The sequence below is a fragment of the Pseudoalteromonas ardens genome (assembly GCF_030125445.1).
GTDB classification, from domain to species: domain Bacteria; phylum Pseudomonadota; class Gammaproteobacteria; order Enterobacterales; family Alteromonadaceae; genus Pseudoalteromonas; species Pseudoalteromonas ardens.
The window spans coordinates 366504-481846 of the sequence record NZ_JASJUV010000003.1 but is presented as its reverse complement, the minus strand read 5'-3'; the positions used below and the strand labels follow the sequence as shown (position 1 = coordinate 481846).

Below are 115343 nucleotides of genomic sequence, written 5' to 3'. Positions count from 1 at the left end.
ATCGTGAGAACTGGCAACAGCCTAGATTGATTGGTCTGGCTCATGAATGCCAGAAAGTTTCAGCACTACCAACCGAAGCCTGGGATGTGCCTTTACCAACCATAATCACGCCACAGCACTGCTATCAGTGGTGACATATACGGTAAGGCGTGCAATCACGCGTTACCACTAAAAATAAGCCTTGAGTATCTGATCATAATTTCCGTCATTGATGGCATATGACATATTTTTTTTGTGCTTTGAGCGTATAATTGCGAACCAATAATTAACTAATACAGTGATCGCGTTATGACTCAAGATGAAATGAAAAAAGCAGCTGCCTGGGCGGCATTACAATATGTAGAAGCTGGTACAGTTGTCGGTGTAGGTACAGGTTCCACCGTTAACCACTTTATAGACGCACTGGGGAGTGTTAAAGACACCATCAAAGGGGCCGTTTCAAGTTCAGAAGCCTCTACAGAAAAGCTCAAAGCACTGGGCATCGACGTGTTCGAACTCAACGACGTCTCTGCATTGGATATTTATGTAGATGGCGCAGATGAAATTAACGCCCACAATCAGATGATCAAAGGTGGTGGTGCAGCTCTGACACGCGAAAAGATTGTCGCTGCGGTTGCCCGCAAGTTTGTCTGTATCGTGGACAACACCAAGCACGTAGACGTACTGGGACAGTTCCCTTTGCCAGTAGAAGTGATCCCGATGGCGCGCAGCTACGTCGCCCGCGAACTACTTAAGCTCGGTGGCGATCCCGTCTATCGTCAGGGTGTAGTCACAGATAACGGCAATGTGATTTTGGATGTCCATGGGCTATCTATCACACAAGCTGCTGAGCTAGAAGAAAAAATTAATCAAATCGTCGGTGTTGTCACCAATGGCCTGTTTGCTCAGCGCGGTGCCGACATCGTCATCACTGGTACCCCAGAGGGGCCACAAATTAAGTAACAGGAATGAGTCATGAGTAAGGTATCCCTGTCTAAGGACAAAATTCGCATTTTATTGTTGGAAGGCGTGCATCAGAGCGCCGTTGAAACGCTCAAACGCAACGGTTATAGCAATATCGAGTACGTGAAGACATCGCTGCCTGAAAATGAACTGATTGAGCGGATCAAGAATGTCCACTTTGTGGGGATCCGCTCACGCACTCACCTTAATGAGACGGTGCTGGAAGCAGCTGAAAAGCTGGTCGCGATTGGCTGCTTTTGTATTGGCACCAATCAGGTCGATCTCAGCGCAGCCAAAAAGCGTGGTATTGCCGTCTTTAATGCCCCATTTTCAAATACTCGCTCTGTGGCAGAACTGGTTTTGGGTGAGATCCTGCTATTGTTACGTGGCATTCCAAAACGCAACGCCATGGCACACCGAGGTGAATGGTTTAAGTCGGCTATCGGCTCTTTTGAAGCCCGCGGTAAAACGCTGGGGATCATAGGGTATGGTCACATAGGCACTCAGTTGGGGATCATGGCTGAGAATATCGGCATGAAGGTCGAATTTTATGACATAGAAGACAAACTGACGTTAGGTAATGCACAACAGGTGCAGAGCTTAACTCAGCTACTTCAACGTGCCGATGTAGTTAGCCTGCATGTCCCTGAAACACCACAAACCAAAAATCTGATTGGTATGGCCGAGCTGGAAGTGATGAAACAAGGTGCAATTCTGATCAATGCATCTCGCGGTACAGTGGTAGACATCGATGCCCTGGCCGAGGCACTCAGCGCCGGTAAACTGTCTGGTGCTGCTATCGACGTATTCCCGGTCGAACCCAAGTCTAATGATGAAGAGTTTGTCTCTCCACTGCGTCAATTTGACAACGTGATCTTAACGCCCCATGTCGGCGGCTCTACGCAGGAAGCACAGGAAAACATTGGTATTGAAGTCGCGGGTAAACTCACTAAGTACTCAGACAATGGCTCTACCGTCACCGCAGTCAACTTCCCGGAAGTGTCACTGCCTGAGCTATCAAACCGCAGTCGTCTGCTCCATGTGCATGAGAACCGCCCTGGCGTCCTGACACAAATTAACCAGGCATTTGCACAACATGGCATCAACATTGCCGCGCAGTATCTGCAAACGGATGACAGCATTGGTTACGTGGTCATCGATGTTGACAGCGACCACTCTGAAGTGGCATTAAAAGAGCTAAGCGCTGTAGAAGGTACTATCCGCGCCCGGATCCTGCACTAATACCAATTTCACTTAATACCTGTTCAATTTGACGGAGCAAATTGGTATAAACTTTACTCGCTGACACAAAAAAGCCTGTCACAAGACAGGCTTTTTTAGTTTCAATTGCAGTGCAATTTATTGCGCTGCAATATGGCAATTATGCCATGAAATCAACACCTTCTTTGATGTCTTTTTCAAGAGTTGCAAGCATGTCGTCTTTTGCTTGTTGCTCAAATGCGCTCAGCTCGCCGTAAGGAAGTAGCTCTTCTACGCCGTTTTTGCCCAGACGAACAGGTTGTGCGAAGAAAGTCGCATCGCCAGTGTTGCCTTCAACGTAAGCGTACTCAACCACGTTTTCACCTTGCAGGCCTTTGACCAGTGAGAAGCAGAAACGCGCTGCCGCTGCGCCCATAGACAGAGTTGCAGAGCCGCCACCCGCCTTCGCTTCAACCACTTCAGTACCCGCATTCTGGATACGTTTAGTCAGTGCAGCGACTTCTTCGTCAGAGAACTCAACGCCCTCAACCTGAGAAAGCAGAGGCAGGATAGTTGTACCTGAGTGACCACCGATCACAGGTACTTTAACGTCGTTTACGTTCAGACCTCTCAGCTCAGCGATGAAAGTCTCTGCACGGATCACGTCCAGTGTTGTTACACCGAAAACGCGAGCTGGATCGTAAGTACCCGCTTTTTTGAATACTTCAGCAACGATTGGCACAGTGCCATTCACAGGGTTAGTGATCACACCAACCAGGGCTTTAGGACAGTTTTTAACGATGCCTTCAGACAGAGTCTTGATGATGCCCGCGTTTACATTGAACAGATCAGCACGATCCATACCTGGCTTACGTGGCATACCTGCAGGGATCAATACGATGTCTGCATCAACCAGCGCTGCATCCAGGTCGTCTTTACCAAAACCAGCGACTTTTACCGCTGTTGGGATGTGAGACAGATCAACCGCTACGCCAGGTACTACTGGTGCTACGTCATATAGCGCAAGCTCAGAACCAGCAGGCAAACCGTTTTTAAGCAAAAGAGACAATGCTTGACCGATACCGCCAGCGGCACCTAATACAGCAACTTTCATTGGAATTCTCCATAATTTGAAGGTGGAATTAAATGTGCTGTAAAGATAATGAAAAGCGTCGCCAAAAACAAATTTATACGCGCAATTTTCGTCTTTTTTTCGACTATAGTTGTAAAGTTCGCGACAAATTCTGCTACTAATGGTTTACGCATGCCATGCGTTTCTAATAAAGAAAATCTTCACCGCTTGAAGAATCTTCTTGTCCTGAAATTTGGGTAACAGACTGGTTTTGTGTAAAATCCTAACAGTCGAGTCACAAAGAAGTATTGAATATGCAGCCGCAGGAAAAACAAGAAGCCCTCGTTAAAGCCTTTAAGGCCCTGTTAAAAGAAGAAAATTTTGGTTCTCAAGGTGAAATCGTCGATGCCCTAAAAGATCAGGGGTTTGACAATATCAGCCAAAGTAAAGTCTCTCGTATGCTTAGTAAGTTCGGTGCCGTCCGGACCCGCAATGCCAAACAGGAAATGGTATATTGTTTGCCTGCTGAGATGGGTGTACCAACAGCAAAAAGCCCGTTACGTCAGCTGGTCATTGACATAGTGCACAATGAGATGATGATCATCATACGCACCAGCCCGGGCGCCGCTCAGCTGATTGCGCGCTTACTGGATTCTTTGGGATCTGCGGATGGTGTGTTAGGGACCATCGCCGGCGATGACACCATTTTTATTGCCCCCGCCAAAGTGTCTGAGATCGACGCGACGCTGGAGCGGGTCAAAACGCTGTTTGATAACGTCTGATAGCGATTACGACTGCGCCATTTGTTGCAAGAACTGCAGCGATGGCGCAAAAAATGCGGCCCCCATATCGCCTTGTGAATAATCCAGTAGCGGATCGTAATCCCCATCACCAGACAAACCAAAACGACTATGTAACAGCTGTTCAAACGCATTGCCTTTTGCTGCGCAACTGAGCCACAGGCTACCCTGCTCATAAACATCCCCATAAGGCATACTCTGATTCAACAACAAAGGCTTTCCTTCGTTGTCTTTAATCTCATTGAGGCGAGCGTGATTGTATGGCGGTGCATCGTCAATCAACTCGTTGTCCAGCCGGGTGCGCCCCATGAGTTGCTCCTGATCTGACAAAGGTAACGCCTGCCAGCGGGCCAGGTCGAACTGAGTACGCAGAATATGGATATAGCTGCCCTGATCATCCAGCCCCCCAGAGTTGCAGACTAAGGCCACCTGACGTTTAAAACGACCATGAGGTATATCGGCGCCATAAACAAATCCATTGAAGTCACGTCCATCGAGAAAACGAAAAGCGCGTACCTGGGCAACCAGTTCAACGCACCCGGACAGCATGTGCAGCACACTCTGGGCGAACAGGTGATTCACATCTTCCCGATCTGAGCGGATCACATACAGCAAATCAAAAGGCTGGCTGTGGCACAAATGCTCACTGCTTTTAATCAGAGGAAAACCTTTCAATTGTGGGGGAATGAACTCGGGATAAATATGCGGCCAATATTGCGCCCCAACAGCCACAAAGCTGCTGAGCATGGCCTCTGAAAAGCGGTCGCTGAGTTCGTTCTGTAGTCTGCCTGCCTGACTGAGTGCCGAGCGCACGACCTCATCCTGACCATCCAGTACATTAAAAAATAAGTGCAAACCATGCAGGTTTGCCTCAGCACATACCCCTGATTGTGCTTGCGCCATCACCCCATCCTATCATTATATCAACACGCGAAAATCTGACATAATATCAATCCGCATAGTTAAGTAGCTCGTCTTGAGACGGAAAAACCTCGGTGATAACCAAGCAAAAAATTGTCATTATTGCTCTGAATAAGAAATTTTTTACACAGTCCGCGGCTGATTTAACCCCTCATAGTGGTTGTGTATAAGTGCTGATTGCTATGTTCGCCAACCATACTGAACCTGAACGGTGCGGTTGTATCGGTAGCTTCTTGGCCACTTCCTTTCATCGCCTAATCCTTCGCACTTACCTAAATTGCTATAAGCTAATGTAACGAATTGTTATGCATTAAGAAAAGAAGTTTATCGCATGGGGCTTAATTTTCAAACTTACCGGCCGACTCAGATCCAGCGGTTTATCTGACGGCATAGCGACCTCCAGCATCTGACCTTCCAGCTCGATGGCATATAAATACTCGGTGCCGACAAAGCGGTGTTGCGCCACATCAACTTGTCCCTGCTCGGTATTAAACAACTCAATATGGCTAGGCCTGAGGTAAATCTGCCCCTCCCGAGCAGGGCTCTCAATATCAATCAGAGACTCTACCGAACCAAACGCGGTTTCGACCTGCGCACCGTTGTGACGCTGTGCCGAAACGTATGCTCCCTGCCCTAAAAACTCAGCAACCTGGCGACTGCTCGGATGCTGAAAGAGTTCTTTAGGTGTGCCCAACTGGGCGATCTGCCCATGGTGCATGATGGCAAGCCGATCGGCAAAAGCAAACGCTTCATCTTTAGAGTGGCTGACGAAGATAGCGGATACCTGCTGGTCCTTAATAATATCGCGAATATCTTTGATCAGCTGAAAGCGCACCTGGGCGTCGATATTCGAAAAGGGTTCATCCAGCAGTAACAAGTTCGGGTGATATGCCAGCGCTCTGGCAATGGCCACACGCTGCTGCTGACCACCAGATAACTCATGAGGAAAACGCGCTGCATAGCCTTCAAGGTGCACCAGCTCTAACATGTGAGCCACACGATTCTGGCGTTCTGTCTTGCTCAGTTTATTCAGGCCAAACGCAATATTTTGTGCCACTGTCAGGTGAGGAAATAACGCATAGTCCTGAAACATCATACCGATATTACGATGCTGAGGAGCGACAAAGTGCCGCTCACTGCTGACACTTTTACCATTGATGCGGATTTCACCCTGTTGAGGGTGCAACAGGCCTGCAATAGCTTTTAGGGTCGTGGTTTTGCCGCAGCCACTGGCGCCAAGCAAACACACTATTTCATTTTCAGCCACGGTTAAATCAAGCTGCTGGATCACAGGATGGCCGTCATAGTGATAGTTTAACGATTGAATTTCTAAACTTGGCATTAGTTGTGTTGCTCCATTGAGCGGTTGACCCAATATAACGGGATAAGTCCGACCAGGACGATAAACAGCGCTGAAATCGAAGCCAGCTCCAACTGCTCATCACTGACGTACTGATAAACATGAGTGGCCAGGGTCTCAAAATTAAAGGGACGCAATAACAGCGCCGCGGGCAGTTCTTTCATGCATTCGATAAAAACCAGTAAGCCAGCCGTCAGCAAGCCTCGCTTGAGCAGGGGCATATGAACCTGAGTCAGGGTCTGAAAGCGCCCTTTACCGAGTGACAGACTGGCCATGTCGATACTTGGGCTGATCCGCACAAAGCTGGACTCAACCGCGCCATGTGCGATGGCATAAAAGCGCACCACATAAGCAAAAATCATCGCGAACAAGGTACCACTTAATAACAGCCCTGGCTCAAAACCACTGCCATCCAGCCAGTCATTAAGCTTGGTATCCATTAACGTCAGCGGCAGCAAGACCGCAATAGCCAATACAGTACCTGGCAGGGCATAACCTGTACTGGCAAAGCGCCCCGGCAGATTGGTGAACTTACCTGGCTCGATGCGCTGATAGTACACCACCAGTAAACTGATAAACATGGCAATCACGCTCACATACAGACTGATCTGTAAGCTTTGCAGCGCATAGGTAAAGAACTCGGCATTCCAGGCTTGTTCGAAATAATGAAATGCATAATTGAGTAATATGCCGACCGGAACAAAAAACGCAACGCCAAGGATCAGCATGCAAAACCCCCAGGCCAGCCACCCCTGATAACCCGTTAAGTCATATAAGTGGGTGTCATTAACCCCGGATTGACGCTCGTGAACCACCTGAGTTTTACGGCTCATTCGTTCAAGTAACAGGGCAACAAATAAAAACAGCAGCATAATACCCGAGATTTTGGCTGCCGCAGTCAGGGAGTAATACCCCAGCCAGGTGTCATACACTGCCGTCGTCAGGGTACTGACCGCAAAATAATGGACTGTGGCAAAGTCTGCCATGGTTTCCATACTGATCAACGCAAGTGCCGCGACAATCGCGCCACGAGACAGAGGCAGGCTGACTTTAAAGAAACTTTGCGCCGGGCTCATGCCCATCAGCTGGCTTGCCTGAACCAATTTAAAAGACTGTTCTCGCAATGCGGTTTTAAAAATCAAATAGAGATAGGGGTAAAGCACCAGTGCTATCATCACAATCGCGCCAGGCAAAGTGCGCAGATCGATGAACCAGTAATCATCCGGTCCCTGCCAGCCAAATTGCTGCCGTAACCAGATTTGAACCGGGCCCGCATAATCCAACAGGTCAGTATAGACGTACGCAATAATATAAGCAGGCAGTGCCAGGGGTAACATCAGCGCCCACTCAAACACCCGCTTACCGGGAAAGCGACAATAAGCAGTTAACCACCCCAGAGGCAGGGCAATTAACGCGCTGAGCGCCACAACGCCGGCGATCAGCACCAGGGTGTTACGGGTGTAGTCCCACAACACGCTCTGCCATAGATGGCTGAATACTTCCGATTCACCTTGCAGCGCTTCGAAAATCAAAAATGCCAGCGGGATTGACAGTGCAATGCCTATCAACCACGCTATGCTCTGCCACGAGGACAGACTTTGTTTTAATTGCATTTACAGGTCAAATTTTACCTCATCGATGAGCTTAAGCGCCATCGGACGGTATTTACTGATCTCGGACAATGGTAGGCTGTCTTCCTTAAAAGTGCCCCAGGATGCCACTAATTTCGACAATTCGACGCCCGGTTTAACCGGATATTCCATATTCATCGAGGCGTACATGTTCTGTGCTTTATTGTCGGTCATAAACTCGATCAGTTTCAAGGCATTTTCTTTGTTTTTCGAGTACTTGGTCATCACGACACCCGAAACGTTCAAATGTGAACCCCGATCACTCTGGTTTGGAAAATTAATATAGACGGCATCAGCCCAGGCTCTTTGCTTATTGTCTTCGAGCATTTTGCCGAAGTAATAGCTGTTGCCCAGTGCCAAGTCGCACAAGCCTTCTTTTACGGCTTTGACCTGAGCGCGATCATTACCTTGTGGCTTACGTGCCAGGTTTGCTTTCACCCCTTGCAGCCAGGTTTTTGTTTCGGCTTCACCATGATGCGCAATCATAGAAGCGACCAGGCCTAAGTTGTATGGGTGTTTGCCTGAACGTGTGCAGATTTTGCCTTTGTATTTAGGGCTAGCCAGCTCTTCATAGCTCAGACTGGTTAACTTGCCTGCTCTGTCTTTTGAAGAGTATACATTGCGCACGCGTTTGGTCAGTGCGACCCAGTGACCATCCGGATCACGAAAGCTGGCCGGGATATTTTTATCAACTTTATCGCTGTCAATGGGGTTAGTCAGCCCCATTTCTTCTAGCTGGATCATAGCGCTGAAGTTTGAGGTCAGAACCAGATCGGCGCGACCGTGTTTACCTTCGCGTTTAACCCGTTCAATCAAACCTTTTTTCGCAAACACAACATTGGTCTTAATGCCGGTCTGTTTAGTAAAGTCATCCAGGATCGGTTGGATCAGGAAAGGCTGACGATAGGAATAGATGTTCACTTCATCCGCAGCGACAGCAGATAAACTGGTTACAGCAGCAAGCAGTGTTGCGATTGCACTTTTCATATAAGCTCCAAATAATAACAATAACTATTCTCAGGCTATGGTAACCCGGATCCCGACAAAATACAGCCGATAGTTCAACATATTGCAATTTTATTAAATAGCGACATCCGGACATTTAGTTGTGAGAGATCTCTCACTAAGCATGTCGCAATCTATGAAGATAACGCTGACTTTATCAGCAAAATATAAAAAGGTCTTTGTTAGATAACAAGTTTTTTTACAGCCAACTTATTTATTCGAAATTCAAAGCGTTTTTTCGTGCTGTTATCTCACCCAGACTCCCATATACTTTAGTCATCTCAAGGGGAGAGCACAAAGCAACATGGAAATGGATTGAGTTGCTTATCAGGGAGTTTGTGCGGTAGGAGTGTCAGGAACTAGGACTAGGCTTCGGACAACAGGAAATGCCGATTAAGTAAGGATGTTGATACACAGGTGGATGGTGTATTGGAATACAGGGAGATAGGAACAAGTCAGGATGACGACACAAAGGATGGTTAGCATGGACTAATTCAGCAACTAGGAATGCTGATTGCTTTAAGGACAGTACAGGATGTACATCTCGCAGAATGACAACGCAAGGCGAGACATGGACGAGCATGTAAGGAGTTGATCTCATCAACATAGCAGGATGCTATTTAGAAGATTCCGTCAAGCGCGGCCCGCAAGGGTCGCGCTCTTCTTATTTTGTCTGACAGTCACTTCGCGTGCTTTATTCTCTCAAAAAAGCTTACTTTTTTTCCCTTTCAGATACGCATCCCGAAAATCCACGAAATGCTGAGTCAGATATTCTGCTGCCTGCGTCTCGCCATTTTCAGCCAACACCACACAGGCAACTTCTGCGGTACCGAGTTGGTGGGCATGCGGAGCCACTCTCAGTTTGTAATCCGATAGGCTTTCAGGCGTTACCGACAACACCGGAAATTGCTCCAGATAAGGGCTTTTACGAAACATCTTCTTCGCTTCACGCCAGGTGCCATCAAGGAAAATAAAGAGCGGCTTTTTACCATTTTGCCGAGTGACACGATGCACTACGCGTTCCGGTCCCACATTTTCGGCAGGAAAGACCACGACAGGCTGATAAGCCGGATCTTCGAGTAAAGTCAGCAAGCCTGGCTCAGGATCGGTGCGGTCCCAGCGAAATGCATAGTTATCCGGCACAATATCAGCAATGAGTCGCCCTGTATTAGAAGGCTTAAAGCTCTCGTTATGGTACATAAGCAGGCACACTGCACTATCGCACTCAGCAACCTGAATGCCCGCACAAATACACAGCGGCTGTGCCAGTAAACACCGCTCACAACGAGGTAATTTTGACCCCCGGGCCTTGAATTCCCGCCGCGCGGATGCTATTTGTTGGGCTCGTAATGCCAGTACCGAGTTTTCCACTCCCACGCAGCTCCCATTTTGCATAAAAATGCCAATTTTAGCAAAAAGTACGTCTCAATAGAACTGCGCATAGCCTTAGTCTATTTTTTAGTGACAGACTTAACTATAATTTAGCGCCCAATAATCTCGAAATGGAATCGAAAACAATATGAAAAAACTCATTGCAACCGCGCTTGTATTATTACCTGTATTCGCAAATGCGACAGCTTACACACAAGTTGCAACAATTAAAGATATGACCGTTAGTCATAACACCGTGCGTATTAAACTATCTACAATGAACAAACTGACTGAGTGTTCATCATCACCAACCAGTGCTAAATGGTACCATTTAGATCTGCGTACTGACGGTGCGCAGCATATCTATTCTTCTTTACTTGCTGCCAAGCTTGCTAAACAAAAAATGTTCCTGGAACTGCGCGGCTGTTTCAGCCAAAATGCGGATAGCAAATATCCGAAAGTTACGCAGGTTTACCTGTGCGATACCATGTGGTGTCAATAAAGAGAAATAGCATGATCATTTCCCCTTCAGCACGATTGAAATACCGCCTCATGACTCAAAATGATGGTGATTTACTCACCGAACTGGACAGTGACCCGGCGGTAATGCGCTACTTAACCAATGGCAAACCGACTTCTCGTGAACAAATTGAGCAATTCTACCTGCCTCGCCTGGCTAAGTTTACGAACCCACAACAGGGCTGGGGCCTGTGGCATTGCAGCTTGATTGATGACGAGACTTTTCTGGGCTGGGTGTTGATCCGTCCCATGTATTTCTTTAATGGAGAAATGGATGAGCGGGATCTGGAAATCGGCTGGCGCTTCAAACAAATCGCCTGGGGAAAAGGCTATGCAACCGAAGCCGCCAGACACATTGCCACGCACCTGGCTGAGCAGGATAAAATGGATTATCTCAGCGCAGAAGCACTCAAAGAGAACCTGGGTTCAATTAATATCATGAAAAAGCTCTCCATGACCTTCTTACGAGAGGGTATTCATGAAGGCCCTACGGGACCAATGGATGTGGTGTATTATCGAAAAGCGGTATAACGATAAAGCGGGTAAACATACCCGCTTTATGTCAGCTTACACCATCAGGAAAATCACCAGGAACAAGCCTAGCAGCAAACGATAGATCACAAATGGCAACATCCCCATCCGCTCTATCACTTTCAAAAAGAAATGAATACAGGTATAGGCGGAGATAAACGACAACACAGCCCCGGTGATTATGGCGCTCCAGTCGATCAGCTCATCGCCCGTGGCCAGCTTCAATGTGTAATATCCACCCGCAGCAGCAATGATGGGAATAGACATTAAAAAAGAGAACCGGGCCGCACTTTGCTTGTTTAGTCCCAACATCATCCCTGCCGTCATGGTGATCCCAGAACGCGACGTGCCAGGCAGTAAAGCCGCTACGACCTGGGCAAAGCCAATGATCAGAGCGCTGCGCCAGTTCAATTGATATATGGTTTTGGTTTGTTTTGCAGTGGCATCGGCATACCAAAGCAACAAGCCAAAAATGACCGTCGTTGCCGCAATAACCCAGGCGCTGCGGGAAAAGTCTTCAACCAGATCTTTGGCCAAAAACCCAATCACCAGACCCGGGATCGTTGCCACGATAATCCACCAGCCAAGGCGACTGTCATCCGTCGAACCTTGTTTGCCGAAGGATTTAAACCAGGCGCCCAGTATGTCGGCAACTTCCTTGCGAAAATAAATCAATACAGCAGCCAATGAGCCTACGTGCACGGCAACATCAAATGCCAAGCCCTGATCTTGCCAGCCTAAGATCTGAGACGGCAAAATCAGATGCGCTGAACTGGAAATAGGCAGAAACTCGGTTAACCCCTGGATCAATGCCAGGACAATGATTTCAATGATACTCATGGTAAAGAAAACTCCACTTTCCATAGTTTTTGGGTTTGGTTGTCATAAGCTTGCCAGATCTCTGCCATGCTACAGCCCTGCACGGGATGAATAAATTCTGGGGCAATTTCAGCCAGAGGCCTGAGTACAAAGGCGTTCTTTGTAACCTCATCACGGGGTAGCTGCGCCGGGGAGTCACAGATCACATCGTCGTAGAACAGGATATCGAGATCCAGAGTTCTGGGACTGAACTTCTTATCCTGGGGTGTCCTGCCGTTATCGCGCTCTATTTGCTTAAGCAACACGCACAAATCAGGCAACGACATATCTGTGTGCGTTGCAAACACAGAGTTATAAAAGTTCTTACCGTTGAACCCCACCGGCTCACTTTCGTAAACGTCCGAATGAACATAATCAGGAAAATACTGAATAAGCGTTGTCAGCCCCTGGCGAAAATGACGGTCGCGATCAACATTGGACCCTATACTGATAAACACATGCGCCATACTATCGATTCCGCGTGATTTCCAGGCCAACAGTTTGTGCCTGAGGAACAGCAGCCGGCTTACTGACTCGAATCGTGATAGCCTCAATAGCAAACTCTTCTAGGATAATGGCAGCTAGTTGTTCAACCAGTGTCTCAAGTAACTCAACCCGACTGGCCTCAGTATGGGCAATCACCCGCTCACTGACTTTGGCATAATCCACAGCCAGCGTAATGTCATCCTGTCGTGCAGCAGCCGAGATATCAGTCTTCATCGCTATATCAAAGAAAAGGCTTTGTTTACTTTCTTTTTCAAAGTCGTAAACTCCTATTATGGTCTCGACGTGTAATTGCGAGATATAGACCGTGTCCATGTAAACTCCTGACATGACTGATTCGGATCGGCTTTTTCACGTACTCAGCCGCCTTAAAATAAAGCGACGATGATAGCCCAAATAACGGCAAGAAAAAATAAGGAAGCTTGTGATAGTCAGTTTAATATGTATTTGTGCTTATTTATTTGGTTCAATCTCTTCCGCGATTTTGATTTCCAGACTATTTTCGTTGCCTGATCCCCGCTTTTCTGGTTCAAATAACCCTGGCGCAACCAATGTGTTACGGCTTGGCGGTAAACTCCCTGCTGCCCTCGTCCTGGTCTTTGATATTCTAAAAGGGACAATCCCGGTGTGGGGAGCTTATTTTCTGGGCATAGAGCCCATCTGGCTGGGCATTGTCGCAGTGTGCGCCTGCCTGGGCCATATTTACCCGGTATTTTTCCATTTTAACGGTGGTAAAGCGGTTGCAACAGCCTTTGGGGCACTGTTGCCAATCGGACTATCGCTTGGTGGGATGTTGATTGGCACCTGGCTGCTCGTGTTGGCACTGACACGTTACTCGTCACTCGCAGCGATTGTCACTGTATTAGCTGCTCCGGCCTACACCTGGCTCATCAAACCTATGTACACATTGCCCGTGTGCTTTCTGACTTTGCTGATCATATTTCGCCACAGAGCCAACATTCGTCGGCTCCTGAGTGGCACCGAGCCTAAGCTCGGTAAGAAAAACGTCGACTAACGTCGGGCCATCAAAGAGGTGGTAAGCTATCCAGTGGCCAGCGTGGCTGGGTTTTCATGCTTAACTCAGCGGTTTGACCCGCTTTAAGACGCTGCATGCCGGCATAAGCGATCATCGCCCCGTTGTCAGTACAAAACTCAGTGCGAGGATAGTACACTTTGCCTTTCATCCCCTGCATCATGCGCTCAAGCTTAGTACGCAGCTCCGTATTCGCACTGACACCACCGGCAATGATCAAGCGATTGATGCCTGTCTCTTTCAGGGCGCGTTTACACTTAATCGCCAGCGTATCTACCACGGCTGTCTGAAATGCATGAGCAATGTCCGCTTTGGTTTGCTCATCATCCCCAGCTGACTTGATGGTATTTGCCGCAGCGGTTTTCAAGCCACTGAAGCTGAAATCCAGGCCAGGACGATCTGTCATAGGCCTTGGGAATACAAACCGGCCAGCCACGCCTTGCGTCGCCAACTTAGCCAGCATCGGACCACCCGGATAATCTAAGCCAAGAAGTTTCGCCGTTTTATCAAAGGCCTCACCGGCAGCATCATCCACCGACTCACCGAGTACCTCATACTCCCCAATGCCAGCCACTTTCACCATCATAGTATGACCACCAGACACCAGTAAGGCGACAAATGGAAACTCAGGCATCTCATCTTCCAGCATAGGTGCTAACAAGTGCCCTTCCATGTGATGAACAGCCACTGCGGGAATATTCCACCCAAATGCCAAAGAGCGACCGATAGAAGTCCCTACAAGCAAGGCTCCCACTAAACCCGGCCCGGCGGTGTAAGCTATGCCATCGAGCGATTCAGGGCCGCAACCGGCCTGTTTAAAAGCGGCTTCAATTAAAGGAATGGTTTTGCGAACATGATCTCTCGACGCCAGCTCCGGTACTACTCCCCCATAATCCGCATGAACTTTTACCTGACTATACAGCTGGTGCGCCAAAAGTCCCTGCTCGTCATCATAGATGGCAATCCCCGTCTCATCGCAAGAAGATTCGATACCTAAAATTCGCAATGTTGATTCTCCACTACTTAAAAATTTGGACAAAAAATTCAGGCGTCGATTGCCAGACCAATGTTTGTCTGGCCGTCGCTCAATGCCAGTGCCTTAAGCGTTTTAACCGACTGGTTATCAATCCTCGGCATTTGTGCAACACAATCGATGAGCTCGCCAAGCACCTCAATTTCGTATTGCATCAATGGATGCTCTCTGACATGTTGATTATCGGGCTCAATGTCTTCTGCCATCAGCAAGAATTCAATATACCTGGCCACAGTTGCCTGAGAGATTTTAGCCACATTGACAAACTCACTTTCATCTTTGCTCATCACACCCTGGATAAAGCCGAGTAACGCCGTAGCCACGTCGATTGCCGCATAGGTGCCGAACATGTCGTAGTCTTTTAGCTCCGGAACATTAGGCTCAATTTTTTCAATTTGTTTTTCTAAGCTGATTTTGCTTTTCGGCAGCAACACTTTTTCCCAGCAAACATTCAATGCATTGCGCAGGGTCGTCTCATCTCCAAACCCGGTCGCTTCACTGAACAAACCATAATTTGGCAGCATACGTTCTAATATCGCAGCCGCAAGCACCGCTTTTTGTAAATAATTTAGCTCTCTGATGCGCTGAAAGTTATTTGCCTTCGTCATAGCTTTTTCCACAGTGCCAGCAATATTGAAACCCCGAACCATTGTGTTCAGAGCAACTGCTGCACTGCCAGTCTTCCGATAAATTAGTTTGCTGATAGTTTACCAAGATTTCCTCTGCCTCGGGTACTTTTATCGCACAGACAAATATTTTTATTGTATTGTGCGCAAAGGGCATCTCTCCCAATGCAGCTGCCAGTGCCTCTCCTTCAACGTGCGTTTTGAGTCGCGCCTGTGCCAATAACCCAAGTACGATATGGGCTTCCAGCGGGTTATCCGTGCGATATACGCACGTCCAGTCAAACATTGCATTACTCATCACTGGACTCCAAAATTTTGCTATGATAATCACTATTGTAGCGTGCTTAGACGGAGTACAAAAATGACGCTCACCACACCCGGATTGCTGTTCCCCGCAATCTCTTTGTTATTACTGGCCTACACCAATCGATTCTTAGTTTTGGCACAACTGATCAGAGAGTTAAACGCCAGAGAAGGCGACCAACTCAGGCCACTGGTCGTTGCACAAATCGATAACCTCAAAAAGCGTATCAAACTCATTCGCCTGATGCAGGTATGGGGCGTCATCGCCTTTTTACTCTGTACCATGTCCATGTTTGCCCTGTTCATTGAAGTGGCGCTTTTGGGGGTCATTTTGTTTGGTGCCAGCCTCTGCTGTCTCGCACTTTCTTTGCTGCTCTCACTCTATGAGATACACATTTCTTGTGATGCCATAGAGATTGAGCTCAACAATATTGAAAAAAAGCCAATACAAGATTAAGCAACTCACTTTTTTGCTGGCTATACTAACAGGGAACAGGCACTAAGCAGAGGTTCTATGTGAGCAGCTTTCTCTTTACAAATGAGCCACTTAAGGATGAGGAGCAAATTACAGTGGACAATGCCCACTGGGATATCCTGGTGGTTGATGATGAAGAGGATATCCACCAGGTCACTAAATTGGTGTTATCTGATTTTAGGTTTGAACAAAAACCTTTGCGTTTTCATCATGCTTACTCAGCAAAGCAGGCAATGGATATCCTAAATTCCGAAGAGTCCATTTCTGTGGGGCTAATCGACGTTGTTATGGAAAGCAACCACGCAGGGCTCGATCTCATTAAGTTCATTCGCAACGATATGGCCAATCATGATATTCGTCTGATCTTGCGCACCGGGCAGCCCGGAGAAGCGCCCGAAGAATCGGTTATTCGTGATTATGATATCAATGATTACAAAAATAAAACCGAGCTCACCGCAGTCAAATTAAAAACCTTGCTCTACTCGGCTCTGCGTTCCCACCGAGATATTCAGACAATCGAGCGCCACAAACGAGGACTGGAGCGAATTATTGATGCCTCTTCAAGTTTTCTTAAATGTAATAACGTTCAGGACTTTGCCTCGACTATCCTATCGCATGTTGCCGATGTGATGGGCCTCACGGATTCCGATATCTACTGTGCAGCAGCGGTGAATAAACAAAATGGTGCAGGAGCCGAGTTTCAATTACTTGCCGCGTCAGGTGCTGGCATTGAGCCGGAACAAACCGCCTTACCGGATAAAGTGAAAAGTCGCTTTATAGAAACACACAATCGTAAAACATCCAGTAAGTCAGACCACGAGTACGTCGGTTACTTTACCAGTCAGGCTGGTCTGGAGACCATGTTATACGTGAGCAAAAAAGGTCTGTTACAGCCCACAGATTGTCAGCTGCTGGCCTTCTTCGCTAACAACATCGCACTGGCATACGATAATCTGAATCTCCGAGAAACAGTGAAAGAATCACAAAAAGAGCTGTCTTATATACTCGGCGAGGCCGTAGAGAAACGCTCTAAGGAAACGGGATCACATGTTAAGCGTGTCGCACATTACAGTTTATTACTGGCTAAATTGTACGGATTGAACGATTATAGAGCCGAAATTATTAAACTGGCGTCACCATTGCACGACATTGGCAAAATTAGCATCCCAGATGTCATTCTCAATAAACCAGGAAAACTGAATGACGATGAATGGGCAATAATGAAGACTCATGCCCAACAGGGTTATGAAATACTAAAAAACTCAACAAATGATATTTTGCAATGCGGCGCAATTATCGCACACCAACACCACGAAAAGTGGGATGGTAGCGGATACCCGCGAGGGCTCAAGGGTGAACAAATAGACATCGCCGGAAGAATTACAGCGCTTGCTGATGTGTTCGATGCATTGGGGAGTGTTCGTTGTTACAAGCCGGTTTGGACACTTGAAAAAATTCTAACAGAGATAAAATCCCAGCGTGGCCAACAATTTGATCCCAAACTGGTTGATCTGTTTGTAGAAAATCTGGAACAATTCCTCGCAATACGCGATCAGTACCCAGACTAATTTTTGTAAGCGAAATGTAAAAAATTCACTTGGATGTTTCTCTAAACTGTATTAGTATTAGGGAATCAACGTTGTCATTGCATTTTTGTTGAAATAAAAGGAATTTCACATGAGATTTGAACAACTCGAGCAATTCGTTGCTTTAGGCAATTTACGCCACTTTAGGCAAGCCGCAGAACAAACCAATATCAGTACTTCCGCACTCACCAGAAGCATTCAGACACTGGAAGATGAAATTGGCTGTGAACTTGTCAAACGATCTACCCGCTCCGTCAAACTGACCGAACAGGGCGAACTTTTTCTGAATTATTGTAAGTCGACCTTATCGGAATTAGACATAACCAGAAACACTATCAAACAAAGCCTGTTTGGTCGTGATCAACAGCGTGTTGTTGTTGGTTACACTGCGCAAGCCAGTAGCATAGTGCCAACGTCATGTGGACAGTTTTTGGCGGATTTCCCTAACGTCAAAGTTGAGATGCAACTTTTGAATGAACACGATCTGCTTCGCAAGCTACAGCTTGGTGAAATAGACATCAGTGTTTATCTTGAGTCTGCAACCAGCTTAGTGAGTGATATCCATCTGCCCGACCAACTTGTTTTGTTTGTTGCTAAACAACATCCACTGGCAACACAAGACAGTATTCGTCGCAGTGAGCTTGCTCAGTACCCGATGTACGGCTGTTTTTCTCAGTCTAAGCAGGTACAGAACATGCTGAATGAGGCGGTTGAAGGGCTTAACAAGTCAACCAATGTCAAAATAGGTAATATCAGCCAGGTGATTGACGGACTGAAGAATAGCCAGAGCTTTGCCATTGCAAGCATTGAACATTCTAAGGTTATCGCACAAGACCCGGAACTGATCTTACTGAAGACTAACAAGGACGCTAGTCATGAGCAAATTGTCGTGCAGACCAGCCACCAACTAGGCAGCGGTTCACACGTCAGTAACTTGTTGTCATTAATTGAACAAACAGCACAGAAAAACGCCGTTGCCACAGCGGTAAATAGTTAACGATTAGCTAACTAGGTTTTTTATCCTGTTTGGTTAAATGGGAGTTTAGAGCGAGTTTTAGGTATTCTGTTCGGGTTTTTAAGTATAAGTCCGCGGTAATAGAGTCAAAAAAATTCGCTCACCCTCACTTTTCCCGTCAAAAAGCCACGGCGAATAGCGTACAAGCCTCTCACTAAATGTGCGTGAGGATACCCGTCAGATACCAACAACCACTCCGACAAACATCGCCAGCCCAACATAATTATTGCTCAAAAATGCCTGAAAACACTTCTCTCTGCTTCTGTCATTGATCTGCCATTGCAGCTTAGCCAGCCACATCCCGGCGACCAAAAAACCACACCAGAACCACACAGACAGGGTAACCTGCGTTGCAACCCAGGCCATACAGCCTAAAAATGCCAGATTGAGGACAGCAATGACATGTCGGTCCCAACGCCCGAATAAGATAGCGGTGGACTTAATACCCACAACCAGATCATCGTCCTTATCAACCATGGCGTATTTAGTGTCGTAAGCAACCGTCCAGAGCAAGTTAGCAATAAATAACACCCAGGCAATGGCAGGAACCGTTTCCTGAACAGCCATAAACGCCATGGGTATTCCCCAGCTAAACGCAGCCCCAAGAACCACCTGAGGCAAATTGGTATAGCGCTTCATAAAGGGGTAAACACTGGCCAGCGCAAGCGCGCCAAATGACAATACGATAGTTTGCCAGTTGAGCATCAATACCAGCACAAAAGAGGCACCGACCAACAATAAGAACAAAGAAAGTGCTTCACCTTCACTGACAGCGCCTCTGGCAAGTGGCCGTTGTGCCGTTCTTTTTACGGCACCATCGACTTTGCGATCTGCAAAATCATTAATCACACAACCAGCACTGCGCATCATGAAGGTGCCCAGTGCAAATATGAGCAACAAATGCCACTGAGGTATACCACCCGACGCTATCCACAAACTCCAAAGCGTTGGCCACATCAGCAGTAAAGTACCAATGGGCTTTTCGACACGCATTAGCTGCTTATATTCGTTTATGTGGTCTGCTCGCAGCCGCGATAGCTTCATACCTTAACTCCATTGAGGAAGATTTCGCACACCAGTACCTTGCAAGTTTGGCGCGTAAAAACGCTTCGTCTTGCAAAACAAGGATCACTGTATAATTTCTCTTTGGCCGGGAAAAATGAGGGGAGCATCTTTTGCTCCAGTGTCGCAACCTCAATGTTGCCTCTTTGCCATGCTTGTTGGTCAAACAAACGCTCGCCTAACGGGGTATTACCAATATTATCTAACCCCAGCGCATTGGCACTATCAGGTATCCAGCTCTGGCCGTAAACCACGGGAATATCATCACAATATAGCACGACTTCGCGACACAAGGCGCTGTCGCAATTTAGAATCGCTTGTACTTCCCCATCAAGCAGGCTTACCTGCTCACTGAGTACCTCGACATGTAGTATACGACACTGTGAGCGCAGTAAGGCTGTCAGAGAGCCAGTTTCGCATAACAATGCGCGCAGGGCGTCCGGGATGTCCTTATGCCGGGTAAGCGGTTCCCAGCTTGATTGCAATAAATTTGGCAGATTAAACAAGTCAGTAATTCAATTCAGGAAATAACCGCGCCATAATAGCAAAGCTTACCCCGGCAAAAAAGTTTACCTTTCCCTTACTCACTGCTGTTCATAATCTGATTTTACGTATAAACTAATCCTATTGTTGGTATTTAGTTAAGTATTTTCAGGCTATTATGAATCGGATCTGTATCGCGTTGATGGCATTTTTGCTAGTTTGTGTGAGTACAAACTCACGCGCTGAATCAACCGTTGGCTACTTTGGATTTGAGCCTGACATCATTACCAACTATATCGGGCAGTCTAATAAAAAACTCGGCTACGTCCGGGTGACAGTCGATTTAATGCTTGATGATGTCAGCAACATTGCCGTTGTTGAGCACCACACTCCCCTATTACGGGATGCCATCGTGCAAATCCTGAGTAAAGAACCAGAAGAAACCATCAAATCATTGACTGGGCGTGAAGAAATACGCCAGCGCTGTGCAGAAAAGTTAAAAACACTTCTCAAAGAAGAAACCGGACAAGAAATCATCCGAGAAGTGCTGTTCACCAAGTATTTGTACCATTAATATCGCGAGGTCAATCGCCTCGCGTTAAACCTGTTCCGAATCGCGTACACGCAATAGCATAGCAACACTCATACCAGCCAATAAGCCAAACAAGTGCGCCCAGTTCGCCATATTGACAAATAGTACGTCTGTAAAGCCTAACACCATCCAGATCAACATAAAGCCAACGACAGGGGTTCCTATCAGAGGCGGTGACTGTGGATGCTTAACAGAGTGGATCCAGCAAAAACCCAGCAAGGCATAAACCACACCACTGAGGCCACCAAAGTTTGCGTCGGCTAACAGATACTGCATCCAATTGCTCAGCAATGCACCGGCCACAAAGACAGTCCAGAGCACCCAATTACCCAAGCGACGCTCAATCATATTGCCCAGATAAATCCACCAGGACAGATTAAAAACCAAATGTAACAGGCCAAAATGCAAAAAAGCGGGGGTGATCCAACGCCAGGGGGTATGGGGGTCAAACTGCAAAGTGTTAAAGACCGGCTCAACGCCATACACAAAGAAACTCACGAATATCCCCAAAGAGAGAATAAAAACGGCTTTGAGCATCCAGCTAAGCTGGGTAAAGCGCTGCCATAGGTTCAGTTTGGTACCCTGATAGACAAGCGGAGACTCTTTTGGTGAAAGTTGCCACGACGCTGCCAGGTACTTATCCTGATAAGGATCTGCGACAAACTCCTGCCAGATCTCATTGGCCTGAAACCAATGTTGCTCAGCAACCCACACAGAAACCTGCTGCCCATCTTCACTGGTCACCCGACACTCGATATGATGAGTTTTCAGATAGTCAGCGACTCCCTGAACCGCACGCGGGTTATCGTGGGAGCCTAGCAGTTTCATTTTGCCACACTATCCGGGAGTTCTTGCGCCCACTGAGTGAACCCCCCATCCATGCTGTATACTTCTTCAAACCCTTGCTCAACCAGGTAATTCGCAGCACCCTGAGAGCTGATCCCGTGATAGCACACCACAATAATTGGATGTTCAAACTCTTTTTCCTGTAAAAAGTGTCCCAGGTTATCATTCGACAAATGCTCCGCCCCCGGAATGTGCCCCTGCGCAAACGAGTTAGCATCACGGATATCAGCAATGACTAGCTCAGATTGCGCCAGCATTTCTTTGGTTTGGGCGACTGAAATATGTTTAAAACTCATAATACTCTCTAATTAATAAGCAGACACAAAAAACACCTCGTTAATGGTCTCGGACCCGAGGTGTTTTAAAACAGGATCATGTAGACCTTAATCCCAGTTTAAGATCACTTTACCCGATTGACCAGAGATCATCGTATCAAAGCCCTGTTGGAACTCATCAACATGGAACTGGTGTGTGATGATCGGGTCTAAATTCAGACCCGACTGGATCAGACTGGCCATCTTATACCAGGTTTCAAACATCTCGCGACCATAAATACCTTTGATCACTAACCCTTTGAAGATTACCTGATTCCAGTCAACAGCCATGTCGCTTGGTGGAATACCCAGCATGGCAATTTTACCACCATGGTTCATGTTGTTCAGCATGCTATTGAACGCCACAGGCACACCCGACATCTCCAGACCGATATCAAACCCTTCTGTCATGCCTAACTCAGTCATCACGTCTTCAAGTTGCTCTTCGGCCACGTTTACAGCGCGCGTTGCGCCCATTTTACGAGCCAGCTCCAGACGGTATTCATTTACGTCGGTGATCACAACATGGCGTGCACCCACATGCTTGGCAACGGCGGCGGCCATAATGCCGATTGGGCCTGCACCTGTGATCAGAACATCTTCACCCACCAGGTCAAAAGACAAAGCAGTGTGTACAGCATTGCCAAACGGGTCAAAGATAGATGCCAGTTCATCAGAGATGTTATCTGGGATTTTAAACGCATTGTATGCAGGGATCACCAGGTATTCCGCGAACGACCCTTCACGATTGACGCCCACACCAATGGTGTTACGACACAAATGTACACGACCGGCACGGCAGTTACGACAATGGCCGCAAGTAATATGGCCTTCACCAGAGACGCGGTCGCCAATGTCAAAGCCACGTACTTCCTGGCCCATATCGACAACTTCACCGACATATTCGTGTCCAACAACCATAGGTGTTGGAATGGTGTTTTGCGCCCATTCATCCCATTTATAAATGTGTACATCAGTACCGCAAATAGCAGTTTTACGGATTTTGATCAGCAGATCGTTATGCCCAACTTCCGGTTTGGGCGCATCCGTCATCCAAATCCCTTCTTCTGCTTTTAACTTGGATAGTGCTTTCATGTGTTTTCACTCATTAGAAACACGCAAGCCATCAGCTTGCGTTAAAAATCGCTCACAGCCCAGGCTGTGGGGCAGTGATTAAATCACGCCCAGTTCTTTACCAATGCGAATAAAGGCATCAATTGCCTTGTCCAGCTGCTCTGTGGTGTGCGCCGCAGAGATCTGAGTACGGATACGGGCCTGACCTTTAGGTACAACCGGATATGAGAAGCCGATCACATAAATGCCTTCGGCTAATAAGCGGTCCGCCATATCAGAGGCTACTTTCGCATCGCCTAGCATGACAGGAATAATCGCATGGTCTTTACCTGCGCAGGTAAAGCCTGCTGCTTCCATTTTACTGCGGAAATGTGTTGCATTTTCCCATAGCTTGTTACGCAGTGCCTCACCTTCTTTCATCATATCCAGTACTTTGATTGACGCAGTTACGATAGACGGGGCAAGTGAGTTTGAGAACAAATAAGGACGCGAACGCTGACGCAGCCACTCAACAATTTCTTTTTTACCTGAGGTATAACCGCCTGATGCACCGCCCAGCGCTTTACCCAAAGTACCCGTAATGATGTCAACGCGATCCATCACGCCACAGTACTCTGGCGTACCACGGCCATTTTCGCCCACAAAACCGACTGCGTGCGAATCATCAACCATCACCAACGCATCGTATTTGTCTGCCAGATCGCACAGCTCAGACAGGTTACAAATCACCCCGTCCATTGAGAACACACCGTCGGTCGCAATCAGTTTAGTTTTCACGCCGGCTTCATCAGCAGCAATCAGCTGCTTCTCAAGATCTGCCATATCATTATTGGCATAACGGAAACGTTTTGCTTTACAAAGACGCACACCATCAATGATAGATGCGTGATTCAGTGAATCCGAGATGATGGCATCTTCAGGACCTAAAATGGTTTCGAACAAGCCTGCATTGGCATCAAAACAAGAAGAGTACAAGATGGTATCTTCCGTTTGCAGGAACTCACTGACTTTGGCTTCCAGTGTTTTATGGATATCCTGAGTACCACAGATAAAGCGCACAGACGCGACACCAAAACCGTGCTCATCCAGGCCACCCTGAGCAGCCGCAATCAAATCCGGGTGATTAGCCAGACCAAGATAGTTGTTGGCACAGAAGTTAATAACACTTTCGCCAGTTGATACTGCAATTTCTGCTTGCTGCTGAGACGTGATCACACGCTCTTTCTTGTATAAACCCTCAGCTTTTACTTCTTCAATCTGTTGCTGAAGCTGGCTGAAAAATGCCGCTGCTCTCATCGGGAGTCTCCATTAGTTGCACGGGGTGTGTGCCCCTGGCACACACTAAAACGCCGATATCCTTTATGCTCAATATCGGCTGTGTCATAAAATTCGTTGCTTATATTTTAAAAGGTTCGCACCTTAAATGCACGGATTGTGATTATCTTGTTCGCAGACGCTTTGTAAACGCTTATGAGATAAACGGAGGCAGATCAAGTGCCTGATATAATGATCCACACACATAGTCTGCTGAGTCGCGCACTTGTTCACTGAAAGTCTGCCCCGACTCAACCAGTATTTTAGTACTAACTCCCGCCGCCAATGCAGCCTGAATATCCGACCCTTTATCACCCACCATAACACTTTGTTTCGGGTCAATGTTATGTGCTTCAATGGCTTCTAAAAGCATACCAGGGTTCGGTTTACGGCACGTACACTCACGCTGATAAGGCGGCTGTGCTTTATGCGGGTGGTGGGGACAAAAATAGACCCCATCAATGGTGATACCGTGAGCCTGAAACTGCTGGCACATCCACTCTGTCAGTTGCGCAAACTGGGCTTCGTTATAGTAACCCCGGCCAATACCAGACTGATTAGTCACCACGATCAGTTTATAGCCCAATGCCTGGAACTGATGGCAGGCCTCAAACACACCATCGATAAACTCAAAGTCTTCAATTTTATGCACGTAGGCATGATCCTGATTGATCACCCCGTCTCTGTCCAGAAATACGGCTTTATGTGTCATAACTGTTCCTGCTTTACTACCTTATCGAACATCTGTGTCACCCGTTCAATCGAAATTTGACTCATCAGGTCGCTGCCTTTCATGCGTGTGCCCCATTTTAGTTGCTGTGCAGTTTTGCCCTTTTGTGCCATCAGGTTGTCATGATAGACCTCGACCACATAGTCCTGATACAAATACGGGCCAGTGCGCTTGGGGTTAGAATGCGCATACAAACCAATGACCGGCGTACCAACAGTCACCGCCATATGGGCAGGCCCGGTATCCGGTGCCAGAACCAACTGTGCCTGCGCTAACACGCACAGCAAGGTTTTTAGTTTGGTTTTGCCAACCAGGTTGGTGATATCGCACTGTGCATGCGCAATGATGGCGTCACTCAGGTTACGCTCCAAGTCGGTTGGCCCCCCAGTCAGGACCACACTAAAGCCTTGCGCCGCAGCATGTTCTGCCAGCGCAGCATAGCGCTCAGGTAGCCAGTTCCGCTCCGCCTTACTGGCAGCAGGAGAAATCACAAAGATACGTCCCAGCCCGGCAAGCAAAGCTTGTGCTTCACGTTTATCTTCATCGCTGACGGGCATCTCCCAACTTGGCGCGCCACATTCAGCGCCTATTGCCCGGGCAAAGTTCTGAAACCCTTCCAGCACATGCGGTTCCTGCTGTGGAGCAATGCGCTGATTAATCACCAGCGAGTGGAACTCCTTGGAGCGGCCTTTGTCAAAACCAATTTTGACTTTAGCCGGAATACAGCGCGCCGCCAGGTTAGCGCGAAACGCCACTTGCATATGCAAAAGCACATCAAACTTATGCCCTTTAAACCGGGCTTTGAGCTGCTTGAACGCCGCTTTACCTTGTTTCTTGTCAAAGACAACAAACTCCACCCCAGGCAAATCGGCTAACAGCATAGCTTCAACCTTGCCTATGACCCAGGTGATTTTCGCCTGTGGGTGCGCGCGCTGAATAGCTTGTACAGCCGTGACGGCATGACACACATCACCAATGGCCGAAAGCCGGAGAATACAAATGGAAGAAATTGCCTGAGACACACATTTCGCCTGTAACTGAAAATAAGCACCCGATCTTAAATAAAACCCACTATTTTGCAACCTATGAGATTCTCCCCGACAACAAAAGCCGTTACACTGAGCGTTTATCAATTCAGACCCTGCTATTAATCGGCCATGCTAAAAATTGAACAACATAACAATCATTACTTGTTGCGAACCAACCATACCCCAGATACGTTATCTCTGGACTGGTTCGACATGGCATTCTGGCAACAAAAAAATGCCATTGTGACCTCAAAACAAGGTCGCGCAGCTGCCTGGTTCGTACGCTATTCCGACCAGGATATTGCCGTTCTAAAGCACTACTGGCGTGGCGGGTTAATTGGTAAGTTACTCAAAGATCAATACGTTTTTACAGGTCTCAAGCGCACCCGGGTATACCTTGAGCTACACCTGCTGAACCAACTCGCCGACTTGGGCTTGCCAGTCCCCATTCCTTTGGGTGCCAAAGTAACCGTATCAGCGGGGATTTATCGCGCTGATATCCTGACGCATGCCATCTCGGGCGCACAAAGCCTGTGTGAGCGGCTACAGTCTGCGCCACTCAGTGCACAAGACTGGCAGCAGGTTGCCACCACGCTGGCGCGCTTTCATCACGCTGGTGCCTATCATGATGATTTAAACTGCAACAATATTCTGTTCGATGAAAGCGGTGAGGTGTATCTCATTGATTTCGATAAAGGCGCGCTCAAAACGCCAGCTAAAGAATGGCAAATGGCCAATATTGACCGGCTCGCACGCTCGCTTAAAAAAGAAGCCAGCCGCTCTGCGCAGTTCTTTTGTCCGCCACAAGACTGGCAAAGTTTTATCGATGCCTATCAAAGTGAGATGAAAAAAAAGCCGGCTTAAACCGGCTTTTTTTCATCTGGCGTTACTATTATGTCTCTCTTGCTTTCGCAATGATATTAGAGGTTGAGCAACCATCCAGAAATGCTAATACTTCTACCTGACCTCCCGTAGCAAGAACATGATCTGCTCCCGCTATTTCAGATACCTGGTAGTCGCCACCTTTGACCAGGATATGCGGGCTGATCTGTTCAATCAGTTTCGCTGGTGTGTCACCCTCACTCTCTTTACCAAATGGGATCACCCAGTCGACAGAAGCCAGAGCAGACAGGACCATGGCCCGCTCGTTTAGTGGGTTAATTGGACGCTCAGGACCTTTCAAACGAGAAATTGAGTCATCGTTATTCAGCCCGACTACTAACCGGTCTCCCCTGGCTTTCGCTTGTGCCAGATAACGCACATGACCTGCATGCAGAATGTCGAAGCAACCATTGGTGAACACTATTTTTTCGCCATTTTGTTTGGCAAACTCAATGTGTTTCAGTACTTCTTCATATGGGGTTTGATAGTGCTCACCAGTCTGGCGCAAATATTGCCCCAGTTTGCGGCTCAGCTCTTCTGGTGTCACGGTAGCCGCACCCAGTTTAGCGACCGCAATCCCCGCAGCTAAGTTCGCCAGCTCCACCGCTTCGCTGGGCGATAACCCTGCGCCCAACATAGTCGTTAAGGTCGCAATAACGGTATCACCTGCACCGGTAACGTCACTGACTTCCCGAACCTGCGCTGCATAATCATGCTTCTCATCTTGGGTGATCAGGGACATGCCCTGCTCTGAGCGAGTCAGTAGCATAGCGCCAATGCCAGCCTGTTTTATCAAACTACGGGCACTCTCCGTCAATGCTTCTTCACTGCTGGAATCACCACCGGCCAGGCGGAATTCATTGAGGTTCGGCGTAATATAGTCCGCGCCTCGATAACGGGTCAGATCCGATGATTTAGGGTCAATCAGCACCGTTTTACCCGCGTTCTTGGCCACACTAATCATCTCTTCGATACAACTTAAAGCACCTTTGTTGTAATCTGAAAACAGAACAAAATCATAATCATTGACGACTTGTTCCAGACGAGTCAGTAACAGTTGACTGTGAGACTGCACAAAGGGTTCTTCCAGGTCTAGTCGCACGACCTGCTGATGGCGACTGATGACACGCATTTTCGCGATAGTCGGCAACTCAGCAACCGTCACAAGTTGTGAAGCAATTTGTTCTTTTGCCAGGATAGACTCAAGCTGGCGACCATTGTCATCTTCACCAATCAGACCCAGCAGGCCAACCTGGCCATCCAGGTGAGCAATGTTCTTCGCCACATTCGCCGCCCCACCCGCTTTGTCTTCAAGGCTGCTTACCTTAACCACGGGAACAGGTGCTTCTGGTGAAATACGGCCTGTATCACCATGCCAGTAACGATCCAGCATAACATCACCAACCACCAGAACCTTCGCCTGGTTTAAGTTTCTCAGCGCGCTCAGATTCATGCCGATTGCTCCGCAACAACCATATCTACCGCCTCACATAACCAGTGTCCGATAAACATATGCGCTTCCTGGATCCGCGCGGTTTCATCAAAGTCGATGATAATTGGCAGCTTAGCAATGTCTTTCACTGTCCCGCCTGTACGCCCGGTCAAGGCCACGGTGAATGCACCAATTTCATTAGCCGCCTGCAATGCCAGGTTAATATTCTCACTGGTTCCTGACGTGGTCAGGCCAATCACTAAGTCTTCCGGTTTACATAGCGCTTGCACCTGGCGTTCGAATACCGTATTAAAATGATAGTCGTTGCTGTGTGCCGTTAAAATAGAGGTATCGGTCGTCAAAGCAATTGACGCCAAAGGACCACGTTCGAGCTTATAGCGAACCACAAACTCGGCAGCCAGGTGCTGGGCATCGGCCGCACTGCCACCATTACCAAACCAAATCACCTTACCACCTGCCTCTAAGGTTGCTTTGCAGGCAGCCAGTAATTCCACAGACTGGGTGTGATAATCAGCCATTTTTGCGAACAACGCCATATGTCGCTCTAAGCTGGCCTGATAGCTTTGTTTGATGTGATCATTGATTGACATAGTGATCCTTAAATAAATAATGCGACTCTGTCGTCGTGACAAAGTCAAAAACTAACCCGTGTTAAATTAAATGGTGACGCTGTGCATCGAACTACCAGTATACATTGACAGACAACCAAGTGTAGCTTTCGCCAAAGACATCTTTGCCATAAGTCAGTGATGTCTCAACTTGCTTGTCATATATACGCCGGGTATTAGCAAGCTGAAGTTGTCGGGCTTGCTCATAGTTTCGGGTATATTCCACCCCCAAAACCTCAAAGTGATTGCTATTTTTGACCGTGGATAGTTCCAAACGCCATAGTGAATCCAGGTTTTCTCGATAAGTCAGCTCGACTAAATGACCTTTAACTGGCGCACCATCGTGAAGAGTGCGCTGGTTTGCAACCGCATGGCCGACGACAAATCCATCTATTGTGTTGCCGCTCTTAGGGTAAATATAGTTCCGGTACCACAAGCTGTGCATATTGGTATATTCATACCTGAATGTCAGGTCTTGCGTCAGGGCTGGCATATAAAAACCTAAGTTAGAAGCTATATTGCCAAACTGGTAGTTCTTGTGGTCTTTCGTGTCTTCGCCGCCATACTCAAAATACCACTCTACCGGCATCACCCAGCTGGTTTTAAATACAGAGGTAATACTCGCCCACTGATCGCCAAGTTCCTCATCTGAACTCCCCACCTGATCAACATTGTCGTTGCCCGCGGGATCAAAGTAGGCTTTTAAAACATCTTTGAATCCAACTTCCCTTGGTCCCCCTCCAAACTGCATCATTCGGTTGATGCCTATTTTCCAGTTTTCAAGTGGTTCAAAGCTAATATGTGTGCCCGCCAATTTTGGCGTACCATCATGGCGTTTGCCTTGATACAAAATGCCCTCTTCAACGTGCTCAAGCTCGGCGTAAAACAGCTCAAAATCAAAGTTCCACCAGTTATCCAATGGCAAACTCAGACCCAAAGAGGCCGATAACGGCGCTTTAGCATTGTTTGAATACACCTGAGCACCATGCTTAAATGGAGAAAACCAGTGCTCCTTGTAGCCCAGAGTCAGTTGTAAATTGTCTCCCCCTATCGCATAGAAGGTATTGTAAGGCACGACCTTACCCGAATCGACACGGTACTCTGCGCCGATCTGCACCAGACTCATATCACTGCCGCGCCAAATGCCATCGAACGATAATTCAGCATATTCACTGCTGTAATTACCCCGATCATTGGCAAGTTTTTGTACATCGCCGGAATCAACTCGCAGCTTAATACCTCGACGTGTAATTGCATCCCTTTCCAGATAAGGGGCTAGTCGAGACTTAATGCTTTGATGCAATGCAGGGTCAACCTTCGCAAGCTGAGACAAGGTTTTATTAATTTCGGTAATGCGATACGGCTTTGCCATTGGCGTAGTGCCTGTCATTGCAAACATCTGATCTATCTGATATTCCAGAAGATTGTCTTTACCCAAAGGTAAAAAAGCGGTTGGCATGGCAAAAGCCTGCGCGGCACCCAGCAGACACAAAGTAGACAGCGTGATAGTACGAAAAGACAACTTAAAACCTTTAAAATTGGAGATTTTGCCCGATCCTAGCAAATTCCCGCCCGCTGAGCACCTCAACAACTGTGATAATTTGTACGTGTGTTATCGCTTTTTCAGGCGGACAAGTTAAAATAAGCGTTTTTTATACTGATGGCTGTCATGATTAGACGTTTATACTCCCTGCTGCTGCTGATTTTATGTCCATTCATCGTGCTCTACCTGTACGTTATCAGAGGAAAAAAGAACCCGCTGTATAAGGCTCATTTTTGCGAACGGCTTGGTTTTGTCCCTACAGCGGCTGCAAAGCAGGCCGTCATCATCCACTGCGCTTCTGTGGGAGAAGTACTGGCTGCGGCCCCCCTCATAAAAGCGCTGCTAAAAGAACACCCTGATGCACCTTTTGTGCTTACCTGTAACACCCCAACAGGTCGCGAGCAGCTGAATCAGCTCTTTGGCAACAGCGAGCGAGCTATCACGATTTGCTATTTACCCGTTGATTTTGCTTTTGCAGCACGGCGCTTCATTAAGCAACTCAGACCGAAAATATTATTAGTACTGGAAACGGAGCTGTGGCCTAACCTATTTTATTACGCCAATAAGGCGCACTGCCCGGTCGCGGTCATCAATGCCCGCCTGTCCGAAAAGTCACTCACGGGATATCAAAAAGTCGCTTCTCTGAGCCGTTTTTTAATGCAGCAGATCACTATGCTGGCCAGCCATAATCAAGAAGATGCCGAGCGTTTTATTAAGCTGGGACTAACGCCAGACAAAGTCACTGTAACTGGCTCTATCAAATTTGATATCGCCCTGGATAACGACCAACAAAACAAAATAGAGACAATAAAAGCACAACTCGGTAACCGGCCTATATGGGTTGCAGGCTCTACCCATCCCACAGAGCATGAACAAGTGTTATCGGCCCATCAGCAACTACTGGCCCACCAGAGCGATGCACTGTTGATCATTGCGCCCAGGCACCCAGAACAATTCGATAAAGTTGCCGCTTTAATTGAAGCGCGGGCACTCAGCTACAGCCGTCGTAGCCAGGATTACACGCCGTCATCACAAGTCTTGCTGGCAGACACATTAGGCGAACTTAAGTTGTTATACGGATGTGGACAAATTGCCTATATTGGCGGCAGCCTGATTGAACGGGGCGGCCACAACCCGCTTGAAGCGGCAGCCTGTTCGGTTGGAGTACTGACCGGACCACACACCTATAATTTTGCTCATATATATCCTGAACTGTTTGCGCTGCACGGTGCCATTGAAGTGGCGGATCAGCAAGCGCTGGCCGATACTTTACAGGTTTACCTTCGCTCACAGCAAAGTGCAATGGAATTGGGCACACATGCAAGAGCGTGTCTGGCACGCAACCAGGGTGCCATTGCACGCAGTATTACTATGATTAACTCTCTTTTGGGAAAATAAATGCACCATATTGCCGTCCAAGCGATGCAAAACTGGGTCAGCTCAGTGATTGTCAAATACAACTTCTGCCCATTTGCCCGCAAAGAAGTGGAACAAAATGCGATCCACTACCGAATCTGCGAATCACAAAAAGCGGAAGATGCCGTGATGGATATGCTGGATGAATGTCAGGCTCTGACGGAGACACCAAAGCGGGAAACCAGCTTACTCATCTTTACTCAAGGTTTCACAGATTTTGATGCATTTTTAGATTTGGTAGACCTGGCAAACGCACTGTTAGTTGCCCAAGGCTATGAAGGCACCTTTCAGCTTGCCAACTTCCACCCGGATTACGTTTTTGCAGATTCAGAGCAAGATGATCCAGCCAACTACACAAACCGAGCCCCTTACCCGGCTTTACATGTCATTCGCGAAGCCAGTATGGCTGAGGCCCTGGAAAGTTATGATGATCCAGAATCAATTCCGGATAACAACATCAAGCTCGCACGCCGAAAAGGCGCGGCCTTCTGGCAACAACTGTTACGTCAGTGCCAGCAAACAGATTAACAATCAGGGCGGAGAGCTCCGCCCTGAGCGCTATTTTTTAACCCACTTTCCATCGACTTTAACGAAGTGACCTGGTGCCGTTTTTGCAAATGTTTTCTTGGCAGCCATAGCTTCAACCTGACTCAGGCTAATGCCATTTTTCTTAGCAAGTTGCTGGTACTTCGCCTTGCGCTTGCTGTTTACTTCTTTCACCAGCTTTTTCACTTCACTGCTGCCTTTGATCACGCCCAGATAGCCCGCTGCGGTTTCACCCACTAAGCCCTGTGACTTAGCATCGTCCAGAGAAATGGCAAATACCGAAAAGCTCATACAAGCGGCGGCAATCGTGGTCAGTAACTTAGATGCGTTCATAGTCTGGCTCCTTAGAATAATTCACTGTCATCGCTGAACAAATCATCCAGCTCTTTGTCGACCTTAACTCGGATCTCGTGGTCAACTTTGACGTTTAAGTTGATGGTGATAGGCTCTTTGGTTTCTACCTGCACTTTATGTGTACAAGCAGATACCAAACAAGCAAACACCAAAGTTAGCATCCATTTCATGCTGAGTAGCTCCTATTGGTTTAACGCTTTTTCCACTGCCTGAGTAATTTCATCACTCAGACGCAACGCCCTGAACAGGGTATAAATATTCTCACTGTGCGTATAATTGAAATTCACAGGTTGTTGTTTCTGTTTGTTTTCACCGGCAATTTTTACAGCCAGTTCCAGCTGCCCATCTTGTGACATGTTCACATCGGCACTTAAGGTTTCAATACTCAACTCATCCAACATCTCGAACACAGATTGCAACTCCGGACGCTGCGACTTTAACGCATTAAATGATGCATTGTCCTCTACTTTCAGCATGCTATCTACTATGTTACTCAAATACCCATCGCGGATTTCGGCCTGCCCATTGTGTATAAACACGGGAAGTCTGCCTGAGACCTGGCCGGATAGCTCAACCCCGGCCTCACGGCCAGCTTCGGAGATCTGCATTAAATCCAGATCGCTGGCCGTCACTAAAATCTCCTGATCCCGCTTGTCGAGCAACACCTGCTCAGCCGCGAGCTGGCCGCTAAAGATATTGGCGCTAAACTGACGTAATACAGGCAAATTGTTATCTGAGGTTATCTGACCGCGCACATCTGTCAACACAGGTCCTGACCGTACCTCGGTAATGCTCAGTGGCGCAGGCGCTAACATGAGCGCCCCTGCATGCCACTTCCCCTTAAGAGGCAAATCAAATCCAGATACGTAGTGATGATCATACAAAAACGAGGCATCACCAAGGTTTATTTCAAAGTCAAAAGCCTGACGCGACAATTCACCTGAAACACTGGCACTGACCAGGCCCTCTTCTATTTTAAGTTTAGGCACAAACTGGCTGGCCACAGACTGAATCGCCCCCAGGCCATGTTCACCCAGTGTCAAAGTAAATGGCATTAGCCCAGCTTCAAGACGATGTGTCAGTTGTAGTTCAAGGTTATCATGCACCAGCCTGTGGGTTAGTGCCAGTTGCTCCCTGCCTTTGATGTCCCCTTCGCTGTGTGTAACCACATCTCTGAGCACCAACTGTGGATGTGCCACCAGCTCAATGGTCGAGTTGCCATTGAGTTTGCCAACAGGTCCCTCTGGCCGTAATGCACCGCTAAAACTCAGCTGCTGATGTAGCTCTTTACCTCGCACATCCTCGCGTTTGAACGAGCCAACCCGAATATCAGCGTTTACATTAGCCGCCAGCGAGTCATCAATATCACCATGGCCAGCCATTGTCAGATTGCGCCCCTGCACCCCACTTACCTGATATCGCTCTACCTCAGCATCGAGCTGCCATTGCAACTGCTCAAACGGCGCTTGTTGCGCTGTGTCAAGGCGTTCGCTCATCGCGATTAGGGTCTGGGCTGACACAGAAGTAGTGACATTGTCTAGCATCATTGTTTCGGTCGCTACAGACTGAGCCTGGGGTTTTGCCGTGACATTGAGTATCAGCTGTTCAGTCACTTTGCCCTGCAATGAAAAGTCACTGCGCATACTCAGTGCCTGCCAGTCGATGGGAAGCTCCTCTGGTGCCTGCGTAACCTCTAAAGTCACACCGCCCTGACTTTCCAGCTGTGTCCCTGTCAGCAGAAAATCGACTTGCGCATCCAGCAACTGAAATGCCTCACTTCGATGCGATACCATCAGTTTGCCCTGCATCTGCTGTTTGGGCAGCTGATAGACAAACTCACTCAGGGTGGCTTCGCTAATGTGTGCAACGTCATACACGCTCAAGCCACGCAATGTAAGTGCCTGCTCTTCAAATGTAACAGGCTCCGATATACGCGCCTGCCAGTGCCCGGACCAGATACTGTTTTGCCAGGTTTTTGGCAGTCCTGCCAGCAACGCGCTACACTCACCCACAGCCACATCAACAGGCAGCTTACTCAAATCCAGCATTGCATGTTCGTGTGTAAAATCCCATTGCCCGGTAACCACTCCGTTGACCTGGATCTCAGACTGACACTGAGGCATAGCGTAGTTTAAAGTACTCTGTAACTGAACTGCTGTATTGATAGCCTGACCGTTGAATTCAGCTTCGACAGTACCGCTCAGTGCAGACATGCTCACTGGCAGTTTCGCCTCACGCAAAAACATCTGCACAGCCGGGCTGGATAACCTCAGTGTCGCACGCAGCTTGGTATCACTCAGGGCAAGGTCGGCTTCCACATCCCCGGCAATGGTAAAGGCAAAATCATCGGTTTGCTTAACGCTCAAATTCAATGGCTCAGGTAATAATGGACTGGATACAGTGAGCGCCTCAACCTCAACCGTAGGCATGCCTTCAGGTAAGTCGAGCTGCAAAGGTGCAGGCGCATAGGTCACCTGGGTGGTGTTGTCTGTCTGGGTTTGCTGATGCACCACCCTCATGGTCCCAACCCGAAAATGGTCACCATCAAAGGTGGCATCGCTGAGCTCAACCGATACGGCATCACTACGCCAGCACATGCGCTCTACGGCAAGCCTGTCCCAACTGTCTACGGACCAGTCCAGACATTCAAGCAGGCCCTGCTCCTCGGTCAGTATCTGTTTACCAATCGTAAGCGTCAGTGGCACGCGAAAATAATAGACAGTGATCCCTAGTGTAAACAGGGCAAAAAGCAGAATAAGAAAAAAGCGCCGCATTGGTACCTGATATTCAGTGAAAATTCGCTTAAGTGTAAGGGATCTTGCCAACGAAGTAATCTTTGCCCAAGTAAGAAGATGTTAAGTTGGCAAAAATCTCTTACAAATAGGTCATCATTTCGTCGGCTAACGGGTTTACAGCTTACCTTTACGCTTAAGCTCTTCGAGCCGCTCACGCTCCGCGAGGATCATTTTAATCATATTGACGCGAATATCAGCTTCGAGTTGCTTGTATTCAGAGAGCTGTTGTTCCAGCAGTGCAATTTCATCCACTTTAGTACTGTCACGATATTGCTTTAAGCCAATATGCTCAACGAGCACCAAATCCGATGACGCTTCTGCTTGTTCGTTTTCCTGGACCTGAAGATGGCGCTGCTGCACAGACTGCATTAACTTGCTGAGTTGTGCCTGTAACTTACGGATAAACTCCTGGATCAGCGCCATGGCTTTCTCCAGATCCTCATAATCTTCTTTGAATACCGGATTGTCTTCTTTATATTGACCGGCCTCGTCATCCAGTTCTTGCGACAGCAAGGGGGGGACGGTATCAACCTCGTCGCGGTTTTGTATCTCCACACTTACCTTAACATCAGACGCTTTATCGCTGCTATTGCGCACTTGTGCAGGCGATACCGGCTTGCTAACAGAAGCGCTACCTGGGTGTACTTGTATGTCCATACTCACTCCTTGACTGTCATTATTGGTCTGTAGGCGTCGCTCTGCGCCTGGAAGTACCTCTAATTCAACCATTGTATCGGTATTTACATAGAAAACTTGAGGAGAGAAAGTATAGGGGATGAATAATACCAAACCATGAATATGATGATGTGACAGGCAATAAAAAAGGCCACCGAAGTGACCCTTTTCTTTTCAGCTAGTTGAGGCAGTGCAGACTAATTCGTCCTGAAGCTGCGGCCCGGCTCGTCATCCATGACTCGCGTAAAACACGCTGCGAAACGTTGTTTCGGTCGTGTTTTACCCAACGCTCTTACGTGCGTTACGGAACATGCGCATCCACGGGCTGTCCTCTTTCCACTCGTCCGGGTGCCAAGAGTTTGCTACTGCACGGAATACGCGCTCTGGGTGTGGCATCATGACTGTTGCACGACCATCTAGTGATGTAATACCTGTGATCCCTTCTGGTGAGCCATTCGGGTTGTTCGGGTATTGCGTAGTCGGCTTACCAAAGTTATCAACGTACTGAACTGCTACAGTGCCAGATTCAAGTGCTGCTTTCACCGCAGCGTCGTTTGCAAACTCAGCATGACCTTCACCGTGTGAGACTGCGATTGGCATGCGAGAACCTGCCATACCCTGGAAGAATACTGACGGGCTTTCTTGTACTTCTACAAGGCTGAAACGTGCTTCAAAACGCTCTGACTTGTTAGTTACAAAACGTGGCCAGTGCTCAGTGCCTGGGATAAGCTCTTTCAGAGTTGATAGCATCTGACAGCCGTTACACACACCTAAGCTGAATGTATCTTGGCGCTCAAAGAAGGTTTGGAACTGGTCGCGTGCCATGTCATTGAATAAAATTGACTTAGCCCAGCCTTCACCCGCACCCAGTACGTCACCGTAAGAGAAACCACCACACGCCACAAGGCCTTTGAACTGGTCCAGAGTCAGGCGACCTTCAAGAATGTCACTCATGTGTACGTCTACCGCTGCAAACCCTGCACGGTTAAATGCAGCTGCCATTTCAACGTGTGAGTTAACACCTTGCTCACGCAGGATAGCCATCTTCGGCTTAGCACCTGTTGCAATGTAAGGTGCTGCTACGTCTTCGTTAAGGTCAAAGCTTAGTTTTACGTTAAGACCTGGATCTTTTTCGTCAAACTTGGCATCAAATTCTTGCTTAGCACACTCAGGGTTGTCACGAAGTGCCTGCATCTTATATGTGGTTTCAGCCCAAATAGTACGTAGTTCAGTACGTGTATTTGCCAGTACTGCTTCGCCGCCACGGTTGAAGATTACTTTGTCTTCCGTGTTGAGTGCACCGATAGTGTGGCTGATTGTTGCAAGGCCATTATCAGCAAGAATTGCTTCAACTGCTGCAAGGTCGTCATTGCGAACCTGAATAACGGCACCCAGTTCTTCGTTATAAAGCGCTTCGATGTCAGAACCTGTTAGGCTATCAAGATTTACCGTGACACCGGTGCGACCTGCAAATGCCATTTCAGCGACAGTTGTGAATAAACCACCATCTGAACGGTCGTGGTAAGCAAGTAGCTTCTCATCCGCTACAAGAGTTTGCATCGCGTTGTAGAAACCCTTTAATAGCTCTGGGCTATCAACGTCAGGTGTCTTGTCACCAAGCTGCTTGTAAACCTGTGCAAGGCTTGATGCACCCATGCGGTTTTGACCTGCACCTAAATCAACTAAGATCAGGCTTGAATCGCCTTTGTCAGTACGAAGCTGAGGCGTTACCGTTTTACGAATGTCTTCAACACGGCCGAACGCAGTGATGATAAGAGAAAGTGGTGCTGTTACCGCTTTGTCTTCACCCTCGTCTTGCCACGTGGTTTTCATTGACATTGAGTCTTTACCAACCGGAATAGTGAGACCCAGCGCCGGACATAGCTCTTCACCCACAGCTTTAACCGCTTCGTAAAGGCCTGCGTCTTCACCTGGGTGACCGGCCGCTGCCATCCAGTTTGCTGATAGCTTGATGTTCTCAAGACCACCAATGTTGGCGCCAGCAATGTTCGTTAACGCTTCAGCGACAGCCAAACGTGCAGAAGCACCGTAGTTTAGAAGTGCCGCAGGTGTGCGCTCACCCATTGACATGGCTTCACCGTGGTAAGTGTCAAACGCAGCAGCTGTTACAGCACAGTTTGCTACCGGTACCTGCCAGGGGCCAACCATTTGGTCACGGGCCACTAGACCTGTCACCGTACGGTCACCAATGGTGATAAGGAATGTTTTCTCAGCGATAGTAGGTAGACGAAGTAAACGCTTAGCCGCTTCTTCTGCATTGATGCTATCTGTGTTTAGTGCTTCACCTTCGACTTTCTTTGACTCAACGTCACGGTGCATCTTAGGTGCTTTACCAAGTAGTACTTCAAGCGGCAGGTCTACTGGGTTGTTATCGAAGTGGCTATCCGCAACGGTTAAGTGACGCTCTTCTGTTGCTTCACCAATTACTGCATACTGTGCGCGCTCACGCTTACAGATTTCTTCAAAACGGTCAAAGTCTTCTGCCGCTACTGCAAGCACATAACGTTCTTGTGATTCGTTACACCAGATCTCGTGTGGTGCCATGCCCGGCTCATCGTTCGGGATGTTACGTAGCTGGAATTTACCACCACGACCACCGTCGTCTACCAACTCAGGGAATGCGTTAGAAAGACCACCTGCACCCACATCGTGGATAAACGCGATGGGGTTTTCGTCGCCAAGCTGCCAACATTTATCGATCACTTCCTGACAACGACGCTCCATCTCCGGGTTTTCACGCTGTACAGACGCAAAGTCTAAGTCTTCGTTTGACTGACCCGATGCCATTGACGATGCAGCACCACCACCCAGGCCAATGTTCATCGCAGGGCCACCTAGTGCAACTAGCTTAGCGCCAACGGGAATTTCGCCCTTTTGAACATGCTCAGTACGGATGTTACCAAGCCCCCCTGCCAGCATGATTGGCTTGTGGTAACCACGCACTTCTTCACCGTTGTGGCTATTCACTTTTTCTTCGTAAGTACGGAAGTAACCAAGCAGGTTAGGACGACCAAATTCGTTATTGAACGCCGCACCACCCAGAGGGCCATCGATCATGATGTCGAGTGCATTAACAATACGACCAGGCTTGCCGAAGTTAGTTTCCCACGGCTGCTCGAAGCCAGGAATGCGCAAGTTAGATACCGTAAAACCAACCAGACCCGCTTTTGGCTTAGAACCACGGCCTGTTGCACCTTCGTCACGAATTTCACCACCAGAACCCGTTGATGCACCTGAGAATGGGGCAATCGCAGTTGGGTGGTTGTGGGTTTCAACCTTCATCAGGATTTCAATGTTTTCCTGATTGTAGCTGTACTCACCGTCTTTATTCGGGAAGAAACGACCCGCTTTTGAGCCTTTCATTACCGCTGCGTTATCTTTATACGCAGACAGTACATTTTCCGGGTGCGTCTCAAAGGTGTTTTTGATCATTTTGAACAGCGACTTAGGCTGCTGTTCGCCGTCGATTGTCCAATCGGCGTTGAAAATTTTATGACGACAGTGCTCAGAGTTCGCCTGTGCGAACATGAATAGCTCGATGTCGTTCGGGTTGCGCCCTAGCTTCTGGAAATTCTCTACCAGGTAATCAATTTCATCATCCGCCAGCGCAAAGCCTTGCTCAACGTTTGCAGTAGCAAGCGCTTCACGGCCACCGCCAAGAATGTCTACAGATGACATTGGGCGTGGCTCTTCAACGCGGAATAACTGACCGGCATCTTCCAGCGAGCTGTGTACCGACTCTGTCATGCGATCATGTAAAAGCTTGGCTACCTCATCGATCTGCTCTGCACTCAGCGCACCCTCGACATAGTAGGCAATACCACGCTCTACGCGGTGTACTTTATCCAGGCCACAATTGTTGGCGATGTCAGTGGCTTTCGATGCCCAAGGCGAAATCGTACCAATTCGCGGCGTGACTAAAATCAGGGTTCCTTCAGGCGCATGTTCGGCAATGGTCGGGCCGTACTTTAAAAGCTTACTCAGCTTGTCCAGTTCAGACTCAGAAAGTTCCGCTGTCAGATCAGCAAAATGCATGAACTCGGCATACACACCCGCCACAGGCAATTGCGCATCGTTACAGCTTTTAAGGATTTTTTGAACTTTGAAATCAGAAAGTGCAGGTGCACCACGTAGGATCAACATAGGTATTTTCATCCGGGGTTAAGGATTGAACGATATTTTGGGCCGCTATTATAGTCGATTTGCCCTCCTTATTTAACTCAAATTTAGCAATTATCGAAAAAAAGCCCCTTCACAAAAGCACCGTTAATTGCGAGCATGGAGCGGTCTGTCACTCCCATTTGGTCAAGGAGCCAAAAGTCACTTATGCGTTTGCTTTCCTCTGTGCTGGTACTGTGCTGTTTATTGCTATTAAGTAGCTGCGAAAAAATGCCCGCCACTCAATTACAACAGATCAAAGCGCAGGAAGTGATCCGCATTGGCACCCTGGTTGGACCCGCGACGTTTTATCAGGGCATTGGTGGCGAACAGGGGTTTGAATATGAACTGGCAGAGCAGTTTGCCAGTGAGCTGGGCGTTGAGTTGCAAATGGTGCCTTTTTTCAGTCTGAAAAAACTGTTCGAACGCCTGCAAAGTGGCGATCTGGACATGGCAGCGGCAGGGCTCAGCTATCACCCTCAGCGTGCTGCCCATTTTCGTTTTGGCCCCAGCTATCGCGAGATCAGCCAAAAATTGGTCTTTAAACAAGGCAATACCCGACCACGCAACTTTGCCCAGTTGACCGGGCCTGTGACCGTTTTAGCGGACAGCCATCATGTGATCTCTTTGCAGCTTGCACAAAAGCAGTACCCTGAGCTCAGCTGGCAAACCGTCGATGACCGGGATCAGGAAGAGCTATTGCAGGGGATCATCGACGGCGACATACAATACACAGTCGTCGACTCGCATTCGCTGGCCCTGTTCCGGCGTTATCACCCCAATGTCAGCATCGCATTTTCCATCACCCAGGCCGATCCGGTTTCCTGGGTGCTACGCAACGAAAATGACGACTCTTTGTATGCACTGCTGCCGCCATTTTTTGCCAAGATGCAGCAATCACAGCAACTGGCCGCACTCGAAGAGAAGTACTTTGGCCATGTCAGACGCTTTAATTACGTCAACACTCTGGCTTTTGTCGAAGCGAGTAAAACCACACTGCCTAAATATCAGGACTGGTTTATGCAATATGCTGAGCAACACCAGCTAGACTGGCGTTTACTCGCTGCACTGAGCTATCAGGAATCAATGTGGAACCCCAGAGCCAAATCGCCCACCGGGGTACGCGGGATCATGATGCTCACGCAACGCACAGCCAAACAAGTTGGCGTCACGCACCGGCTCAAACCAGAACAAAATATTCGCGGTGGCGCCCGCTATTTACGTAAACTCATTAATCGCATCCCCAAACAGATCGGTGCGCCAGACAGAACCTGGTTTGCACTTGCGGCGTATAATGTTGGGTGGGGTCATGTGAATGATGCACGCAAACTCACGATGCGTCAGGGGGGCTCGCCAACCAGCTGGGCAGAGGTGAAAAAACGACTACCACTGCTGACTAAAAAGCGCTACTATCGAGAGACGAAATATGGATATGCGCGCGGCGATGTGGCAGTGACCTATGTAGATAATATTCGCCGGTACTACGACGCCCTGATCTGGTTGGACGAAAATGGGGCCCTTCAAGTCAATACAGACTCAGAGCAACCAGCCCAATGATCTACAAGGCGTTCCGATAAGTATCCGGTACGGTATTCAGAGCATGTCATCAAGTTGACACACGAATACGCTATAGCTGTCGCGCGTAGTTGTTCTCTCACTAAAAATGGAGGTTACGATGCTAAGAAGACGTCGAACTCATCAGTTTAAACGTAACACGCGCAACACGAACCCAAATCGTCGCCGTATTATGTTACGCAACATCAACCGTAAGATATTATTACGCCGTCGCATCTACGCACTGATCCAGATAGCGGCAGACGAAAGAGCGGCTCAATCCTGAGCTGCTTGGTCGTCTAACCCCGCTTGCCTGGCTTTTTTCTGCGCCTTGATCTCTTTGCGCCGACGCCGAAAAAATGCCGATAATTTCTCGCCACATTGCTCGGCTAAGACCCCGCCAGTCACCTCAACCTGGTGATTCAGCTTGGGCTCCTGCAGCAAATTCATGATTGACCCCGCAGCTCCGGTTTTCGCATCCGCGGCACCAAACACCACCCGTTTGATCCGGCTATGCACCAGCAGGCCAGCACACATAGGACACGGTTCCAACGTGACATATAAAGTGCAATCTACCAGGCGATAATTTTCGATGCGCTGACCAGCATCCCGGATCGCCAGCATTTCCGCATGGGCCGACGGATCGTGACAACAAATAGAGCGGTTCCAGCCCGCGCCAACCAGCTCACCGTCTTTTACTACGACGGCGCCAACCGGGATCTCATCTTCCTGCTCGGCCTTGTCGGCATACTCCAATGCACGTTGCATCCAATACAGGTCTTGCTGTTGTTCGTCCACCTAAATGCTCCTGGGTACAAAATGGGGGATATTCTAGCGTATTGTCGCGAACTGCGCACTGTGACAGTTATATTGCTAAAATTAGCAAATTGCCATGGCTCATTGACATCAATTTAAGCTATAATTCGCCGCTTTTTTTATTTGACGAGCTCAACACACACGGGTAGAACATGAAATTTCCGGGCCGCAGAAGACATAAACATTATTTTCCAGTCGAAGATAAAGACCCTATAATTAACCAGTTACATGTCGTTGATCGACTTAAACGCAACTACATTTGTGGTATAGACCAAATCGTAGTAGACATCGAAGCTAAGGTCGATCAGGCCTTCCTTGATGAGTTTGGGTTGCAACGCGGTATGTCTCAAGTGATAGACAATGATGTCACCAATGCGCTTTACGATCGCCTGAAACGTGATGACATGATTGACTATGAATTTGCTGGCGGCACCATAGGCAATACCATGCACAACTATTCAGTGCTGGCTGATAGCCGCTCGGTATTACTGGGCGTCATGAGCGAGAACATTCAAATAGGCAGTTATGCCTATAAGTTTTTGTGCAATACCTCCAGCCGGGTCGATCTTGATTATCTGCAACCCGTTCCGGGTCCCATCGGCCGCTGCTTTACACTGATCGACGACAGCGGCGAGCGGACCTTCGCCATCAGTGCTGGCATGATGAACCACCTTAAACCTGAGTCAATTGACAAGTCATTGATTGAACACGCCTCAGCATTGGTGATCAGCGCTTATCTAATGCGTACTTCAGGTGAAGAAACCATGACCCAGGCCACCATGCAGGCGGTGAAATACGCCAACGATGCCGGTGTGCCTGTGGTATTAACACTGGGGACTAAGTTCCTGATTGAACAAGACCCGACCTGGTGGGCAGAGTTCGTCGAAAAACACGTCGACATTCTGGCCATGAATGAAGAAGAAGGCGAAGCGATCACCGGTTTTGACGACCCATTGCTGGCCGCTGACAAAGCGCTGGATTGGGTTGATTTAGTGATCTGTACAGCCGGACCTAAGGGCCTGTTTATGGCCGGTTACGTAGATGATGAGAAGAAACGCGAAACCGAGTACCCGCTGCTGCCAGGCGCTATCCCTGAATTCAACCAGTATGAATTCTCCCGGGCAATGCGCCGTAGCGCGTGTAAACAGCCAATCAAAGCGTACAGCCATACCGCTCCTTACATGGGTGGCCCGGATACCATTAAAAATACCAATGGTGCCGGAGATTGCGCATTAGCAGCAGTCTTACACGACCTGTCGGCGAACGTCTATCACAAGCTCAACGTGCCAAACTCAGCCAAACATGAGCAACACGCCATTACCTATTCTTCACTGGCACAGATCAGCAAATATGCTAACCGCGCCAGCTATGAGGTATTAGTACAGCACTCACCACGGCTGTCGCGTGGCTTGCCAGAGCGCGAAGACTCGCTCGAACAAACTTACTGGGACCAGTAAGCAATAAAAACGGGAGCCATGGCTCCCGTTTTTTGTGTCTCACTGTCACCTAAAATAATGCGGTGCCCAGCTTTTCAGCCAGTAACTCAAGCGCCGCAATACCCGCAACGGAATTACCTACTTTATCCAGCCCCGGCGACCATACCGCCACCGTAAAGCGACCCGGTGCGACGGCAATGATGGTGCCCGACACCCCGGATTTACCCGGCATCCCGACCCGATAGGCAAAGTCTCCGGCAGCATCATACAAACCACTGGTAAACAGCAAAGAGTTAAGCTGCTGAGTTTGGCGTGTACTTAACACCTGCTGGCCACTTTGCTGACATATTCCGCCCGTTGAAAGATAAGAAAATGCCCGTGCTAATTCGCATACATTAAGCTCAATGGCACAAAAATTAAAATACGACCACAGTACCTCTTCTACCTGGTTATCAAAGTTACCAAATGACTTCATCAGATAAGCCATAGCGGCATTGCGATAACGATGATCGTACTCAGACTGCGCCACCACCTTGTTAATAGCCACTTTTGGATTCGCTGTGTGGCAGCGATAGCTTTCCAGCATAGTGTGGATAGGCGCACTCAGGCGGCTGAACAAGGCATCGCAGGTAACAATGGCCCCGGCATTAATAAAGGGATTACGGGGGATGCCATTTTCAAACTCAAGCTGCGTGAGTGAATTAAATGCGGTGCCCGACGGCTCTTTGCCCACACGCTGCCACAGCTCATCACCATAACGCTGTAACGCCAGCGTTAAGGTCATGACCTTAGAGACAGATTGAATGGTAAAACGGCTGTCACAGTGGCCGGCACTGAAGGTCTGTCCGTCGGCAGTTTGCAGTGCAATGGCAAATTGCCCCAGAGGCTGCTCAGCCAGCGCAGGAATATAATCAGCGACCTTTCCCTGCTGGGACAAGGGCTGAACCTGCTGTGCAACGTGTTGCAAAATAGCCTGATAATCGGGCGTGGCTGTTGTCATAGAAAACGGTCATCATCTCAAAAAGCACAATAGCGCGAGTGTAACAGATCTATGGCCACAAAAAAGCCGCACTGAGCAGTATCAGTGCGGCTTTTTCTTGATACCTGTTGGCCCGGCTTACTTAGCAAACAGCTCTTTGATATTGGCCAAATCTGATTTACCGGCGATCAGCTCATCCGGCGTTAAACCTGATAATTCGTGCGGGAACACCAGCCACTCGTCCGACTCGTGGATAAAGTAATCCGGCGTCATAGGGACTTTCTTATTGGTCGGCTTGTAATACGGACAAGCAACACGAATGTCTTTTGGCAAATTCAGGCGCATCAGTTCTTCGAGTTTTTCACGTAGCGCATAAATACTGCGGCCCGAGTCAAACACATCGTCCACAATCAGTAACGAGTCGCCCGCGTTAGCATTTTCAACAATATAGTGTAAACCGTGTACCTTGATCTCTTTCGACTGCTTGCCAATGCCGTAGTAAGACGAGGTACGCACGGCGATATGGTCGGTTTCTATGCCTTTGTAATCATAGTATTCCTGAACTGCAATCCCGATAGGCGCACCACCGCGCCAGATGCCGATAATAAAGTCAGGACGAAAGCCGTCTTCATAAACCTGAGCGGCCAGTCGAAATGAATCTTCAAGTAATTGTTGCGCCGTGATATAGCACTTGTCAGACATACAAACCCCGTGTCATTGAGCAAAGAACACCGTACCACTGCGAACTTACAGATACCTGCACAGGCAGCACGGCTGAGAATAACGTATAACCGGGTATTTTAGCTGAGTAAAATTAAAATTGCTTGCGCTAGCGCAGTTTTTTTACAGGATGATGAATCTGAAAAAGACTTGTTTTGCGCACCTATCGGGATTATAACTCTGTTCAGGTAAACTGAAGGAAACACCCATGAGCCAACTTACCCAGTTCAGATTGCTGGCCGACTATAATCAATGGATGAATCAAAAAGTCTATCAGGCAGCAGCCTGCCTGAGCGAAGAGGCATTAAAACTAGAGCGAGGCGCTTTTTTCGGCTCAATATTTGGCACATTAAACCACCTTGTGGTGGCAGACATTATCTGGCTAAAACGGTTTGCTTCAAACCGTGCTGGCTACAGTACTCTGCAACCCGTACTGGAACAGCCCGACCCTACCAGCCTGGCCCAGTGCCTTTTTCAAGACCTCTCTCGCCTGACTACACATCGTCGATGGCTCGACAAACAAATTTTGAGTTTTATGGATAAACTGCAGGAGTCCGATTTGGATACCACCCTGACTTACCGCAATACTAAAGATGTCAGCTTCAGCAAGCCTCTGAGTAGCTTGTTGATGCACTTTTTTAACCACCAGACTCATCACAGGGGGCAAGTTACCACTCTGTTTTCTCAGCTGGGTGAAGACATAGGTGATACAGATCTATTGCTGCTCATTGACGAAGTTGATATCTAAGTAAACCAGATTTTGTCCTGACAATTTCAAACCACTTTACCCTGTTTTATTCACGATCCCAACTGTCTACGTGTCAGCTCAGTGCTATCCAGACTGAGCAGCAAGGCCACAGCCTCCTTAACACACAATTGCCAAATCATTACATTTAAATACATGAATAAAACTAATGTAACTTCTAAATTAATGCGTTGTGTTTAATTTCCGCACAATGTACCCTAATCAGGTTCTCTGTGACACTACAAAATCAATAAGGAAAATGAATGAAACATACCCTACTGGTAGCGGCAATTACGGTGGCCCCATTTGCCGCAAACGCTGCTAAAACAATTTCTTCCGGCTCCTATGGCCACACTCAGGAACAGGGCAAAATCGCTGCAATTTCTGCACTTGAGCGACAGGCAAATGGTAACCCACTGTCCAACGTACGCACCAGTTGCCGCTCAACTAATTATCCACTCCCCTGGTATTGTACGGCAACCGCACAAGTTGCCACGCTATCCTTTGGCAGTGACAGCTATGAAATGTGCGGTCGCTCACACAGTAAAAGCGATACCAACGCCCGATTCGAAGCCGCTATTGGTAGAAAATCCTGTGACAGCAACAAGTACTCAACTTATCGCTCAAATTTTGCAGTTAATGAAAGTAGCTTTGCCGGTAATGCATGTGATTACACGTCACCGAAAGGGCGACTATTCAACAGTATCTGGTTACTGGACAACGCTGATAAATCAGGTGATAACTCAATTTTAGGCTGGGCCTATCACGAAACACAAAAAGACGTTCACAACACTCATTCAATTTGTGACGAAGGTGTATTTGCCAGATTTAAGTGGGAGAAAAAGTTCTACAGCTGGGAATGGGTAAAACGTTCAGAAATGAGCTTCAGCCGCGCAGGCCTGTATGATCAGGATGTAATTGGACGAGCAGCAACACTCGTACACGAAGCCAGACATATGGACAAATCACATGGTAACGCCGGTGGTGCGTGCAGCGGCTCAAGCTGTGATGCTAACTGGAGCTATAACGGCTCAAATACTTATGAAGCATTATGGTTATGGTGGTTTGCGGTCAATGCTAACGATGCAACCCCGGCTATGCGGGCCAGTGCTGAGCAACACGCAAACTATACAATCAACCGCCGCTTCGTTACACCGCCACCGTATCATGCAGACAAAGATGCTGAAATCATCAATAAATCAACGGCATCTGGTTTAAGTCGCCCTATAGAGCCATCAAACACAGTAACCTTCACCGCAGCAGGCGGGGTAGAATCAACGGTGCGCTCACAAGCAACATCTGGCTTTGTAAATAAATATGGTAAACAACCAACCAAAGTTGAATGCCGCCATAACCCACATAATATGGGGCCTCCTCCGTGGATCTGTGTCGCGACAGGCCCTAAATAACGCTCGTTTTAACTCAGCCCCTGCAAAGGGGCTTCATAAGGTATTGTATGAAGTACTCATATTTTCTGTTTGTGGTCACAGCATTAAGCCTGCCATTTTGCGCAACCGCTAACAGTAAAACCGCCGCTGAAGATTTACTTAAACCTTTAACGTGCGAAGTAACAGAGGCAAATATTACTTGCTCGGTGGCGCTATTCAAATTAAATGCCATGGCGTTAAAGCATGTCCCGCTGACAGCCTCAAAATCTATCGAACTGTCCAGCGCCTTGCAATTGAGTGCAATTGAACATCTGGTATCGGGCAATATTCGCCAAGTGCCGGGATCCGTCGTTAGCTTTGAAACTCTCGATATAACGGGTGAAGGTCATGCCATGCAACATGCACTGGCATTTAAAGAAATGCACTTTTCACATAAACCACCGAGCAACACTCAGTTCTATGCCAGGCGCTATAATAATCCGTTGCCGACTTCCCCTGAAAATTTGCGACAACTTGCAGCACTGGACATGAGCATTGAAGAGTTAAACTGGCGAATCAACGCACCGAAAAGCAATGTCCATGTGACAGCAACGGGCGTTAAGCAAAATGCAAAACAGGTCAGCAAACCCGGCAGCTATCAAAATGTGACTATTAAGCCGAATTCCAGCTGGCATATAACGCCTGGGGCTTTTCACCTGATGTCACTCAACGCAGGTGATAACAGTAAAATCATAATAGAAAACAACCCTGAAAACACAAACCACACCGTACTTTACGTTCATGGCGACCTGGAGACTCTGCCGGTTATTGATAATCGCACGCATGGCGCACTGGCAGTAATATACCTGGGTTCAACTGACATCAAGCTCTCTCACCCCTTTAACGGCGTATGGTTTTCACCAGATGCCCATCTCACTCTGACAACCCTGCCTGATAATATGTTGCAGGTTGGCCAGTTCAGAGCCAAAAGTATCCAGGTAGAAGCAGGGGTACATATTCAACATTACCCTTTCGATCTGTTCAGCCTGATCCCTGCTGAACTTATTGCTGAAGCAGAGGACTTGAATCCTCAGTCTGAACTCGGTGCGATAAATTACAGCAGCGTTCAGCTGGAGCAAATGATTGAGGCCCACCTCAATAACTTATTTGGTATGGGAGAAGACGCAAATCAAAAATATGCTAAATCTCTGGAAACCCTGCGCAAAAATGCCCATCTCGTTGTGCCTGAACTGTTCAAAATCTATGATGATACTGCACTTACTGTTGAAGGTCAGATGCGGCGCTGGTCTGCGGTGCATATACTAAGTGAACTGAACAGCCCGCTGGCTAACAACAAACTATACGAGATTGCGATCTCCAAACCGGACTATACGTTTGCACCGAATATCTCTTCTGATCACACTCATGGCCCTTCCTACGAATCTCGTGAATTGAGTATTCGCGCTGCGGCTATGGATGGTATTGCAAATCTGGCAGCACTGGGCTACTCGCAAAGTGACGAAACATTAGCAAACTACATACTCGGGCCGCAAGATAAGGAACCTATGACGCTAAGATATGCCATCAAAGGCTATTTGAAGGGCAATGACACCGAGGTGCGACGTGAGCAATTGCTAAGGCATCTGGGCCCTGAATATCGGGCGTTTATACAAGGTGAATAATCCATCCTCACAAGATTGTCAGGACTGCCCTGGGCAGTCCTGAACTTATCAGTCACAGCCTTTTTGAATACTGGATGTCCAGACCTTCAATATAAAGTCGTTATAATCGCGGTCGTTCTGATCTTCCCAATACTGTTTATCACCATAGACACGATAATTGGTGGTCAGCTGGTTAGGGTTGCCATTAATAGATAGCACATAGTCATAACTGGCCCCTTCAATGACATCATAACTGCCTGAGCCACCATATTCGTCCAGCAGTTTCACATAGCTACCATTAACCCGAACACCCCAGTCATTGTTGTAGCCTGCGCTTTCGCTGACAAACTGATAATGAATGCGGGTATAATTATCCGGGATACAAGCGGGGTCGTTGTCTTCTATGGTGCCCGCAACAGACGCGGAACCACTGGTGTGTGCTGCGCCCTCAACCACTAAGGTCAGCGCCTCGCTGTCTTCATGGCTGTCATCGTCCAGGGTAGCAATGCTAATGGTCGCACTGGTTTCGCCCGCAGCAATTGTGACGCTGGCAGATGGCGAGGTATAATCATCGGCAGAGGTGGTGTCATCCAGCACACTGACGTCGAGCGTCACATCCTGATAATAGGCATTGCTTAAAGTCACTTGATATTCGAGCTGACCCCCTTCCGATACCGTATCAGTGACAGCTTCTACCGTGAAGGTCGGTTCAGGATCTGTTTCACAACTCGGTGTGGTGTAACAGGCCACTGCCTGATCGGTATTCACCGCCAAATCGTTGAGCCGCACTGGCACCGTAGCCAGTAAACAGGTGTTACCCGACTGAGGGTTGAGTTTGTATAGCTTGGAGCGATTCACATGCCCATAGTCGTTGATCAGGGTACGGCTGACAACCACTTCACCGGCCTGATTTAACGCAGCCCCGGTGGCTGCAGTCAGGCTATGGTTCGCCAGTTTAGTGGCCTCGAAGGTGGTTTTATCTATCTGATAAACACTGCGACTGGTGATCAAATACCAGTTGCCATTTTGGATCACTAAGTCGCCACGAAACTTGCCTTTGAGCGAGCCCAGTGCACCCAGCTCTGTCGCTTCACCCGTGTTTTTATTTATTTCATAGAGCTTTTTAAAATCAGTGCCCAGCAGCGCATCGCGCTCGGGATCATACACCATACTCAGCACCTGAGAGGTTCTGCCCACCAGCGTGTGCGTATCAGTAGCAAAATCATAGTATGCCAGGCGTAGATATTTAAAGCGCTTGCCTTCTATCGGAAGGTGCGTTAACTGCTCTGCACTGAGGTTAAGGTGACTCACGTCAACCTGATATTCAAACGGTCTGGGCGCTGACACATAATACATGCGTTTGCTGGCCGGGTCATAAGCCAGTGCTGAGGCACTAAATTCCGCCAGCGTTTGTGCGTAAGCACTGTTATCTTGCTCGTTCAGACCAAATAAAATGCCCACATCGCCACGACCCGCGTTAATGCCATATAGCTGGCCGCTACAGGTATTCGCGTAAGAAACAGAAGACGCCACCAGGGCAATCAAAGAAAGTGATGTTTTTAGCATGGTAATAAACTCGTTCGGTTCATCCAAATTCAGGCTAATACAACACAAAGTAATGACACATCTACCTCCGCTGTATGATGCGATTTCCTATTCCATTAGGAGTGAGTGCTTCCATTATTATCTTTGCAATCTGAGGCCATGATGCGCGCCAAAACACAAAAAATCAACAATAAAATAAGAATAATGGATTAATTTAGTATCATAAAAACACCATAATCAGATTTTCTGAATAATCTCAGTACAATACAAGCCGCTTGATTTTTAGTCAGCGCGTACCTATTAAGATGTTTAACTAAGTAAAAGGAATAACGCTGATGAACAACGATAACCTGACCCTGATACAGATAATGCTAACAGCAGGGCTGATCCTCACACTGAGTGTGCTCAGCCTCTGGTGTCTGATCAGGATAGTGAAATGGGCCAAAGGGATGCCCAAAGCCGCTTATCTGGTGATGGCAATCTTTCCATTGCTGTCTTTGTTTCCTATTCCACCGCCCGTATTTAAAAATGTGGCAAAGGCGAAGCAAGAGCAGCGTAAAAAGAAAGAAGTGCCAGGCGACCCGCCAGAATAACCGCCTTTAGAGTCTCACTCTATAGCAAGGCCAGCAGGCCTATCCAACCCTTTATGCTACACACTCAGCCCCTGCATCCATATCTGACTCAGCTGAGCCAGGGATACGCCTGACGGCGCGGTCGATTCCTCACGGCGCCCGGAAAATAGCTGCTGCGCTAATTGCCGCCCAGCCACCTGGGCCATTGTCACTTTTTCAATCCGCAGCTGATAAAACCTGCCGAGTACCACGCTGAGGTCGTGCTGCTGTGACATCAGGCAGCTCAGCAGCCAGGCGTCTTCCAGTGCCTGACACGCGCCTTGCCCTGAAGTCGGTAATGACGCGTGCGCTGCATCGCCAATCAGCACCATATTGTCTTTATGCCAGTATGGGAGAGGGTCCAAGTCATGGACAAAAATGGGCCGGACAGAGCCCGGGTCAGCGTGCCTCAAAACAGATTGAACCGCTTCAGCCCATCCGCCAAATCGCTGTTTTAACTCACCCAACCAGTCGCGCTGATTGCAACTTTTATCGAACGGTGTGCGCCACGCCCCTGCCCAGTAACACATATCCTGCTTTACGGCCACAATGCCGAAACGTTCACCAGGATAACGGAAGTCACCAATCCTGTTTGGTAAGATGCCAGGCTCAAGCTGACTGATCCCTATCACATTGATAAACCCCTGGTAGCACGGTGACACTGGCGAAGTAAATAGCGCCTCACGCACCACCGAGTGCATCCTCCCATCAGCACCAACGACTAAATCGTATGTCTGTCTGAGCTTATCGATATCCTGCTCAGTCACTGTGGTTGCAAATGCAATGGATACTCCCTGTGCACTAAGTGCGTCACCCAATATCTGGATCAAATCACGGCGCAGTATGGTCACTGTCGCGTGACCGCTAAGCCGATTTAACTCATCAATATCCAGCGCATTTTGCTTATTTCCACTGCGGTCATACTGACACACAAACTTAGGTGTCCCCCCGGCTCGAATGATGTCCGATGCTAACCCCATTTGCGCTAACACAAACATCGCGTTAGGCCATAACGTAACGCCAGCCCCCATCACCCTGTGCGCGGCTGCACGCTCGTACACCTGCACCTCATGCCCTTGTTTGCTTGCCAGCAGAGCCAGTGCCATACCAGCAACGCCAGCCCCTATAATCGCAATTCGTTTTTTCTGCATTATTCACTCCATTCAATATCTTGAGTGCAGTGTGACAAAGCAGCTTAGTGGGATAAATATGGTATTATGACTTTGTAAATCCCATTTATTGAGATAATGAATGATCGAAAGGACCGATATTCAATGGCTATTGAGCTTTGCCGCAGTTTATGAAAAGTTAAGCTTTAAGCTGGCTGCACAGCATCGCCAGCTGCCCACATCTAATATCAGCCGCCATGTGGCCCAACTGGAACAACACTTAAATACCCGGCTACTGGAGCGAACAACGCGAAAAATGCGCCCGACAGCGGCAGGCAAACAGCTTTATCAGACACTTAAGCCACTCATTCAAACAATGGATGAAGCACTGACAGAGGTGTCTCAGCACCATGATGCGTTGTCTGGCCACCTCACTCTGGTCACGCCAGATTTGCCTGTACTGGCAACGCTTATTGCCGATTTCTGCCACCAGCATCCTGATATACAACTCAGTTGTGACACACAATTAAATCCCACTGACGGCATGCTGGAGGGATTAGATCTGGTTGTGCGCTTTGGCCGGGGCACACTGGAGGACTCGGGCTGGGTAGCGCAAGCCCTTCTGCACCTGCCCAGCTGTGTTGTGGGTGCTCCTGAGCTGCTGCACCGTCATGCCCATGTGCACTCGCTGGATACACTCAGTAAAGTGCCCTGTATTACCAGCCTGACCGTGCTACAAGGTGCCCCGTGGCGATTCAAACACAATAGAACCTTGCATGTGCAGTCCAGTTATAAAGTGAATAGTGGCCACATGGCCAAAGCCGCCGCAATCCAGGGATTGGGCTTTGCCATTTTACCACGACATATGTGCCAGGCAGAGCTGGAGGCTGGCACTTTAAGTGAACTCACGTTAGACCATGAGCCGGAAGATCTGGTGTTATATGCATTTTACTCAGGGCGCAAATACCCTCAGAAAAAAGTCACTGCGCTCCTATCACACCTTAAAACAGGGCTTAGTGAGTTGATGGATACAAAGTAAGTGCCCCTGTATCAATACAACAGCCAGACTATGCTCACTATAAACCCATCAATGAGCCGACGACAAAAGCCAGTCCCCTGTAAACGCACTCAATAAATAAACGCGCGGCCCTCGCTTCTCCACATTGCTGTTATTGACCGTTTCTTAACCATTGCACGGGTTACCATACTCCACCGCAGGGGTACTCAGTTATCACTGAGTACCCAACTTCCCAGCCCGCTTATCAAACCTTATCAAGTTCAATCCCCTCAATAATTTATCGAGATAACCTTTTGATTTAATTTGATATTTAAGTTATTTCGTCATTTTGACAGCGGGACACCGAGCTCGCAGGATTGAACTTGTACCGGCTTTTTCTACCCGGTGCCCGGTGGCACTGTGCTGCAACCGGCAGGTCATCTGACCTAAATTCATTTTAACTTATTTCGAGGTAATACCATGAAAACAACAAAGCAAAACAAAAAAGCGGTTATTGAAGCAGAGGAATTGCTGGCAAAAATCGAGGGTGGCTCAAAGCTAAGCAACACTTATCAAAGCAAAGGTGCTGAGCAAGATGCCATGGGTGCAGATTCAACCGGCCCTGGCGTGCAGATCTACGGTTCAAGCCTGGCTGACTAATTGCCAGCTTCATAACACGCACAACCATAACTGATTAGGGGCAAATATGACTGATTTAACGCACAGATCTGATATCCGAATCAATGCGGCATACAGACAAACTTATGCGGTTTGGGAAATTACATTGAAATGCAACCTGGCTTGTAACCATTGCGGTTCCAGGGCAGGCGATGCCCGAGTCGATGAGTTATCCACCAGTGAAGCACTGGATTTAGTCGCGCAGATGGCTGAGCTGGGCATTAAAGAAGTCACCCTGATCGGCGGCGAAGCATTTATGCGTCCCGATTGGTTGGAGATCGCAGCAGAGATCACCAAAAAAGGCATGAAAGCGACCATGACAACGGGCGGCTACGGGATTTCTCTCGGCACAGCTAAACGGATGAAGGAAGCAGGCATTGCGGCGGTCTCTTTATCCATTGACGGGATGGAGCGCAGCCACGACCTGCTCAGAGGAAAGCAAGGCGCCTGGCAGAAGTGTTTTGAAACCATTGCACATCTGCGCGAAGCAGGGATCCCGGTAGGCTGTAACTCACAGGTCAATCGCGAATCGATTGCAGAGCTCCCCGCGCTTTACGAAGCGCTGCTTACAGCCGGAATATCAGCCTGGCAATTGGCCCTGACGGTGCCCATGGGTAACGCAGTTGAAAATGCCCATATTTTACTCCAGCCATATGAATTACTGGATGTCTTCCCGCTTCTGGCATACCTGTCAAAACGCGGCAACCGTGAAGGGATACGGGTACACATGGGAAACAATATTGGCTACTTTGGGCCCTACGAAAGGTTACTCAGAGAGCCCATTGCATCCGACCCCAAATGGGCGTTCTCACGAGGATGCAGTGCAGGTCAAAACGCCATCGGCATAGAAGCTGACGGCAGTATTAAAGGCTGTCCCTCATTACCGAGCGAGGCCTATACTGGCGGCAATATTCGCGAGCGTACATTACAAGATATCTATCAAAATAGCCCTGAGCTACGCATCAACGACGTCACTACCCCTGAAGATGCCACCCAGCATATGTGGGGCGAATGCGCAAGCTGCGAATTTGCAGCAGTTTGCCGTGCTGGCTGTCACTGGACTGCACATGTGTTTTTTGGCAAGCGCGGGAATAACCCCTATTGTCATCACAGAGCACTTAAAAAAGCGGCAAAGAATCAAAGAGAAAGGTTTTATATTCAACAAGCAGCGCCGGGCAAGTCGTTCGACCATGGTGTTTTTGCGATACACGACGAGCTCTGTGTGATGAACGCAGACTCTGACGAATTCCAAATTGATAAAATGACGATCCCTGCGCGCTGGCAGGATGAGGGGCTGGATCTGGTAACCCTGATCCGTGAAGAAAAGGCCAGCGCCATCAATAACTACCGCGCGTTGCTTGGATAAGCCCCGCTCACGACCAGACGTATCGCCTGAGTACAGGGCTAACACTGGCTCAGGTTAGGTTTTCTATTGTCTCCAGAACTCCTTGTTTGCCTAGACCAAAGCAGAGAGCAAATACCCCCGTCAGAAAATAAGACGCTTGCTATGGTTATGACTGAGAATCACTTTAATCATGAAAGTGTCTTGGATCTTGTATGCCTGGTTAGTTAAACACTTTATTTCTCATCAAAAATCACGGATTTTCCAGTCATCACGCGCGCCGCAAAGTTGTCCTACGATTTTCTCACAGTGGCGTTAGCCGTTTTACATTGAGTTTACCTGAGTTGATTTAACCTGTGACTCAACAGCTAACAACCACCTAATTTAAGGAAACACCATGCGTACAGCGACGACCAAACCAAACAAAAGCACACTGACAACACTGATCTGTGCAGCACTATTTGGCCTGACATCACACACAATGGCGGCGTCTGACATCACAGTTACCAATACCACAGCACCAATCGCAGCGCACACGGCCTCACACACGCTCGATACACACATAGAGCAATTACTCGCTGAGCACCACTTACCGGGATTAGTGTTGATAGTAAAACACCAAAACAAACTGGTACATTACAACGCGTACGGCAAAGTAAACGTCAAGAAATCCAAGCCGATGACAAAAGACGCACTGTTCCGTATTTTTTCAATGAGTAAACCCATCACGTCAGTGGCTTTATTACAGCTGGTCGACAGCGGCCAAATCGCTTTAACAGATGATATTCGCAAATTTTTACCTGAATTGGATGTGCTCGAAGTCGATGGACAACCACATACGGTCACTATCCATCACTTACTCTCACATACCGCCGGGTTTGGTTATGGCGGTGGGCTAAAAAACTGGATTGATATTCGCTATTTGCTGGCTAACCCACTGAGCCGGGGCAATACCCTGGACGAGATGATTGACGATTTGTCTGGCATAGACCTAAAATTTACACCGGGGGAACGCTTTGAGTATTCGATTGCCAGTGACATTCAGGGTGCCATTATCGAAAAAGTATCGGGCCTGCCTTTAGATACCTATCTGACGCGCCACCTTTTTGAACCGTTAAACATGCAAGACACCCACTTCGCAGTGCCAAAGGGCAGCGAACACCGGCTGGTTGATATGTATGAGTATGACGCGACCACCTTTGAAGAAGCCTATGTGTTCAACAAAGACAAAATTCTCTTTAGCGAAGAAGGCGCAGATAGTGACTATTTAAACAAACCGGTTTTACTCTCAGGGGGTGGCGGGCTTATCTCAACTGCACAAGATTACAGTAACTTCGTTTCCATGCTTTCGAATCAGGGGAAATTTAATGGCCAGACCCTGTTATCGGAGCACTTGGTTAACACTATGCTCAGTACTAAAACGCAGGGGCTGGACACGCACTTTATGCCAAGGGTATACAAAGGCGTAGGTTTTGGTTACGGTGTAGGAATTAAGGAAACAGCCGGTGACCTTCGTCAGGAAGGGACCTTCTTTTGGGGTGGTATGGGCGGTACCATATTTTGGAGCGACCCAAAATCTCAGCTTGAAGTGGTCGCGATGATGCAGGTAGAAGACGGCTGGGTGGCACTCGAAAAGTGGTTAATCCCCCACATTTATACCCTGATTGACGCACCTCAAATGCGTGCTCACAACGCTAAAACCGAGTTATAAAGTGAATTAAACATGGCACACATTCTGGTAGTTGAAGATGATATGGACATTGCACAAGGCATTGCTGAGTTTTTGGAGCCCAAAGGACATGAACTCGACTTTGCCTACACCGGCAAACAAGCCCTCGTCCTATTGGAGCAAAACCGCTATCAACTCGTTTTGTTAGATATCAACTTACCGTTTGTGAATGGTTACGATGTCTGCCGTCAGTTGTCAGACAACGCGTTGGGTCAGCATTTGGCCAAAATCCCTGTGATCATGATGTCTTCTCGTAGTCACGAGCAAGACATCCTGCAAGGCTTTGCCAGTGGTGCCTGGGATTACTTGAAAAAACCCTTCTCATTTGCGGAGTTGACTGCCCGGATCGACGTTGGATTAATGAAATCAATGCCGTCAACCACGCTAACCGATGTCATTACCTTTGAAGACGTAACGCTCGACCCGGAGACATTACTGCTCACCTATCAGAACAAAAGCCTGCAGCTGCATAATATCGGTTATGAGATATTAAAGTTACTCCTTGTTCATGCACCAAACGTGGTAAAAACACCGACGATCCATACCCATTTATGGCCCAATGAAACACCAGACAGCGACCCACTCAGGGCACATATATACAAACTGAGAAAACAACTCAAAGCTCACTTTGATCAAGGTTTTATCGAGACGATCAAAGGAGTGGGTTACAAATTTACCCTGGCCAGTAACCATGTTGCTTAAATCTTCAAATCAGCCCACTTTACTCTCACGTGTCAGGCAACACAGCTTATGGCTTGCATTTACGCTGTTTTTGCTCTTTTCAGGTATGACCCTGTTTATTGTCTTTGCTCTGGAAGATGCCGTTTTTAAAGATCAACTTAAGCAGACCTATCACATAATCCAGCAAGGTGGGTCATTACCCGCGAACATGACCTTGGTCACGCAGACCGATACCTTTACTCTGTCTGACAGCGAGCAGCTTAAATACTTTGAGTTTGACGCGCACTTTGGAGAATTTACCCAGGGCGACCAGCACTTTCATTTTATGAAAACCGATCTTGGCGTCCTGCTCCTCAATAGTTCAGAGCTGGGGATCATATCCCGTGCCATCGATGATATTTTGGTAATATTGTTATTGATGTTGCTGCCCACATTACTTCTGACCTACTGGTTCTCTAATAAGCTCTCTGAAAAAGCACTGCGACCATTTAGCAAAATCCACCATGCCCTTGCCGCAGAGCACTTGCACATCAATGAGGTCAAAGCGACACTCAGCGACATAGAAGAGCAAGACATTCAGCTCATTACAAAAAAGTTAGTGGATGCGCTGGAACAAAAAACACACCTGTTGCAGCAGCAAATTGCGTTTAACCAAGGTATGGCTCATGAGATAAGAACGCCCTTGCAAGTGATGTCACACTCGATGGAGCTGATCAGTGCATCGGCACCCGAGCTAGCCTCACTAAAGTCATATCACCGTCTCGACAAGGCCATTGCAAGAATGCACCGTCTCAGCAGTGCATTACTGTGGCTTACATCGGATGCCAGAGAGCAACATACCACTCAGGTCCGCCATGTACTCGACACCGTATTATCGGAATCTCAGGCACTGATAGCCCTTCACCAAATTGATGTGCGGATCAATGAGCCGGATCCGCCCAAGACACTCTCACTGCCCATTCCCGAGGTCGTTTTAGAACTGGTTATATTGAATCTATTAACCAATGTGATCCATCATTGCCAAACATCAGAGGCCGATAAATATTGGCAGATTAGCATCAGCCAATCCCAAATCCGCTTCTGCAACCCTACTGTGCAAACGCCGAATGACACATCGGCTCATGACAACTTTGGTCTGGGACTGCAGTTAGTGGCAGCGTTGATGGATAAATTTAATGTGGGCTTTGAAGCCCAACAAAACAACCTGGTCTTTAGCATTTCACTGAGAGTTAATAAGCCATTGCCGTAGAGCACAGGCAAGTGAAACGTCCCCTTGCATAATTTGGGTATTTTATTTCCAAAAAAGTAATTTAGATCAAGCACCTGCCTTTAGTAATTCTGTCCCTGACATGATACTGTCATATATAATCTACACCCAGTAAAAAAATAGTCGACATTAAATCGATAACAATGACCCATTTATAGCTTCAAAGGAGTGCTTTAATAAATGCAAAAGAAACTATTGGCCCTTGGCTGTGGTATACCTCTACTGTATGCCTCAGCAGCATTAGCCAGCGACAGTGAAGTACCTCACTACTTCAACCAAGCTGACTTTGTTCCTCTGACCCCCACACAACTCGCATCCAATGAGTTTTTGACTGCCGATGCTGTACCACAGAGTGTATCGAGCACAAGCCTGAGCCGGGCAAGCTCGAGCAAAGATGGCAGCTCGGCACGCAAACGTGCCTTGATATACCTCAATGGTATGTTTACGGATGAAGAGGCACTGGGTAAAAACAAACCAGCGGTACGTAGTGCGTTTAGTCGGCACGTCCATGCCATTGATCATGTGTACAACATGAATGAAGATAAGCTTGAGCAATTCATGGAAGTATTGGCACAGAAAGAGCGGGATGAAAACCGCAACTCGTCAGCTGACTACTGGCGTGAGGCCGCCTACTTATCGTTAGGTGGTTCGAACGTAGAGAACATCCAGCTGCTTGCCAGCATCATTGATTTCCACAATCAGCCGACAGACAAAGATCTGGAAGCCATGATTAGTAAATCCCTTTCCTATATAAACGCTAACTATAATGTGGTTTTGCTGGCTCACTCTCAGGGCAACTTTTACGCCAATGAAGTCTATGACGCGATAGCGGCCCGATATGGGGATACCTTTCTAAATCATCTGGAAATTGTATCGGTCGCGACACCTGCGGTCACCACCAAAGGGGGTGGACCTCATACGACCAACACTCGGGATCTGGTTATGAATGCAATTCGCGCAATAAAACCGGCCCATAAAGAGCCCAGGGCAGCTAATGTCAGCATTCCCGTTTATCAGGATGTTACTGGACACGGTCTGGCCGAGACTTATATCAGACGCGATGCCTTTACCCGGGGCCATTACACTTCAAAACAAAAGATCATCAATGACGTGGTCAAAGCGTTTGAAGAAATGGAAAAGCGGCCAGACAATGAGGACGATGGGGGTTCAGAGCCTGCACTGACGTGTTTACACAACGGAAAGAACTACACCGTCACTTTTCAAAGCGTGGAAGAGCACACCCCCTCTCACTCAGAAAATGGCTACTTTTCTGGCTTTGAACGTACCTTCTGGCCACCCGTTGGTACCAAGTTCAATCTAAGCTTTGCCGTCTGGGGCGCCAACCCTTCTTCTTTAGGGAACAATGTTGAATTTAATTGGAAGTTTGGCAACGACTCACGCGTTCGCACCAAAACATTGCTAAATAACATGACCTCTTCCAGCAATCCAGTTTATTACAACAGAAATAATAATGGCAGCTTTACGTTTGGTATCAGGCACACAGCGACAACTCAAGCAGCTTACAGTGTTAACTGGAGTGCAACACTTAAGTGTTTGTATTAAGGAATAATTATGAAGAACTTATTGATACTTATATTATTTGGTGCACTGTCCAGCCCAAGCTTTGCGGTTGACGTTTCAAAAATCGAAGAGGGCCCTGTGGGTGGGTTAGTGCCAATTTCACTTGGTGGCATCACTATTCCGCTCATTCTTGTATATGAGCATAACTTACCCCCCGCTCCGCAAGATGATGGCAGCCTGGGGAGTACCGACTCAGATGATGATGGGATCCGGGATGACATCGAACACTATATTGCCAGGCAATATCCTTTAGACCAGGAAAAACGTGGGTATCTATATCACGTGGCTGCCTATACAAGGAAAATAGTCACAGCGCCAAGCTCACCGGCAATGGATAACATACGAGCAGGTGTCATGCTGCCACACCAGGTCATTTACTCGTATGTGGAGAGCCAAAAGGCCACTAACTGTTTAGATACTGAAGGCCGTACGCAGATCAACCGTGTTGCTGCCATGAATATGGATTCCCGCGAACGTCTCACAGCCTACCTTAAGAACGTGAATAAATTCAGAAAAGTGATCAAAAGCGCAGATGACAGCACCACATGTGTGCTTAAAAACAATGAAGCACTCAAATCTGATCACACTGGTTTCCATGCGCTCTCAATCATAGACAGACATGGCTATGTCACGGATGGCTACGGTACGACTGCCGTAAACAAAACAGGTAAGTTCGGGCTAGGTATCAATGCACCTAAACGGTTCTCGGTTTCCAATAAAGGTGGCAGCGATGGAGCGCTACGATTACAGGTCTGGCAAGGTGGTCAACAGATTAAGAATCAGGTTATCCATAAAGGCCAGAATTACTCATTTACTCTGATCCACGATATGGATTACGTCAATAAAGAAGGGTATTTAGAGTATAAAATAGATAAGGTAGACGGGGAAACGGTTCTGTTTTCTTTAAGAATAGAGCCCAGCATCTAGGTTACTACCCTCATCAATATCCAGTTATTGTTAAATAGCTGGATATTTCACCCACAGCAGTCTGACTAAAAAGCGGACCTGCCCGTGCTTATGCTTCTAGGCTCAGGTACTTTAAAAATCGGCAGTGCCGCCCTTCACATACATTGACAATCTCCTGCATGCAGGACGCACTTATCCCCTGCGGCAATGCAATACCACTGTCTCCCATTGTGTAGGCATTAAACACGCCATTTTCTCCTTGATAGACAATGGGAAAATTCAAGGCAATTGCACTTCCACCCAGATACCGCTCACCCCAACTAGGTACAGATATAACCATGTCACCACTCATGCTGTAGTTTCCTGACATCTGTATCACCTTTTGCCGCAGTGACTCCCCATTTTCTCCGGCAAAAGATGATGGCATATAATAATTGACCACATAGAAATCGTAGCCTGCGGCAATCAGCGAATTGTGACTATCAATGAATGATGACCGGTAAATGGGCTCATCTGCGGCTGAAATATGATACTCAAGCGCAGGAAAACAGCCCTTTAGCTCGATATCATGATCCCAAAAGTAGCTGCATCCCGCCAGAGAGGTACTCATCACAACCAGACAAAGCGATTTTAGTGGTACTTGTAATATCGACATTATTGTTATCCCTCACCTAGTTCTCACTCCTATTTTTGATTATACCAGCAAATTAATCAAACACTTAAAGAGGTTCTTCAGTCAGGGAAGCAAAAATAACAGGCATGCTGTAATGACCAGATTTATACGGGAAGGGGAAGCTGTATTAGGGTGAGGCGTTTCATAGTCATCAATCAAAGTGAAGAAGAAGCAGGCATAATGCGCGCATTATGCCTGCCAATAGATTAAGACTCGTCTGATGACTGCTCGTTGTCTTGCAGGTCTGTGGCATCCTGACCATTGAATTCAATCTCAAACCCGTCAACCCGTTGCAGACCTCTTGGCAGCTTGTTACCGCGACGACCTCGTTCACCATAGTAGTGCTCCAAATCGCCAGGTTTGAGCGTGAGTTTACGCTTACCAGCATGTAAGGTCACGGCGCAGCCATCGGGTATCGCTGCAAGCACTTTAACAAACTCCTCACGAGCCTGTACTTTGGCACTTGGGATCGAGATGATCTTATTGCCTTTACCTTTTGCCAGCTTGGGCAAGTCACGCAATGGGAAGATCAACATCCGGCCTTCGTTAGAAATCGCCATACAACGATCGGTGGCCACATCGCCAACGGTGATAGGGGCCATCAGCTCAGCCCCTTTCGGGATACTAACCAGGGCCTTACCGTTTTTGTTTTTACTGACCAGGTCGTTAAACTCGGCAATAAAGCCATAACCTCCATCAGTGGCCATCAGGTAAAGCGACTGCTCTTCACCCATCACCACATGTTCAAAATTAGTCCCCGCTGCCAGATTAAAGCGACCAGTCATCGGCTCACCCTGGCTACGGGCGGATGGCAGACTATGCGCATCGGTGGCAAATGCCCGGCCGGAGCTGTCGAGAAACACCGCAGGCTGATTACTGCGGCCTTTGGCCGACGCTTTGTAGCTGTCCCCGGCGCGGTAATTGAGCCCTTCGGCATCAATATCATGACCTTTAGCAACCCGGGCCCAGCCTTTTTCAGACAGCACCACAGTGACCGATTCAGACGGGATCAAATCTTTCTCGCTCAGGGCTTTGGCTTCAAGGCGTTCAACAACCGGTGAACGACGCTCATCACCGTACAGCTCAGCGGCTTCGCGGATTTCTTTTTTCAGCAGCGTCGACATTCTGCGCTCTGAGCCCAGAGTCTGCTCCAGCTTGTCGCGCTCGGCGCTCAGCTCATCCTGCTCACCGCGGATCTTCATTTCTTCAAGCTTCGCCAAATGGCGCAGCTTTAAATCTAAAATGGCTTCAGCCTGTTTGTCCGACAACCCAAAGCGGTTCATTAACTCTTCTTTTGGCTTGTCTTCGGTACGAATGATCTCAATTACTTCGTCGATATTCAAAAAGGCAATCATTAAACCTTCAAGAATATGCAAACGTGCCAACACCTTATCAAGACGATACTGCAAGCGACGACGCACCGTATCACGACGGAACACCAACCACTCAGCCAGGATAGTGCGCAAATCTTTAACCTGCGGGCGACCATCCAGACCAATCATGTTGAGGTTAACCCGGTAGTTCTTTTCCAGATCTGTGGTGGCAAACAGATGTGCCATTAAGGGCTCAACTTTGACGCGATTTGAGCGCGGTACCACCACAATGCGGGTGGGATTTTCATGGTCAGATTCATCGCGCAAATCGGCGACCATGGGCAGCTTCTTGGCTGTCATCTGTGCAGCAATCTGCTCCAGCACTTTGCCACCAGACACCTGATGAGGCAGCGCAGTGATCACCACTTCGCCCTGATCTTCTTCATACACCGCACGCATCTTGATGGAACCACGTCCGGTGGTGTAAATCTTCTGGATCTCTGCTTTTGGCGTGATGATCTCAGCTTCAGTCGGATAATCCGGCGCCTGAACCATCTCCAGTACTTCTTCCAGGGTGGTTTTTGGCTTATCCAGCAAAGTACAGCAGGCTTCGGCCAGCTCGCGCACATTGTGTGGTGGAATGTCTGTGGCCATGCCTACAGCAATCCCGGTAACACCATTAAGCAGGATGTGCGGCAATCGAGCCGGCAGCACCATAGGCTCGTTCATGGTGCCGTCAAAGTTGGGGATCCAGTCAACAGTGCCCTGACCCAGCTCTTTCAAAAGCACTTCTGAGAACTTCGACAAGCGCGCTTCAGTGTAACGCATTGCGGCAAACGATTTAGGGTCGTCAGCAGCACCCCAGTTACCCTGACCGTCGATCAGCGGGTAACGATAAGAGAACGGCTGCGCCATCAACACCATGGCTTCGTAACAGGCGCTGTCACCGTGAGGGTGGTATTTACCCAGCACGTCACCCACAGTACGGGCGGATTTTTTATACTTGGCCGCGGCCGACAGGCCCAGCTCACTCATGGCATACACAATACGCCTTTGTACTGGCTTGAGACCGTCGCCAATATGCGGCAGGGCCCGGTCCATGATCACATACATGGAGTAATTGAGATAGGCGTCTTCTGTGAAGCGGCCCATCGCCAGTTGTTCAATCCCCTGCAAGGACAGGGTTTGCGGATCTGTCATGATACACCTTATTGTTTGTTGTACCGCACACGAGTTATCGCGTTGGCGTAATCATCCGAATTCAATTCTTGGCAGCAAGCTTATACTTCTGCTTTATCACCATGTTGTTCCAGCCAGCTCTTTCTGTCGCCGGCACGCTTTTTCGCCAGTAGCATGTCCATTACTTCGAGCGTTTCTTCCGGCTCATCCAGGGTCAGTTGCACCAGACGGCGGGTATTTGGATCCATGGTGGTTTCGCGCAGCTGCATCGGGTTCATTTCACCCAATCCTTTAAAGCGCTGAACATTGACTTTACCGCGCTTTTTCTCTGCTTCAATGCGGTCTAGTATGCCGCGCTTTTCATCTTCGTCCAGCGCATAGAACACCTCTTTACCGACATCGATACGGAACAGCGGTGGCATGGCCACATACACATGACCACGACGTACCAGCTCCGGAAAGTGTTTAACGAACAAGGCACACAGCAAAGTAGCAATATGGAGTCCGTCGGAGTCAGCATCGGCCAGAATACAGACTTTGCCATAGCGCAGCGCTGACAGGTCTTCAGAGTCCGGGTCAATACCCAGTGCCACTGAGATGTCGTGAACTTCCTGCGAGGCCAAGATCTGCCCGGAATCGACTTCCCAGGTATTCAGGATTTTACCCCGCAACGGCATGATGGCCTGAAACTCACGATCGCGCGCCTGTTTGGCTGAACCGCCCGCCGAGTCCCCTTCCACCAGAAACAGCTCCGAGCGCTCGGTTTCTGAACCAGAACAGTCGGTCAGTTTACCGGGTAATGCCGGGCCACTGGTGACCTTTTTACGCACCACTTTTTTAGCCGCACGCATACGTTTCTGCGCATTGCTGATACACAACTCAGCCAGGGCTTCAGCGGTGTCGGTGTGCTCATTCAGCCACAGGCTGAAGGCATCTTTCACAATGCCCGAGACAAACGTAGCGCAAGAGCGCGATGACAGTTTTTCTTTGGTTTGACCGGCAAATTGCGGATCCTGCATTTTCACCGATAATACGTAGCTACACTTGTCCCAGACATCGTCTGGGGTCAGTTTCACGCCGCGCGGTAGCAGGTTACGGAATTCACAAAACTCACGCATGGCTTCCAGCAGACCCTGACGCAGGCCATTGACGTGTGTCCCGCCTTGCGCAGTTGGGATAAGATTCACATAGCTTTCGGTAATGGACTCGCCGCCCTCAGGCAACCAGTGTAATGCCCAGTCAACCCCTTCAGTTGAACCACTAAAGCTGCCCACAAACGGGCTTTGTGGCAAGGTTTCATACCCTTTTGCACTGTCTTTTAAGTAATCTTCCAGACCCGACTCATAGCACCACTCCTGCGTTTCTTTGGTTTGTTTATTAATAAAACGAATACGCAGGCCAGGACACAATACCGCTTTGGCTTTAAGCAAGTAATTGAGCTTACTGAGTGAGAAGTTAGCAGAATCAAAATAGCTGGCATCAGGCCAAAACTGGACTGAGGTGCCAGTATTGCGTTTACCAACCGTGCCTGTGACTTCTAAATCTTCGACTTTGTCGCCGTGCTCAAAGGCCATCTGATAGACCTGAGCATCGCGCTTAACCGTGATCTCAACCCGGGTCGATAAGGCATTCACTACCGAGATACCTACCCCGTGCAGACCCCCGGAAAATTGATAGTTTTTATTGGAGAATTTACCACCAGCGTGCAGTTTGGTCAGGATCAGTTCAACACCCGGGATCCCTTCTTCAGGGTGAATATCCACGGGCATGCCGCGACCATCGTCGATCACCTGCAGCGAGTTATCTTCATGCAGGATCACATCGATCTTGCTGGCATGACCGGCCAGGGCTTCATCGACACTGTTATCTATCACTTCCTGGCCAAGGTGGTTTGGTCGTGTGGTGTCGGTATACATGCCAGGTCGGCGTTTCACCGGCTCCAGGCCATTCAACACCTCAATGGCTTCGGCATTATAATTCTGCTGACTCATAATTGGATCTGATTTTCTTCGCTTGTGTTGGTGATGTTAAGAAACCTGACTAGGGTCTCAAAGTAACGCTCAAAACCCATAAAACTATGGTCCCCGCCAAATTCAATGTGGCCAGGGCTGGCGCTGAAGTAGTTCACTGCCTGTTGATAGGGTAACACTTCATCGCCGCTTTGTTGTAGCAATAAAATATTTTCTGGTGAGTGCAGAGACTCAACGTAGAGCTGACGCAAGGTTTCAACATGTTGGTGCGTCAGCGTGTAATGCTGTTGCTGATAAGGATTATACTGAGGACCAAGATAATCATGCAACAATTCAAACGGCCTCACCGCCGGGTTCACGACCACAGCACGCAAACCATGCTGCTGCGCCAGGTAGGTGGCGTAATAGCCGCCCAGGGAACTACCGATCAGCGCAGTGTCCGGGTCTATGAGTTGTTCCAGCTGCACAATGGCAATCGCCGGATCGTAGTGCAAACGCGGTGTCAGATAGCGACACGTAAACGCTTGCTGCGCAAGCCACTGGCCTAACTGTTGTGCTTTGAAGGACTGATCTGAGCTATTAAAGCCATGAATATAAATTAATTTGCGAGCCATTTGACCTCAGTATGCAACCCCTGTGCTGTCCAGTGTATGAGGCGGTAGGCTGGGCCTGTATTATGCTGTTGCCAGTCACGTGTATGCTTGGCGAACTGGATAGAAGTCGCCGGCGTGGCATAAACAGGTAAAGCGCGAAACGACTGGGCATACGCATTATGTACATGGCCATGAATGAGCGCCTCAACACGTTGGCTGTTGACCAGCGTATTAAGCAGCTGAGGGCCGTTTTCCAGCATATGCTTGTCAAGATAACCGTCTATCGGCAGTGGATGATGATGGCAAAAGGCCAAAACAGAGTGAGCACCTTCGCTTAATTGCTGCTGCAACTCCCTCAGGTGTGCAGCCTCACACCAGCCTGCGGGCGTTGGCCCCTTGCTGTTAAGCAACACTATGTCACCCTGTTCGCATTGTAAATACTTGGCTGCACTGATCTGCCCTTCACTGATCTGTGCCAGCAAAGTCAAGTCGTCATGATTTCCCGGCACCCAAAACAACGGACACTGAAGCGCCGATTGCGCCACCAGCTCAGCAAACAATGCATACGAGGCCGCACTGTGGTCCTGAGTTAAGTCACCGCCAAATACCACCCCATCCAGTTGCTCCTCTGCCAAAGCATTGAGCACCCTGCTAAAATGCGCCGCCGTATTGACCTCAAAATAGCATCCATCGCGGCTGCCAAACAGGTGGCTGTCTGTGATGTGTGCCAGACGTAACTCTGCTCCACAAAACTGGTGACGTTGTTCAAACCAGGCCATTGTTAACATCCCAATTGAGCGGTATCCGGCCACTTTCGAGACACGCCATCAGCCAGTCTGCCAAAAATGCATTGAGCTGGTATTTTTCATCTTTGTGATGCATATCCGGATTGGGATAGCGATACGATGGCTTAATGCGCTGATGAAAATCGTGGTGGATCACCTCTGCCACTTTGGCATCGTGGTAAAGGCGCACAGACAACACAAAATCATCCAGGTGGGCACTGATCTGTTGTTTCTGAACCACCGCAATATCCGTGGTATAACGGGCAATACCATCAATGCGGATGTGATAACTTGCAGCCCCAAGATGTAACTCCCGACTATTTCCGACGGTTTCTTCAGGCAGCAGTTTCAGTGCCCGCAAATAATTGCGTTCACACAAGGTAATGTATTTAGGTAAAGACTGGATGTATTCTTTTTGCATAACCGTTGATCAAACGACCTCACTTTATACCGGCTGAGATTGCCACTGCGCCAACATCTTGGGTTTATGTAACGCCAACCATTGTAGACTAATCACAGTTGCAGCGTTATCAATTTCCTCACTTTCCAGTCGCGCCATGGCATCGCTAAAGGGTATCACATGCACTTTGATGTCTTCCCCTTCTTCCGGTAAACCATAAATGCCCCCCGCCTGACTCAGATCAGCCTTAGCCAGATACAAATACAAACGCTCCGTCGTGCCGCCCGGACTGGACAGGTAAGACGTCATGTAATGCAGCTCATCTAGCTTAAGCCCCGCTTCTTCCATGGCTTCTTTGCGCACCACCCCTTCATAATCCAGACTGCCCTCAGCCATGCCCGCAATACACTCCAATAACCATGGAGAATCTTTGGTTGCCAGCGCCCCTATGCGGATCTGCTCAATCAGTAAGACTTGATCGGTAACGGGGTCGTAAGGCAGCACAGCCACAGCATGACCACGTTCTAAAATTTCGCGATAAATGGTCTGCGACTGGCCGCCGGCAAATAGCGCATGCTTAAACGCATACAAGTCAATTTTAAAGAATTTGTCATAACACCGCTTAGGCTCATCTAATTCGACGTCCTGATGATTAAATTGTGCAATTGGTTTCATGTTTCATCTCATTTTTTTGTTGATCGGGGTTTAATTTTTAACCCTGAACCCCCATCATAGATGTTCTCGAATTTTATCTTATTTTACTGCTCGTTACCTGTCAGAAGTCTCAGGTGGCACAGTATTATATTCTGTTACACTTGTTCTGACCGATTTACTATTTTCCTTATATGGGAATTGACTAAAACAAGGTAACATGCCGACAACTAAAAATTGTCTAAGGACTGAGCAAACAATGAAAAAAAGCATTCTATCTCTGTTTATCGGTGTTGCCTGCGCCCTGTCCAGCACAGCTTCACAGGCAGAAGACCTGTTGCAAGTGTACGAAATTGCTACCGCTAACGATCCAACGGTATTAAAGGCCAAAGCCCAGGCTGACGCGCAAAAATATGCCCAGGATTCGGCATTAGGCGATCTATTGCCTTCATTGGGTTTTTCAATGAGCTACACCGATAACGATGGTGAGTCTACATTACCCGGTCAAAACGATGCATCAGGCTACACCGTAGTGGATACTTGGAGTGATTCAATCACGCGTAGTGTCACACTGAACCAGACTATTTTTAGCATGGCCACCTGGCAAAATTTGACCATTGCCGAGAAACAGGCGATGCAGGCACTGACCAGCTACGAGCAGCAACAACAAGACCTGATTGTCCGTGTTGCACAAGGCTACTTTGATGTATTGAGCGCACTGGACAATCTGGAATTTGTACAGGCTGAAAAACGCGCTATCGAGCGTCAGCTGGAGCAAACCAAGCAACGCTATGAGGTGGGTCTGACTGCCATCACGGACGTACACGAAGCACAGGCTCAGTTCGACCAATCTGTGGCCAACGAAATCGTTGCTCAGAACAACGTTGAAACGGCTCGCGAAACTCTGCGTACCATCACAGGTAAGTACCATGCAAAGCTGGATAAGCTCAATACGGACAGCTTCTCTACCGTGAAGCCAAACAGACAGTCCAACGACTTCATTACCTTAGCGAAAGAACAAAACTTATCGCTACAGGTCGCTAAATCAGCGCTGGACATTGCACAGGATCAAATTGACCTTGCGCAGGCAGGCCACTATCCAACGCTGAGTTTACAAGCGTCGTATTCTGACTCTTTGGGTAACACTGAAGGCGCGGAGCTGTCACCTCGTACAGATGGCACCAGCATCGGCCTGACTTTCAATGTGCCTATCTATTCAGGTGGCAAAACAGTTGCCGCAACCGATCAGGCACGCGCCCTGTACGTTGCTGCCAGTGAAGATCTGGAAGCCTCTATGCGTAACGTTACCCGCTCGGTGATCACCTCGTATAACCAGGTGATGTCTGACGTTGCAACCTATCGCGCACTGGAGCAAGCGGTTGTCTCAGCAGAAAGTGCATTGCAGGCGACCGAGGCAGGCTTTGAAGTGGGTACTCGTACCATTGTTGACGTACTGATAAGCACCCAAAACCTTTACAGCGCTAAGCGTAACCTGGCTAACCTGCGTTATCAGTATGTGTTATCAACACTGAAGCTGAAACAAGCAGCAGGTACACTGAGCCGCAGCGACTTAGAGGCCATCAACAAAGGCCTTGTCGCAGGTTAATCCCTATTTCGCTCGAACAAAAAACCGGTGTAAACCGGTTTTTTTCTGCCTGCGATTTATCTACACTCTGCCCTGCCTGATAAGTGCATGAGGTCGGTGCTCATGATCACTCTCTTGAGCTGCTCAGCCGATATCGCTAAACTAACCCTTTGAAGTTTGAAAGAGAGTGCACCTTTGGTTAACAACCCCACCTTTAAGCTGGCATTTTTAGCCCCCAAATTCTGGCCAACCTGGCTGAGTGTGTTTTTTATGTATGCTCTGACCTGGCTGCCGCAAGGTATTCAACTGTGGCTGGGAAAAATGCTCGGCCGCCTGGTGCACCGCCTGTTAAAAAAGCGTCGTCGTATTGCCGATGTCAATTTGCGTTTGTGTTTTCCCACTATGGATGCGCAACAACGTGCCGATATGGTCCTGAAAAACATGGAAAACACGGGTATCGCGACCTTCGAAACCTCAATGGCCTGGTGGTGGCCACAATGGCGGCTCAATCGGGTCGTCGGCTCCATAACAGGCATAGAGTACGTTGAACAGGCGCAGGCCAATGGCAAAGGTGTCTTGTTGCTAGTCCCACATATGCTGCACCTGGAAATGCTGGGCAGAGTACTGGGTATTGCACAACCGGGGATCGGTTTTTACCGCCCACACAATAATCCATTGATGGAGTACTTTATGACTAAGGGCCGCTTGCGTTCTAATGAGTTCTTGATTGGCAAGCGCGATGTCAAAGGTTTATTGCAAGCACTGAAAAATAAAAAAATGTGCTACTACCTGCCGGATCAAGACTATGGACGCAATCGCTGCGAATTTGCGCCTTTCTTTGCCGTGCCCGACGCTGCCTCTACAACAGGAACACTGCTCTTTGCAGGAAGCAAAAATTGTGAGACATTAAGCCTACATGGCGTTCGCGATGAGCAGGGTAAATACCACATAAACATCCAACCTGCGCTGGCTGACTTCCCAAGTGGCGATCCGCTGACCGACGTCACCCGGGTTAATCAGCGTATGGAGCAGGCCATTAATGAGGCCCCGGAACAATACATGTGGCTGCACAGACGCTTTAAAACGCGTCCGGATGAAAACGCGCCGTCGTATTATGAGTAACCGTTAGCATAAAGTGTGTCGTGACAGTATGGCTAAGAAACGTTCAAAACGCTTATCAAACCTGTGGTTCTGGACCAAACACCTGTCGTTGGGTGTGTTGTTGGTGTGGGCCGCCTATTACTTTTTGTATGGCAATGTCCCGTCGATGGAATTTCGTGACACCACCAACGCCGCTGCACGCGGATTTACCCAGTTTTACGAAGGGTTTAAACGCAATTTTAATGAACGCAATACAGAGCGTGAAAAATACGTCCTGGACTTAGGTAAACCAACCTACCCACTGGATGATGCCATTGCGCAGCGTGGCCTGGTAGTCAAACCTGCACCACAGCGTTGGACCGGAGAGATCCAGCCGCGTCGCTTTGACAGTGGCGACACCCTGCGTAGTGTGCTGACCAACTATGCCAAACAAGAAGACATCGAGCTGTTCTGGTATCTGGACAAAGATTATGTGGTAAAACACAATTTCCGTGTCGATACCAACTTCGTGTCGACCCTGTATCAGGTTGGCACCGCCATCAATGATGACTTTGAGTTTGAAGTATTCACTTTCTTTTGTCACCGCCAGCGCGCCGCCATCATCACCCAAAAGCCCTCTCGCTTTGTGCGTGAAAACTGCCGCCGGTTAACTAAATAAGCTTTCAGGCCGGAGAAAGCCCTCCTTCTCCGGCTACGAACCCAACAGGCGCTGCCAGGCGACCTTCACTGCATCCACCCACTCAGCCACCTCATGCATGGCCACACCTCGCCCACCAGCGTTAAGACTATGCAAGTGATAGCGATCCCGGAACTCACAATATGCCTCAGTCAGGGCCGACTGAGTGGCATTATCAATTACTCCGGCATGATGGGCCATTTCGAAGATCCGAATATTATCGGGGAATCGTGCCAGCTCCGGATGGGTATGCGCGTAGTTGAGCACCAGGTATTGTGCAATAAACTCGATGTCCGTCATTCCGCCAACCCCCTGCTTTAAATCAAACTCCACCTCGGTGCTCTTGTCCAGATGTCCGCGCATCTTCTCGCGCATCTCAACAATGTCTTTGCTGAGTGTGCCGTTATCGCGGTGCTGGCACAGTATCTCATGGCGAATTTCATTAAAACGCGCAACCAATTCGGGCTCGCCCAGCACCATACGCGAGCGCACCAGCGCCTGATGCTCCCAGGTCCAGGCCTGCGCCTGCTGATACTGATAAAAACTCTCAATGTTAATCGCCAGCAGGCCCGAGTTACCCTCTGGTCTCAAGCGAGTATCCAGTTCATACAAAATGCCGGAATTAGTGCGGGTATTGAACAGGTGCATTAAGCGCTGCGCCAGTTTCAAATAAAACTGACGTGATGAAATAGATTTGTCCCCGGTGGTAACACTGTTGCCATCGCGATTATGCACGAACACCAGATCAAGATCCGAGTTATATCCCAGCTCCAGCCCACCCGCTTTGCCATAGGCCACCACAGCAAAGCCTTTGTGCTCCGCATCTGCTCCTTCAGGTGCGCCATAACGGCTCACCATTTGTTGCCAGGCGATGTCCACCGCTTTGGCGATAATGGCTTCGGACAGTGCCGTCAGGTGATCGCTGACTTTCATGATATCCAGCACTCCAGTGGCATCTGCTGCAGCAATCCGTAATGCCTGAGTTTGCTTAAACTGACGCAGCGCTTCCATCTGTAATTCGAGATCTTCACTGTCGATGCGTAAAAAGTACTGCTGAACTTCGCTGTAATAAGCGCTTAGCGGCAGCGGCCGGTAAAGTACCGCCGGATCGATCAACTCATCGAGCAAGATAGGATAGCGTGCTACCTGCTCAGCTATCCAGACACTGTGTGCACACAGCTTAATCAGTTGCTGCAATGCCCCTCGGTTTTCAAATAATAACTCCAGGTAAGCTGTGCGCGAGGCGATTTTCAGGATCACCTGTAACACCCTGTCGAGAATTTCAGCCACCGGTGCTCGGGTTATTTCACTGAGCAAAGCCGGCATCAGTTTATCCAGCACATCTCTGCCGCGCGTGCCCATTTGCGTTTTACTCAATCCGAGGTGAAATTGCTCCAGGGACTGTTGCCAGGCTGCACTGACAGCCTCTGGTAACGGAGATTCCAGATAGCTGATATCGCGTTGCTCCCAGGCAGAGACATATTCCGGTGCCAGCGCCTCGCCAAGCTCAGGCTCTTCACCGATAACCTGGGTAAACTCGGCCCGTACCGCAACCTGGGCCTGCTCGAGCATAGCCAATACGTCGCTATATTGAGTGCACTCCAGCAGTACCGCCAGACGCAGCTGACCTAGCTCATCATCCGGCAAAGTCTGTGTCTGACAGTCATCAAACGCCTGTAAATATTGTTCTGTACGGCGCAGTAACAGATATTGCTGAGACAGCACTTCACCGACTTCCGGTGGGATCAGGGACAAGTGCTGAAGCTGCTCTAATGCTGACAATAGTGATGGGGTTTGCAATTGGGGTTCGCGACCGCCACGGATCATTTGCAGTGCCTGAACAATAAACTCCACTTCGCGGATCCCGCCCGCGCCGAGCTTAATGTTATTCGTCAGCCCTTTACGCCGCACCTCCTGGGCAATCATGTGCTTCATTTTGCGCAAAGATTCAATCACCGAGAAGTCAATATAGCGACGAAACACAAAGGGGCGGATCAGGGTTTTAAATTCATCCCAATAACGGTTTTCTTCACCAAGCAGGCGCGCCTTTAGCATCGCATAGCGCTCCCACTCCCTACCCTGATCCTGATAGTAATCTTCCATAGCAGCAAAACTCATGACCAAAGGGCCACTGTCTCCAAAAGGCCGCAGGCGCATATCAACGCGAAACACCTGACCATCGGCGGTACAGTGATCAAGCGCGGCAATCAGTTTTTGCGCCACTTTGGTGTAGAACACTTGCGCTTCGATACTACGGCGTCCACCTTCAGTCGGTTTGGCAAACGGATAGGTAAATATCAAGTCGATATCCGAGGAAAAGTTCAGTTCACCACCGCCCAATTTGCCCATCCCCAGCACCAGCATAGGCACAGGCGTTTGATGCTCATCGCACACCTGACCATTGCTTTTGGCGACACAAGCATGTGCCCAGCGGTTTGCCCAGTCGATCAGCGTTTCAGTGAGTCGTGACTGATAAGCAATACTGTCGGCGATTGAATTCCCCTCCACCAGATCAAGCCACATCAACTTGAGCCAGTAGCGCTGACGATATTCACGCAGTTGTCTGAAGCAGCTGGCTTCATCCAGTTCCGCGAGGGGTTCCTTGAGCGGCACGGGACATGCTCTTTGTTGCATTTGTTCGTGATCCAGCAACCAGTCAATCCAGTCTGGATGACGCTGCAATATGCGATACGCAAAATCACTCAATCCAAGTAGCCTAAGCACGGCCGGGTTGCTTGTGTGTTGGGCAAACAGTGCCTGACAGCGTTCCTCTGCCAGCTCCCCAAGAGCCTGGGGCAAGCCACCGAAATCCATAGAAAAATCTCCAGTGCAATTGCAAAAAGCGGTGTTATAGTAAACTTAATTGCCATCACCATACACTTAGCATGAGTTATTTGTCTTTAGCCAATATCAACTTTTTCGCCATCTTAGTCAGTTTTATCGTGATTTGCCTGTTCACCATTGCGCTGCGTTTGTACGTGCAGTTCAGCGCCAGACAAATGCTGGAAGATGAACTGGCCAAACGAGACAATTTTGCATTGGGGATCAGCTATGCCACACACCTGGCCGTGCTGGTGATCTGCTGTGCTTACGTTTTCAATGACACCGGCATGATGGTGTTACAGGCCGAATCACTGCGCAGCGGCATTATTCTGCTACTAATCCTGGTGTTTATTTATTTTGGCCAACATATTCATCGCAAGTGGATCCTCCATCGCTTCAACGAGGAACAGGCAATCCTGAAACAGAATGTCTGTGCTGCGGTGGTCGACTCCGGCATGCTGGTCGGCAACACCATTTTGGTGCTCGGGCTGTATCATTGGATCCACCCTCAGGGCTTTGGCAACTTGCTGGTGGTCACCCTCAGCTTCTTGGTGGTGCAGTTAATGTGCGCGCTGGACAGTAAAATCCGTGAATGGCGTTTTGCACGTTACAATCAGGGTGCATCCTTACAGCAAAATTTCAACCTGGCTAACACCTCGATTGGGATCCGCTACGCAGGTAAGAGCATTGGCCTGGCATTGGCCATTTATGCAGGTCTGCACAGTGCCCCTTATCATGGTGCCAAAGTGGTAGAAAACCTCTTTGTGATTGTCATGCATTGTGGCGTAATGTGGCTATTGCTATACGGTATCAGCCATTTATTACTACAGCTGGCGTTGCCCAGAGTGGACATTGGGCTGGAAGTTGACCATCAGGATAATATCGGTATTGCCTGTCTGGAGTTTGCTGTTTTCTGCGCAATAGGCTATTTACTTATTAACATGTTCTCAATGTAACCAGGCTTGTTAGTGCATTTAAACCTAGAAAACTTCTTGCTGGTCGACAGCAACTGGGAATTCAGCAGAGAGTTTGCTGCACACCTCAAGGCGCAGCACCCTGAGGCGCCCAGTGAGCTGCTGATTGCCGGTGACAACACCAAGCAAATGCTGAAAATGATGTTTCAGGAGCAAGTCAAAGACTATTGCTACTGTGACTTTGCGAATGAAATCAGCGTGTCTGAACTGGCGTCTTATCTGCATGAGCATCACAAAGTGAAAGGGGTGTTAATTTACGCACTCGACTATCATCTGGCCGACGAGACTCAGCGCTTTATCTTTAACTCGCTCCACCGCCAGCGCATCACGGTCGAGCAAAGCGACCGGGGATACGTCTATCACCCACTTCGCGACCCCTTTAACAACAACCACCTGACCTGCCACTCAACGGTCTCTGCAACGACTCAGGATTCCGTCCTCGACTTCGCCCAACATCACACGGACAAAGCCGAATAGGTGCTGGACTCACTGTACATAACCCCTTACCATTACGGCTATTTAACAGCGGAATAGTCCACCATGCGCATACCTCATATTTACCAGCCTTCCGACCTTGTTATTGGCGAAGCGATTGACCTTGGCGATGATGCCGCCGGGCACGTTGCCCGTGTACTGCGTATGGGTGAAGGTGACAAACTCAGCTTGTTCAATGGTCAGGGCGGTGAATATCTGGCGACCATCTGCGAAGTCAGTAAAAAGAAAGTTCGGGTCATGCCTGAGCAATTCCTTGATAAGCAAGTTGAGTCTCCCCTGTCTATTCACCTCGGCCAGGGCATTTCACGCGGTGACAAGATGGATTTTACCATTCAGAAGTCAGTGGAACTGGGGATCACTGAGATCACCCCCTTATTCACCACCCGCTGTGGTGTTAAACTCAGTGGTGAGCGACTGGCCAAAAAACACCAACAATGGCAGAAAATCGCCATTGCTGCCGCAGAGCAGTCTGGCCGAAACACCATTACCACCATACACCCGCCGGTTTCAATTGATGACTGGCTGGCACAGACAAGTGACGCTTTAAAGCTGACACTGCACCCCAGAGCTGAACACTCGATAAAAACCCTGCCAGCCCCTGAGCATGGCATTCGTTTCCTGGTTGGCCCCGAAGGCGGCTTTACCGACGAAGAAATGGCCGCCACGGCACAGCAAGGTTTCATTGATATCCGTCTCGGCCCACGCGTACTGCGGACAGAAACCGCTGCGCTGACCGTACTCAGCGCATTGCAGCTTGAGTTCGGCGATCTGGCCCTTTAAAAAATTAGTTTCGCCCTTATATCCTAATCAGACACTTAGCAGTTGAATTGATTAACTTTACATAAGGTAACCCCAATGGCAGCGAAACTCGGGATCATCTCAGATCCAATCAGTGGCTTTAATATCAAAAAAGATACTGGCTTCGCCATGATGCTGGCAGCGCAGGCACGTGGTTATGAGCTTTACTACATGGAAATGCAGGATCTGTATTTGTATCAGGGTGAAGCCCGGGCAACCGCCGCTAAGGCCACCGTGTTTGACGATGAACAGCACTGGTATGAATTGGCAGACAAAGATGATATCGCACTGAGCGATCTGGACGTGATTTTAATGCGTAAAGATCCTCCGTTCGATACCGAATATATTTACGCGACGTACATATTAGAGCGTGCTGAGCAAGCCGGTACATTGGTGATCAACAAGCCGCAAAGCCTGCGCGACGCCAATGAAAAGCTGTTTACCGCCTGGTTCAGCGAGCATACGCCAGATACCTTAGTAACGCGCTCTGCGTCTCAGATCCGTGAATTTTTGACTAAACACGGAGATATCATTCTTAAGCCGCTGGATGGCATGGGTGGTGCATCCATTTTCCGGGTACGTCAGGATGATCCGAACATAGGCGTGATCTGTGAAACCCTCACCGAACATGGCAGCCGCTTTGCGATGGCGCAAAATTACGTGCCAGCCATTAAAGATGGCGACAAACGCGTCCTGGTGGTCGACGGTGAGGTCATGCCCTACTGTCTGGCCCGCATCCCGCAAGGGGGCGAAACGCGTGGTAACCTGGCTGCAGGCGGTCGTGGTGAAGCACGCCCAATCAGTGATAGCGACCGAAAAATTGCAGAAGCGGTTGCCCCTGTCCTGAAAGAAAAAGGGCTGATTTTTGTCGGTCTGGACATCATCGGAGACAAGCTCACCGAGATTAATGTCACTGCGCCAACCTGTGTGAAAGAAATTGAAGCGGCGTATGATATTTCGATTATGGATAAGTTTTTTGATGCCATTGCAGCAAAACTCGACCATACTAAAGGATAATTAAAAGGGGGTCTCGCTATGCAATCACTCGCAAATCATTTTTTGGTCGCTATGCCAAATTTGCAAGATCCCTTCTTTAAGCACACAGTCACCTATATTTGTGAGCACAACGAAGAAGGCGCAATGGGCCTGGTCGTCAATCACCCCATTAACGTGACTGTGGGTGAACTGCTTGATCAGATAGAAATTGATAACGATAAATCCAGTAACGCAGCAAGCCAGTCTGTGTTTGCCGGTGGACCAGTACATACTGACCGTGGCTTTGTGTTACACACGCCCAAGCCCGGTTATGCGTCCAGCCGTGAACTTAGCTCAGACATGATGATCACCACTTCCAAAGATGTACTGGCCTCGCTGACCTCACATAACTGTCCGGATGCCTTTATCATTACTCTGGGCTATTCAGGGTGGGAACAGGGGCAGCTGGAAAAAGAGATCCTGGAAAACTCCTGGCTGATCATTGAAGCGGATCCGACCATTATTTTTAATACGCCCCCAGAAAAACGCTGGGAAAAAGCAGTCGAAATGCTCGGTATCGATGCCGGGCAACTGAGCACCGAGGCGGGACACGCCTGAGCCAGACCACCCTAGTTAACAGCCTGTCGCCTTTACACCTGTTGGCGGCAGTCTGTGTGCACTTGAGAATACACCATGAGTAATAACGATAAAACAGCACCCGGCCAGCGTACGGTCATAGGCTTTGATTTTGGTACCCGGAGCATCGGCCTGGCCGTCGGTCAGGAGATAACAGGCACCGCCAGCAGTCTGGGGGCCGTCAAAGCCCGAGACGGTATTCCCGACTGGCAGGATATCGCCCCGTATATCGAACAGTGGAAACCCGATCTGCTAGTTGTTGGTCTGCCATTAAATATGGATGGCACGAATCAGGATCTGACCTTCCGCGCTAAAAAGTTTGCCAACCGGCTGCACAACCAGTTTCGCTTACCTGTCGAGACTCAGGATGAGCGCCTGACCACGGCAGATGCCAAAGCCCGGCTGTTTGAACAAGGGGGTTATCGCTCACTTGCCAAAGACAAGATTGATGGCATGTCAGCCATTATCATTCTGGAGAGCTTTTTTGAGGCACAATGGGGTTAAGTACCCGATAGCGTTGCAGATCAGGAATGAATCCAGCCTGCTGATAGGCCTGACGGATCCGACCTTGAGACCTGAGTTGCTTTAAGCCACTTTGCAGCGCCTTAAACGCACGCTCTCCGTCAGGATGAAGCCGCGACACCACAAAGTGGCGGCTACCATCAAACTGCACCACTAAATTGGGGTGGGCCACCAACAGAATATCATCCAGTCTGAACTCATTATTCAGGCTTGGCATTAACGGCATCAACATAAAGTCAACCCATTGCCGATTAACCATTTGTGCTTGTGACGCCCAGACAGGCTCATTCATCAAATGCTTAAGACCCAGGTTGTTCAAGGTTTGCCAGTCAGTTCGCCAGCGACTGGTGGAAACGGCACTCAACTCACGCAATTCATTTAACTGGGTGATCCGTGCCACTGCCAGGTTCTCGGGAGCATAAAAAATCCCGGCAAAATATTCCCCCCGGCGGATCACCGCATCACTGATAAACAGTTTATCCGCTTTCGCCTTCGCATCATCCAGCCAGTAACTGTCAAAGCTGAGCAGCAGCTTGCCCTGCTCCAGCAAATTCGAATGGCGAAAGCTGACGTTACCCGGCCGGTAGGTGAATGACTTTTTGAATCCGCCCAATGCCAACGCCTGTTGCACCAATACCATGTCAACGACGTCTCTGCGTACATAGTCACCCGAAAACTGCGACACTTCGAGTGGGGCACGACCATTCAAAAAGCGCAAATAATCGGCATACACGTCATCGCGGATATACATATCAACCACATTGTGGTCGGCAGATCGATCAGCAACAAGCTCATTCGCCGTTGCCGGGGATAAGGCGATTAAGCAACACAGGGCCAATGCGGCCCCATATTTGGCCCAATCAGCGTTTTTTATCGTCCAGGCCGTCAACGGTCACCCCTTGCAAGAAGCCCGCTCCTTTTTGCTCATTGTTTTGCAGTTTAATCATCAGACGAAGGTCATTCGGTGAATCAGCATGATGCAGGGCATCCGCGTAGTTGATCCTTTGCTGCTTATACAATTCGAACAGCGCCTGGTCAAAGGTTTGCATCCCCATTTCCTTCGACTTCGACATGGTCTCTTTAATTGAGCCAATGTCACCTTTCTTAATCAGCTCAGCCACCATAGGTGAATTGAGCAACACCTCAATGGCCGCCACACGCCCTTCCCCTTTGGCCGATGGCACCAGCTGTTGCGCGACAATGGCTCTGAGGTTTAACGCCAGATCGTATTTCAGCTTGTCGTGCTTCTCTTTAGGTACCAGGTGCATGATACGGTCGATGGCCTGGTTGGCATTATTGGCGTGTAACGTTGCAACACACAGATGGCCGGTTTCAGCAAAACTTAATGCATATTCCATGGTCTCACGAGAGCGGATCTCACCAATCAGGATCACATCCGGCGCCTGACGCAGTGAGCTTTTCAGTGCCGACTCAAAGCTCTCGGTATCTAGCCCGACTTCACGCTGAGTAATGATGCTCTTGCGATGTTGATGCACAAACTCAATCGGATCTTCGATGGTCAGTATATGACCGCGTTGATTACGATTACGATAGCCCAGTAAGGCTGCCAGAGAAGTCGACTTACCGGTGCCGGTCCCACCAACAAATAACACCAGACCACGCTTAGACATGATCACATCAGTCAGCACCGACGGCAGACCTAAGTCAGTCACCTCTGGGATATCCGTGACAATACGCCGGATCACCATACCGGCGCAGTCGCGTTGCCAAAAAGCCGAGACCCGGAAACGGCCTATCTCATTGGCCACCGCAAAGTTACACTCTTTCTCACCATGAAACTGCTGTTTTTGTTTCTCGCTCATGGCTGATTCGACCATGGCCAATGCCGCCTCAGCATCCAATTGGTCATCATCCAGTGCACGCAGCTCACCGTCGATTTTGGCACTCACGGGCAAACCGGCAGATACAAACAAATCCGATGCACCTTTGTCTTTCATCGTTTGCAGATAATGTACAAGCTCCATCATAACCTCCCGGGATTAATAAGTGGTGCCAAACTGGCTCTTATCATGGGCTTTCGCCTGGGCATCCTGATTGGTGATCAGGCCACGGTTCACCAGATTAGTCAGACACTGGTCCATGGTCTGCATGCCGTGCATCGCGCCGGTTTGTATAGACGAGTACATTTGCGCAATTTTATCTTCGCGAATGAGGTTACGAATAGCCGGGATCCCCATCATGATCTCATGTGCAGCAACCCGACCACCGCCCACTTTTTTCACCAGCGTTTGTGAAATAACGGCTTGCAGGGACTCAGATAACATAGAACGTACCATGTCTTTTTCCTCACCCGGGAAAACGTCAATAATACGGTCAATGGTTTTAGGCGCAGAGGTGGTGTGCAAAGTACCAAACACCAAGTGACCGGTTTCGGCAGCCGTCATCGCCAGTCGGATAGTTTCCAAATCACGTAATTCACCAACCAGAATGACATCCGGGTCTTCACGCAGCGCACTGCGCAGCGCGGCATTGAAACTGTGTGTGTCACGATGCACCTCACGTTGGTTGATCAGGCTTAATTTATTGTCGTGAACAAATTCAATGGGGTCTTCAATGGTCAGAATGTGGTGATGCTTGTTACTGTTGATGTAATCCACCATGGCTGCCAGCGTCGTAGATTTACCCGACCCGGTTGGGCCTGTGACCAGCACTAAACCACGCGGACAATCAGAAATTTTGCGGAAAATCTCCGGCGCGCCCAGATCTTCCAGCGTCAGCACTGAACTGGGAATGGTCCTGAACACCGCCGCCGGACCACGACTGGCGTTAAATGCATTGACACGAAAACGTGCCAGGTTAGGCACTTCAAATGAGAAATCTACCTCAAGATTTTGCTCATAGTCCTTACGCTGGTTATCATTCATAATATCGTAAACGAGGCTGTTAACGTCCTTCGCTTCCAGTGCAGGAATGTTTACCCGGCGCACATCGCCATCAACCCGGATCATCGGTGAAACTCCCGATGAAAGGTGTAAATCCGATGCTTTGTGTTGCACACTAAAGGCCAATAATTCAGTAATATCCATCTCAGACTCCACAACGAGCAAATAATAATATGGTTACAATAGCAGAACGGCTGAACAACGCCTATGATCGCATAGCAAAAGCACAGCAAAAGTGTGCCACAGACCACGAGGTCGCATTACTGGCCGTATCGAAAACCAAACCTATCGAACTTATTGAACAAGCCTATGCGTCAGGCCAGCGCTTATTTGGTGAATCCTATGTTCAGGAAGCCGTCGATAAAGTCCGTCATTTTCAGCAGCAAAAAGACATTGAATGGCATTTTATCGGTCCCATTCAATCTAATAAGTCGCGCCAGATTGCCGAACATTTCTCCTGGGTGCAAAGTGTCGACCGCCTGAAGATTGCGCGTCGCCTGAATGAACAAAGGCCCACCAATCTGATGCCGCTCAAAGTGCTGATCCAGGTGAACATCAGTAACGACGAACAAAAATCCGGATGCGCGCTGAATGAACTGGACGAGCTCGCCGCCTATATTGATGGCGCACGCCAGCTGGAACTGCGCGGGTTGATGACAATTACAGCGCAAACCGATGACACACAACAGCAACTGCAATATTTTCGCCAAATGAAGGCTTGCTTTGATAAACTAAAGGCTCAATATCAACAGCTGGATACCTTGTCGATGGGTATGAGTGGCGATCTGGAAATGGCCATTCAGGGCGGCGCAACCATGGTGCGTATCGGCACGGATATTTTTGGCAAACGACAATAAGGTGACACACTCCTAATGGCTAATAAAACGATTGCATTTATCGGCACAGGTAATATGAGCTATGCCATCATAGGTGGCATGATCAAAAACGGATTTGCCCCACAGAGTATCATTGCAACCAATCGCAACGCTGAGAAGCTGGCTAAGGCCCATGCCGATTTTGGGGTGCGTACCGAACAGGATAATCTCAAAGCGGTTGAGGAAGCCGATGTTGTGGTGTTATCTGTGAAGCCACAAATGATGGCCGAGCTATGCCAGACTTTTGTTGATGCCGGATTAGATCTAAGCAACAAGCTATTTGTTTCTGTTGCAGCAGGGATCACCGTTAAACGCCTGCGCGAAATGCTGGCAGAAGACGTCAAACTGGTGCGTTGTATGCCTAATACGCCGTCCTTACTGGGGCGTGGTGTCTCGGGTCTGTTTGCCGCAGATATCAGTGATGAGGAAAAAACCTATATCGAACAGGTTTTTTCATCAACAGGCATCGCCATCTGGCTGGAGCAAGAATCACAAATCAATGATGTCATTGCCGTAACAGGCTCCTCGCCAGCCTATTTTTTCCTGTTTATGGAAGCCATTGAAGAAAAAGCCATTGCACTGGGCTTTTCACCAGAGCAGGCACGTGCACTGGTGCAACAAACCGCACTCGGTGCCGCAGAAATGGCCTTGTCTCAGCAAGACATCAGTATTGCGCAGTTGCGTGCTAACGTCACCTCCAAAGGTGGCACCACACACGCAGCCGTTGAACATTTAAAAGCAAACCAGTTACCGCAAACCGTGGCCGATGCCATGGATGCCTGCATTGCGCGGGCAGAGGAAATGGAACAACAAATCTAGAGGACATACAATGAACGCCATGCATTTTTTGGTAGGGATTATTTTTGACCTGTTTTTGATGGTCGTACTGTTGCGTTTTTGGCTGCAATTGGTCAAAGCAGATTTTTATAACCCGTTGAGCCAGGCCGTGATTAAAGCAACATCATTTGCCGTGAATCCACTGCGTAAGCTTATTCCCGGATTGGGCGGTTTGGATCTGGCGTCTTTGGTCGTGGCGCTGTTGGTTGGTTTTGCCAAAGTATCCGTGCTGATGCTCATGCTGGGCGGTTACTGGGATCCAATGGGAGCGGCAATTGACGGTGCGTTAACTGTCGCTAAAGAAGCTTTTTCTCTGGTGTTCTGGGTGTTAATTATCCGCGCTATCCTCAGCTGGGTGGCCCAAGGCTACAACCCAATCGCCGCGGTCTTTGATCAGCTCACTGAACCTATGTTGCGCCCAGTTCGTAAAATTATTCCGCCACTGGGTGGTCTGGATTTGTCGATCCTGGTCGTTCTGATTGGTATGCAGTTCTTACAGATCTTAATGATGGATCTGCTACGTTAAGCACTCGGAGTCGTCACAATGAAAACCTTATTAACCCTGATTTCAATACTGGCCATGCTGCTTGTTGCACAACCAGCGCATGCCAACAATGAACAAGGCGGGCAATATAAACAACTGGGTGACTGGCAGGTCCATTACATCGCCTTTCCGTCAACCTTTATTCAGCCTAACATTGCCAGTGCTTACGGTTTAACCCGTAGCAACAGCAAGGCCATTATAAACATTTCTGTGCTGGCTAATGATGCCAACAACACCGCACAACGCGCTACCTTAACGGGCCAGGCGCGCAACCTGATCGGCAACAAAACCTCTTTAACTTTCAAAGAAGTGGTGGAAGGTGACGCGGTTTATTATCTGGCGCAGATGGATGTCGACCATGAAGACACCTATCGCTTTGAAGTCACGATCCGTCAGGGGAACACCCGACACGTGCTTAAATTTCAGCAAAAGTTTTATGTAGATTAATATGACCAGACAAATTGTTCTTGCCACCGGCAATCAGGGCAAAGTAGCCGAACTTGGCAGCATGCTCAAAGACCTGAATATCGAAATCCTGCCACAAAGCCAGTTCAATGTGAGCGAAGTAGCAGAAACGGGCACTACTTTTGTAGAAAATGCCATCATCAAAGCGCGTCACGCCGCTAAAGTCACAGGATTACCCGCCATTGCGGATGACTCGGGTCTGGAAGTCGACGCCCTGCAAGGGGCACCGGGTGTGTATTCTGCCCGTTATGCCGGTGCGGATGCCAACGATCAGGATAACATCGACAAACTGCTTGCAGCAATGAGCGGCGAAACACTGCGCACCGCTCGTTTCTGGTGCGTACTCGTCTATATGCGCCATGCCGATGATCCTACCCCGGTCATTTGCCAGGCTAGCTGGGAAGGTCGCATCACTGAAGATCAACAAGGTTTACAAGGCTTTGGCTACGACCCCATATTCTGGGTTGAAGCTACTCAGTGCACATCCGCACAGCTGAGCAAAGCGCAGAAAAATGCCCTCAGCCATCGCGGTCAGGCATTGCAGCAGCTACTGGCACACTTTGAAGGCCAACTGTGAATCTCCCTCCGTTAAGTTTATACATTCACGTTCCGTGGTGCGTGCAAAAATGCCCTTACTGCGACTTTAACAGTCATGGGCAGAAAGGCGAGATCCCTGAGCAGGAATATGTCCAGCATCTGCTCGCAGACTTACGTGCCGATCTGCACCTTGTACAGGGGCGTACGCTGCATAGTATTTTTATTGGCGGGGGCACGCCCAGCCTGCTCAGTGGTGAAGCTTACACACACCTATTGGGCGAGATTGAAGCGCTGATTGGCTTTAGTGATGACATAGAGATCACACTTGAAGCCAACCCCGGGACGGTGGAGACCGACCGCTTTAAACACTATGTTGCAGCCGGCATCAACCGTATCTCCATCGGCGTGCAAAGCCTGCAGGCGGATAAGCTCAAAGCACTGGGGCGCATTCATGGTGAGCAGGAAGCCCGCCACGCCGCCTTAGAAGCGCACGACGCGGGCCTTAACAGCTTCAACATGGATCTGATGCACGGCTTGCCAAATCAGTCCGTTGCTGACGCATTGAGCGACCTGCAGCAAGTCATTGACCTCAACCCTCCGCATTTATCCTGGTATCAGCTCACGATTGAGCCAAACACACAATTTGCGTCTAAGCCGCCGAAGCTGCCCCAGGATGAAATTTTGTGGGATATCCAGGAGCAAGGACAAGCCTTGTTGGCCAAACATGGCTATCAGCAATACGAAATCTCAGGCTATGCTAAAGCAGGTTATCAGTGTAAGCATAACCTGAATTACTGGCAATTCGGCGACTATCTGGGGATTGGCTGTGGCGCACATGGCAAAATCACTCAACCCGATAGCAGCCAGATACTGCGTACCGTAAAAGTTAAGCACCCTCGTGGCTATATGGATCTCAGTAAGTCGTATTTATACGACAGCTGGCAGGTGGAGCCATCCGATCGGCCATTTGAGTTCTTTATGAATTGTTTTCGCTTGCATGTCCCCTGTGCTAAACAGGATTTTTGCGATTATACCGGCTTAGCACTCAGCGATATTGAGCCTGCGATTAACCGGGCAATTGAACAAGAGTTATTGATTGACCAGGGAGATTCATGGTTGGTAACAATTAAGGGCCACAGATATCTGAATGACCTGCTAGAATTGTTCGTCTGATACCTGCTCATAGGATAAGATTGAACAGGTGAATTCGCCCTGTAGATAAAAGACATCTATCGCGATACAGTTTTGTTGGTAACATTGCACCAACACCGAGTCCAATGGAATAAAATAAAAAAGGTAACCCATGCGTAAAATGACACTCCTTGCCGCAGCCGTGGCAGCAGCGCTTCTATCCGGTTGTCAGCAAACAGCAGAGCAACCAACCAACACCGCTAAAGCGGCAACAACACAACAAGTCGTTCAAAGCGAAGTCGAAAAGGCCAATGCCTTTTTTGATGAAGTTTTTATGCGCAGCGTAATGCGCAGCCCGGTTTATCAAACTTACCTGGGCATCAAACAAGACTATGACAAATGGGACGATGACTCAGAAGCACGTCGGCTCGAAGATCTTGAGCTAACGAAAAAAGATCTGGTTGCCCTGCAAGCCATTGACCGCAGCAAATTGGATGGCCAAACTCAGGTCAGCTACGACCTGTTCAAGCAAAACCTTGAAAATGAAATCGCCGACTTCCAATGGCGTTTCCATAGCTACCCGGTTAACCAGATGTATGGTACGCACTCGATGCTGCCAGCATTTTTGATCAACCAGCACCAGATCACAGACGTAAAAGACGCCAAAGCGTATATTTCACGTCTGAACGGCATTCCAGCTGTCTTTGAGCAATTGATCGTAAACCTTGAAGTTCGCGCTGACAAAGGGATCATCGCACCTAAGTTTGTATTCCCACATGTTATAGATTCAAGCAAAAACATCATTAAGGGTGCCCCGTTTGTTGACGGTGAAGACTCTACCTTACTGGCTGACTTTAAACGCAAAGTAGAAAAGCTGGAAATTGCAGACAACGAAAAGCAAGCGCTGATCGCTGAAGCAACTGACGCACTGAAAGCAGCCGTGAAGCCAGCTTACAGCAAACTGATCAGTTACCTGCAGCAACTTGAAAAGCGCGCTGACACCCGTGACGGTGCCTGGAAGTTCCCTGATGGTGAAAAGTACTTCAACAACGCACTGGCACGTACTACTACCACAGACTTAACTGCCGCTGAGATCCACAAAATCGGCTTGTCTGAGGTTGCACGTATCCATGATGAAATGCGTGAAATCAAAGAAAAAGTTGGCTTTAAGGGCGATCTGAAAGCCTTTATGGAATTCATGCGCACCGACAAGCAGTTCTATCTGCCAAATAGCGAAGAAGGGAAAGCCAAATACCTGGCTGACGCCACGGCGATGATCGACAACATGAAAGATCGCCTGGACGAGCTATTCATCGTGAAGCCTAAAGCTGACATGATCGTTAAACGCGTTGAAGCCTTCCGTGAAAAATCAGCGGGTAAAGCTTTCTATCAGCAGCCTTCTCCGGATGGTTCACGCCCGGGTATCTACTACGCGAACTTGTATGACATGGAAGCCATGCCAACCTATCAGATGGAAGCCCTGGCTTACCACGAAGGTGTACCTGGTCACCACATGCAAATCGCCATTGCGATGGAGCTGGAGAACATGCCTAAGTTCCGTAAGTTCGGTCGCTACACGGCTTACACTGAAGGCTGGGGACTATACTCTGAGCTGGTACCAAAAGAAATGGGCCTGTATGAAGACCCGTATTCTGACTTCGGTCGACTGGCCATGGAACTATGGCGTGCCTGCCGCCTAGTGGTAGACACAGGTATCCACGCAATGAAGTGGACTCGCCAGGAAGGGATTGATTACTACGTGAACAACACGCCAAACGCGAAATCAGACGCGGTTAAAATGGTAGAACGTCACATCGTGATCCCATCTCAGGCAACGGCCTATAAGATTGGTATGCTGAGAATTGTTGAACTACGTGAAGCGGCGAGAAAAGAGCTGGGCGATAAGTTTGATATCCGTCAGTTCCACGACGTAGTACTGAAAAACGGCCCGGTACCTCTGAACGTACTGGAGCAGTTCGTCAACGAGTGGGTTGCCAGCAAAAAAGCGTAACCTGTTCCGATGACCCGTTACTCTGGCGACACCAGCTTAAATTGTGTGTTCGCCAGAATGATGTGTAAACAAGCCCCGCCATGTGCGGGGCTTTGTATTTTAATCTCCCCACCCAGCTTTTGCGTCACCAGGTTATAAATAATACTGAGACCCAGTCCGGTCCCACCCGAATGTCGTTTCGACGTCACAAAGGGCTCAAAGATCACAGGCAGCAGTTCTTTGTCTATGCCTTGCCCGTCATCTTTAAAATAAAAATGCACATAGTCATTCACTATGTGAGCCGAGACTATGATGGTCAACGGTCTGTCCGGATATTTACCATGCAAAATACTGTTGTTCAGACTGTAACTGATAATCTGATTAAACACATTGGGGTAACTACTGAGGATTAGATTATCCGGTATCTCGACCTCAATTTTATATTCATCCTCCGATAAATCACTGCGATAGCAATCAAACACGCCTTCTACCAGAGTTTTCAGATCAAACTCCATTTCCGTATCGTAGTGCTGCTGAGCCGATACTTTTTTGAAGTCATCAATTAGGGATGCCGTGCGGTGTAAGTTATTTTCGAGCAAAAACAACGCCGATTCTGCCTCTCCAATGAGGTTGGTCAGGGTGTGCTTTTTCAGCTGTCCACTATCCAGGTCACGGCGCATGCTCTCAACCTGCTCTTTGAGATGAGACTGGCTGGTAATGGCAATACCCAGCGGTGTATTCAGCTCATGGGCAAAGCCACTCACCATGTTACTCAGGCTGGCCATTTTAGCCTCTTCAATCAGCCGCTGCTGAGCCGCACTAAGTCGTGCCATCAGTGTCTCAATAAAGTCCAGCAGCTCATCCAGGTGGTGACCAATCTGGGCAATTTCGTCTTCGCTGTTCAGATTAACCCGCAAAGAAAAGTCTTCATGCTTCGCCACTCTGACCAGCACCCGACCGATCGCCATCACCTGCTCGGACACCCGGCTATTGAGGTAGTACAGCAGCAACAAGCTAAAACCACTGCTTAACACGATCGATAATAAGCTAATCAGGATCAGCTGTTGCTGCTCTTCCTGATAAGCGCTGAAGAGTTGCTTGGCCACTATGGTAAAGTGGCCCCGAATAGCCAACTTCAACTCACCCAGCTCACCACGCACTCCCTGGTTGTGGTCCAGCCCCTGCTTTTGCAACACATTGGTATAAACAATAAAACCATTCTGATAGTGCTCGAGCGTCATTAAATAGGCATCGGCACGCGCCGGAAATTGCGCTCGGATGCGGTTTTTGGCTTGCTGGATCAAATCACCATGCTGATTAAGGTAGCTTCTGTCCAGCCTCAGCAAAAAGTCTTTTTCCCGCCGCCGCAACTCCAGCAGCAAAATTTCTAATTGCGGATCTTGTGCTTCTTTGGCCAGTGCCTGCAGGGCATGCGCTTTACTGCGGAACTCACCATAAACGCCATCGTCTTTGTCGTAACCCAATAATGCCTGCATGGAGGCCAACTGTTCATACAACTCAGCAAAGCGGTTAACCTGCTCATCCAGTTTAAACATCAGCTCAAGATGCTGATGATCGGTGACCAGCAACGCAACTAACTCGTTAAAACTATCGCGATACGCATAGCGATAATCATCAATGGACAGCAGTGAGGCTTTTTGTCTTTCAATCACAAACCGCTCTTCCTGATCCAGCAAGCGCTGGATCTGGGTTTGTAATTTGAACAGATGATCATTGAGCTGCTTACTGTGGTCCAGCTCCCGATAAAGAAACCAGCTCACCGTCGCAATGATCACCGCCGCACCAACTGCGGCCACTTTAAATAACAAAAGTGACTGTTTTAGCTGCACAAATAAGTTCCCGACTTGCCCCGTTCTTCCTAAGCTTAGACAACATCGGCGGGTTCGGCGAGCCCAGCCACGGACTTTGCCCCATTCCCCTTTTCTGTTTCATATGTACCCGCTTAAAACACGCCTCAAACTTATCACCTGCAGCCCGGTTTTCTATTTGTTGCAATAGCGTCTAGACTTTTAACATTGTGTCTTGTGCAAATCTGATGTTGTCTGGGCTGTCGTTACCATAAGTGAAGGTATGAGCAACTTGAGTAAACTCGAAAGTCCACCATCCCCAAGTCGACGTACCTTTATACGCCAAAGCGCCGCACTACTGCCAGTAGTCAGTGCGTGGCCACAAACAGTAATGGCACAACCCCAAACCTGTACTGGCGCTCGCTACAAACTGATATTTGCTTCGCCCTATAACAGCGAACTTTGGCTCTCATCACCTCATATGCATCAGCAACTCAAACACAACATTGAAGACTTTTCTAACGGTAAGATTTGTGTCGAAATCCGCGATAATGGCAGTCAGGGGGTCGGTCATGACCTGGCGGTACAAGTTTCGCGAGGCGTGATCCAGGGGGCGCTGCTGAGTGTGTCTAATCTCTCTCCCATAGTGCCTAAGCTGGATATATTGAACATTCCATTTTGGGCCGCTGAATCTCAGGCTTACCTGAATCTAATCACTTCCGATTTGTGGCAGCAGCAGGTCACCGAGCAGATCCGCGCCCAGGGCGATGTCGCGATCCTGCTGTATCATTTACCCGGTGCCAGAACACTGACCTCCACCCGTCAGCATGGCAAACTGCTGAAAACACCCAGTGATATCATTGATGTGGTTTTTCGCGTGCCCGTCAGCCAGGTGCTGAGACAATTTTATCAGCTGTGCGGTACCACCCCCGTCCAGGTCGCCTGGCACAAAGCGGCGATGCTGGCTGCCAACAAACGCTTTGATGCCCTCGACCCTTCGGTTACCGGCTTATACAACGGGCCCAATGGCCTGAATCAACATATCGGGGCCGTCTCTTTAATCAATTCAGTACAAGATGGCTGGGTGTCGGTGATCAATCAAAGGTGGCTTAAATCCTTGCCTCGTAAGCTGCGTATTGCCGTTTGGGAAGGGGCAGAAAAAACCTTTGTGCAGCACTTATCCATGGCCCGTCAGGCTGCGCTATACTGCCAGCGCGGCCTGCTCAGAAATGGTGCCACGATTTATTATCCAAGCGCCGATGAGATGGCCAGCTGGCAAGAAATAGGCGGTTATCAACGCAGAGAATGGCACGCGACTAAGGTGACATTATTAGGGAAACTCAGCGCCTTTGATGCCTTTGTGGCAGCCACTCAGGTCAACAATGGCCTGACTTTCCCAACTTAATGCAGTTAATTATGCTGTTGCATGTGCGCGTTGAACTGTCGCAACGCCGGCTTTTTCATCAGGCTATAGCACACAGGCAATACCAATAGTGCTAACACCAACGCACTCAGCATACCACCCACCATAGGCGCGGCAATCCGGCTCATAATTTCAGACCCCGTGCCCGTACCATATAAGATAGGCAGTAAGCCGATGATGATCGTCGATACGGTCATCATCACAGGTCGAACTCGCAGCGCAGCCCCTTGCAGCAAAGCGTCGATATACTGCGACTCACTAACAGGCGCCTGGCGTGATTGCGCCTCACTTTGTAAGTCTTTAAAAGCTTGCTCCAGATATACCAGCATGATCACCCCTATTTCAACCGCGACGCCGGCCAATGCGATAAAGCCGACACCAACGGCAACGGAGAAGTTAAAGCCTTGCAAATACATTAACCACAAGCCCCCGATGGTGGCCATGGGTAAAGTCAGCAGGATCAACGCCACCTCTCCAAAACGACGGAAATTGAGATACAAGAGCAACATGATGATCGCTAATGTCAGCGGCAGTACATAGCTGAGCTTTTCCTGTGCGCGGATCATATACTCATACTGGCCAGCCCAGTTCAGTGAATATCCGGCAGGTAAATCCAGCTCCTCGGCGACCACACTGCGTGCCTGTTCAACATAACTGCCCAGGTCGACCCCATCGATATCAATAAAGGTCCAGCCATTGATCCTGGCATTTTCACTTTTAATCCCCGGCGCACCGCTTTCTACGTACACATCCGCGACATCACCAAGGGCGATCCGCTGGCCTGTGGGCGTCACGATAGGCAAACGAGCCAGCTGCTCAGGCGAGCTACGGTAATCCTGTGGATAGCGCAGGTTAACCGGATATCGCTCCTGCCCTTCCACAGTTTGTGTGACATTCATGCCGCCAATTGCCGTGGCCACAACCTGCTGAACATCGGCAATATTGAGTCCAAAGCGGCTAGCCTGCTCACGACGAATATCCACTTTGATATAGCGCCCACCGGCAACCCGCTCAGAATACACCGAAGCGGTGCCAGGTACTGTTTTAAGAATGCTTTCAAGGCGCTGGCCCAGTGATTCAATCACGGCCAGATCCGGACCTGCAATCTTTACCCCCACCGGCGTTTTGATCCCCGTTGCCAGCATGTCGATACGGGTTTTGATTGGCATCACCCAGGCATTACTGACACCAGGCAATTTTACCAGGCGGTCCAGCTCTGCTTTGAGCTTATCGGTCGTCATCCCCGCTCGCCATTCGCTGCGAGGCTTAAGCTGAATAAAGGTCTCAATCATAGTCAATGGTGCCGGATCAGTGGCCGACTCAGCACGCCCGACTTTACCAAACACATTCTCCACTTCCGGAACCGTGGCAATGAGTTTATCTGTTTGCTGTAACAGCTCACGCGCTTTGCCGATAGAAATCCCCGGGTACGTGGTTGGCATATACATGAGGTCGCCCTCATCCAGCGGCGGAATAAATTCGCTGCCGATTTTATTCAGCGGGTAAAACCCTGCCACAGTCAGCGCCACTGCCGCGAACAAAGTGGTTTTAGGAAAACGCATAACCTGACGAAGCAACGGCATGTACGCGGCAATCAGCAAGCGGTTAAGCGGGTTTTTGCGCTCAGGCGTGACTTTCCCCCGGATGAAATAACCCATCAGCACCGGCACCAGAGTAATAGCCAGTCCGGCCGCAGCTGCCATGGCATAGGTTTTGGTATACGCCAAAGGTGCAAACATGCGCCCCTCCTGCGCCTCAAGAATAAACACCGGCAAGAACGACACTGTGATAATCAACAAACTGAAAAACAAGGCAGGCCCGACTTCAGTCGCCGCTTTTGCCACTATTTGCCAGCGATTGTCATCGGTTAACGGGGTCTTTTCCATGTGCTTATGGAGATTTTCTATCATCACAATGGCGCCATCCGTCATCGCACCAATGGCAATGGCAATCCCGCCAAGCGACATGATATTGGCGTTGATACCCTGAAAGTACATCACGATAAAGGCCACCAATATCCCCAGCGGCAAGGTGATCACGGCCACCAGCGAAGAGCGCAAATGAAACAGGAAGGCCACACAAATCACGGCTACGACCAGCAACTCTTCAAGCAGTTTCTGCCATAAGTTATCCACTGCCCGTTCAATCAGCTGACTGCGGTCATACACAGTAACGACCTCAACGCCCTCAGGTAAAGAGGCTTGCAACTCAGCCAATCGGGTCTTTACACCAGCAATGGTTTGCTGGGCATTTTCGCCAAAGCGCATCACCACGACGCCACCGACTACTTCGCCTTCGCCATTGAGTTCAGCAATGCCCCGACGCATTTGCGGGCCAAGCGTGATCTGTGCCACATCTCCCATGGTCAGTGCGGTCCCCTGTGCATTGAGGCCTAGGGGGATCTGAGCAATATCCGTCACGGAGCGAATATATCCGGTAGCCGTGACCATATATTCGGCTTCCGCCATCTCAATCACAGACGCTCCGGTTTCCTGGTTGCCCCGTTGCAGTGCCTGCTGAATATGGCTCAAAGGCAACCCATAGGCACGCAGTTTATCCGGGTCAACCTGTACCTGATATTGCTTAACCATGCCGCCCACTGACGCGACTTCGGATACCCCCGGCACCGTTTGTAACTCGTATTTCAAAAACCAGTCCTGGAGGCTGCGCAGCTGACTGATGTCATGCTGACCCGAGCGGTCGGTCAGGGCGTAAATATACACCCAGCCTACGCCAGTCGCGTCCGGCCCAAGTTGTGGCTTGGCAGTTGATGGCAATAAGTTGGCTGCCTGACTAAGGTATTCCAGTACCCGACTGCGCGCCCAGTAGAGATCGGTGTCGTCATCAAAAATCACATACACATAGGAGTCACCATAAAAGGAATAACCCCGCACTGTGGTTGCGCCGGGCACCGACAACATGGCGGTAGTGAGCGGAAAAGTCACCTGATCCTGAACCACCTGTGGCGATTGACCCGGATAACTGGTTTTTACGATCACCTGCACATCCGACAGATCCGGAATGGCATCAACCGGCGTTTGCTTAACGGCAAATAAACCGCCAGCCACCAGCATCAGTGTGCTCAGCAGGACCAGCACACGATTGTGCAAAGACCAGGTTATGACTGCTGCTATCATGATTGTCCTCCTGGCTTAATGGTGTGCATGATCAGACACAGCCGGGGCTTGCTCACCGTGCTGCATCTCGGTTACAACAAAGTCATCCCCCACCTCAAAGGTAAAGGTGACCTGATCACCAACGTTAAACGCAGTCAAGTCGATATCCTCGGCTATGACAAAGTCCATCGTGGCGGGGTCACGCCCCCATTTATCAATCGCGCCGCGATGGATAGTGGCGATGCGAGACGCAATGTCTATTGCCTTGATGTGGCCCCCAACAGTCGCCGTTGGTAGGGTCGGTTCAGCCATTATATGAATGGTCGTGATTTCATACCCGGCATCCGTTTTGGTGACCTCAAAATGTAGCGACTGTCCGGTTTTAAGCGCACTGCTATCGAGCTTATCGGCCAACTGAAAGTCCATGGTCATTTCTGGCCACTCCCACTCGGGCACGGCATCATGGGTAATATTGATCACGTTTGACTGCGCTTCATAGTGATTCACCGTACCGGCCATCCAGACCTGAGTCGGTTTTGCATCAGTATTCATACGCTTAAAGTCGGAGCTTTTACTGGACTCTGAATCAATCAGGAACTGAGCCGATGTAACGACCCGGTCATCCTGTTGCAGCCCCTCCAGGATCTCAGTCTGTTCCAGGCCGACCCGGCCTAAGGTCACTGCGACGGACTTAAAACGCCCCTCACCCAGCGCAACAACCACCCTGTCCTGCTTACCGGTGCGGATCACCGCTTCGCTCGGCACCAGCATAGTGTCTGCTTTGCTGCCCGCCTGGATCTGCACCTGAGCAAACATATTGGGTTTCAGCTCCCGTGCAGCATTGTCGAACTTAAGCCGAACTCGCAGTGTCCGGGTCGTTTCATTCAACGTCGGGTAAACATAGTCTACGCTGCCCTGCCAACGCTTACCGGGCAAATAATCCAGTGTCATGACTACCGGCTGGCCTGCCTCAACCAGCGCAGTATCCCGCTCGAACACTTCGGCTTCCACCCAAACCTGATCCAGCTGAGCAATGCTCATCAGGGTATTGCCCGGATTGACGTAAAAACCTTCACGGATCTTCAGATCGGCGACTACGCCGCTCTGGCGGGCATAAAAAGTAATGGTCTGGCGCACCTGACGCTGCGCTTCTAAACTGCGAATAAAATCAGCCGACAATTGCAATGCCATTAAACGCTCCCGTGCTGCTTTGATCAGTGCGGCATTATTGCGCTTCAGGGCGATCAGAAACTCCTCCTGAGCATTTACCAGCTGCGGTGAATACAGCGAGTACAGAGGCTGTCCCTGCTCCACCGGCTCTCCGGCCGCTTTGATGTATAAGGTTTCTACCCAACCATCTACGCGCGGATGAATGTGCACCAGCTTATCTTCATCATATTGTATGTAACCGACTGTCGAGATCATGCTGTGCAGCGGGCCTGTCTCCACCATAGCCGTTCTCACCCCCAGGTTATTCACCACTTCAGGTGAAATAGTGACCGCCCCGACCTCTTGCGTCTCACTCTCTGCATAGACAGGTACCAAATCCATGCCCATCGGCGATTTACCGGGCTTATCACGACGGTAGTTACTGTCCATCGGTGCGACCCAGTAGAGTGGTTGCGTGCTGTTGTCCTCGCCTTGCGGCGTGTCAGACGGGGCTGTACCTGTCGTCAACACAACATAGCTCAGTGCGCCTCCTGATAACCCAGCTAGCAATAGTTTCAGTGTGTTATTCATGTGCAGCTCCTGGCTGGTAAGTCGTGAGGTAATAATTCAATCGAGCAACGGCTTTAAGCGCATCTACGTCTATTTGTTTTGCAGCTACTCTGGCATTCAACTGAGCGATCCGAGCGCGCACCACTTCAGCAAAGTCGCCGTTGTCATTGGTGTAAGCAGTCAGTGCAGCTTCGGCCTGTTCATAAGTTTGCTGTAACAATTGCTCCCGATACAAAACCTGACGCTCAGACAGGCGCCTCAGCTGGCTTGCTTCTTTTTCAACCTGACCTGACAAGTCTCTGAGCAGCAACAGCTTGTCCGTTTTGATCGCTTCCTGATCAGCCTGTGAGGCACTCAGCCATTGGTCCTGACGATTAGCAGTAAATAAAGGCACATCAACGCTCACTCCCACGGAGAAAAAGTCTGCCCGACTGCTGCCATCGGGCATATCACTACGATGACCATAACTGGCGTTCACGCCCCACTGCGGTTTATATTGCTGACGCGCAATGGCGACACCTTTTTCGGCGACCTCAATACGCACGTCCTGCGCCAGCACCACAGGGTGACTGGTTAGCCGGTTTAGCAACCGCTGCGGATCCGGTTTGCCTTGTACAAACAACGTTGGAACCGCAACCTGAAGTGATGGAAGCCCCTCAGCTAACCGAGTATCCGACCAGGCCGTTTGTGTCTGGCCGCTTTGTAGCCAGGACATCAGCTGAGCACGTGCGGCGTCGCGTTTTTGATATTCGACATTGAGACGGTCATCCAGCTGCACCAGCTCCAGCTGAGCGCGGATCACATCCTGCTGACGGGTACGCCCCACGGCATTGGCATAGCTGGCCTTACTTACATCAACCAGTTGCTCAAAAAGTGCTTTGTCCTGCTCAATCAAAGCGATGGTGCGTTCTGCCAGGTACGTATCGAGCCATAATTGACTCACCTGAGCGCGGATCTGCGCAGTGCGGTCGGCTCGCAGCAAGGCATATTCGCTACTGGCAATCATCAGCTGCTGACGTTTCAGTGCCAGCTCGTCACCCCGACCAAACTGCTGACTCACGCCCACTTTGAGCTGCGTCATTGCTTCACGGTCATGCTGCCAGCCATCTACAGGCAGGTTCATCATAGATAAAGCCACTTTGGGATCCGGCAATGTACCGGCCGCAATGCTTTGCGCTTGTGTTGCGCGCTGCTGGTAATGCTGCTTTTGTAATATCGGGTCTTGTTTCGTTGCCAGCTCAATTGCTTTTTGCAATGACAGTCGTTCTGACGCCTGTACGGCAGTGACACTCAATGTCAGTGCGCTTAACAGTGTCAAACTGACTATCCGGATAATAGGAGGTTGCATCAAAACTGCTCCTTATAAGCATTCACCTGCGCATAGATCTGGTGGCTGCCGTCTTTCATCAAAAGTAAAACCTGATACGGCATAAAGCGGCCGTCCACTTCCATGCCAGGCGATCCCAGCGGCATGGCTGGCACAGCAAGACCGATGGCGTCTTTCTGGGGATTGGCTAAAAATTGTTGAATAAACCTGGCGGGGACATGCCCTTCAAATACCCAGCCATCGTGACTGACAGCGGTGTGGCATGAACGATAACGCGCAGCTATCCCATACCGTGACTTAATTGCACTGAGCGATGCCAGTTCCTGCCCTTGTGCGTTTACACCTTGCTCAAGCAGGTGCGACAGCCATTTTTTACAACACCCACAGGTCGGCGTTTTATACACAGTTAAAGCCTGCTCCGGGCTGCTCTGAGCGTAACTACTCAGGCTCAGCAACCAAAACAAACAGGCACTCAGAAATAGAAAATATTTATTGGTAGTAAAAGACACACTTGCCTCCGTCTCCTTCTGGCCCACAGCAACTCGATATGGCATGCCCGGGTCAGAATCAATGTAAACATCACACTGCAAAATGCAGTGAAATCATCAAAAGAAGTTGGATAAACAGGCTCAGATGCCGAATTTCAGACGCACTTCACCTGGTTCAGGCAAAAATGGGGGGGCGATAAAGAGATCGAGCGACAGCAACCGGGGGTTGGTTTTCCTGCCATAGAGCAGCCGTATAGCTAAGGTCTGTTGCCAGAAAAAATTCAGCCACGGGTAACAATTGAGCGCTACCACAGGCATGAGTCAGGCATACACACTCAGTATCCTCGTCACAGCAGTCCATTGCGTGCTGCGAATGGCTCATCATGCTTGGCTCACTGTGCGACATGAGGTGATTGTCCATTGACGCATGCTGATGCGTCATCATGGTCCCTGGCATGTCGTGGCCCTGCATATGTGCTTCACACGCCATCACAGCATTCGCCATGCCTTGCACAACAAAGGCAAACAAAGCGAGTATCATCAGTAATATTGCGGTGAATTTATTCATAAGGCCCTCAGGGTAACGGGTCAGATTCTCACATAAACAACAAAAAAAGGAAAGCATACGCATAATAATGGCGATAAATTGCCTATACTGGTTGTGACGGTGGTTTTTGGGTAGTCAGTTTGTGTGGTTGGGTAGTCAGTTTGTGTGGATAGTACAAAGCCTTCTTTTTTTACTTGTCGTTGTGCAGCTCTTCTCGCCCGTCAGGGCACAGCAAATCAGCAAAGACGCGACGCCTCCGGAGCTTCATATCACCCTCCCTGTCCGCCAGGTTAAGCTGCAAAAGTACATCAGTGAACTGCTGCATGTCTCACTGGCAGACCTTGGCTATAACCTGACACTCACCATGACCCCTAACCCTTTGTATAAACGTGAATCCAGATTGCTAAACAGTGGCCAAATCACCATGATAATGCGGCTGGCAACACCGCAACGCGACGCCACATTTCACAAAATTAATGTACCACTGACACAAAGCTTGATTGGCAAGAGGCTGCTATTGATCCATCAGCGTACCCAGTCACGCTTTGATGCCGTGCAATCACTGGAGTCCTTTCGGGACAGTAAATTAGTCGGGGTCTTTGCGCCCGGCTGGTATGACACGCAGATCTGGCAGGCCAATCAGCTGCCTTACATCGAAAGTGCCAGCGACCACGGCACGATAGTGCGTATGCTCACAGGCGGCAATCGGGGATTTGATTACTTCTCACGAGGCATCAATGAAATAGATGATTACCCACTGAGCGATGGTTTGATCATCGAGCCTAATCTGGTACTCAGCTACCCGCTGGATTTTCATTTTTATCTGCACCCGCAAAACAAAGCCCATATTTCCATTCTCACTCGTGCATTGGAACGTGCGCAGAGGAATGGTTTGCAAACCCGTCTGATGCGCAAACATTTTGGTTACTTACAACAACGCCACCGGTTGTCGGAACGACGTATTATTCACCTCGCACTCCCCGCCGCGGATCAGGCCGTACAGCCGCCCCTGACAGCACACTAAACTTTTAAACTCGCCAAGATTGAGTGCTGTAAACTACACCTAACTCATTGAATAAATTATTTGCGTTATCTCAGGGTAATTCTCGAATAGCTAAGCTAAAATAGCGTTAAATTTTATTTGGAGTATCTTTTCAATGAGTATTCATGTAATCAAACACCCACTTGTACAGCATAAACTTGGTCTGATGCGCGAGCACGGGATCAGCACAAAGAGCTTTCGCGAGTTATGTCAGGAAGTGGGCACTTTGCTGACCTATGAGGCAACCAAAGACATCCCATTGGAAGATATTACCATCAAAGGCTGGCAAGGTGATGACCTGACTGTGCAGCACATCAAGGGCAAGAAAATCACCGTCGTGCCTATCCTGCGCGCAGGACTGGGGATGATGGAAGGCGTGATGCAGTTGATCCCAAGTGCTAAGGTCAGTGTGGTCGGGCTGCAACGCAACGAAGAAACACTCGAGCCTGTGCCCTACTTTGAAAAGCTAGTTGGTAACATAGAAGAGCGCATGGGCCTGGTGATTGATCCTATGCTGGCCACCGGTGGCTCAATGATTGCCACAATCGACATGTTAAAGAAAGCGGGCTGTAAAGAGATTAAAGTCATTGTGCTGGTCGCCGCGCCTGAAGGGGTGGAAAAAACCCTGGCAGCGCACCCTGATGTCGAGATCTTCACCGCCTCGTTGGACAGTCACCTAAATGAAAAAGGTTACATAGTGCCTGGGCTGGGCGACGCCGGTGACAAAATTTTTGGCACTGTGTAGGACGCCCTGAATGTCCAACACCTCTCTTAATTCTCTGACATCGCTCAAGACCATACTGAGCGGTGCTCAGATGCTCTTTGTTGCCTTTGGGGCACTCGTGCTGGTGCCACTGCTGACCGGCCTGGACCCTAATGTCGCGCTGTTTACCGCAGGCCTCGGTACTTTGGTGTTTCAGTTTGTCACCCGCGGACAAGTGCCGGTCTTTCTGGCTTCTTCCTTTGCCTTTATCGCTCCAATCATTGCCAGCGTGCAGGTGTGGGGGATCCCCGCCACTATGGGTGGGCTCATGGCAGCCGGCTTTGCCTACATCCTGCTGAGCTTGCTGGTACGCTTTAAAGGTGCCGATATTCTGCATAAGATCTTACCCCCCGTGGTGGTTGGCCCGGTCATCATGGTCATCGGACTGGCCCTTGCGCCGGTTGCGGTGAACATGGCCATGGGTAAAAGCGGTGACGGCAGTGCTCAGCTGGTTGCCTACGATCAGGCATTGATCATTTCATTGTCCTCACTGATAGTCACCTTAATCGTGGCAGTGACAGCCAAAGGGATTTTCCGCCTGATCCCGATTCTGGCGGGTATCATCACAGGTTATGGCTTATCTCTGGCATTTGGCATCGTACAATTTGATGCGGTACACAATGCCAACTGGCTGGCCGTCCCTGCCTTTGTCTGGCCAGAGTTTTACTGGCCGGCCATTCTGTTTATGGTGCCTGTAGCCATTGCCCCGGCGATTGAACATATCGGCGATATGATGGCGATCAGTAACGTGACAGGCAAAGATTACCTCGAGAAACCCGGCCTGCACCGCACTTTGCTGGGAGATGGCCTGGCTACCTCAACGGCTTCTTTTTTTGGTGGCCCACCCAATACCACCTACTCAGAAGTAACCGGCGCCGTTATGCTGACCCGTAACTTCAACCCTCAGGTAATGACCTGGACAGCGGTGATTGCTATCGTGCTGGCATTTGTCGGTAAGATGGGCGCTGGCTTGCAAACCATTCCAACGCCTGTGATGGGTGGGATCATGACCCTGTTGTTTGGCTCAATCGCGGTCGTCGGTTTAAACACTTTAGTGAAATCAGAAACCGACCTCAGTACCCCCCGCAACCTCAGCATTATTGCACTGATATTGGTATTTGGTATTGGTGGAATGCAACTGGGCAGTACGGAATTTAGCCTGCAAGGGGTAAGCCTTTGCGCCATTCTTGGCATTGTGCTTAACTTAGTGCTGCCTCACCCAAAACCAGCCGCATAACGCTTAATTGGTGTGACAACAGAGCGACCATCCCACGGTCGCTCTGGCTATTATGAAACACCGATTAAGAGATCAGCCAAAAGATTTTCTGACTCGCTCTTCAAACTCCATTTCATGATCGCGAAATGACTTAAGCAGCTTATAACTGAGCGGGAGACGTCGATGTGGCCGTGTCGTTTTTACTTTGCGATAACTCGGATGTTTGGAGAGATCAATCACCCCCATGGACCAACGCGAAAAATTACGCTTTGGCAGGTCATTAATGATCAACGCGACCACTTCGGTATGCCTTGGATCTTGTTGAATATTCTTGTACAAACGCTCAACATGATCTCTTTCACCTTCAATCACTTGCATGAAGTGATGTCCATCATAAAGTAACATACCGGAAATGCCATTGAGCTGATTAGTCGATTTGCAAAAACGATTTAACTCAATCAACTGCTCATCAGACAAAGGTGTCGTTACAGTGCTGACATAAATAAGCTCTATCAAGGCCATGGAAACCCCCTTGTTCACCCTGAAGATAAGCATAGTCGAGCACAGTTATTGCGCAAAACAAATCAATGGAACAAAAGAGCTGGCCTGAACACCTTGTATGTATCAATAATGTAAACGCTAGTTAGCCGGACACGACTGCCAGGACGCCCCATCCTCACTACAGAGTCTGGTGTATGTGCCATCCGAGTTATACGACGTCTTGCGCCACTCGTGATCAGCAAAACGCTCAACCTCCACCCGATTATCACCACTGTCATCTGTTGAGCGCTTATACCAGCTAAACGCAGGCAAATTTAGCGTCCGCTCTAACTCATAACCACTCTGATCGAAGTAATTTGCCAGCTCAGCTGGATCCAGTACCGTGTGTTTATCAGCCAAAGAGTGCCACTCTCTCAGCGCACCAAGCATGCCATCACGCTGTTCCAGCTGCGTATACTTATTAACTAACTCACTGCCATAGGTGATGGAAAGCAAACGCGCATCTCGCGCACTAAAATCTTGCAGCCAGTCACAACTTTGCGACTCACTCTCTGGCGTGCGATCTAAAGTGTTTGATAACGTATAGGTGATCCCATCCAGTGTCACTGCAATCCCCTCTCTATATACACAGCGGCCTATATCACCGGCATTTTCTTTGACCAAGTCGACTTCCTCGCTGTACTGACCCAGGTTGCCCCAAGGCTGATAGGTGGTGTTACGAAGGTACTCAACAAACACGACATTTTCCAGGGCATCATCCATTTGTGCCGTTTCACTGAAAAAAGTGCGGTCATCCTTACCAAACACTGCGATATCCCGATACCAACGTAGCTCTGACTCAGTCTTTTTCTGGTAGTGCACCACACGGATTTCAAGCGCTTCAGGATACTGCTCAGCCAATGCGAGGCGTTTTTTCAGACTGGCCTTCAGGCCAAAAACAATGCGCTCAGCAAGCTGCTTTACCTGCTCGTCCTGATTAGCAATGTAATCACTGAACAACTGTTGCTCGGAGATATTATAATGAGCAACCACTTCATTCGTTGTCTGGCGTAGAATACTCAGTAGTTCACTCAACGTGCCGGGGTTTTGCTGAAGTTCGGCACAGCTTTTTCCTTTGAATGTGTCGGATTCACTCAATGATTGCCATAGCACCGTGGTTAAGGGTGTCACATGCGCAGCCATCCGGTCATCGTCAATGGCCGTCAAAGACGGTGGCAATACGAGCTGATAAGCCTCTGTGACTTCACCTAAATCTTCGTCAATGGCACCCACAGGCACATCTACGTAAGTTGGTACATACACACTACACTGTCTTTGAGATTCGGTAAGTTCAAGTATATAACTTCCCTTGTCCAACGACTGGGCACTGGGCTCATCGCTATCGTGCTGACCATTGTTATTCAGGTCCAGCCAGACCGTTGCTCCGGATACATATCCATCGATCACGCGTCCACGCTGACTGTACTTCGTCTGCTCATCATCTACTGAGTTATTGTTATTGTTATCGTTCTCTGTCTCGTTCCCCGATCCGCTTCCTTGTCCTTGTTGAGCCCCATCGGTGTTAACCGTGCCCGATGCCTTAACTTGTCCGGAGTCTTCTGATGCATTAGCCGCTACAGCTTGATTAAGGTTGTTATCCGACCCACCGCCACAGCCTGCGAGTGCACCCAAACAGATAGCCAGTGCACTGAGCTGACCGATTTGATTGTTGTTCATAGTCTTGTTTCCTCTGTACTGCCTGCCACAAATACACAAAACCACTTTTAGTATCTGCTTAAGACTTAATATGGCCCAGAGTGTACCTTGTACAGAGTCAAACCCAATATCCGAAATTAGACAAATTTCTAAAAAGATCGGCCATTTTAGCGCAATATGCGGTTTTTTTTTGCTTGCTCACAGGCTATGATACGCCAACTTGAATGCAACAAAAACTTCGCAAAATAAAAATAAAACTAACATTAACAATACCTTGGAGCCCATGGAGCCTAGTTCACACTCCCTTTTTTTACGCCTGATGAAGGTCGCTTTAATTTTGATGCTGCAATTGAGCTTTGCCACAGTTGCCAGCACCCACAGGACATTGACTGTCGCCGATGGCTTGCCCAGTAACCGGGTCTTTGACATAGCTCGGGATCACCGAGGCTTCGCCTGGTTTGCCACAGATAAAGGACTGGCACGCTATGATGGCGCGCATATTCAGGCCTTCTCTCGTTACCACACTCCCGGGCTCAGCCAGTCACTTTGGGTAAGAGACATTCTGTTCGACGAGTATCAACAACTTTGGAGCGCCGGCAAGCAAGGCCTGGAAGTGCTCCGGCCACACTCAGAAGCCTTTCAGCCCATCACGGTACCTGGCCGATCAGCACCACTGAATATCTACAGCCTATTCAAAGCAGCAAACCAAACACTCTGGGTCGGTGCTGCTGATGGTCTTTATGTATTAGAGCCAAATCCACACTCTCCCTCAACCGGGCAGCGCGCAGAGACACTGAAGCCCGTCTTAACACGCCTTGACGGTGCCCTCGTTAATTTCAAAATCCTGTCGATAACACACACGCCAAACAATCTGCTACTGCTCGCGACTACACGTGGCTTGTTTGTCTTCGACCCTGCCAGCAGCAACACACGTCCCGTCTCATTGGATGCCGCACAACCGGCAATGGCAGATAAACTTTGGACACTGGATGACGGCCAGATCTGGATTGCCATGCATGGGCTCGGGCTGGGTGTATATGATGTCGATACGGATACTGTTCAGCTCATTTATCAGGACCCCAATGAATTTGACACTGTCGGCTATGTATTTGACTTATATAAAGAGAATAATGAAATCCGCGCAGCTTCACTCAATACCGGACTCCTTTCTCTGACAGCGGGAACGGTGACAACCACACACTCCTACCCTCCATTGTTATCTCTGTACAGAGATAACAGCCTGCGCATGTATGGTACTTACAGTGAAGGAGTCATTGTAGAGTCCGGCAATCACAGTGCAGTGAGTAATGTGCGCTTTACCCATCCCAGCGAGACAGGCAAGTATGAAGTAAATCAACTTGCCCGGGTAGGTGAGCACCTATGGGTCGCAGATCAGCTTTCAGGCTTATGCCGGTATACCACTGATGGCGAGTTTGAACGTTGCATATCATCAGAGAGTCACTCAGCACAGGCATTAGCACAAGCAACTAATGGTAGCCTGTGGGCAGCCATGTATCACGAGCTGATCCTGGTCGAGCCGGATACAACGCAGGTAAAAGCACGATACAAACTCGCTGACTACCAAATTCCGGCAGCAATCAATACCCTGCTCTCCACCACAGACGACACTCTCTGGCTGGCTCACAGCTTTGACGGCCTCAGTCGTTTTAATCTAAAAACGCACGCCATCACGCACCTCACCAGTGACAACAGTCAATTGCTCAGTAACCAGGTTCATCACCTGGCGAAAACCCAGAATACGCTTTGGCTGGCAACCTCCGCTGGGCTGCAAACTTACTCACCTGAACGGGCGCAGTTTGCAATCATTCCCAGTCCCGGCAACCAGCCATTCATCGCTGCATACACTGTCACACCTGCGCCGGATGGCAAAGTATGGGTGCAAACCGATCGGGGTTTGCGTTGCTATGACCCTGCCAGGCAAAGCTGGCTTGATTTACCCGAGCCACTGGTTCGACTGAATACGACCAGTCTGACATTTGACCACAGAAATTCGGTTTGGATCGCCACAGGACAAGGGATATGGCATTGGCAAGCGGATAACACAGCCATGGCATTCTATAACTATGGAGACGGGCTATTCAGACGTGGATATCTTGAAAACGTAGCAACCCGGTCAGAAACGCATATTTGGTTTGCCTCCACTGAAGGGGTGACACGACTGACGCCAGACAACCTGGGTCAGTTCAATGCGCATCCGCAGATCAGTGAACTGGCCATTACCGCCCCCAGTGGCAAACAGCAGCACTATTACAACATTCAGTCTTTGCCTGAAATCGACCCGCAACATGCCAGCCTGCGCTTTCGTCTGGCCAATGGTGACCTGTTCAATAGCACCAAGCAGCAGTTTCGCTATCAATTATCCGGCGTCGCAGATACCTGGGTTGAGTTGGGTAATGAACATACCCTGATGATCCCGCGTCTCCCGTGGGGCGATTACACACTGACGCTTAAGGCCACAGATAATCAGGGCAACTGGTCTGAGCAAATTTCAAAAATACACTTTACCGTGCGCACGCCCTGGTATGCCACCACGTTTGCCAAAACGAGCTATATCTTGTTAGCCATGGCGGTGTTGTATTTAGCCTATCGGTTCAGGATAAGAACGCTGGAGCACAGACAGCAACAACTTAAGGCAACCATACGCAGCCATACACAGATAATGCAAGAACAGAACAGTCAGCTTGAGGCAGCCCAAAAGCAACGTACTGCCCTGCTCAAAACGCTATCTCATGAGCTAATGACGCCCGTTACCCTGATCCAGGGACCCGCAGAGCAGCTGCGCAATAGCCGTTGTGAAACACAGCGAAACCAAATGGCCAACCTGGTGATAAGTAACACCAAACGGTTAAAGGTATTGATTGAGCATTTGATGCAGCTCTCATCGAACAACGAGGCCATAGCACCCTTATCCAATACGTGGGGTACGCATGACCTGGCCGCCGTATTAAATGAACAAATAGATGTGTTCGGGCCGCTGATGAATGACAAGTCCATCGTCTGTCACACTCTCCTTGATGCCGGAGTCATGGTCAACGCACAACCAGATCAGCTGCCGCAGCTCATTAGTAATCTGCTTAGCAATGCAATTAAGTACAGTTATGAGGGCGGCGAAATTTCTGTTGCCCTGACAACCGATAGCATTGCTCAGCATGCCACACTGAGCATATCGGATCAGGGAGTTGGCATTGATCCCGAGCAGCACGAACGCATATTCGACGCTGAGTTTCGCACCGAGACTGGACATCAATTTGCTTCAGGTCAGGGCCTTGGCTTGAGTCGGGTCAAAGAAATTGTGACTCAGCTCAACGGCCAGATCCAGCTCACATCCTTCCCTGACAAGGGCACTTGCTTTACCGTATCACTGCCATTGACGCAGCAGACAGTGAATTCAAACAATGCGACAGCAACAGCAACGGCTCGGCAGGAACACCAGGGGAAAACACCGAGTATTCTGTTGATTGATGACACCCCTGATATGCTGGCATTTTTGCACGACATACTGACGCCCGACTATCAGTTGCTCACAGCAAACAACGGTAAAGCCGGGCTGACTCTGGCGCGTGCCGAACTGCCAGATATGGTGATATCTGACGTGATGATGCCAATAATGGACGGCCTCGAACTGACACAACAGCTTAAGCGCGATCCACTCACTGCACACATCCCCCTGATGCTAATTACAGCAAACCTGAGTGAAGAGAAATACATGAAAGGCCTGAACCTGCAGGCCGATGACTACCTGACCAAACCATTCAACCTGAGCGCTTTCAAACTCAAGATCAGCAACACCTTTGCGCTCATCGAGGCAACCCAGACAAAGCTCAGACAACAGCTTCATCAGCATAACCAAAGTATTAAATCTCCTCATCTTGCGCATTCACTTGCGTCACTGACGCCCAAAGATCAGTTTGCAGACAACCCTGCTACTTCGGTCTTTGTCGATAAACTTGAGTCGGTGCTGTCGAAACATTATGGTGATCCCGCACTTTCGGTGGCTCAGTTAGCGAAGGAAATGGCGCTGAGTGAACGCCAGTTGCATCGCAAGCTTACGTCCGTCACTTCTATTGGAGCCAATGAGTACATGCGCCAATATCGCTTATACCGCGCACTGGTACTATTACGCAACGGCATCAATGTGACACAAACAGCAGAACAATGTGGCTTTAATTCACCTTCCTATTTCAGTGCTTGTTTTAAAAAGCAGTTTGGCTTAACCGCTAAACAGTATGCAAAGGAGCAGTTGACGAACCCACAGATTTAACTCAAAACGGGCTAATCATCGACTTGAAATAGAATTTACGCCAAATACTGCTATTGGCCCAATCCGAAGGCCTGGCTTAATTTGCGCTTGCAATGAATATACGTTGTGGAGCTATGAGGAGGACAACGAGGCCAGGTCCACCCGGCCACGTCAGTATAGAAAGGCGTGCTCAGCGTGTTAAATTAAAAACTCGCAATCAGTCTGTCTGCTAACACAAAATACTGATTAAGGTGCTTTTTGGTCTGCTCTTTACGGTTTCTTTCTGAATTAAGGTGGATGTTTTCAACCACAACCGCAAGATCATCTGCGAGCTTTTTGTTGTCGCCGATGAGGTTGAATGTGAAAAATTCAACGCTTTTCTCAAGCGTATACGTGATCACATGGATCTGCTGTAGTTCAGCCTCATCCAGATCTCGTTTGCTTCTAATTTCTGAGGTTTTTTCAATGAAAATCTTTCTTGCATCTTCGATGGAAGTCACGTCTGCCACTTTAAGGTGTTGAATAGATTTTTCGCCTGATTCATCACTAGCTTGTACCGTTGTTGAAAGAACAGCAGCCATTAGTAATACAATTAAAGTTCTCATTTTATCTCTCTATTGTTGAAATATAAGGGTCAAAAAGATGGTTTATAAGTATGGCGTACTGACAAAGTCGGTCAAATGATAGAAGTTGTTTAACCGCCCATAATCGGCTTAAGATACAACAAAGTGAACTTCCTCAGAGCTTGAATTGCGTCCATTCGTAACTGCATGATACTGTTTGCAATTGATACCACTTGCTACTTACCCTGATCCGGTCCACTTTCTTCCAATACAAGCACAAACTTAAAACCGCATTACTCTATCAGTGCAAGACGTCCTGAAGCAGTAGAAATTTACAATTTATTATGCAAACTATATCTTCCGACACAAATTGGCGCGATGTTACCAGTGATATTCTTCGTCTTCTTCACCGATAATTTTTGCGTCAAGTAACTTAGCCAATTTAACAGCAGCTATTCTAACTGGGTTTTCAGGTAACTCTAAACTGTCTGTATATACAAAAGCACCATACGAATGTCTGAAAAAGAATGAAGTATGCCAACTCGTTTTATTCAGGAGCCCTAGGAATCCTTTTTCCGTAAACTTTACTGCGACATCTCCGTGCGCTCCTTGTATAGAGACTTTTTCACCATTGCTTGGATTTCGTAACTCGATACCCGCAGTGTCAGGCTTAGTCAATTCGCACTTATCAACAGCTTCTAGCCAATCCTCAAGTGTAATACCTTCATCTTTCCAAATCATTAATTCATATGCCATCTTTGTACTCCTTCTTCCTGATTTTCAAAAGACCCACTTTAATTGGCGGTCAAATTATATTAACATATAAAATTCAGGCATAAAAAGCCGACCTAATCGATCGAGGTTGCTGAATCACAACAAACAATACTCTACTCAAATAAACTTCCAATCGCCTGCTTAACCACTTTAAACTCTTCTTCCCTCAGCAATGAGCGCTCATTTTCCAGATAAAACGTCTTACCTTTAGAAGTCATCGGCTCCAATGCAGGGTCATCCATGCCACATAAAAATACTTGAGCACCTTCTGGAATATTCTCAAGCAATGATTGAACAATGACTTCGTATCGCATACCCGCTTGTTCTTGTTGCTTAGGAGTATCAACAACCAGAGGAGCTAAAGCCGTTTCACTGAATAAATAAGATAACTTATAGATTGATAAGTAATAAGCGAGCAAAGCTCTTGTTCCCTCAGCTGCGCCACCACTTACAGCAACCTTCTTGTGTGTCATTGGTGACTTTATTTGAGAAGTTTGAACTCCGTGTGCTCCAAGCTTGGTTACTAAGGAAGGGAAAATCTCTTGAAACTTATCGTAGGACTCTTTTTTACGCTCCTTCACTGCTTTAGTTCTGTCCTTACCAAGGCCTTTCTTCTTTTCCGTCAGATCAGAAAGCTTAACTATGTTCTTTTGTCTTGAAGACTCAACTCGATAACGTACGGAATGAGCTGCAACTGAATCTAAAATAGTGGAAAGATCAAACTTTGTCTCTTTTTCTTCTCGGTAATATTTTTTATTCAACTCGTCGATTCGATTTTTAACACCATCAAGCTCTGTTAACTTCTCGGACAATTCAGAATCTATGGATTCAATTTCATGCTGAATTCTCAAACAAACCTGTTTCGATTGCTCTTGATCTTGTAACAAAGAAAAGCGATCAACTAAAGTATTATCATAAATAGTGCCACATGTGGGACACTCTAGCTCAACTTCCGAAGCATGTTCTAGTGCATATTCATAGTCTAATTCTGACTCTTCTAACGAAGTTTCAGCGATTCTAAGTTGAATTTCTTGATGTTTTCTATTGGCTTTTAAGCCTGCTATCTCTTCAAACAAAACCTCTTGAAATGAGTGAAGTTCTGCCAAATCTTTTTCTAACTCAACTTTAATTTCATCAAGTTCAGACTTATCAACAGTGGTAGTTATTTTTGGAATAAACTCGTCCACAACACTAATTGCAGTATCAATCCTTGTAACTTCATTATTAACATCTACCTTTTCCCTTTCGACTTCATACATCTCATCCGTAAATTGAAAGTACTCTTTAGTAAAAGCGCCACAGTGGTAAGGTATTATGTCAGCAGTCCAACGAGAATATTGCTTCAAGTCATTAAAACTGTCCCAAGCTTCAATCCAACCTCTTTTTTGGTCTATATAAAATGGTAAAAAATAGAATGCTGCTGGCGGTATAGTCGCAATGCTGGATTCTCTTGCTGGTAATAACGCATTAAACCCAACAATTGATGCGAAGTGTTCTGCATAATCACCCGTCAAGCTAGTGTATATGGTAAGCTGTTTACCTTTTTCCCCAATCATAATTCTAGATGTATCACGAGCACAAAGATAAACCTTATCATTTACTGAAAACTCGATAACAGTCTTACTTTCTGTACCTTTCCAATTATCGTCAAAATAGGGGTTACATCCTAATGCCCAGAATAGGTTTTTTACTAAGGTAGATTTGCCAACGCTGTTATCACTCCCTATTACTACGTTTATCCTGTCGAATGTTAGATGAACCCCTTTTTGTTCCTGTTCTGACAGAATCATTAGCTTTTTGAATATCAAGCTCTTCATTAGTAGACTTCCTCAAATTCCTTATCAATAATTTATAATTTTCCGTACTCATTTTCACTCACTTAATAACTCATAAAGTACAGCGGCAATTAACTCGTTCTCATCATTGAATTCCTGCTTCAAATATTCTGGTAAATCACTACGAATAGCCATTTCCAGTTCTGATACTTCTTCAAATTCATCTTGATGTAACAATTCAAATTCGTCTATAAACTTAGAAAGCTTTATTAGTTGAGTATTCCTTGTGCCTAACCGTCTATTGTAATACCTCTGAAATGCATGCTTAATGCTTCGAACTCTCAAGGATTTAAAACCATATTCTTTTAACACGTCACTTAGTGAAGATGTTAAATCACTATCTATCGTGCGTTTTATATTACGCTCAATAATATCTTGTACTTGAGTACTGGTTATCGCTTTTCGCTTTAACGCTCGTTCCCACTCAAGGTAATCAAAAGTATCTTCGCCTTTTTGATCAAGATCTTCAACCAACAACCTGTATATAGATCCAGTATCATTATGACTACCTGGAGATAGCTTTTCAAGCAAGTTTAGAATTCTTCCTTTTACTGTATCTCGAAAACTTTTATTTGGCAGGTCAGGTAAAACGAAAGCTAATTTATCAGGAAGTGCTATACCCGGAAGCTCTTTAGATAACTTTTCTTTGATAAGCTCTATCTCTGTATCAGCAAGATACCCTAACTTAATCACATCTAATTTTAGATCTTTCTCTTTTATTTTTAAATCAAAGCCACCCGTAGACACGAGGTTGATATTTTTTATTCTATCTGAGAAAGATTTACCGCAGGAATCCAGCAATAACTTAGCTAAAACTGAGTTTTTTCCCGATTTATAGAATAAACTACTTGCTGTATGTTTTGTGGATGTCTCTTTTACTTGATTAAACTCAAACTCTGCGGTTAGAGAGTTTAAAGAATCAGTTATAACTACATCATCGTGGCACTCTACGAATAACGCATATTCATCATTATTCTCATGCGCCTCCAGAATTCGGCATAAAGCCCAATGGTATTGGTAATTATATTTCCTGTGAGTGTCGCTACCACTCTTCTCCCTCTGGGCATCTTGCGCTAGAGGGTTATCAACGACATTTTCCTCTGCATCATTGGCACTCATCCAAACCACCATCCATAAAATTAGTAAAACACATGATTAAACATAATGTTACCAACTATTTACACTGGAGGGAAACATTTATTTTTCAAGCACATAATGTATCAATAAAAGTTTACTACCCTCACCTCCATATGACTCAGCCAATATATCTTTAACAAGGTCAATAACTTAACAACAGGCTTAACTACGATAGAAATGAAATAAGCTACAGAATGTCGTAACCTGTCAGTGACTGGAACTACACCTTCAACTGACAAGGCTCTGGCAGCGCCACATACCTCGTTAGCCGAAGTAATTCAGCCACTACCCGTCAACCATTCAGCTAACTCATTACGCTCTACGTTGCTATTATCTAAACCACAACAACCCTGCATATAGGCACGGATGGACAACCTACGTAGGATACCATCACTACCTACACCAACCTTCTGACTACCTTCGATTATCAATACCTTGCCATCGTGCCACGCCCGGCGTGGGGCTCAAGTCCGACACCACACTCGGCTAAACATTGAAATTCAGGCATAAAAAAACCCAGCTAAAAAGCTGAGTTATAAAAAGTGGGCCCACTGAGCGGACTCTTAACTTACATCAGCGCCACGCCCGGCGTGGAGCTCAAGTCCGACACCACACAGCTTCAGTATGTTGCCTTGAATTTCAGGCATAAAAAAACCCTGACCTAATCGGTCAGGGTTATAAAAAGTGGGTCCAGTGGGCGGACTCTTACCTTACATCAGTGCCACGCCCGGCGTGGGGCTCAAGTCCGACTCCACTTAACATATAAGTTTCAGACATAAAAAAACCCCGACCTATTCGGTCAGGGTTATAAAAAATGGGTCCAGTGGCCGGACTCTTAACTTGCATCAGTGCCACGCCCGGCGTGGGGTTCAAGTTCGACACCACACTCGGCTAAACATCAAAGTTCTGATATAAAAAAAACCAGCTAAAAAGCTGGGTTATAAAAAGTGGTACCAGTGAGCGGACTCTTAACTTACATCAGCGCCACGCCCGGCGTGGGGCTCAAGTCCGACTCCACTTAACATATAAGTTTCAGACATAAAAAAACCCCGACCTATTCGGTCAGGGTTATAAAAAGTGGTACCAGTGGACGGACTCTTAACTTGCATCAGCGCCACGCCCGGCGTGGAGCTCAAGTTCGACACCACACTCGGCTAAACATCAAAGTTCTGATATAAAAAAAACCAGCTAAAAAGCTGGGTTATAAAAAGTGGTACCAGTGAGCGGACTCTTAACTTACATCAGCGCCACGCCCGGCGTGGGGCTCAAGTCCGACTCCACTTAACATATAAGT

General features: G+C 48.5%; 106 protein-coding genes (1 of these 106 only partly in view). 50 read left to right on the top strand and 56 right to left on the bottom strand.

The window, feature by feature from the left end:
• The 3 genes from QNM19_RS12800 to serA all read left to right on the top strand — a co-directional run.
• Positions 1–134 carry the end of a 5-formyltetrahydrofolate cyclo-ligase gene (locus QNM19_RS12800; RefSeq protein ID WP_049863932.1) on the top strand. The gene continues 484 nt to the left of window position 1, outside the view, so the window shows 134 of its 618 coding nt (coding positions 485–618); its start codon lies off the left edge, out of view; it ends in the stop codon at positions 132–134.
• Positions 135–288: 154 nt separating this feature from the next.
• Entirely contained in the window at positions 289–942 is a 654-nt protein-coding gene (rpiA, locus tag QNM19_RS12795) for a ribose-5-phosphate isomerase RpiA (RefSeq protein ID WP_049863933.1), read from the top strand.
• Positions 943–954: 12 nt separating this feature from the next.
• A complete protein-coding gene (gene serA / locus QNM19_RS12790) occupies positions 955–2184 on the top strand; it encodes a phosphoglycerate dehydrogenase (RefSeq protein ID WP_010382981.1) in 1230 nt (409 codons plus the stop codon).
• Positions 2185–2323: 139 nt separating this feature from the next.
• Here serA and mdh read toward each other — a convergent pair whose 3' ends face one another.
• Positions 2324–3256, bottom strand: coding sequence for a malate dehydrogenase (mdh, locus tag QNM19_RS12785; protein WP_049863934.1), 933 nt, complete (start codon positions 3254–3256; stop codon positions 2324–2326).
• Between the two features lie 272 nt (positions 3257–3528).
• Between mdh and argR the strand changes: the two genes are divergently transcribed.
• Positions 3529–3996 carry a transcriptional regulator ArgR gene (gene argR / locus QNM19_RS12780; RefSeq protein WP_010382986.1) on the top strand — a complete coding sequence of 156 codons (468 nt, stop codon included), beginning with the start codon at positions 3529–3531 and terminating at the stop codon, positions 3994–3996.
• 6 nt (positions 3997–4002) lie between these two features.
• Here the strand turns inward: argR and QNM19_RS12775 are convergent, their stop codons facing one another.
• From QNM19_RS12775 to QNM19_RS12755, 5 genes are all read right to left on the bottom strand, one after another.
• Positions 4003–4917 (bottom strand): Dyp-type peroxidase, encoded by a 915-nt coding sequence (locus QNM19_RS12775; protein WP_284026765.1) that lies wholly within the window; start codon positions 4915–4917, stop codon positions 4003–4005.
• A gap of 328 nt (positions 4918–5245) precedes the next feature.
• On the bottom strand, positions 5246–6277 hold the full coding sequence (locus QNM19_RS12770) for an ABC transporter ATP-binding protein (protein ID WP_049863935.1): 1032 nt from the start codon (positions 6275–6277) through the stop codon (positions 5246–5248).
• On the bottom strand, positions 6277–7908 hold the full coding sequence (locus QNM19_RS12765) for an ABC transporter permease (protein WP_010382991.1): 1632 nt from the start codon (positions 7906–7908) through the stop codon (positions 6277–6279). The genes QNM19_RS12770 and QNM19_RS12765 overlap by 1 nt, the downstream gene beginning before the upstream one ends.
• Positions 7909–8913, bottom strand: a complete 1005-nt coding sequence (locus QNM19_RS12760; RefSeq protein ID WP_010382992.1) for a Fe(3+) ABC transporter substrate-binding protein — start codon at positions 8911–8913, stop codon at positions 7909–7911.
• 720 nt (positions 8914–9633) lie between these two features.
• Positions 9634–10302, bottom strand: a complete 669-nt coding sequence (locus tag QNM19_RS12755; protein ID WP_049863953.1) for a tRNA-uridine aminocarboxypropyltransferase — start codon at positions 10300–10302, stop codon at positions 9634–9636.
• Between the two features lie 148 nt (positions 10303–10450).
• Here QNM19_RS12755 and QNM19_RS12750 point away from each other — a divergent pair, with 148 nt between their 5' ends.
• Entirely contained in the window at positions 10451–10804 is a 354-nt protein-coding gene (locus QNM19_RS12750) for a hypothetical protein (protein ID WP_049863936.1), read from the top strand.
• 11 nt (positions 10805–10815) lie between these two features.
• On the top strand, positions 10816–11352 hold the full coding sequence (locus tag QNM19_RS12745; RefSeq protein ID WP_049863937.1) for a GNAT family N-acetyltransferase: 537 nt from the start codon (positions 10816–10818) through the stop codon (positions 11350–11352).
• 36 nt (positions 11353–11388) lie between these two features.
• On the opposite strand, the gene QNM19_RS12740 is transcribed toward QNM19_RS12745, so the two are convergent.
• The 3 genes from QNM19_RS12740 to folB are packed head-to-tail and all read right to left on the bottom strand — an operon-like array spanning position 11389 to position 13029.
• Positions 11389–12192: an undecaprenyl-diphosphate phosphatase gene (locus QNM19_RS12740; RefSeq protein ID WP_010382995.1), complete on the bottom strand. Its 804-nt coding sequence runs from the start codon at positions 12190–12192 to the stop codon at positions 11389–11391.
• A complete protein-coding gene (folK, locus tag QNM19_RS12735; RefSeq protein ID WP_049863938.1) occupies positions 12189–12677 on the bottom strand; it encodes a 2-amino-4-hydroxy-6-hydroxymethyldihydropteridine diphosphokinase in 489 nt (162 codons plus the stop codon). Before folK ends, QNM19_RS12740 begins: the two co-directional genes overlap by 4 nt.
• Position 12678: 1 nt before the next feature.
• A complete protein-coding gene (folB, locus tag QNM19_RS12730) occupies positions 12679–13029 on the bottom strand; it encodes a dihydroneopterin aldolase (protein WP_049863939.1) in 351 nt (116 codons plus the stop codon).
• Between the two features lie 109 nt (positions 13030–13138).
• On the opposite strand from folB, the gene plsY reads away from it, so the two are divergent.
• Positions 13139–13729 carry a glycerol-3-phosphate 1-O-acyltransferase PlsY gene (gene plsY, locus QNM19_RS12725; protein WP_138536234.1) on the top strand — a complete coding sequence of 197 codons (591 nt, stop codon included), beginning with the start codon at positions 13139–13141 and terminating at the stop codon, positions 13727–13729.
• A 10-nt stretch (positions 13730–13739) separates the two neighbouring features.
• Here plsY and tsaD read toward each other — a convergent pair whose 3' ends face one another.
• From tsaD to QNM19_RS12710, 3 genes are read right to left on the bottom strand one after another with little or no spacing between them, the layout of a single operon-like run.
• The gene (gene tsaD / locus QNM19_RS12720; protein ID WP_049863940.1) at positions 13740–14753 is read right to left on the bottom strand and encodes a tRNA (adenosine(37)-N6)-threonylcarbamoyltransferase complex transferase subunit TsaD; all 1014 of its coding nucleotides are present in this window, start codon (positions 14751–14753) and stop codon (positions 13740–13742) included.
• A 38-nt stretch (positions 14754–14791) separates the two neighbouring features.
• Entirely contained in the window at positions 14792–15388 is a 597-nt protein-coding gene (locus tag QNM19_RS12715; RefSeq protein WP_049863941.1) for a YjaG family protein, read from the bottom strand.
• Positions 15372–15704 (bottom strand): putative signal transducing protein, encoded by a 333-nt coding sequence (locus QNM19_RS12710; RefSeq protein WP_049863942.1) that lies wholly within the window; start codon positions 15702–15704, stop codon positions 15372–15374. Before QNM19_RS12710 ends, QNM19_RS12715 begins: the two co-directional genes overlap by 17 nt.
• Positions 15705–15767: 63 nt before the next feature.
• Between QNM19_RS12710 and QNM19_RS12705 the strand changes: the two genes are divergently transcribed.
• The 3 genes from QNM19_RS12705 (at position 15768) to QNM19_RS12695 (ending at position 18767) form a co-directional block, all read left to right on the top strand.
• Positions 15768–16166 carry a DUF2721 domain-containing protein gene (locus tag QNM19_RS12705; protein ID WP_010383007.1) on the top strand — a complete coding sequence of 133 codons (399 nt, stop codon included), beginning with the start codon at positions 15768–15770 and terminating at the stop codon, positions 16164–16166.
• 59 nt (positions 16167–16225) lie between these two features.
• Complete coding sequence (locus tag QNM19_RS12700) at positions 16226–17752, top strand: DUF3369 domain-containing protein (RefSeq protein WP_049863943.1); 1527 nt, start codon at positions 16226–16228, stop codon at positions 17750–17752.
• Positions 17753–17861: 109 nt separating this feature from the next.
• The gene (locus QNM19_RS12695; protein ID WP_010383012.1) at positions 17862–18767 is read left to right on the top strand and encodes a LysR family transcriptional regulator; all 906 of its coding nucleotides are present in this window, start codon (positions 17862–17864) and stop codon (positions 18765–18767) included.
• Between the two features lie 195 nt (positions 18768–18962).
• On the opposite strand, the gene ubiA is transcribed toward QNM19_RS12695, so the two are convergent.
• Together ubiA and QNM19_RS12685 are read right to left on the bottom strand one after the other, a co-directional pair.
• Positions 18963–19829, bottom strand: coding sequence for a 4-hydroxybenzoate octaprenyltransferase (ubiA, locus tag QNM19_RS12690; protein WP_049863944.1), 867 nt, complete (start codon positions 19827–19829; stop codon positions 18963–18965).
• The gene (locus tag QNM19_RS12685) at positions 19826–20353 is read right to left on the bottom strand and encodes a chorismate--pyruvate lyase family protein (RefSeq protein ID WP_049863945.1); all 528 of its coding nucleotides are present in this window, start codon (positions 20351–20353) and stop codon (positions 19826–19828) included. The genes ubiA and QNM19_RS12685 overlap by 4 nt, the downstream gene beginning before the upstream one ends.
• A gap of 155 nt (positions 20354–20508) precedes the next feature.
• On the opposite strand from QNM19_RS12685, the gene QNM19_RS12680 reads away from it, so the two are divergent.
• On the top strand, positions 20509–20904 hold the full coding sequence (locus QNM19_RS12680; protein ID WP_049863946.1) for a flagellar basal body-associated protein FliL: 396 nt from the start codon (positions 20509–20511) through the stop codon (positions 20902–20904).
• A gap of 24 nt (positions 20905–20928) precedes the next feature.
• Here QNM19_RS12680 and glpG read toward each other — a convergent pair whose 3' ends face one another.
• The 6 genes from glpG to QNM19_RS12650 form a co-directional block, all read right to left on the bottom strand.
• Positions 20929–21750: a rhomboid family intramembrane serine protease GlpG gene (gene glpG / locus QNM19_RS12675; protein WP_284026764.1), complete on the bottom strand. Its 822-nt coding sequence runs from the start codon at positions 21748–21750 to the stop codon at positions 20929–20931.
• Positions 21747–22064 carry a thiosulfate sulfurtransferase GlpE gene (glpE, locus tag QNM19_RS12670; RefSeq protein ID WP_010383018.1) on the bottom strand — a complete coding sequence of 106 codons (318 nt, stop codon included), beginning with the start codon at positions 22062–22064 and terminating at the stop codon, positions 21747–21749. Before glpE ends, glpG begins: the two co-directional genes overlap by 4 nt.
• An 87-nt stretch (positions 22065–22151) precedes the next feature.
• The gene (gene tdh, locus QNM19_RS12665) at positions 22152–23177 is read right to left on the bottom strand and encodes an L-threonine 3-dehydrogenase (RefSeq protein ID WP_010383019.1); all 1026 of its coding nucleotides are present in this window, start codon (positions 23175–23177) and stop codon (positions 22152–22154) included.
• Between the two features lie 78 nt (positions 23178–23255).
• Positions 23256–24452: a glycine C-acetyltransferase gene (locus QNM19_RS12660; protein ID WP_049863949.1), complete on the bottom strand. Its 1197-nt coding sequence runs from the start codon at positions 24450–24452 to the stop codon at positions 23256–23258.
• A 172-nt stretch (positions 24453–24624) separates the two neighbouring features.
• Positions 24625–25182 carry a D-glycero-beta-D-manno-heptose 1,7-bisphosphate 7-phosphatase gene (gene gmhB / locus QNM19_RS12655; protein ID WP_049863950.1) on the bottom strand — a complete coding sequence of 186 codons (558 nt, stop codon included), beginning with the start codon at positions 25180–25182 and terminating at the stop codon, positions 24625–24627.
• Complete coding sequence (locus QNM19_RS12650; protein ID WP_049863951.1) at positions 25179–26222, bottom strand: glycosyltransferase family 9 protein; 1044 nt, start codon at positions 26220–26222, stop codon at positions 25179–25181. Before QNM19_RS12650 ends, gmhB begins: the two co-directional genes overlap by 4 nt.
• 135 nt (positions 26223–26357) lie before the next feature.
• Here QNM19_RS12650 and QNM19_RS12645 point away from each other — a divergent pair, with 135 nt between their 5' ends.
• Positions 26358–27092 carry a 3-deoxy-D-manno-octulosonic acid kinase gene (locus tag QNM19_RS12645; RefSeq protein ID WP_284026763.1) on the top strand — a complete coding sequence of 245 codons (735 nt, stop codon included), beginning with the start codon at positions 26358–26360 and terminating at the stop codon, positions 27090–27092.
• Between the two features lie 28 nt (positions 27093–27120).
• Here the strand turns inward: QNM19_RS12645 and hldE are convergent, their stop codons facing one another.
• From hldE to QNM19_RS12630, 3 genes are all read right to left on the bottom strand, one after another.
• On the bottom strand, positions 27121–28563 hold the full coding sequence (gene hldE / locus QNM19_RS12640; RefSeq protein ID WP_049864629.1) for a bifunctional D-glycero-beta-D-manno-heptose-7-phosphate kinase/D-glycero-beta-D-manno-heptose 1-phosphate adenylyltransferase HldE: 1443 nt from the start codon (positions 28561–28563) through the stop codon (positions 27121–27123).
• Positions 28560–29153 (bottom strand): D-sedoheptulose-7-phosphate isomerase, encoded by a 594-nt coding sequence (locus tag QNM19_RS12635; RefSeq protein ID WP_049864628.1) that lies wholly within the window; start codon positions 29151–29153, stop codon positions 28560–28562. Before QNM19_RS12635 ends, hldE begins: the two co-directional genes overlap by 4 nt.
• Before the next feature lie 91 nt (positions 29154–29244).
• Positions 29245–30693 (bottom strand): capsule assembly Wzi family protein, encoded by a 1449-nt coding sequence (locus QNM19_RS12630; protein WP_049864627.1) that lies wholly within the window; start codon positions 30691–30693, stop codon positions 29245–29247.
• Positions 30694–30840: 147 nt separating this feature from the next.
• Between QNM19_RS12630 and waaA the strand changes: the two genes are divergently transcribed.
• Positions 30841–32112: a lipid IV(A) 3-deoxy-D-manno-octulosonic acid transferase gene (gene waaA / locus QNM19_RS12625; RefSeq protein WP_049864630.1), complete on the top strand. Its 1272-nt coding sequence runs from the start codon at positions 30841–30843 to the stop codon at positions 32110–32112.
• Complete coding sequence (locus QNM19_RS12620) at positions 32113–32658, top strand: DUF1415 domain-containing protein (RefSeq protein WP_049864626.1); 546 nt, start codon at positions 32113–32115, stop codon at positions 32656–32658. It abuts the gene before it with no gap.
• Positions 32659–32688: 30 nt separating this feature from the next.
• Here the strand turns inward: QNM19_RS12620 and QNM19_RS12615 are convergent, their stop codons facing one another.
• The 5 genes from QNM19_RS12615 to purL form a co-directional block, all read right to left on the bottom strand.
• A complete protein-coding gene (locus QNM19_RS12615) occupies positions 32689–33009 on the bottom strand; it encodes a YdbL family probable chaperone protein (RefSeq protein WP_049864625.1) in 321 nt (106 codons plus the stop codon).
• Between the two features lie 11 nt (positions 33010–33020).
• Positions 33021–33200 (bottom strand): YnbE family lipoprotein, encoded by a 180-nt coding sequence (locus QNM19_RS12610; RefSeq protein ID WP_010383032.1) that lies wholly within the window; start codon positions 33198–33200, stop codon positions 33021–33023.
• Between the two features lie 12 nt (positions 33201–33212).
• On the bottom strand, positions 33213–35855 hold the full coding sequence (locus QNM19_RS12605; protein WP_156202284.1) for an intermembrane phospholipid transport protein YdbH family protein: 2643 nt from the start codon (positions 35853–35855) through the stop codon (positions 33213–33215).
• An 84-nt stretch (positions 35856–35939) separates the two neighbouring features.
• Entirely contained in the window at positions 35940–36482 is a 543-nt protein-coding gene (locus tag QNM19_RS12600; RefSeq protein ID WP_049864623.1) for a hypothetical protein, read from the bottom strand.
• A 297-nt stretch (positions 36483–36779) separates the two neighbouring features.
• Positions 36780–40664, bottom strand: a complete 3885-nt coding sequence (gene purL / locus QNM19_RS12595) for a phosphoribosylformylglycinamidine synthase (RefSeq protein WP_049864622.1) — start codon at positions 40662–40664, stop codon at positions 36780–36782.
• Positions 40665–40847: 183 nt separating this feature from the next.
• Here purL and mltF point away from each other — a divergent pair, with 183 nt between their 5' ends.
• Positions 40848–42236, top strand: coding sequence for a membrane-bound lytic murein transglycosylase MltF (gene mltF / locus QNM19_RS12590; RefSeq protein ID WP_049864621.1), 1389 nt, complete (start codon positions 40848–40850; stop codon positions 42234–42236).
• 118 nt (positions 42237–42354) lie between these two features.
• Positions 42355–42519, top strand: coding sequence for a hypothetical protein (locus QNM19_RS12585; RefSeq protein WP_010383038.1), 165 nt, complete (start codon positions 42355–42357; stop codon positions 42517–42519).
• On the opposite strand, the gene tadA is transcribed toward QNM19_RS12585, so the two are convergent.
• Complete coding sequence (tadA, locus tag QNM19_RS12580) at positions 42510–43031, bottom strand: tRNA adenosine(34) deaminase TadA (RefSeq protein WP_049864620.1); 522 nt, start codon at positions 43029–43031, stop codon at positions 42510–42512. The genes QNM19_RS12585 and tadA overlap by 10 nt on opposite strands.
• A gap of 170 nt (positions 43032–43201) precedes the next feature.
• Here tadA and QNM19_RS12575 point away from each other — a divergent pair, with 170 nt between their 5' ends.
• Positions 43202–44506, top strand: coding sequence for an inosine/guanosine kinase (locus QNM19_RS12575; RefSeq protein WP_010383041.1), 1305 nt, complete (start codon positions 43202–43204; stop codon positions 44504–44506).
• Positions 44507–44555: 49 nt separating this feature from the next.
• Here the strand turns inward: QNM19_RS12575 and glsB are convergent, their stop codons facing one another.
• Together glsB and QNM19_RS12565 are read right to left on the bottom strand one after the other, a co-directional pair.
• A complete protein-coding gene (gene glsB, locus QNM19_RS12570) occupies positions 44556–45485 on the bottom strand; it encodes a glutaminase B (RefSeq protein ID WP_049864619.1) in 930 nt (309 codons plus the stop codon).
• A gap of 117 nt (positions 45486–45602) precedes the next feature.
• Entirely contained in the window at positions 45603–46166 is a 564-nt protein-coding gene (locus tag QNM19_RS12565; protein WP_010383043.1) for a phosphoribosyltransferase, read from the bottom strand.
• A gap of 226 nt (positions 46167–46392) precedes the next feature.
• Between QNM19_RS12565 and QNM19_RS12560 the strand changes: the two genes are divergently transcribed.
• The 3 genes from QNM19_RS12560 (at position 46393) to QNM19_RS12550 (ending at position 49978) form a co-directional block, all read left to right on the top strand.
• A complete protein-coding gene (locus tag QNM19_RS12560) occupies positions 46393–46932 on the top strand; it encodes a DinB family protein (protein WP_284026762.1) in 540 nt (179 codons plus the stop codon).
• Positions 46933–47192: 260 nt separating this feature from the next.
• Positions 47193–48338 (top strand): hypothetical protein, encoded by a 1146-nt coding sequence (locus QNM19_RS12555; RefSeq protein WP_049863847.1) that lies wholly within the window; start codon positions 47193–47195, stop codon positions 48336–48338.
• 47 nt (positions 48339–48385) lie between these two features.
• The gene (locus QNM19_RS12550; protein ID WP_049863846.1) at positions 48386–49978 is read left to right on the top strand and encodes a hypothetical protein; all 1593 of its coding nucleotides are present in this window, start codon (positions 48386–48388) and stop codon (positions 49976–49978) included.
• Between the two features lie 48 nt (positions 49979–50026).
• On the opposite strand, the gene QNM19_RS12545 is transcribed toward QNM19_RS12550, so the two are convergent.
• Positions 50027–51523 (bottom strand): Calx-beta domain-containing protein, encoded by a 1497-nt coding sequence (locus tag QNM19_RS12545; RefSeq protein WP_049863845.1) that lies wholly within the window; start codon positions 51521–51523, stop codon positions 50027–50029.
• 314 nt (positions 51524–51837) lie between these two features.
• Here QNM19_RS12545 and QNM19_RS12540 point away from each other — a divergent pair, with 314 nt between their 5' ends.
• Entirely contained in the window at positions 51838–52095 is a 258-nt protein-coding gene (locus tag QNM19_RS12540; RefSeq protein WP_197094249.1) for a hypothetical protein, read from the top strand.
• 56 nt (positions 52096–52151) lie between these two features.
• Here the strand turns inward: QNM19_RS12540 and QNM19_RS12535 are convergent, their stop codons facing one another.
• Positions 52152–53264, bottom strand: coding sequence for an FAD-dependent monooxygenase (locus QNM19_RS12535; RefSeq protein ID WP_284026761.1), 1113 nt, complete (start codon positions 53262–53264; stop codon positions 52152–52154).
• Positions 53265–53364: 100 nt separating this feature from the next.
• On the opposite strand from QNM19_RS12535, the gene QNM19_RS12530 reads away from it, so the two are divergent.
• From QNM19_RS12530 to QNM19_RS12495, 8 genes are all read left to right on the top strand, one after another.
• Positions 53365–54261 (top strand): LysR family transcriptional regulator, encoded by an 897-nt coding sequence (locus tag QNM19_RS12530; protein WP_049863844.1) that lies wholly within the window; start codon positions 53365–53367, stop codon positions 54259–54261.
• Between the two features lie 438 nt (positions 54262–54699).
• A complete protein-coding gene (locus QNM19_RS12525) occupies positions 54700–54879 on the top strand; it encodes a hypothetical protein (protein WP_049863843.1) in 180 nt (59 codons plus the stop codon).
• A 46-nt stretch (positions 54880–54925) separates the two neighbouring features.
• Positions 54926–56263 carry a radical SAM/SPASM domain-containing protein gene (locus QNM19_RS12520; RefSeq protein ID WP_049863842.1) on the top strand — a complete coding sequence of 446 codons (1338 nt, stop codon included), beginning with the start codon at positions 54926–54928 and terminating at the stop codon, positions 56261–56263.
• Positions 56264–56636: 373 nt separating this feature from the next.
• Entirely contained in the window at positions 56637–57950 is a 1314-nt protein-coding gene (locus QNM19_RS12515; protein ID WP_284026760.1) for a serine hydrolase domain-containing protein, read from the top strand.
• A gap of 12 nt (positions 57951–57962) precedes the next feature.
• A complete protein-coding gene (locus QNM19_RS12510; RefSeq protein ID WP_049863840.1) occupies positions 57963–58670 on the top strand; it encodes a response regulator transcription factor in 708 nt (235 codons plus the stop codon).
• On the top strand, positions 58660–59898 hold the full coding sequence (locus QNM19_RS12505) for a sensor histidine kinase (protein ID WP_284026759.1): 1239 nt from the start codon (positions 58660–58662) through the stop codon (positions 59896–59898). Before QNM19_RS12510 ends, QNM19_RS12505 begins: the two co-directional genes overlap by 11 nt.
• Positions 59899–60096: 198 nt before the next feature.
• Entirely contained in the window at positions 60097–61479 is a 1383-nt protein-coding gene (locus QNM19_RS12500; protein WP_284026758.1) for a hypothetical protein, read from the top strand.
• A gap of 9 nt (positions 61480–61488) precedes the next feature.
• Positions 61489–62424, top strand: a complete 936-nt coding sequence (locus QNM19_RS12495) for a hypothetical protein (protein ID WP_049863835.1) — start codon at positions 61489–61491, stop codon at positions 62422–62424.
• A gap of 88 nt (positions 62425–62512) precedes the next feature.
• Here the strand turns inward: QNM19_RS12495 and QNM19_RS12490 are convergent, their stop codons facing one another.
• From QNM19_RS12490 to QNM19_RS12460, 7 genes are all read right to left on the bottom strand, one after another.
• A complete protein-coding gene (locus QNM19_RS12490; protein WP_049863834.1) occupies positions 62513–63058 on the bottom strand; it encodes a hypothetical protein in 546 nt (181 codons plus the stop codon).
• 224 nt (positions 63059–63282) lie between these two features.
• Positions 63283–65589 carry a DNA topoisomerase IV subunit A gene (gene parC, locus QNM19_RS12485; protein ID WP_284026757.1) on the bottom strand — a complete coding sequence of 769 codons (2307 nt, stop codon included), beginning with the start codon at positions 65587–65589 and terminating at the stop codon, positions 63283–63285.
• Between the two features lie 80 nt (positions 65590–65669).
• Complete coding sequence (gene parE / locus QNM19_RS12480) at positions 65670–67559, bottom strand: DNA topoisomerase IV subunit B (RefSeq protein ID WP_010383065.1); 1890 nt, start codon at positions 67557–67559, stop codon at positions 65670–65672.
• Positions 67556–68152 carry a YqiA/YcfP family alpha/beta fold hydrolase gene (locus QNM19_RS12475; protein ID WP_049863833.1) on the bottom strand — a complete coding sequence of 199 codons (597 nt, stop codon included), beginning with the start codon at positions 68150–68152 and terminating at the stop codon, positions 67556–67558. The genes parE and QNM19_RS12475 overlap by 4 nt, the downstream gene beginning before the upstream one ends.
• Entirely contained in the window at positions 68137–68910 is a 774-nt protein-coding gene (locus QNM19_RS12470; protein ID WP_049863832.1) for a metallophosphoesterase, read from the bottom strand. The genes QNM19_RS12475 and QNM19_RS12470 overlap by 16 nt, the downstream gene beginning before the upstream one ends.
• Positions 68897–69337 (bottom strand): DUF1249 domain-containing protein, encoded by a 441-nt coding sequence (locus tag QNM19_RS12465; protein WP_010383068.1) that lies wholly within the window; start codon positions 69335–69337, stop codon positions 68897–68899. The genes QNM19_RS12470 and QNM19_RS12465 overlap by 14 nt, the downstream gene beginning before the upstream one ends.
• A 24-nt stretch (positions 69338–69361) precedes the next feature.
• The gene (locus QNM19_RS12460; RefSeq protein WP_049863831.1) at positions 69362–69991 is read right to left on the bottom strand and encodes an NUDIX domain-containing protein; all 630 of its coding nucleotides are present in this window, start codon (positions 69989–69991) and stop codon (positions 69362–69364) included.
• 235 nt (positions 69992–70226) lie between these two features.
• On the opposite strand from QNM19_RS12460, the gene tolC reads away from it, so the two are divergent.
• The 3 genes from tolC to QNM19_RS12445 all read left to right on the top strand — a co-directional run bounded on the left by tolC (position 70227) and on the right by QNM19_RS12445 (position 73311).
• On the top strand, positions 70227–71573 hold the full coding sequence (gene tolC, locus QNM19_RS12455) for an outer membrane channel protein TolC (RefSeq protein ID WP_049863830.1): 1347 nt from the start codon (positions 70227–70229) through the stop codon (positions 71571–71573).
• 174 nt (positions 71574–71747) lie between these two features.
• Positions 71748–72674, top strand: a complete 927-nt coding sequence (lpxL, locus tag QNM19_RS12450; RefSeq protein WP_049863829.1) for an LpxL/LpxP family Kdo(2)-lipid IV(A) lauroyl/palmitoleoyl acyltransferase — start codon at positions 71748–71750, stop codon at positions 72672–72674.
• Between the two features lie 28 nt (positions 72675–72702).
• Entirely contained in the window at positions 72703–73311 is a 609-nt protein-coding gene (locus QNM19_RS12445; protein ID WP_049863828.1) for a TcpQ domain-containing protein, read from the top strand.
• Positions 73312–73344: 33 nt separating this feature from the next.
• On the opposite strand, the gene glnE is transcribed toward QNM19_RS12445, so the two are convergent.
• On the bottom strand, positions 73345–76143 hold the full coding sequence (gene glnE, locus QNM19_RS12440; protein ID WP_049863827.1) for a bifunctional [glutamate--ammonia ligase]-adenylyl-L-tyrosine phosphorylase/[glutamate--ammonia-ligase] adenylyltransferase: 2799 nt from the start codon (positions 76141–76143) through the stop codon (positions 73345–73347).
• 71 nt (positions 76144–76214) lie between these two features.
• Here glnE and QNM19_RS12435 point away from each other — a divergent pair, with 71 nt between their 5' ends.
• From QNM19_RS12435 to ruvX, 6 genes are all read left to right on the top strand, one after another.
• The gene (locus QNM19_RS12435; protein ID WP_010383075.1) at positions 76215–77108 is read left to right on the top strand and encodes a DUF350 domain-containing protein; all 894 of its coding nucleotides are present in this window, start codon (positions 76215–76217) and stop codon (positions 77106–77108) included.
• A gap of 12 nt (positions 77109–77120) precedes the next feature.
• The gene (locus QNM19_RS12430) at positions 77121–77603 is read left to right on the top strand and encodes a hypothetical protein (RefSeq protein ID WP_049863826.1); all 483 of its coding nucleotides are present in this window, start codon (positions 77121–77123) and stop codon (positions 77601–77603) included.
• A 63-nt stretch (positions 77604–77666) separates the two neighbouring features.
• A complete protein-coding gene (rsmE, locus tag QNM19_RS12425) occupies positions 77667–78401 on the top strand; it encodes a 16S rRNA (uracil(1498)-N(3))-methyltransferase (protein WP_049863825.1) in 735 nt (244 codons plus the stop codon).
• A gap of 75 nt (positions 78402–78476) precedes the next feature.
• Positions 78477–79436 carry a glutathione synthase gene (gene gshB, locus QNM19_RS12420; protein ID WP_049863824.1) on the top strand — a complete coding sequence of 320 codons (960 nt, stop codon included), beginning with the start codon at positions 78477–78479 and terminating at the stop codon, positions 79434–79436.
• Between the two features lie 18 nt (positions 79437–79454).
• Entirely contained in the window at positions 79455–80012 is a 558-nt protein-coding gene (locus tag QNM19_RS12415; RefSeq protein ID WP_049863823.1) for a YqgE/AlgH family protein, read from the top strand.
• A 75-nt stretch (positions 80013–80087) separates the two neighbouring features.
• Positions 80088–80534 carry a Holliday junction resolvase RuvX gene (gene ruvX, locus QNM19_RS12410; protein ID WP_010383082.1) on the top strand — a complete coding sequence of 149 codons (447 nt, stop codon included), beginning with the start codon at positions 80088–80090 and terminating at the stop codon, positions 80532–80534.
• Here the strand turns inward: ruvX and QNM19_RS12405 are convergent.
• Genes QNM19_RS12405 through QNM19_RS12395 form a run of 3 tightly spaced genes read right to left on the bottom strand, consistent with a single transcriptional unit; the run spans position 80497 to position 83599 of the window.
• Complete coding sequence (locus tag QNM19_RS12405) at positions 80497–81441, bottom strand: hypothetical protein (protein WP_284026756.1); 945 nt, start codon at positions 81439–81441, stop codon at positions 80497–80499. The two genes, ruvX and QNM19_RS12405, sit on opposite strands and share 38 nt — an antisense overlap.
• The gene (locus QNM19_RS12400; protein ID WP_049863822.1) at positions 81413–82537 is read right to left on the bottom strand and encodes a PilT/PilU family type 4a pilus ATPase; all 1125 of its coding nucleotides are present in this window, start codon (positions 82535–82537) and stop codon (positions 81413–81415) included. The genes QNM19_RS12405 and QNM19_RS12400 overlap by 29 nt, the downstream gene beginning before the upstream one ends.
• 15 nt (positions 82538–82552) lie before the next feature.
• The gene (locus QNM19_RS12395; RefSeq protein ID WP_010383085.1) at positions 82553–83599 is read right to left on the bottom strand and encodes a type IV pilus twitching motility protein PilT; all 1047 of its coding nucleotides are present in this window, start codon (positions 83597–83599) and stop codon (positions 82553–82555) included.
• Positions 83600–83628: 29 nt separating this feature from the next.
• Between QNM19_RS12395 and QNM19_RS12390 the strand changes: the two genes are divergently transcribed.
• From QNM19_RS12390 to QNM19_RS12360, 7 genes are all read left to right on the top strand, one after another.
• A complete protein-coding gene (locus tag QNM19_RS12390) occupies positions 83629–84312 on the top strand; it encodes a YggS family pyridoxal phosphate-dependent enzyme (protein ID WP_049863821.1) in 684 nt (227 codons plus the stop codon).
• A 15-nt stretch (positions 84313–84327) separates the two neighbouring features.
• Positions 84328–85149 carry a pyrroline-5-carboxylate reductase gene (gene proC, locus QNM19_RS12385; RefSeq protein WP_284026755.1) on the top strand — a complete coding sequence of 274 codons (822 nt, stop codon included), beginning with the start codon at positions 84328–84330 and terminating at the stop codon, positions 85147–85149.
• A gap of 10 nt (positions 85150–85159) precedes the next feature.
• Entirely contained in the window at positions 85160–85693 is a 534-nt protein-coding gene (locus tag QNM19_RS12380) for a YggT family protein (RefSeq protein ID WP_010383089.1), read from the top strand.
• An 18-nt stretch (positions 85694–85711) separates the two neighbouring features.
• Entirely contained in the window at positions 85712–86158 is a 447-nt protein-coding gene (locus QNM19_RS12375; protein ID WP_049865014.1) for a DUF4426 domain-containing protein, read from the top strand.
• A 1-nt stretch (position 86159) separates the two neighbouring features.
• Positions 86160–86753, top strand: a complete 594-nt coding sequence (rdgB, locus tag QNM19_RS12370; protein ID WP_049865015.1) for an RdgB/HAM1 family non-canonical purine NTP pyrophosphatase — start codon at positions 86160–86162, stop codon at positions 86751–86753.
• Positions 86750–87886: a radical SAM family heme chaperone HemW gene (gene hemW, locus QNM19_RS12365; protein ID WP_049865016.1), complete on the top strand. Its 1137-nt coding sequence runs from the start codon at positions 86750–86752 to the stop codon at positions 87884–87886. The genes rdgB and hemW overlap by 4 nt, the downstream gene beginning before the upstream one ends.
• Before the next feature lie 130 nt (positions 87887–88016).
• On the top strand, positions 88017–89855 hold the full coding sequence (locus QNM19_RS12360; RefSeq protein ID WP_058797249.1) for a DUF885 domain-containing protein: 1839 nt from the start codon (positions 88017–88019) through the stop codon (positions 89853–89855).
• A 17-nt stretch (positions 89856–89872) separates the two neighbouring features.
• Here QNM19_RS12360 and QNM19_RS12355 read toward each other — a convergent pair whose 3' ends face one another.
• Entirely contained in the window at positions 89873–91684 is a 1812-nt protein-coding gene (locus tag QNM19_RS12355) for a sensor histidine kinase (protein WP_049865017.1), read from the bottom strand.
• A gap of 250 nt (positions 91685–91934) precedes the next feature.
• Here QNM19_RS12355 and QNM19_RS12350 point away from each other — a divergent pair, with 250 nt between their 5' ends.
• A complete protein-coding gene (locus QNM19_RS12350; protein WP_197094309.1) occupies positions 91935–93047 on the top strand; it encodes a TRAP transporter substrate-binding protein in 1113 nt (370 codons plus the stop codon).
• 5 nt (positions 93048–93052) lie between these two features.
• Here QNM19_RS12350 and QNM19_RS12345 read toward each other — a convergent pair whose 3' ends face one another.
• The 5 genes from QNM19_RS12345 to QNM19_RS12325 form a co-directional block, all read right to left on the bottom strand.
• A complete protein-coding gene (locus tag QNM19_RS12345) occupies positions 93053–96202 on the bottom strand; it encodes an efflux RND transporter permease subunit (protein ID WP_284026754.1) in 3150 nt (1049 codons plus the stop codon).
• Between the two features lie 15 nt (positions 96203–96217).
• A complete protein-coding gene (locus QNM19_RS12340; RefSeq protein ID WP_049865019.1) occupies positions 96218–97921 on the bottom strand; it encodes an efflux RND transporter periplasmic adaptor subunit in 1704 nt (567 codons plus the stop codon).
• Entirely contained in the window at positions 97914–99248 is a 1335-nt protein-coding gene (locus QNM19_RS12335; RefSeq protein ID WP_049865020.1) for a TolC family protein, read from the bottom strand. The genes QNM19_RS12340 and QNM19_RS12335 overlap by 8 nt, the downstream gene beginning before the upstream one ends.
• Entirely contained in the window at positions 99248–99736 is a 489-nt protein-coding gene (locus QNM19_RS12330; RefSeq protein WP_049865021.1) for a DUF411 domain-containing protein, read from the bottom strand. The genes QNM19_RS12335 and QNM19_RS12330 overlap by 1 nt, the downstream gene beginning before the upstream one ends.
• A 154-nt stretch (positions 99737–99890) precedes the next feature.
• Positions 99891–100283, bottom strand: a complete 393-nt coding sequence (locus QNM19_RS12325; RefSeq protein ID WP_284026753.1) for a hypothetical protein — start codon at positions 100281–100283, stop codon at positions 99891–99893.
• A 106-nt stretch (positions 100284–100389) separates the two neighbouring features.
• On the opposite strand from QNM19_RS12325, the gene QNM19_RS12320 reads away from it, so the two are divergent.
• The 3 genes from QNM19_RS12320 (at position 100390) to QNM19_RS12310 (ending at position 103304) form a co-directional block, all read left to right on the top strand.
• Entirely contained in the window at positions 100390–101286 is an 897-nt protein-coding gene (locus QNM19_RS12320) for a hypothetical protein (protein WP_284026752.1), read from the top strand.
• Positions 101287–101419: 133 nt separating this feature from the next.
• Positions 101420–102049 (top strand): uracil phosphoribosyltransferase, encoded by a 630-nt coding sequence (upp, locus tag QNM19_RS12315; RefSeq protein ID WP_010383109.1) that lies wholly within the window; start codon positions 101420–101422, stop codon positions 102047–102049.
• A gap of 10 nt (positions 102050–102059) precedes the next feature.
• Positions 102060–103304, top strand: coding sequence for a uracil-xanthine permease family protein (locus tag QNM19_RS12310; protein ID WP_284026751.1), 1245 nt, complete (start codon positions 102060–102062; stop codon positions 103302–103304).
• A gap of 72 nt (positions 103305–103376) precedes the next feature.
• On the opposite strand, the gene QNM19_RS12305 is transcribed toward QNM19_RS12310, so the two are convergent.
• Positions 103377–103805, bottom strand: coding sequence for a BLUF domain-containing protein (locus QNM19_RS12305; RefSeq protein WP_049863593.1), 429 nt, complete (start codon positions 103803–103805; stop codon positions 103377–103379).
• Between the two features lie 117 nt (positions 103806–103922).
• Complete coding sequence (locus tag QNM19_RS12300; RefSeq protein WP_049863594.1) at positions 103923–105500, bottom strand: hypothetical protein; 1578 nt, start codon at positions 105498–105500, stop codon at positions 103923–103925.
• 319 nt (positions 105501–105819) lie between these two features.
• On the opposite strand from QNM19_RS12300, the gene QNM19_RS12295 reads away from it, so the two are divergent.
• Entirely contained in the window at positions 105820–109761 is a 3942-nt protein-coding gene (locus QNM19_RS12295; RefSeq protein WP_284026809.1) for an ATP-binding protein, read from the top strand.
• Positions 109762–109943: 182 nt separating this feature from the next.
• Here QNM19_RS12295 and QNM19_RS12290 read toward each other — a convergent pair whose 3' ends face one another.
• From QNM19_RS12290 to QNM19_RS12275, 4 genes are all read right to left on the bottom strand, one after another.
• A complete protein-coding gene (locus QNM19_RS12290; RefSeq protein WP_049863596.1) occupies positions 109944–110345 on the bottom strand; it encodes a DUF6746 family protein in 402 nt (133 codons plus the stop codon).
• A 339-nt stretch (positions 110346–110684) separates the two neighbouring features.
• Positions 110685–111059: a hypothetical protein gene (locus QNM19_RS12285; RefSeq protein WP_049863597.1), complete on the bottom strand. Its 375-nt coding sequence runs from the start codon at positions 111057–111059 to the stop codon at positions 110685–110687.
• A 131-nt stretch (positions 111060–111190) separates the two neighbouring features.
• Positions 111191–112894: a hypothetical protein gene (locus tag QNM19_RS12280; protein WP_284026750.1), complete on the bottom strand. Its 1704-nt coding sequence runs from the start codon at positions 112892–112894 to the stop codon at positions 111191–111193.
• Positions 112895–112948: 54 nt separating this feature from the next.
• On the bottom strand, positions 112949–114031 hold the full coding sequence (locus tag QNM19_RS12275; RefSeq protein ID WP_049863600.1) for a dsDNA nuclease domain-containing protein: 1083 nt from the start codon (positions 114029–114031) through the stop codon (positions 112949–112951).
• Positions 114032–115343 lie beyond the last annotated feature (1312 nt).

What these genes read in the sequence shown, in the direction of transcription:
- upp (WP_010383109.1), top strand. Translation starts at nt 101,420, where the DNA reads ATGAGTATTCATGTAATCAAACACCCACTTGTACAGCATAAACTTGGT.
- QNM19_RS12470 (WP_049863832.1), bottom strand. Translation starts at nt 68,910, where the DNA reads ATGGCCTGGTTTGAACAACGTCACCAGTTTTGTGGAGCAGAGTTACGT.
- QNM19_RS12745 (WP_049863937.1), top strand. Translation starts at nt 10,816, where the DNA reads ATGATCATTTCCCCTTCAGCACGATTGAAATACCGCCTCATGACTCAA.
- QNM19_RS12565 (WP_010383043.1), bottom strand. Translation starts at nt 46,166, where the DNA reads ATGTCTGACAAGTGCTATATCACGGCGCAACAATTACTTGAAGATTCA.
- QNM19_RS12550 (WP_049863846.1), top strand. Translation starts at nt 48,386, where the DNA reads ATGAAGTACTCATATTTTCTGTTTGTGGTCACAGCATTAAGCCTGCCA.
- QNM19_RS12335 (WP_049865020.1), bottom strand. Translation starts at nt 99,248, where the DNA reads ATGCAACCTCCTATTATCCGGATAGTCAGTTTGACACTGTTAAGCGCA.
- QNM19_RS12760 (WP_010382992.1), bottom strand. Translation starts at nt 8,913, where the DNA reads ATGAAAAGTGCAATCGCAACACTGCTTGCTGCTGTAACCAGTTTATCT.
- tolC (WP_049863830.1), top strand. Translation starts at nt 70,227, where the DNA reads ATGAAAAAAAGCATTCTATCTCTGTTTATCGGTGTTGCCTGCGCCCTG.
- QNM19_RS12740 (WP_010382995.1), bottom strand. Translation starts at nt 12,192, where the DNA reads ATGAGTATCATTGAAATCATTGTCCTGGCATTGATCCAGGGGTTAACC.
- rpiA (WP_049863933.1), top strand. Translation starts at nt 289, where the DNA reads ATGACTCAAGATGAAATGAAAAAAGCAGCTGCCTGGGCGGCATTACAA.
- QNM19_RS12275 (WP_049863600.1), bottom strand. Translation starts at nt 114,031, where the DNA reads ATGAGTGCCAATGATGCAGAGGAAAATGTCGTTGATAACCCTCTAGCG.
- ruvX (WP_010383082.1), top strand. Translation starts at nt 80,088, where the DNA reads ATGAGTAATAACGATAAAACAGCACCCGGCCAGCGTACGGTCATAGGC.
- QNM19_RS12620 (WP_049864626.1), top strand. Translation starts at nt 32,113, where the DNA reads ATGCACCATATTGCCGTCCAAGCGATGCAAAACTGGGTCAGCTCAGTG.
- waaA (WP_049864630.1), top strand. Translation starts at nt 30,841, where the DNA reads ATGATTAGACGTTTATACTCCCTGCTGCTGCTGATTTTATGTCCATTC.
- QNM19_RS12680 (WP_049863946.1), top strand. Translation starts at nt 20,509, where the DNA reads ATGAATCGGATCTGTATCGCGTTGATGGCATTTTTGCTAGTTTGTGTG.
- QNM19_RS12750 (WP_049863936.1), top strand. Translation starts at nt 10,451, where the DNA reads ATGAAAAAACTCATTGCAACCGCGCTTGTATTATTACCTGTATTCGCA.
- QNM19_RS12545 (WP_049863845.1), bottom strand. Translation starts at nt 51,523, where the DNA reads ATGCTAAAAACATCACTTTCTTTGATTGCCCTGGTGGCGTCTTCTGTT.
- QNM19_RS12615 (WP_049864625.1), bottom strand. Translation starts at nt 33,009, where the DNA reads ATGAACGCATCTAAGTTACTGACCACGATTGCCGCCGCTTGTATGAGC.
- serA (WP_010382981.1), top strand. Translation starts at nt 955, where the DNA reads ATGAGTAAGGTATCCCTGTCTAAGGACAAAATTCGCATTTTATTGTTG.
- rsmE (WP_049863825.1), top strand. Translation starts at nt 77,667, where the DNA reads ATGCGCATACCTCATATTTACCAGCCTTCCGACCTTGTTATTGGCGAA.
- QNM19_RS12415 (WP_049863823.1), top strand. Translation starts at nt 79,455, where the DNA reads ATGCAATCACTCGCAAATCATTTTTTGGTCGCTATGCCAAATTTGCAA.
- QNM19_RS12305 (WP_049863593.1), bottom strand. Translation starts at nt 103,805, where the DNA reads ATGGCCTTGATAGAGCTTATTTATGTCAGCACTGTAACGACACCTTTG.
- QNM19_RS12520 (WP_049863842.1), top strand. Translation starts at nt 54,926, where the DNA reads ATGACTGATTTAACGCACAGATCTGATATCCGAATCAATGCGGCATAC.
- QNM19_RS12395 (WP_010383085.1), bottom strand. Translation starts at nt 83,599, where the DNA reads ATGGATATTACTGAATTATTGGCCTTTAGTGTGCAACACAAAGCATCG.
- QNM19_RS12540 (WP_197094249.1), top strand. Translation starts at nt 51,838, where the DNA reads ATGAACAACGATAACCTGACCCTGATACAGATAATGCTAACAGCAGGG.
- QNM19_RS12710 (WP_049863942.1), bottom strand. Translation starts at nt 15,704, where the DNA reads ATGAGTAATGCAATGTTTGACTGGACGTGCGTATATCGCACGGATAAC.
- QNM19_RS12535 (WP_284026761.1), bottom strand. Translation starts at nt 53,264, where the DNA reads ATGCAGAAAAAACGAATTGCGATTATAGGGGCTGGCGTTGCTGGTATG.
- ubiA (WP_049863944.1), bottom strand. Translation starts at nt 19,829, where the DNA reads ATGAAGCTATCGCGGCTGCGAGCAGACCACATAAACGAATATAAGCAG.
- QNM19_RS12460 (WP_049863831.1), bottom strand. Translation starts at nt 69,991, where the DNA reads ATGAAACCAATTGCACAATTTAATCATCAGGACGTCGAATTAGATGAG.
- glnE (WP_049863827.1), bottom strand. Translation starts at nt 76,143, where the DNA reads ATGGATTTCGGTGGCTTGCCCCAGGCTCTTGGGGAGCTGGCAGAGGAA.
- gmhB (WP_049863950.1), bottom strand. Translation starts at nt 25,182, where the DNA reads ATGACACATAAAGCCGTATTTCTGGACAGAGACGGGGTGATCAATCAG.
- QNM19_RS12765 (WP_010382991.1), bottom strand. Translation starts at nt 7,908, where the DNA reads ATGCAATTAAAACAAAGTCTGTCCTCGTGGCAGAGCATAGCGTGGTTG.
- QNM19_RS12525 (WP_049863843.1), top strand. Translation starts at nt 54,700, where the DNA reads ATGAAAACAACAAAGCAAAACAAAAAAGCGGTTATTGAAGCAGAGGAA.
- QNM19_RS12310 (WP_284026751.1), top strand. Translation starts at nt 102,060, where the DNA reads ATGTCCAACACCTCTCTTAATTCTCTGACATCGCTCAAGACCATACTG.
- QNM19_RS12610 (WP_010383032.1), bottom strand. Translation starts at nt 33,200, where the DNA reads ATGAAATGGATGCTAACTTTGGTGTTTGCTTGTTTGGTATCTGCTTGT.
- QNM19_RS12530 (WP_049863844.1), top strand. Translation starts at nt 53,365, where the DNA reads ATGATCGAAAGGACCGATATTCAATGGCTATTGAGCTTTGCCGCAGTT.
- hldE (WP_049864629.1), bottom strand. Translation starts at nt 28,563, where the DNA reads ATGAATCTGAGCGCGCTGAGAAACTTAAACCAGGCGAAGGTTCTGGTG.
- QNM19_RS12500 (WP_284026758.1), top strand. Translation starts at nt 60,097, where the DNA reads ATGCAAAAGAAACTATTGGCCCTTGGCTGTGGTATACCTCTACTGTAT.
- QNM19_RS12340 (WP_049865019.1), bottom strand. Translation starts at nt 97,921, where the DNA reads ATGAATAACACACTGAAACTATTGCTAGCTGGGTTATCAGGAGGCGCA.
- QNM19_RS12555 (WP_049863847.1), top strand. Translation starts at nt 47,193, where the DNA reads ATGAAACATACCCTACTGGTAGCGGCAATTACGGTGGCCCCATTTGCC.
- QNM19_RS12705 (WP_010383007.1), top strand. Translation starts at nt 15,768, where the DNA reads ATGACGCTCACCACACCCGGATTGCTGTTCCCCGCAATCTCTTTGTTA.
- QNM19_RS12475 (WP_049863833.1), bottom strand. Translation starts at nt 68,152, where the DNA reads ATGGCTCGCAAATTAATTTATATTCATGGCTTTAATAGCTCAGATCAG.
- gshB (WP_049863824.1), top strand. Translation starts at nt 78,477, where the DNA reads ATGGCAGCGAAACTCGGGATCATCTCAGATCCAATCAGTGGCTTTAAT.
- QNM19_RS12380 (WP_010383089.1), top strand. Translation starts at nt 85,160, where the DNA reads ATGAACGCCATGCATTTTTTGGTAGGGATTATTTTTGACCTGTTTTTG.
- QNM19_RS12345 (WP_284026754.1), bottom strand. Translation starts at nt 96,202, where the DNA reads ATGATAGCAGCAGTCATAACCTGGTCTTTGCACAATCGTGTGCTGGTC.
- QNM19_RS12400 (WP_049863822.1), bottom strand. Translation starts at nt 82,537, where the DNA reads ATGGAGCTTGTACATTATCTGCAAACGATGAAAGACAAAGGTGCATCG.
- QNM19_RS12770 (WP_049863935.1), bottom strand. Translation starts at nt 6,277, where the DNA reads ATGCCAAGTTTAGAAATTCAATCGTTAAACTATCACTATGACGGCCAT.
- QNM19_RS12510 (WP_049863840.1), top strand. Translation starts at nt 57,963, where the DNA reads ATGGCACACATTCTGGTAGTTGAAGATGATATGGACATTGCACAAGGC.
- QNM19_RS12285 (WP_049863597.1), bottom strand. Translation starts at nt 111,059, where the DNA reads ATGGCATATGAATTAATGATTTGGAAAGATGAAGGTATTACACTTGAG.
- parE (WP_010383065.1), bottom strand. Translation starts at nt 67,559, where the DNA reads ATGAGTCAGCAGAATTATAATGCCGAAGCCATTGAGGTGTTGAATGGC.
- glsB (WP_049864619.1), bottom strand. Translation starts at nt 45,485, where the DNA reads ATGACAACAGCCACGCCCGATTATCAGGCTATTTTGCAACACGTTGCA.
- folB (WP_049863939.1), bottom strand. Translation starts at nt 13,029, where the DNA reads ATGGACACGGTCTATATCTCGCAATTACACGTCGAGACCATAATAGGA.
- QNM19_RS12505 (WP_284026759.1), top strand. Translation starts at nt 58,660, where the DNA reads ATGTTGCTTAAATCTTCAAATCAGCCCACTTTACTCTCACGTGTCAGG.
- rdgB (WP_049865015.1), top strand. Translation starts at nt 86,160, where the DNA reads ATGACCAGACAAATTGTTCTTGCCACCGGCAATCAGGGCAAAGTAGCC.
- tdh (WP_010383019.1), bottom strand. Translation starts at nt 23,177, where the DNA reads ATGAAAGCACTATCCAAGTTAAAAGCAGAAGAAGGGATTTGGATGACG.
- QNM19_RS12375 (WP_049865014.1), top strand. Translation starts at nt 85,712, where the DNA reads ATGAAAACCTTATTAACCCTGATTTCAATACTGGCCATGCTGCTTGTT.
- QNM19_RS12465 (WP_010383068.1), bottom strand. Translation starts at nt 69,337, where the DNA reads ATGCAAAAAGAATACATCCAGTCTTTACCTAAATACATTACCTTGTGT.
- QNM19_RS12295 (WP_284026809.1), top strand. Translation starts at nt 105,820, where the DNA reads ATGCTGCAATTGAGCTTTGCCACAGTTGCCAGCACCCACAGGACATTG.
- QNM19_RS12600 (WP_049864623.1), bottom strand. Translation starts at nt 36,482, where the DNA reads ATGGACATACAAGTACACCCAGGTAGCGCTTCTGTTAGCAAGCCGGTA.
- QNM19_RS12290 (WP_049863596.1), bottom strand. Translation starts at nt 110,345, where the DNA reads ATGAGAACTTTAATTGTATTACTAATGGCTGCTGTTCTTTCAACAACG.
- QNM19_RS12715 (WP_049863941.1), bottom strand. Translation starts at nt 15,388, where the DNA reads ATGACGAAGGCAAATAACTTTCAGCGCATCAGAGAGCTAAATTATTTA.
- QNM19_RS12575 (WP_010383041.1), top strand. Translation starts at nt 43,202, where the DNA reads ATGAAATTTCCGGGCCGCAGAAGACATAAACATTATTTTCCAGTCGAA.
- QNM19_RS12560 (WP_284026762.1), top strand. Translation starts at nt 46,393, where the DNA reads ATGAGCCAACTTACCCAGTTCAGATTGCTGGCCGACTATAATCAATGG.
- purL (WP_049864622.1), bottom strand. Translation starts at nt 40,664, where the DNA reads ATGTTGATCCTACGTGGTGCACCTGCACTTTCTGATTTCAAAGTTCAA.
- QNM19_RS12325 (WP_284026753.1), bottom strand. Translation starts at nt 100,283, where the DNA reads ATGAATAAATTCACCGCAATATTACTGATGATACTCGCTTTGTTTGCC.
- QNM19_RS12660 (WP_049863949.1), bottom strand. Translation starts at nt 24,452, where the DNA reads ATGAGAGCAGCGGCATTTTTCAGCCAGCTTCAGCAACAGATTGAAGAA.
- QNM19_RS12695 (WP_010383012.1), top strand. Translation starts at nt 17,862, where the DNA reads ATGAGATTTGAACAACTCGAGCAATTCGTTGCTTTAGGCAATTTACGC.
- proC (WP_284026755.1), top strand. Translation starts at nt 84,328, where the DNA reads ATGGCTAATAAAACGATTGCATTTATCGGCACAGGTAATATGAGCTAT.
- QNM19_RS12645 (WP_284026763.1), top strand. Translation starts at nt 26,358, where the DNA reads ATGCTAAAAATTGAACAACATAACAATCATTACTTGTTGCGAACCAAC.
- mltF (WP_049864621.1), top strand. Translation starts at nt 40,848, where the DNA reads ATGCGTTTGCTTTCCTCTGTGCTGGTACTGTGCTGTTTATTGCTATTA.
- glpE (WP_010383018.1), bottom strand. Translation starts at nt 22,064, where the DNA reads ATGAGTTTTAAACATATTTCAGTCGCCCAAACCAAAGAAATGCTGGCG.
- QNM19_RS12360 (WP_058797249.1), top strand. Translation starts at nt 88,017, where the DNA reads ATGCGTAAAATGACACTCCTTGCCGCAGCCGTGGCAGCAGCGCTTCTA.
- QNM19_RS12390 (WP_049863821.1), top strand. Translation starts at nt 83,629, where the DNA reads ATGGTTACAATAGCAGAACGGCTGAACAACGCCTATGATCGCATAGCA.
- glpG (WP_284026764.1), bottom strand. Translation starts at nt 21,750, where the DNA reads ATGAAACTGCTAGGCTCCCACGATAACCCGCGTGCGGTTCAGGGAGTC.
- QNM19_RS12280 (WP_284026750.1), bottom strand. Translation starts at nt 112,894, where the DNA reads ATGAAGAGCTTGATATTCAAAAAGCTAATGATTCTGTCAGAACAGGAA.
- QNM19_RS12435 (WP_010383075.1), top strand. Translation starts at nt 76,215, where the DNA reads ATGAGTTATTTGTCTTTAGCCAATATCAACTTTTTCGCCATCTTAGTC.
- QNM19_RS12775 (WP_284026765.1), bottom strand. Translation starts at nt 4,917, where the DNA reads ATGGCGCAAGCACAATCAGGGGTATGTGCTGAGGCAAACCTGCATGGT.
- QNM19_RS12585 (WP_010383038.1), top strand. Translation starts at nt 42,355, where the DNA reads ATGCTAAGAAGACGTCGAACTCATCAGTTTAAACGTAACACGCGCAAC.
- QNM19_RS12300 (WP_049863594.1), bottom strand. Translation starts at nt 105,500, where the DNA reads ATGAACAACAATCAAATCGGTCAGCTCAGTGCACTGGCTATCTGTTTG.
- mdh (WP_049863934.1), bottom strand. Translation starts at nt 3,256, where the DNA reads ATGAAAGTTGCTGTATTAGGTGCCGCTGGCGGTATCGGTCAAGCATTG.
- folK (WP_049863938.1), bottom strand. Translation starts at nt 12,677, where the DNA reads ATGGCGCATGTGTTTATCAGTATAGGGTCCAATGTTGATCGCGACCGT.
- QNM19_RS12490 (WP_049863834.1), bottom strand. Translation starts at nt 63,058, where the DNA reads ATGTCGATATTACAAGTACCACTAAAATCGCTTTGTCTGGTTGTGATG.
- QNM19_RS12515 (WP_284026760.1), top strand. Translation starts at nt 56,637, where the DNA reads ATGCGTACAGCGACGACCAAACCAAACAAAAGCACACTGACAACACTG.
- QNM19_RS12635 (WP_049864628.1), bottom strand. Translation starts at nt 29,153, where the DNA reads ATGTCAATCAATGATCACATCAAACAAAGCTATCAGGCCAGCTTAGAG.
- argR (WP_010382986.1), top strand. Translation starts at nt 3,529, where the DNA reads ATGCAGCCGCAGGAAAAACAAGAAGCCCTCGTTAAAGCCTTTAAGGCC.
- QNM19_RS12445 (WP_049863828.1), top strand. Translation starts at nt 72,703, where the DNA reads ATGGCTAAGAAACGTTCAAAACGCTTATCAAACCTGTGGTTCTGGACC.
- parC (WP_284026757.1), bottom strand. Translation starts at nt 65,589, where the DNA reads ATGACAGATCCGCAAACCCTGTCCTTGCAGGGGATTGAACAACTGGCG.
- QNM19_RS12495 (WP_049863835.1), top strand. Translation starts at nt 61,489, where the DNA reads ATGAAGAACTTATTGATACTTATATTATTTGGTGCACTGTCCAGCCCA.